The sequence below is a fragment of the Micromonospora sp. C95 genome (assembly GCF_018070465.1).
Taxonomy (GTDB): domain Bacteria; phylum Actinomycetota; class Actinomycetes; order Mycobacteriales; family Micromonosporaceae; genus Micromonospora.
In genome coordinates this window covers 1-115,343 of record NZ_JAGPXT010000004.1, presented here as the reverse complement: position 1 = coordinate 115,343, position 115,343 = coordinate 1, and the positions used below count along the sequence as shown (strand labels likewise).

The 115,343-nt window shown below is 70.7% G+C and carries 98 protein-coding genes (1 of these 98 running past the window's edge); 41 read left to right on the top strand and 57 right to left on the bottom strand.

Going from position 1 to position 115,343, the window contains the following annotated elements; all coding sequences use genetic code 11:
* From KBX00_RS06775 to KBX00_RS06765, 3 genes are all read left to right on the top strand, one after another.
* Positions 1-1,393, top strand: the 3' end of a protein-coding gene (locus tag KBX00_RS06775; protein WP_210824358.1) for an AAA family ATPase. The gene continues 1,409 nt to the left of window position 1, outside the view; only the last 1,393 of its 2,802 coding nucleotides appear in the window; its start codon lies beyond the left edge, outside the window; it ends in the stop codon at positions 1,391-1,393.
* Between the two features lie 211 nt (positions 1,394-1,604).
* Positions 1,605-2,123 carry a hypothetical protein gene (locus KBX00_RS06770; RefSeq protein ID WP_307868186.1) on the top strand — a complete coding sequence of 173 codons (519 nt, stop codon included), beginning with the start codon at positions 1,605-1,607 and terminating at the stop codon, positions 2,121-2,123.
* Between the two features lie 23 nt (positions 2,124-2,146).
* On the top strand, positions 2,147-2,671 hold the full coding sequence (locus tag KBX00_RS06765; RefSeq protein ID WP_210824356.1) for a hypothetical protein: 525 nt from the start codon (positions 2,147-2,149) through the stop codon (positions 2,669-2,671).
* 16 nt (positions 2,672-2,687) lie between these two features.
* Here the strand turns inward: KBX00_RS06765 and KBX00_RS06760 are convergent, their stop codons facing one another.
* Positions 2,688-3,905: an aromatic acid exporter family protein gene (locus KBX00_RS06760; RefSeq protein WP_210824354.1), complete on the bottom strand. Its 1,218-nt coding sequence runs from the start codon at positions 3,903-3,905 to the stop codon at positions 2,688-2,690.
* A gap of 377 nt (positions 3,906-4,282) precedes the next feature.
* Between KBX00_RS06760 and KBX00_RS06755 the strand changes: the two genes are divergently transcribed.
* From KBX00_RS06755 to KBX00_RS06745, 3 genes are all read left to right on the top strand, one after another.
* On the top strand, positions 4,283-6,397 hold the full coding sequence (locus KBX00_RS06755) for a cellulase family glycosylhydrolase (protein WP_210824352.1): 2,115 nt from the start codon (positions 4,283-4,285) through the stop codon (positions 6,395-6,397).
* A gap of 64 nt (positions 6,398-6,461) precedes the next feature.
* Positions 6,462-6,842 carry a YccF domain-containing protein gene (locus KBX00_RS06750; protein WP_210824350.1) on the top strand — a complete coding sequence of 127 codons (381 nt, stop codon included), beginning with the start codon at positions 6,462-6,464 and terminating at the stop codon, positions 6,840-6,842.
* A complete protein-coding gene (locus tag KBX00_RS06745) occupies positions 6,839-7,672 on the top strand; it encodes an SDR family NAD(P)-dependent oxidoreductase (protein WP_210824348.1) in 834 nt (277 codons plus the stop codon). The genes KBX00_RS06750 and KBX00_RS06745 overlap by 4 nt, the downstream gene beginning before the upstream one ends.
* A gap of 5 nt (positions 7,673-7,677) precedes the next feature.
* Here KBX00_RS06745 and KBX00_RS06740 read toward each other — a convergent pair whose 3' ends face one another.
* Entirely contained in the window at positions 7,678-8,592 is a 915-nt protein-coding gene (locus KBX00_RS06740; RefSeq protein WP_210824347.1) for a cation diffusion facilitator family transporter, read from the bottom strand.
* A gap of 226 nt (positions 8,593-8,818) precedes the next feature.
* Here KBX00_RS06740 and KBX00_RS06735 point away from each other — a divergent pair, with 226 nt between their 5' ends.
* Positions 8,819-10,087: a vanadium-dependent haloperoxidase gene (locus KBX00_RS06735; protein WP_210824346.1), complete on the top strand. Its 1,269-nt coding sequence runs from the start codon at positions 8,819-8,821 to the stop codon at positions 10,085-10,087.
* A gap of 116 nt (positions 10,088-10,203) precedes the next feature.
* Here KBX00_RS06735 and KBX00_RS06730 read toward each other — a convergent pair whose 3' ends face one another.
* The 3 genes from KBX00_RS06730 to KBX00_RS06720 form a co-directional block, all read right to left on the bottom strand.
* A complete protein-coding gene (locus KBX00_RS06730; RefSeq protein WP_210824345.1) occupies positions 10,204-11,580 on the bottom strand; it encodes an NAD(P)/FAD-dependent oxidoreductase in 1,377 nt (458 codons plus the stop codon).
* 159 nt (positions 11,581-11,739) lie between these two features.
* Positions 11,740-12,636, bottom strand: a complete 897-nt coding sequence (locus KBX00_RS06725; RefSeq protein ID WP_210824340.1) for a bile acid:sodium symporter family protein — start codon at positions 12,634-12,636, stop codon at positions 11,740-11,742.
* A gap of 61 nt (positions 12,637-12,697) precedes the next feature.
* Positions 12,698-13,765 carry a DUF2855 family protein gene (locus KBX00_RS06720; protein WP_210824338.1) on the bottom strand — a complete coding sequence of 356 codons (1,068 nt, stop codon included), beginning with the start codon at positions 13,763-13,765 and terminating at the stop codon, positions 12,698-12,700.
* 146 nt (positions 13,766-13,911) lie between these two features.
* Here KBX00_RS06720 and KBX00_RS06715 point away from each other — a divergent pair, with 146 nt between their 5' ends.
* Both KBX00_RS06715 and KBX00_RS06710 read left to right on the top strand, forming a co-directional pair.
* Entirely contained in the window at positions 13,912-14,508 is a 597-nt protein-coding gene (locus tag KBX00_RS06715; RefSeq protein WP_210824336.1) for a SigE family RNA polymerase sigma factor, read from the top strand.
* Positions 14,498-15,853 (top strand): hypothetical protein, encoded by a 1,356-nt coding sequence (locus KBX00_RS06710; protein WP_210824334.1) that lies wholly within the window; start codon positions 14,498-14,500, stop codon positions 15,851-15,853. The genes KBX00_RS06715 and KBX00_RS06710 overlap by 11 nt, the downstream gene beginning before the upstream one ends.
* A 41-nt stretch (positions 15,854-15,894) precedes the next feature.
* On the opposite strand, the gene KBX00_RS06705 is transcribed toward KBX00_RS06710, so the two are convergent.
* Together KBX00_RS06705 and KBX00_RS06700 are read right to left on the bottom strand one after the other, a co-directional pair.
* Positions 15,895-16,368, bottom strand: coding sequence for an SRPBCC family protein (locus KBX00_RS06705; protein ID WP_307868181.1), 474 nt, complete (start codon positions 16,366-16,368; stop codon positions 15,895-15,897).
* Between the two features lie 58 nt (positions 16,369-16,426).
* Entirely contained in the window at positions 16,427-21,931 is a 5,505-nt protein-coding gene (locus tag KBX00_RS06700) for a biotin carboxylase N-terminal domain-containing protein (protein ID WP_210824332.1), read from the bottom strand.
* A gap of 307 nt (positions 21,932-22,238) precedes the next feature.
* On the opposite strand from KBX00_RS06700, the gene KBX00_RS06695 reads away from it, so the two are divergent.
* From KBX00_RS06695 to KBX00_RS06675, 5 genes are all read left to right on the top strand, one after another.
* Positions 22,239-22,460 carry a hypothetical protein gene (locus KBX00_RS06695; protein WP_099851929.1) on the top strand — a complete coding sequence of 74 codons (222 nt, stop codon included), beginning with the start codon at positions 22,239-22,241 and terminating at the stop codon, positions 22,458-22,460.
* Between the two features lie 164 nt (positions 22,461-22,624).
* Positions 22,625-24,097: a DEAD/DEAH box helicase gene (locus tag KBX00_RS06690; protein ID WP_210824330.1), complete on the top strand. Its 1,473-nt coding sequence runs from the start codon at positions 22,625-22,627 to the stop codon at positions 24,095-24,097.
* A 132-nt stretch (positions 24,098-24,229) separates the two neighbouring features.
* Positions 24,230-24,616, top strand: a complete 387-nt coding sequence (locus KBX00_RS06685; protein ID WP_307868178.1) for a helix-turn-helix transcriptional regulator — start codon at positions 24,230-24,232, stop codon at positions 24,614-24,616.
* Complete coding sequence (locus KBX00_RS06680; RefSeq protein ID WP_301547474.1) at positions 24,613-26,067, top strand: permease prefix domain 1-containing protein; 1,455 nt, start codon at positions 24,613-24,615, stop codon at positions 26,065-26,067. The genes KBX00_RS06685 and KBX00_RS06680 overlap by 4 nt, the downstream gene beginning before the upstream one ends.
* A gap of 27 nt (positions 26,068-26,094) precedes the next feature.
* Entirely contained in the window at positions 26,095-26,565 is a 471-nt protein-coding gene (locus KBX00_RS06675) for a type II toxin-antitoxin system RelE/ParE family toxin (protein ID WP_210824328.1), read from the top strand.
* A 22-nt stretch (positions 26,566-26,587) separates the two neighbouring features.
* Here the strand turns inward: KBX00_RS06675 and KBX00_RS06670 are convergent, their stop codons facing one another.
* From KBX00_RS06670 to KBX00_RS06660, 3 genes are read right to left on the bottom strand one after another with little or no spacing between them, the layout of a single operon-like run.
* The gene (locus KBX00_RS06670; protein ID WP_210824326.1) at positions 26,588-27,334 is read right to left on the bottom strand and encodes a YqjF family protein; all 747 of its coding nucleotides are present in this window, start codon (positions 27,332-27,334) and stop codon (positions 26,588-26,590) included.
* 52 nt (positions 27,335-27,386) lie between these two features.
* Entirely contained in the window at positions 27,387-28,979 is a 1,593-nt protein-coding gene (locus KBX00_RS06665; RefSeq protein ID WP_210824324.1) for a diguanylate cyclase, read from the bottom strand.
* Between the two features lie 50 nt (positions 28,980-29,029).
* On the bottom strand, positions 29,030-30,256 hold the full coding sequence (locus tag KBX00_RS06660; RefSeq protein WP_210824322.1) for an MFS transporter: 1,227 nt from the start codon (positions 30,254-30,256) through the stop codon (positions 29,030-29,032).
* 266 nt (positions 30,257-30,522) lie between these two features.
* Here KBX00_RS06660 and KBX00_RS06655 point away from each other — a divergent pair, with 266 nt between their 5' ends.
* Positions 30,523-31,785, top strand: coding sequence for a hypothetical protein (locus tag KBX00_RS06655; RefSeq protein ID WP_210824320.1), 1,263 nt, complete (start codon positions 30,523-30,525; stop codon positions 31,783-31,785).
* 61 nt (positions 31,786-31,846) lie between these two features.
* On the opposite strand, the gene KBX00_RS06650 is transcribed toward KBX00_RS06655, so the two are convergent.
* The 6 genes from KBX00_RS06650 to KBX00_RS06625 all read right to left on the bottom strand — a co-directional run bounded on the left by KBX00_RS06650 (position 31,847) and on the right by KBX00_RS06625 (position 40,105).
* Complete coding sequence (locus tag KBX00_RS06650) at positions 31,847-34,240, bottom strand: ricin-type beta-trefoil lectin domain protein (protein WP_210824318.1); 2,394 nt, start codon at positions 34,238-34,240, stop codon at positions 31,847-31,849.
* Positions 34,241-34,375: 135 nt separating this feature from the next.
* On the bottom strand, positions 34,376-35,227 hold the full coding sequence (locus KBX00_RS06645) for a sugar phosphate isomerase/epimerase (protein WP_210824316.1): 852 nt from the start codon (positions 35,225-35,227) through the stop codon (positions 34,376-34,378).
* 7 nt (positions 35,228-35,234) lie between these two features.
* Entirely contained in the window at positions 35,235-36,422 is a 1,188-nt protein-coding gene (locus tag KBX00_RS06640) for a substrate-binding domain-containing protein (RefSeq protein WP_301547473.1), read from the bottom strand.
* Positions 36,423-36,444: 22 nt separating this feature from the next.
* A complete protein-coding gene (locus KBX00_RS06635; protein ID WP_210824314.1) occupies positions 36,445-37,428 on the bottom strand; it encodes an ABC transporter permease in 984 nt (327 codons plus the stop codon).
* 1 nt (position 37,429) lies between these two features.
* Positions 37,430-38,443: an ABC transporter permease gene (locus KBX00_RS06630; protein ID WP_307868176.1), complete on the bottom strand. Its 1,014-nt coding sequence runs from the start codon at positions 38,441-38,443 to the stop codon at positions 37,430-37,432.
* A 156-nt stretch (positions 38,444-38,599) separates the two neighbouring features.
* Positions 38,600-40,105 carry a sugar ABC transporter ATP-binding protein gene (locus KBX00_RS06625; RefSeq protein ID WP_210824312.1) on the bottom strand — a complete coding sequence of 502 codons (1,506 nt, stop codon included), beginning with the start codon at positions 40,103-40,105 and terminating at the stop codon, positions 38,600-38,602.
* Positions 40,106-40,628: 523 nt separating this feature from the next.
* Here KBX00_RS06625 and KBX00_RS06620 point away from each other — a divergent pair.
* Entirely contained in the window at positions 40,629-44,177 is a 3,549-nt protein-coding gene (locus KBX00_RS06620) for a ThuA domain-containing protein (RefSeq protein ID WP_210824311.1), read from the top strand.
* Between the two features lie 90 nt (positions 44,178-44,267).
* On the opposite strand, the gene KBX00_RS06615 is transcribed toward KBX00_RS06620, so the two are convergent.
* The 8 genes from KBX00_RS06615 to KBX00_RS06580 all read right to left on the bottom strand — a co-directional run bounded on the left by KBX00_RS06615 (position 44,268) and on the right by KBX00_RS06580 (position 52,163).
* On the bottom strand, positions 44,268-45,245 hold the full coding sequence (locus KBX00_RS06615; RefSeq protein WP_210824309.1) for an aldo/keto reductase: 978 nt from the start codon (positions 45,243-45,245) through the stop codon (positions 44,268-44,270).
* Complete coding sequence (locus KBX00_RS06610; protein WP_210824307.1) at positions 45,242-46,117, bottom strand: amidohydrolase; 876 nt, start codon at positions 46,115-46,117, stop codon at positions 45,242-45,244. The genes KBX00_RS06615 and KBX00_RS06610 overlap by 4 nt, the downstream gene beginning before the upstream one ends.
* On the bottom strand, positions 46,114-46,875 hold the full coding sequence (locus KBX00_RS06605; RefSeq protein WP_210824305.1) for an SDR family oxidoreductase: 762 nt from the start codon (positions 46,873-46,875) through the stop codon (positions 46,114-46,116). The genes KBX00_RS06610 and KBX00_RS06605 overlap by 4 nt, the downstream gene beginning before the upstream one ends.
* Positions 46,872-47,897, bottom strand: coding sequence for a zinc-binding dehydrogenase (locus tag KBX00_RS06600; protein ID WP_210824303.1), 1,026 nt, complete (start codon positions 47,895-47,897; stop codon positions 46,872-46,874). Before KBX00_RS06600 ends, KBX00_RS06605 begins: the two co-directional genes overlap by 4 nt.
* 62 nt (positions 47,898-47,959) lie before the next feature.
* A complete protein-coding gene (locus KBX00_RS06595) occupies positions 47,960-49,195 on the bottom strand; it encodes a mandelate racemase/muconate lactonizing enzyme family protein (protein WP_210824302.1) in 1,236 nt (411 codons plus the stop codon).
* Position 49,196: 1 nt separating this feature from the next.
* Positions 49,197-50,024 (bottom strand): carbohydrate ABC transporter permease, encoded by an 828-nt coding sequence (locus KBX00_RS06590; RefSeq protein ID WP_210824300.1) that lies wholly within the window; start codon positions 50,022-50,024, stop codon positions 49,197-49,199.
* Positions 50,024-50,896: a sugar ABC transporter permease gene (locus KBX00_RS06585; RefSeq protein WP_307868175.1), complete on the bottom strand. Its 873-nt coding sequence runs from the start codon at positions 50,894-50,896 to the stop codon at positions 50,024-50,026. The genes KBX00_RS06590 and KBX00_RS06585 overlap by 1 nt, the downstream gene beginning before the upstream one ends.
* A gap of 112 nt (positions 50,897-51,008) precedes the next feature.
* Entirely contained in the window at positions 51,009-52,163 is a 1,155-nt protein-coding gene (locus KBX00_RS06580) for an extracellular solute-binding protein (protein WP_307868174.1), read from the bottom strand.
* Positions 52,164-52,417: 254 nt separating this feature from the next.
* Between KBX00_RS06580 and KBX00_RS06575 the strand changes: the two genes are divergently transcribed.
* Entirely contained in the window at positions 52,418-53,188 is a 771-nt protein-coding gene (locus KBX00_RS06575; protein WP_301547472.1) for a FadR/GntR family transcriptional regulator, read from the top strand.
* Positions 53,189-53,273: 85 nt separating this feature from the next.
* Here KBX00_RS06575 and KBX00_RS06570 read toward each other — a convergent pair whose 3' ends face one another.
* The 3 genes from KBX00_RS06570 to KBX00_RS06560 all read right to left on the bottom strand — a co-directional run bounded on the left by KBX00_RS06570 (position 53,274) and on the right by KBX00_RS06560 (position 57,190).
* Entirely contained in the window at positions 53,274-54,668 is a 1,395-nt protein-coding gene (locus tag KBX00_RS06570; protein WP_210824292.1) for an RICIN domain-containing protein, read from the bottom strand.
* Positions 54,669-55,033: 365 nt separating this feature from the next.
* Positions 55,034-56,137 (bottom strand): glycosyl hydrolase 53 family protein, encoded by a 1,104-nt coding sequence (locus tag KBX00_RS06565; RefSeq protein WP_210824290.1) that lies wholly within the window; start codon positions 56,135-56,137, stop codon positions 55,034-55,036.
* 189 nt (positions 56,138-56,326) lie between these two features.
* Positions 56,327-57,190, bottom strand: a complete 864-nt coding sequence (locus KBX00_RS06560) for an alpha/beta fold hydrolase (protein WP_210824288.1) — start codon at positions 57,188-57,190, stop codon at positions 56,327-56,329.
* Between the two features lie 142 nt (positions 57,191-57,332).
* Here KBX00_RS06560 and KBX00_RS06555 point away from each other — a divergent pair, with 142 nt between their 5' ends.
* Positions 57,333-58,559, top strand: a complete 1,227-nt coding sequence (locus KBX00_RS06555; RefSeq protein WP_210824286.1) for a serine protease — start codon at positions 57,333-57,335, stop codon at positions 58,557-58,559.
* Positions 58,560-58,656: 97 nt separating this feature from the next.
* The gene (locus KBX00_RS06550; protein WP_301547471.1) at positions 58,657-59,571 is read left to right on the top strand and encodes an SMP-30/gluconolactonase/LRE family protein; all 915 of its coding nucleotides are present in this window, start codon (positions 58,657-58,659) and stop codon (positions 59,569-59,571) included.
* 37 nt (positions 59,572-59,608) lie between these two features.
* Here KBX00_RS06550 and KBX00_RS29625 read toward each other — a convergent pair whose 3' ends face one another.
* The 6 genes from KBX00_RS29625 to KBX00_RS06520 are packed head-to-tail and all read right to left on the bottom strand — an operon-like array spanning position 59,609 to position 66,074.
* Complete coding sequence (locus KBX00_RS29625; RefSeq protein ID WP_210824284.1) at positions 59,609-60,724, bottom strand: endonuclease/exonuclease/phosphatase family protein; 1,116 nt, start codon at positions 60,722-60,724, stop codon at positions 59,609-59,611.
* On the bottom strand, positions 60,721-61,758 hold the full coding sequence (locus KBX00_RS06540) for a glycosyltransferase family 2 protein (protein ID WP_210824283.1): 1,038 nt from the start codon (positions 61,756-61,758) through the stop codon (positions 60,721-60,723). The genes KBX00_RS29625 and KBX00_RS06540 overlap by 4 nt, the downstream gene beginning before the upstream one ends.
* Complete coding sequence (locus KBX00_RS06535) at positions 61,755-62,768, bottom strand: glycosyltransferase family 2 protein (protein ID WP_210824282.1); 1,014 nt, start codon at positions 62,766-62,768, stop codon at positions 61,755-61,757. The genes KBX00_RS06540 and KBX00_RS06535 overlap by 4 nt, the downstream gene beginning before the upstream one ends.
* Positions 62,768-63,736, bottom strand: coding sequence for a UbiA prenyltransferase family protein (locus KBX00_RS06530; protein WP_210824281.1), 969 nt, complete (start codon positions 63,734-63,736; stop codon positions 62,768-62,770). Before KBX00_RS06530 ends, KBX00_RS06535 begins: the two co-directional genes overlap by 1 nt.
* Positions 63,737-63,750: 14 nt before the next feature.
* Positions 63,751-64,770, bottom strand: coding sequence for an NAD-dependent epimerase/dehydratase family protein (locus KBX00_RS06525; RefSeq protein ID WP_210824280.1), 1,020 nt, complete (start codon positions 64,768-64,770; stop codon positions 63,751-63,753).
* Positions 64,764-66,074, bottom strand: a complete 1,311-nt coding sequence (locus KBX00_RS06520) for an aspartate aminotransferase family protein (RefSeq protein WP_301547491.1) — start codon at positions 66,072-66,074, stop codon at positions 64,764-64,766. Before KBX00_RS06520 ends, KBX00_RS06525 begins: the two co-directional genes overlap by 7 nt.
* 266 nt (positions 66,075-66,340) lie before the next feature.
* Here KBX00_RS06520 and KBX00_RS06515 point away from each other — a divergent pair, with 266 nt between their 5' ends.
* From KBX00_RS06515 to KBX00_RS06505, 3 genes are all read left to right on the top strand, one after another.
* Positions 66,341-67,351 carry a glycosyltransferase family 2 protein gene (locus tag KBX00_RS06515; RefSeq protein WP_210824278.1) on the top strand — a complete coding sequence of 337 codons (1,011 nt, stop codon included), beginning with the start codon at positions 66,341-66,343 and terminating at the stop codon, positions 67,349-67,351.
* Complete coding sequence (locus KBX00_RS06510) at positions 67,348-68,055, top strand: polysaccharide deacetylase family protein (protein ID WP_210824276.1); 708 nt, start codon at positions 67,348-67,350, stop codon at positions 68,053-68,055. The genes KBX00_RS06515 and KBX00_RS06510 overlap by 4 nt, the downstream gene beginning before the upstream one ends.
* A gap of 87 nt (positions 68,056-68,142) precedes the next feature.
* Positions 68,143-68,949, top strand: coding sequence for an AfsR/SARP family transcriptional regulator (locus tag KBX00_RS06505; RefSeq protein WP_210824274.1), 807 nt, complete (start codon positions 68,143-68,145; stop codon positions 68,947-68,949).
* Between the two features lie 10 nt (positions 68,950-68,959).
* On the opposite strand, the gene KBX00_RS06500 is transcribed toward KBX00_RS06505, so the two are convergent.
* From KBX00_RS06500 to KBX00_RS06485, 5 genes are all read right to left on the bottom strand, one after another.
* Entirely contained in the window at positions 68,960-69,589 is a 630-nt protein-coding gene (locus KBX00_RS06500; protein WP_210824272.1) for a trans-aconitate 2-methyltransferase, read from the bottom strand.
* Positions 69,590-69,608: 19 nt separating this feature from the next.
* Positions 69,609-70,574, bottom strand: coding sequence for a lysylphosphatidylglycerol synthase domain-containing protein (locus KBX00_RS29130; protein WP_307868172.1), 966 nt, complete (start codon positions 70,572-70,574; stop codon positions 69,609-69,611).
* On the bottom strand, positions 70,571-71,608 hold the full coding sequence (locus KBX00_RS29125) for a glycosyltransferase (protein ID WP_307868170.1): 1,038 nt from the start codon (positions 71,606-71,608) through the stop codon (positions 70,571-70,573). The genes KBX00_RS29130 and KBX00_RS29125 overlap by 4 nt, the downstream gene beginning before the upstream one ends.
* A complete protein-coding gene (locus KBX00_RS06490) occupies positions 71,605-72,918 on the bottom strand; it encodes a glycosyltransferase 87 family protein (protein WP_210824270.1) in 1,314 nt (437 codons plus the stop codon). Before KBX00_RS06490 ends, KBX00_RS29125 begins: the two co-directional genes overlap by 4 nt.
* Positions 72,919-73,138: 220 nt before the next feature.
* A complete protein-coding gene (locus KBX00_RS06485; protein ID WP_210824268.1) occupies positions 73,139-73,738 on the bottom strand; it encodes a TetR/AcrR family transcriptional regulator in 600 nt (199 codons plus the stop codon).
* A 72-nt stretch (positions 73,739-73,810) separates the two neighbouring features.
* Between KBX00_RS06485 and KBX00_RS06480 the strand changes: the two genes are divergently transcribed.
* Entirely contained in the window at positions 73,811-75,787 is a 1,977-nt protein-coding gene (locus KBX00_RS06480; RefSeq protein WP_210824266.1) for an acyl-CoA dehydrogenase, read from the top strand.
* A 170-nt stretch (positions 75,788-75,957) separates the two neighbouring features.
* Here the strand turns inward: KBX00_RS06480 and KBX00_RS06475 are convergent, their stop codons facing one another.
* On the bottom strand, positions 75,958-76,434 hold the full coding sequence (locus KBX00_RS06475; RefSeq protein ID WP_210824264.1) for a MarR family winged helix-turn-helix transcriptional regulator: 477 nt from the start codon (positions 76,432-76,434) through the stop codon (positions 75,958-75,960).
* A gap of 149 nt (positions 76,435-76,583) precedes the next feature.
* On the opposite strand from KBX00_RS06475, the gene KBX00_RS06470 reads away from it, so the two are divergent.
* The 3 genes from KBX00_RS06470 to KBX00_RS06460 all read left to right on the top strand — a co-directional run bounded on the left by KBX00_RS06470 (position 76,584) and on the right by KBX00_RS06460 (position 81,004).
* A complete protein-coding gene (locus KBX00_RS06470) occupies positions 76,584-77,231 on the top strand; it encodes an FMN-dependent NADH-azoreductase (RefSeq protein WP_210824262.1) in 648 nt (215 codons plus the stop codon).
* A gap of 256 nt (positions 77,232-77,487) precedes the next feature.
* The gene (locus KBX00_RS06465) at positions 77,488-78,483 is read left to right on the top strand and encodes a glycosyltransferase family 2 protein (protein WP_307868168.1); all 996 of its coding nucleotides are present in this window, start codon (positions 77,488-77,490) and stop codon (positions 78,481-78,483) included.
* A complete protein-coding gene (locus KBX00_RS06460; protein ID WP_210824258.1) occupies positions 78,476-81,004 on the top strand; it encodes a hypothetical protein in 2,529 nt (842 codons plus the stop codon). Before KBX00_RS06465 ends, KBX00_RS06460 begins: the two co-directional genes overlap by 8 nt.
* A gap of 81 nt (positions 81,005-81,085) precedes the next feature.
* Here KBX00_RS06460 and KBX00_RS06455 read toward each other — a convergent pair whose 3' ends face one another.
* On the bottom strand, positions 81,086-82,660 hold the full coding sequence (locus KBX00_RS06455) for an alpha/beta hydrolase (RefSeq protein ID WP_210824255.1): 1,575 nt from the start codon (positions 82,658-82,660) through the stop codon (positions 81,086-81,088).
* A 534-nt stretch (positions 82,661-83,194) separates the two neighbouring features.
* Here KBX00_RS06455 and KBX00_RS06450 point away from each other — a divergent pair.
* The gene (locus KBX00_RS06450; protein WP_301547468.1) at positions 83,195-83,968 is read left to right on the top strand and encodes a hypothetical protein; all 774 of its coding nucleotides are present in this window, start codon (positions 83,195-83,197) and stop codon (positions 83,966-83,968) included.
* Positions 83,969-84,004: 36 nt separating this feature from the next.
* Here KBX00_RS06450 and KBX00_RS06445 read toward each other — a convergent pair whose 3' ends face one another.
* Positions 84,005-84,484: a GNAT family N-acetyltransferase gene (locus KBX00_RS06445; protein ID WP_210824253.1), complete on the bottom strand. Its 480-nt coding sequence runs from the start codon at positions 84,482-84,484 to the stop codon at positions 84,005-84,007.
* Positions 84,485-84,569: 85 nt separating this feature from the next.
* Between KBX00_RS06445 and KBX00_RS06440 the strand changes: the two genes are divergently transcribed.
* From KBX00_RS06440 to KBX00_RS06430, 3 genes are all read left to right on the top strand, one after another.
* On the top strand, positions 84,570-85,148 hold the full coding sequence (locus KBX00_RS06440; RefSeq protein ID WP_210824251.1) for a TetR-like C-terminal domain-containing protein: 579 nt from the start codon (positions 84,570-84,572) through the stop codon (positions 85,146-85,148).
* Positions 85,148-86,275 (top strand): GDSL-type esterase/lipase family protein, encoded by a 1,128-nt coding sequence (locus tag KBX00_RS06435; protein WP_210824249.1) that lies wholly within the window; start codon positions 85,148-85,150, stop codon positions 86,273-86,275. Before KBX00_RS06440 ends, KBX00_RS06435 begins: the two co-directional genes overlap by 1 nt.
* A 274-nt stretch (positions 86,276-86,549) precedes the next feature.
* Positions 86,550-87,428 (top strand): Scr1 family TA system antitoxin-like transcriptional regulator, encoded by an 879-nt coding sequence (locus KBX00_RS06430; RefSeq protein ID WP_210824247.1) that lies wholly within the window; start codon positions 86,550-86,552, stop codon positions 87,426-87,428.
* Here the strand turns inward: KBX00_RS06430 and KBX00_RS06425 are convergent.
* Entirely contained in the window at positions 87,416-88,369 is a 954-nt protein-coding gene (locus tag KBX00_RS06425; RefSeq protein ID WP_210824245.1) for an SDR family NAD(P)-dependent oxidoreductase, read from the bottom strand. The two genes, KBX00_RS06430 and KBX00_RS06425, sit on opposite strands and share 13 nt — an antisense overlap.
* A gap of 103 nt (positions 88,370-88,472) precedes the next feature.
* Between KBX00_RS06425 and KBX00_RS06420 the strand changes: the two genes are divergently transcribed.
* From KBX00_RS06420 to KBX00_RS06405, 4 genes are all read left to right on the top strand, one after another.
* Entirely contained in the window at positions 88,473-89,138 is a 666-nt protein-coding gene (locus KBX00_RS06420) for a TetR family transcriptional regulator (RefSeq protein ID WP_210824243.1), read from the top strand.
* 29 nt (positions 89,139-89,167) lie between these two features.
* Positions 89,168-89,989 carry a hypothetical protein gene (locus KBX00_RS06415; protein ID WP_301547466.1) on the top strand — a complete coding sequence of 274 codons (822 nt, stop codon included), beginning with the start codon at positions 89,168-89,170 and terminating at the stop codon, positions 89,987-89,989.
* 73 nt (positions 89,990-90,062) lie between these two features.
* On the top strand, positions 90,063-90,275 hold the full coding sequence (locus tag KBX00_RS06410) for a hypothetical protein (RefSeq protein ID WP_210824241.1): 213 nt from the start codon (positions 90,063-90,065) through the stop codon (positions 90,273-90,275).
* Positions 90,276-90,401: 126 nt separating this feature from the next.
* Complete coding sequence (locus KBX00_RS06405; RefSeq protein ID WP_210824239.1) at positions 90,402-90,836, top strand: hypothetical protein; 435 nt, start codon at positions 90,402-90,404, stop codon at positions 90,834-90,836.
* A gap of 69 nt (positions 90,837-90,905) precedes the next feature.
* Here the strand turns inward: KBX00_RS06405 and KBX00_RS06400 are convergent, their stop codons facing one another.
* Positions 90,906-91,925 carry an aldo/keto reductase gene (locus KBX00_RS06400; protein ID WP_210824238.1) on the bottom strand — a complete coding sequence of 340 codons (1,020 nt, stop codon included), beginning with the start codon at positions 91,923-91,925 and terminating at the stop codon, positions 90,906-90,908.
* Positions 91,926-92,071: 146 nt separating this feature from the next.
* Between KBX00_RS06400 and KBX00_RS06395 the strand changes: the two genes are divergently transcribed.
* Positions 92,072-92,650, top strand: coding sequence for a TetR/AcrR family transcriptional regulator (locus KBX00_RS06395; protein WP_210824237.1), 579 nt, complete (start codon positions 92,072-92,074; stop codon positions 92,648-92,650).
* Positions 92,651-92,656: 6 nt separating this feature from the next.
* On the opposite strand, the gene KBX00_RS06390 is transcribed toward KBX00_RS06395, so the two are convergent.
* Entirely contained in the window at positions 92,657-93,607 is a 951-nt protein-coding gene (locus KBX00_RS06390) for an alpha/beta fold hydrolase (RefSeq protein ID WP_210824236.1), read from the bottom strand.
* A 192-nt stretch (positions 93,608-93,799) separates the two neighbouring features.
* Here KBX00_RS06390 and KBX00_RS06385 point away from each other — a divergent pair, with 192 nt between their 5' ends.
* Complete coding sequence (locus tag KBX00_RS06385; protein ID WP_210824235.1) at positions 93,800-94,495, top strand: proteasome protein; 696 nt, start codon at positions 93,800-93,802, stop codon at positions 94,493-94,495.
* A gap of 290 nt (positions 94,496-94,785) precedes the next feature.
* Here the strand turns inward: KBX00_RS06385 and KBX00_RS06380 are convergent, their stop codons facing one another.
* The 3 genes from KBX00_RS06380 to KBX00_RS06370 all read right to left on the bottom strand — a co-directional run bounded on the left by KBX00_RS06380 (position 94,786) and on the right by KBX00_RS06370 (position 96,523).
* Complete coding sequence (locus KBX00_RS06380; RefSeq protein WP_210824234.1) at positions 94,786-95,205, bottom strand: DUF6086 family protein; 420 nt, start codon at positions 95,203-95,205, stop codon at positions 94,786-94,788.
* A gap of 385 nt (positions 95,206-95,590) precedes the next feature.
* A complete protein-coding gene (locus tag KBX00_RS06375; RefSeq protein ID WP_210824233.1) occupies positions 95,591-96,025 on the bottom strand; it encodes a hypothetical protein in 435 nt (144 codons plus the stop codon).
* 60 nt (positions 96,026-96,085) lie between these two features.
* On the bottom strand, positions 96,086-96,523 hold the full coding sequence (locus KBX00_RS06370) for a DUF6228 family protein (protein ID WP_210824232.1): 438 nt from the start codon (positions 96,521-96,523) through the stop codon (positions 96,086-96,088).
* 422 nt (positions 96,524-96,945) lie between these two features.
* Here KBX00_RS06370 and KBX00_RS06365 point away from each other — a divergent pair, with 422 nt between their 5' ends.
* Positions 96,946-99,729, top strand: a complete 2,784-nt coding sequence (locus KBX00_RS06365; protein WP_374225257.1) for a BTAD domain-containing putative transcriptional regulator — start codon at positions 96,946-96,948, stop codon at positions 99,727-99,729.
* A gap of 308 nt (positions 99,730-100,037) precedes the next feature.
* A complete protein-coding gene (locus KBX00_RS06360; RefSeq protein ID WP_210824230.1) occupies positions 100,038-102,242 on the top strand; it encodes an AfsR/SARP family transcriptional regulator in 2,205 nt (734 codons plus the stop codon).
* On the opposite strand, the gene KBX00_RS06355 is transcribed toward KBX00_RS06360, so the two are convergent.
* The 9 genes from KBX00_RS06355 to KBX00_RS06315 all read right to left on the bottom strand — a co-directional run bounded on the left by KBX00_RS06355 (position 102,155) and on the right by KBX00_RS06315 (position 112,990).
* The gene (locus KBX00_RS06355; protein ID WP_210824229.1) at positions 102,155-103,192 is read right to left on the bottom strand and encodes a glycosyltransferase; all 1,038 of its coding nucleotides are present in this window, start codon (positions 103,190-103,192) and stop codon (positions 102,155-102,157) included. The genes KBX00_RS06360 and KBX00_RS06355 overlap by 88 nt on opposite strands.
* Complete coding sequence (locus KBX00_RS06350; protein ID WP_210824228.1) at positions 103,189-104,451, bottom strand: FAD-binding protein; 1,263 nt, start codon at positions 104,449-104,451, stop codon at positions 103,189-103,191. Before KBX00_RS06350 ends, KBX00_RS06355 begins: the two co-directional genes overlap by 4 nt.
* Complete coding sequence (locus KBX00_RS06345) at positions 104,448-105,287, bottom strand: hypothetical protein (RefSeq protein ID WP_210824227.1); 840 nt, start codon at positions 105,285-105,287, stop codon at positions 104,448-104,450. Before KBX00_RS06345 ends, KBX00_RS06350 begins: the two co-directional genes overlap by 4 nt.
* Entirely contained in the window at positions 105,280-107,364 is a 2,085-nt protein-coding gene (locus KBX00_RS06340) for an ATP-binding cassette domain-containing protein (protein WP_210824225.1), read from the bottom strand. Before KBX00_RS06340 ends, KBX00_RS06345 begins: the two co-directional genes overlap by 8 nt.
* A complete protein-coding gene (locus KBX00_RS06335; protein ID WP_210824224.1) occupies positions 107,361-108,446 on the bottom strand; it encodes a hypothetical protein in 1,086 nt (361 codons plus the stop codon). Before KBX00_RS06335 ends, KBX00_RS06340 begins: the two co-directional genes overlap by 4 nt.
* Positions 108,439-111,168 (bottom strand): thiopeptide-type bacteriocin biosynthesis protein, encoded by a 2,730-nt coding sequence (locus KBX00_RS06330; protein ID WP_210824223.1) that lies wholly within the window; start codon positions 111,166-111,168, stop codon positions 108,439-108,441. Before KBX00_RS06330 ends, KBX00_RS06335 begins: the two co-directional genes overlap by 8 nt.
* Positions 111,168-112,001: a hypothetical protein gene (locus KBX00_RS06325; protein ID WP_210824222.1), complete on the bottom strand. Its 834-nt coding sequence runs from the start codon at positions 111,999-112,001 to the stop codon at positions 111,168-111,170. The genes KBX00_RS06330 and KBX00_RS06325 overlap by 1 nt, the downstream gene beginning before the upstream one ends.
* 150 nt (positions 112,002-112,151) lie before the next feature.
* Complete coding sequence (locus tag KBX00_RS06320) at positions 112,152-112,370, bottom strand: hypothetical protein (protein WP_210824221.1); 219 nt, start codon at positions 112,368-112,370, stop codon at positions 112,152-112,154.
* A 284-nt stretch (positions 112,371-112,654) separates the two neighbouring features.
* Positions 112,655-112,990: a helix-turn-helix transcriptional regulator gene (locus KBX00_RS06315; protein ID WP_210824220.1), complete on the bottom strand. Its 336-nt coding sequence runs from the start codon at positions 112,988-112,990 to the stop codon at positions 112,655-112,657.
* Positions 112,991-113,052: 62 nt separating this feature from the next.
* Between KBX00_RS06315 and KBX00_RS06310 the strand changes: the two genes are divergently transcribed.
* A complete protein-coding gene (locus tag KBX00_RS06310; RefSeq protein WP_210824218.1) occupies positions 113,053-114,180 on the top strand; it encodes an NAD(P)/FAD-dependent oxidoreductase in 1,128 nt (375 codons plus the stop codon).
* A gap of 39 nt (positions 114,181-114,219) precedes the next feature.
* On the opposite strand, the gene KBX00_RS06305 is transcribed toward KBX00_RS06310, so the two are convergent.
* Entirely contained in the window at positions 114,220-114,594 is a 375-nt protein-coding gene (locus KBX00_RS06305) for a metalloregulator ArsR/SmtB family transcription factor (protein WP_210824216.1), read from the bottom strand.
* A gap of 85 nt (positions 114,595-114,679) precedes the next feature.
* On the opposite strand from KBX00_RS06305, the gene KBX00_RS06300 reads away from it, so the two are divergent.
* A complete protein-coding gene (locus tag KBX00_RS06300) occupies positions 114,680-114,829 on the top strand; it encodes a hypothetical protein (RefSeq protein WP_210824214.1) in 150 nt (49 codons plus the stop codon).
* Between the two features lie 391 nt (positions 114,830-115,220).
* On the top strand, positions 115,221-115,343 hold a 123-nt coding region (locus KBX00_RS29120; RefSeq protein ID WP_301547485.1), incomplete at its 3' end, for an NAD(P)-binding protein.

Genomic DNA, 115,343 nt, shown 5'->3' with positions numbered 1-115,343 from the left:
GGCGGCGACCCGTCCGGACTCCTCGCTGGCCGGCCGGATCCACGCCCACCTGGCACTCTTCGTCGACCTGCCGGATCCGGCGCGGGCCCACGCCGAGGCGGCCATCGCCCTGCTGACCGGTGCCGGTGGGGACCGCAGCCTGCTCGCCGCGGCGCTGCTGCACCTGTTCTTCAACGAGGTACGCGCCGGTGAACCGCCCCGCGTCGAACTGCTCGACCGGGCGCTGGAAATGGAGGGGCCGGAGCCGTCGTGGCTGGCCGGTACGATCCCGGCGATCTGGTGGAAGTCGATCGACGACCCGGCGCGGGCCCGACGACGGCTGGGCCGCATGCTCGACCTGGCGACGGCTCGGGGCGACGAGCCCTCGCAGTACGACCTGCTCAAACATCTCGGCGAGACCGAGCTGCTCGCGGGACGGTGGTCGGCCGCCGAACGGCACATCGCGGCGGCCCGCGAACTCGGTGAGCTGCTGGGCACCGAGGCGACCGCGGAGATCTGGCTGGCCGGGCTGCTCGACGCGCTCCGCGGCCGGCTCGACGTGGCACAGCGGGTGGCCGAGGCGGGGCTGCAGCTGGGCGAGCGGCTCGACGACGACTGGTGCCGGCGGATCCACCTGCAATTGGGCGCGTTCGTGGCGCTCTGCGCCGGCCGGATGGCCGACGCCGCAGCCGGGTACGGTCGACTCGCCGCGACGGTCGACCGGATGGGTCTGGCCGAGCCGCTGGCACAGCGATTCGAGCCCGACTGGATCGAGGCCTGCGTGGGCGCCGGTGACCTGGTCACCGCGCGCAACGCCCTGGCCCGGCTGGCGGAGCGACACCGGCGGTTGCCCCGTCCCTGGACGTTGCTGGGCCTCGCGCGCAGCCGGGCCCTGCTGGACAGCGCCGGTGGCGCCGACCCGTCGGCCGCCCTGGCGGATCTCGCCGCCGCGCGGGCCGCCGTGCCGCCGGAGGTGCTGCCGCTGGACCGGGCCAGGTGTCTGCTGGTCGAGGGCGTGGTGCACCGCCGGTCCCGCCGCAAGCGCCCGGCCCGGGAGGCCCTGGCCGCCGCGACGGTCGAGTTCGACGCGCTGGGCGCGACGGTGTTCGGCGGGCGGGCCCGGGCCGAGGCCGCCCGGCTCGGCGGGCGACCGCCCGCACCGTCGGATCTCACCGCCACCGAGGAGCGGGTCGCCCGGCTCGCCGCGCAGGGACGGACCAGCCGGGCCATCGCCGACGAGTTGTTCGTCAGCCCGAAGACCGTCGAGACCAACCTGTCCCGGGTCTACCGCAAGTTGGGCATCTCCCGTCGGGCGGAACTGGGTGCCGCGCTGGCCCGGGTCGGTGGACCCGACGAGCCGGCACCCCGGCCGGCGGCGACCGTCGGCACGCCGGCCGGCGCGGTCAAAGGCTAGGGAAACACCGGATTCCTTCACGGCCGGTTGGTCGTAGCGTCGAGACGTCACTCCCCGGCGGACCGGCTTTCGCCGGCGAGCCGACTCCTCCGGCCGGCACGTCAGCCGACCCCTGCCGCCAGGAGGGCCGGATTCCGCCACCGGCGCGGTCCCACACCATGTCGAGCTGCCCGGCCCGGTCGCGGCCGGGGGTCAGAAGGGAACCGAACACGTGCGTCGACTGATCCTGCCCGTGGTGCTGGTGGCCGCGCTCGCGCTGACCGGCTGCGACGGCGGCGAACCTGCGCCACCGGCGGCCGGCCCCGGCGCGGGCGCGGAGACCGACCTCGACCTGCCCGCCGACGGTGCCGGCACCGAGACCCCGGCCTGCCCGTTCACCGCGGCCCAGGTCTCCGAGTTGGTCGGCCAGTCCATGGTCGACGACGGCAACTGCAGCTTCGGCGACGGCACGGGGGTGGCGGCGCTGTCCGTGACGACCGCCTCCCGGTTGGCCGGCGAGACGACCTACGACTACCAGCACCAGCAGGCCGAACAGACCTACCAGACGGTGACGGACCTCGACGGCGACGGTAAGGGCTACCTGGCGGTCAAGGACATCGGTGCCGAGGCGGTGCTGGTCGGCGGTGCCGGCAGCTTCACCGTGACGCTGAGCGGCTTCGAGCGCCTCGGCGCACAGCCCGACGGATACGAACAGGCGCTGCGCCGGCTGCTCGACGCCCTGCCCCGGTGACACCACGCCCCGAGGAGACGACCGTGAGGTACCTCAAGCTCGCCGCGACGGCCGCCGTCGTCGCTGTTCTCGCCGCCTGCGGTAACGCCGAACCGGCCGCCGCGCCACCGCCGCCGACGGAGGCGGCGGAGCCGGCGGCGCCCACCGAGGCGACCGAGGCGGTGGAGCCGTCGACCGAGCCACCGCCGGTCGACGCCTGCGCCCTGGTACCCAAGGAGGACGCCGAGAAGTTGGCGGGCACCCGCCTGGAGGATGCGGTGCCGGTCCGCGAGACGTGCACGTACACCGGGCCGACGTCAGGTCCGTTGGCGCAGGTGGAGGTGTACGTGGGCGACGGGGCCAAGAAGATCCTCGACGTCGACCGCGATCTCGACCACGAGTTCGAGACACTGTCCGGTATCGGAGACGAGGCGTACCTGGAGGACGGCGCGGTCTTCTTCCACGCCGCCGGGGTGTGGGTGGCCATCCGACTGGTCCGGCTGGACGACCCGGCCAGGTACGACAAGCCGCTGACCGAGCTGGCTCGGACGGTTGCCGGGCGGCTCTGAGTCCGGCCGGGGCCGATCACGTCTCCTTCCGTTCGGCAGGCGACGGCTCCCCCTCCTGACGCCGTAGTTCGTGACGCTGTGCCTCGAAGCGTCGCCGGATCACGGCGACCGCCTCCTCCTCGCGGCAGCCGAGGCTGCGCAGCAGGTCGGTGGCGACGGTACGGATCTGGGCCACCACCACGCTGCCGGAGAAACCGACCCCCTCGTCGTACGCCTCGGCGGCCCGGTCGACCGCCTTGAGGACCAACTGCTCGGAGCGCGTCGTGTGCTGCCGACTCTCCGCCTCGACCTGCAACAACGCCAGGGCGTCGCCGAAGTAGTGCACCGCGGCGGCCAGCCCGGCCGGGATCGGTTCGCCGTCGCGGACCGCGGTGGCCGCCCGGCGCAGCATCTCCTGGCCGCCCCCGACCGCCAGGTCGAGGTAGCGCGTGCCACGTTCGTAGTGCTCGAACTCGGCTCGGCGGTGCCAGCGAGCCGGCGACACCGCCACCGCCTCCCGCGCACCGGAGACGGCGTCGTTGAGCAGGGCCAGTTGAGGGCTCAGGCCGAACAGCCCGTCACGAGCCCGGGCCACCGTCGCGGCGTCGCCCCGGGACATCCCGTCCGCGGCATTGTGCAGGTGTTCGATAAGGGTGGCGAAGAGCGGGCGGGCGGCCCGTTGGATGATGCGCACCGGGTTGACCGGCAGCACGGCCACCACCACCACGGCGGAGATCGCGCCGATCACCGCGTCGATCACCCGCGGCACCTCCAGTCCCCGCTGGATCGGCGAGAGGGTCGCGATCAGCACCGCCGTACCGCCGGCCTGGGTGACCACCGCACCGCCCCGGCTCATGCTCAGCGCGAGCAGGATGGCCAGGGTGACCACGGTGCCGATCTGCCAGGGGCCGGTGCCGATCACCATGATCAGGGCGTCACCGACCAGCAGGCCGGCCAGCACGCCGACAAGCAGCTCCAGGGTGCGGCGGGTGCGCCGGCCGATCGCGGCGGCGATGGTGCCGACGGCGGCGCTGGGGGCGAACACCGGCGACGGGTGGTTCAGCAGCTCGTGCGCCAGCGTCCAGGCCAGCGCGGCGGCCACCCCGGCCTGTACCGCGAGGATGGCGTACAGCTCCAGGCTCCGGCGTCGCTCCCGCCAGTTGATCTTTCGGCTGATGCCGCCGACCGTCTCGGCGACCCCGGCCTCGAACCGGTCACCGGCACGACGCGCCCGGCCCCGGTCGTCCTCCGCCACCGCCACGCCGCCGACTACCCCACGAGGCCACGCTCATTCGCCGCCGGCCGGACCAGTGCCGCCTGGCACCGGGATGCCGCACTCCGGGCGACGGACCGCCGCTGCGCCGACGCCCTCGACGACGTCGACGCAGCCGTCGCCGGCAGCGCCGTCGCCGATTCGGTGAACGCCGCGGTTCCCAGCATCCCGGTGCGATGGTCCACCTTACTTACCCACCGGGTCATCTCCCTCACCTGGGAAAAGGGCACATGCATAGCGCTACATCGATTGACAAAGTTGATGATCCCAACTTATGGTGCGAGCCGGCCGGATGTTTCCGGTGGCCCGGCGACGCCCGGCCAGCCACCCGTCGACACCATCACCACGCGAGGAGCGTCATGGCTGGGCTGAAGGGCACACTCCGCAGGACACGTTGGCGATTCGGCCTGGTCGCCAGCGGCGTAGCCGCACTACTCGCCGGTGTCGGCCTGATCAACGCCGGCACCGCCCACGCGGCGGCCGGGTGCCGGGTGGCGTACTCCGCCCCCAGCCAGTGGCCGGGCGGGTTCACCGCGAACGTCGCGGTGACAAACCTCGGCGATGCGCTCAACGGCTGGCGGCTGACCTGGACGTTCCCCTCGGGGCAGCGGGTCACTCAGGCATGGAACGTCACCGTCACCTCGTCCGGCGACGACGTCACCGCCAACAACGTCAGCTACAACGCCGCGCTGGGCACCAACCAGACCGTTTCGTTCGGCTTCAACGGGTCGTGGTCCGGCAGCAACACGGCACCGACCACGTTCGCCCTCAACGGCGTCACCTGCACCGGCAGCGTCGGCACCACCCCGCCACCGACCACCACCCCGCCGCCGAGCACGCCACCGCCGACGACTCCGCCGCCCACCTCCCCGCCGCCGGCCGGCGACCCGATGGCCTACGTGGCCGCGATGCAGCCCGGCTGGAACCTCGGCAACACCTTCGACGCGGTCGGCGCCGACGAGACCGCGTGGGGCAACCCACGAGTCACCGAGGCGCAGCTCGACGCCATCCGGGCCCAGGGCTTCAACAGCATCCGGATCCCGGTGACCTGGAGCAACCACCACGGCCCCGCGCCCTCGTACACCATCGACGCGGCCTGGCTGAACCGCGTCAAGGAGGTCGTCGGCTGGGCCCTGGACGACGGCTTCTACGTGATGATCAACCTGCACCACGACTCGTGGCAGTGGATCCACGAGATGCCGACGAACCGGACCACGGTGCTCAACCGCTACAACGCGCTGTGGACCCAGATCGCCGCCGCGTTCCGGGACCACTCGCCGAGGCTGCACTTCGAGAGCGTCAACGAGCCGCAGTTCGCCAACAGCTCCGGCGACGCCCAGAACGCGGAGCTGCTGCACGAGCTGAACGTCAACTTCCACCGGATCGTGCGCGCCTCCGGCGGCACCAACGCCACCCGGATGCTGGTCCTGCCGACCCTGCACACCTCCTCCGAGCAGGCCCGGATCAACGAACTGACCACGACCATCAACCAGCTCGACGACCGCAACCTGATCGCCACCGTGCACTTCTACGGCTACTGGCCGTTCAGCGTCAACGTCGCCGGCGGCACCCGCTTCGACGCCACCACGCAGCAGGATCTGACCGACTCGTTCGACCGGGTGCACAACGCCTTCGTGACCCGCAACATCCCGGTCGTCATCGGCGAGTACGGGCTGCTGGGCTTCGACCGGCACACCGGCACCATCCAGCAGGGCGAGAAGCTCAAGTTCTTCGAGTTCCTCGGCCACTACGCGAGGACCAAGCGGATCACCACCCAGCTCTGGGACAACGGCCAGCACTTCGACCGGGTCGCCTTCCAGTGGCAGGACCCGGAGCTGTGGGCCCAGATCAGGTCGAGCTGGACGACCCGTTCCGGCACCGCGTCGTCCGACCAGGTGTACGTGCCGCGTACCGGCTCGATCACCGCGAAGTCGTTGACCCTCAACCTGAACGGCACCAGCTTCTCCGGGTTGCGCCAGGGCAGCACCAACCTGGTGCAGGGCACCGACTACACGGTCTCCGGCAACCAGCTCACCATCACCGCGAGCGCACTGACCCGGTTGGTCGGCAACCGGGCGTACGGGGTGAACGCCAGCCTCCAGGCCCGCTTCTCGGCCGGGGTGCCCTGGCGGATCGACGTGATCACCTACGACACGCCGGTGCTGTCCAACGCCACCGGTACGACCGCCGACTTCGCCATCCCCACCCAGTTCCGCGGCGACCAGCTGGCCACCATGGAGGCGAGGTACGCCGACGGCAGCAACGCCGGCCCGCACGACTGGACGTCGTTCAAGGAATTCGACGTGGCCTTCTCACCCGACTACCCGGGTAACCGGATCACGTTGACCGACACCTTCTTCGGCGAGGTCCGCGACGGCGCAGCCGTCACCCTCACCTTCCACTTCTGGAGTGGTGCCCAGGTGACCTACCGCGTCACCAGGTCCGGCAGCACCGTCACCGGCGTCACCGGCTGAACCAGCCGCGCCACCGGCCACCCTCCCGGGGTGACCGGTGGCGCACAGCGGTCATCATGGGTTCATGATCCGATTCCTGCTGAACGTGCTCTGGCTCATCTTCGGTGGTGGTCTGGTGCTGGCGATCGGCTACGGTATCGCCGCCCTGATCTGCTTCGTGCTCGTCGTCACCATCCCGTTCGGCGTCGCGTCGTTGCGGCTGGCGTCGTACTCGCTGTGGCCCTTCGGCCGGACCCTGGTGCCCAAGCCCGGCGTGGGGGTGGCATCGGGTCTCGCCAACATCATCTGGGTACTGCTGGCCGGTTGGTGGTTGGCGCTCTCGCACATCGTCGCCGGCGTCAGCCTCTGCCTGACCATCATCGGGATCCCGTTCGGCGTGGCCAACTTCAAGCTCGTCCCGGCGGCGATCTGGCCGTTGGGGCAGGAGGTCGTACCCGCCCCATGAGAGCCGAAGGCCTGTTTCCGACAAATGACCTGACCGGTCGGGTGGCCCTCGTCACCGGCGCCAACCACGGCATCGGCGCGGCCACCGCCGTCGCGCTGGCCCAGTTGGGCGCAGCGGTGCTGGTCAGCTATCTACGGTTGGACGATCCACCGGACCCGGGTATCCCCGACACGTACCGGCGCAACCGGGCCGGCGACGCGACCGAGGTGATCGAGCGGGTCCGCGCCGCCGGTGGTCGGGTGCTGCCGGTCGAGGCGGATCTGGCGGACCCGGCCGTTCCGGCCCGGCTGTTCGACATCGCCGAGCGCGAGCTGGGCACGGTCGACATCCTGGTGAACAATGCCAGCGGCTGGCTGGCCGACACGTTCAAGCCAACCGCCCTCGACCGGCACGGCCGGACGTTGCGGCCGGTGAGCGCCGAATCGTTCGACGCCCAGTTCGCCGTGGACGCCCGCGCGGGGGCGCTGCTGATCGCCGAGTTCGCCCGCCGAAACGTCGCCGCGCGGCGCGGCTGGGGACGTGTCATCAGCCTCACGTCGGGCGGCAGTGACGGGTTCCCCGAGGAGGTCTCCTACGGTGCCGCCAAGGCGGCACTGGTCAACTACACAATGGCCGCGGCGCACGAACTCGCAGCGTTCGGTATCACCGCCAACGCCGTGCACCCGCCGGTCACCGACACCGGCTGGGTCAGCGAGGAGGTACGCGCCGCCGTCGCCGACGACACTCACCTGCTGCGGGTCGCCGCCCCCGAGGAGGTCGCCGAGGTGATCGCCTTCCTCGCCGGGGAGAGCGGGCGGCTGGTCACCGGCAACGTGGTCCAGCTGCGCTGACCGACTCACCAGTGGGCGCCGCCGCAGACGCCTTCGGCATCCCGTGGCTCGACCTGCAACGTGGCGTGCTCGATGGTGAAGCGGTCGTGCAGCAGCTGGCGGGCGGCGGCCAGCACCGGGGCCAGTTCGGCTCCGGCGTCCAGGGTGAGGTGCGCCGAGGCCACCTCCATGCCCGAGGTCAGCGTCCACACGTGCAGGTCGTGCACGTCGGCGACGCCATCGAGCCCACGCAGCCCGTCACGTACCTCGGCGACGTCCAGGTGCGGCGGCGCGGCCTGCACCAGCACCCGCAGCGCGGCGCGGGCGAGGCGGTAGGTGCGCGGCAGGATGAACAGCGCCACCGCGACGGCGACGATCGGGTCCGCGTACCACCAGCCGGTCAGCGCGATCACCCCGGCCGCGACGAGTACGCCCACCGAGGCGAGCAGGTCGCCGAGGACCTCCAGGTAGGCGCCGCGCACGTTGAGGCTCTCCGTCGAGCCGGCGCGCAGCAGCAGGAAGGCGACCACGTTGGCGACCAGCCCGCCGACGGCCACCAACAGCATCGGGCCGACCAGCACCTCCGGCGGTTCGTCGAGCCGCCGCAGCGCCGCCACCAGCACGTAGAGCGCCACTCCGGAGAGCAGCACCGCGTTGGCAAGTGCCGCCAGGACCTCCATTCGGTAGAGGCCGAAGGTGCGTTGACCGTCCCGCGTGGCCCGGCTCGCGGCGGTGATCGCGGCGAGCGCCATGCCGATGCCCAGCACGTCGGTGAACATGTGCCCGGCGTCCGACAGCAGTGCCAGCGAACCGCTGACCCAGGCCCCGACCGCCTCCACCAGCATGAAGACCGTCAATAGGGCGAACGCCGCCCACAACCGACCGCGGTGCTTCTCCCCCGCGCGCATCGCCCAGCCCCCGTGATCATGCCCGGCACCCACCGCACACCCCTTCCAACCGCACCGCCATGAGAAATATATGCTGGTATTGCAATAAGTGCAATCAAGGTGCTCTCCAACCCGCCACACCACCCCGGGTAGCCGCCTACCGACCACGGACGATTGATTGGCCCCGATGGGTGGCATACGATCCACCAATATCAATCGCCCCGACTGCCCGATGCCAGCGGCACCAGGCGGCAGCCGCGAACCAACGGGGGACATCATGATGCGCCGCACCCTCTGGTCACGCTTCCTCGCCAGCGCGGCCATCCTCGGAGCGCTGCTCGCGACCAGCCCGCCAGGGCCGGCGTCAGCACAGGTCCCGGCGGCCCCGAACCCCGTCATCGCCTGGGATGTCAACGCGCAGACGGCCATCTGGGACGTCGCCGCACAACAGCCCAACGAACAGGTACGCAGCTTCGCGATGGTCAACGGGGCCGTCTACGACGCGGTGAACGCGATCCACGGCACCCCGTACCAGCCGTATCTCGTCGCTCCGCCGGCCCGGGGTGACGAGTCGGTGGACGCGGCTGTCGCCGCCGCCGCGCACGGGGTGCTCACCGCGCTCTTCCCCGACCAGCGGGAGCGGCTGCGGGCCGGGTACGACCTTGCCCTCACCGCGATCCCCGACGGGCCGGCGAAGCAGGCCGGCGTCGCGGTCGGTGCCCGGGCCTCGGCCGCGATGGTCGCCGACCGGCGGCACGACGGCGCGTTCGGCGACCAGCAGTGGGCCACCGACACCGCGCCCGGCAAGTGGCGCCCGACCCCGCCACTGTTCCTATCCCAGGGTGCGTGGACGGCACACATGCGACCGTTCCTCATCTCCGATCCTTCGGCCTTCCGCACGCCCGGACCGCCGCCGCTCACCTCTGGCGTCTACGCGCGTGAACTCAACGAAGTCCAGGAGTACGGCTCGGCGACGAGCAGCGTACGCAGCCAGGACCAGACCGAGGCGGCGATCTGGTGGCACGACCGACGGTCCGCCGCCTGGGAGATCAAGCGCCAGCTTGCCACCACCGCACGGCTGGACGTCCTGCAAACTGCCCGCTTCTTCGCCATGACCGACCTCATCGTGGCCGACTCCGGGGTCGCTTGCTTCAGCGAGAAGGAGAGGTGGAGCTACTGGCGCCCGGTCACCGCGATCCAGCTGGCCGACGCCGACGGTAACGGTCGGACGGTGGCGGACCCGGGCTGGACACCGCTGCTGGTCACACCCCCGTTTCCCGAGTACCCGTCGGGTCACGCCTGCGGCACCGGCGCGCGGATGTCGTTCTACCGCCACTTCTTCGGCCGGGACGACATCACCTTCAGCGCCTCCAGCGCGGACTCCGGCACGACGCGGCGCTTCACCAGCTTCTCCCAGGCGCTCACCGAACTGGTCGGCGCCCGCATCTGGGGCGGCGTGCACTTCCGCAGCGCCGACGACGATGGCGCCCGGCTCGGTGCGGCGATCAGTCGCTACGTGGTCCACCACCATTTCCGCCCACGCCGCTGAGCCCGTCGCCGGCCGTCCGCGAACCGGGTCACACAGTGCACCACGCTCCGCTGCTCTCGGCTGATCCGCAGTAACACGTGTCGTGGACGGCGTCGCGCTCGGGCAGACCCAGTTGGTCAGCGGGCGCGCCGGTTGGCGCGCAGGGCGCCGAGGATCACCTTCGGTGAGGACAGTGAACCCGGGTGCTTCCGCATGGAGACGACGTCGTTGAACCGACGGGCGGTGGACACGTCGGTGACGGTCGCCGCGATGATCTGCCGGCTCACCCAGCTGGAGAGCCGGTGGCCGCGCGGGTAGGGGCCGTCGACGTGCGGCAACGCCAGGTCGGCCGAGGTGGATATCGACCAGGCGGCGTCGACCACGATCTTCTGCAGGGCGAAGAAGTGACGGGCCGGCAGGCCGAGATCCGGGCGGGAGCGCAGGTAGCTCGCCAGGCAGGCCGCGTGCAGTGCGGCGGCGGTGATGCCCTGGCCGTACACCGGGTTGAACGAGGCGACCGCGTCGCCGACGCTCACCAGCGCCGCCGGCAGCCGGGTCACCGCGTGGAAATCCCGACGCCGGCTGTCGGCGTGCCGGTAGGTCTGCACGTCGCCGAGGAGTTCGCTGTCGGCGACCACCGCGAACTCCGGCGGGAACTGCTCCCGCAGCCGGCGGACGAAGTCCTCGGCGGTACGGCCGGGACGGTTCTCCCCGTAGCCGGCCATCATGGCCATCCACCGACCGTCCTCGATCGCGAAGAACGCCGCACCGGCCACGTCCACGGACGCCGTCGGGCTGTGCAGCGCCAGCACCACCGCGTGCTCCGGGTTCGTCTCGTGGCGCCGGAACAGGGCGGTCGCGTAGTTCAGGTTCACCGTCATCCGCCGCAGCGCCGGCCGCTCCCACCCGGCCTCCGCCAGCCAGTCGGACAGCCGGCTGGACCGCCCCATGGCGTCCACCACCAGGTCGGCGTGCTCGACACCCGGCGAACCGCCGACGTCGCACCGGACGCCGCTGGTCACCTCGCCGTCGAACACCAGGCCGGTGGCGCGCGCGGTGACCGTCTTGACGTTCGGCAGTCGCAGCACCTGCTGCCGGATCAACGACTCCAGCAGCGGCCGACTGCCGGCCAGGCTGTCCGCGTCGTCCGGCACGACGACCTTCAACCGACCGTCCAGGTAGCTCCGCCGGGCCGCGGGCGGAGCCTCGATCGCCCCCTGTGCCATGGCCTGCTCCCGGAACCCCGGGAACAACCGCTCCAACAGGAGGAAGCCGCCGGGCAGCAGGGCGTGCAGCTGGGTGCCCTGTGGTACGCCCGGCCGCCCGCCGGTCGCGTGCAGGTCGTCGCGGTCGACGACCACCACGCTCTCGGCGTGATCGGACAGCACCCGGGCGGCCAGCATCCCGGCGATGCTGCCGCCGATCACCACCGCCTTGCCGATGACAGGGGACGCCTGGTCGGGCGGTCGTACCGCGTTCAGCGCGGCGAAGACCCGAGCCGGAGAGAGGGACATCGTGCTCTCCAAAGGGGTACGAGGTGTGGCGCCTTGCCGTCGGTCTGCCAGTGACCGTTGCTCGGGCGGACCGGCGGAGCCGGGCGGTCGGCATGACGCCCAACGATCGTTGCACAGCAAGGGAACGCCGACGACGATCCGCCGCCGCGTCCGGCCGGCTCAGTTCCGGACGGCGTCGTCGGGCGCCGGTGCCCGCCCGGTGCCCACCCGGTTGACCAGGTACCCGAAGGCGGCGGCCGTGAAGAACATGACGATGCCGTAGACGGCGGCGGGAACCGCCATCTGGGTGCTGTCGAGCAGCGCCGGGCTGAGCGCGACGGTGATGGCCAGGGTGCTGTTGTGGATGCCGATCTCGAAACCGGCCGCCTTGGCGGCGCTCGACTCGACCCCGGCCAGCCTCGGCACCCCGTACCCGATGGCGAGGCTGAGCAGGTTGAACGCGAGCACCGCCAGACCGACGGCGACGAAGTAGTCGGCGAGGTTCTCCCGCTCGCCGAGTACCGCACCGGCGATCACCGCGACCAGCACCACCACGGACAGCGCCCGGACCGGGCGGTCCAGTCGCTCGGCCACCCGGGCCCAGCGCGCCCGGATCAGCATGCCGACCACGACCGGGACGAGCACGATCGCGAACACCTGGAGCACCTTGTCGAACTGCAACCCGATGCTCCGCGCGTCGCCGAGGAAGTACGCCGCCGACAGGTTGACCACGATCGGCAGGGTGAACACGGCCAGCACCGAGTTGATCGCGGTCAGGGTGATGTTCAGCGCCACGTGGCCGCCGAACAGGTGGCTGTAGAGGTTGGCCGTGGTGCCGCCCGGCGAGGCGGCCAGCAGCATCATCCCGACGCCCAGTTCGGGCGGCAGGTCGAAGGCGAGCACCAGGCCGAAGCAGAGCGCCGGCAGCAGCAGTACCTGGCACACCAGCGCGATGACGGCGGCCTTCGGGTGCCGGGCGACCCGGCGGAAATCGCCGGTGGTCAGGCCGAGACCCAGACCGAGCATGATGATGCCGAGGGCGACGGGTAGTCCGATCAAGGTCAGGGCGGAGTCCATGACCCGACATCGTTACCGCCGGGTAACGCACTGGCAATCCTCCATGTGGCCGGGGTAGCCGTCAGAACTGGACGACGCGCCCCACCCGTGGCGGGGTAACGCCCGCCAGCACGTCGAGCCAGGCCCGCTCCAGAGCGGCCGGGCCGGTGCCGAGCTGGACGTCGAGCCATCCGCCGGCCACCTCCGCGAAGCGCCGCCAGGCCTCGGCGAAGCGCCGGTCGAGCCCGTCGCGCCCCCAGTCCAGGCGGCGTTTACGCATCTGCACCGGGGCGAAGAAGACCTCCCCGGCGGCCTCGGCGTTCGGGATCTGGTTGGTCAGGCCGACCGCGATGTCACGGACCAGCCGGTCGCCGAGGTGCCGCCGCAGGGCGGCCCGGGTGGCGGGCGCACCGGACAGGTCGAGGTAGGCGGTCGGCACCGGGTCGAGGGCGGCGATCCCGTCGTACGGCAGTACCTCGTCGTAGCAGCCGAGCGCGCGGGTGAACCCGACGTTGCCCGGCGAGGTGAGCCCGACCAGGCGCGGGCCGCGCCCGCGCAGTTCCACGGCGGCGGCGTACGCGGTCTTGCTGGACGCCGACGAGAACACCAGCGACGTCGCGCCGTAGCAGTCGTTGTCGACGACCTGGTCGGCGAGCATGAAGGAGGTGAAGAAGAGCGGCCGGAACAGGACCAGCAGGTCCTCCTGGTCGGCCCGGTACGCCGGGTCGCCGACGGTCGCTCGGTACCCGTTGTACGGCGAGGGCAGCTCGGCCCGGTGCGCGCTGGCGTCCCGGAAACCCGAGCCGTCCACTCTCGACGGCCGCACGACCAGGTGCCCAGCCGACGGAAGATAGCCGTACACCCGCAGCCCCACCTCGACCACGGCGACGGTCGAGCCGACCACCTCGGCGAAGCCCCACAACGGCGGCAGCCCCCACTGCCCGCCCAGCCCGTGCCGGTCGGGCGGAAAGAACTCCCAGTACCGCATCGCGTCGCCGAGCACCGCGTAGGTGACGTTGTTGGCGGTCAGTCCGACGCGGTCCACGCGCAACAGCGCCTCGCCGTCGGACAGCTCGGGCACGGCACGCTCCACCAGGGTGGTGCGGCTCAGCTCGGCACGGGCCACGGCGAACGTCCAGGAGGCAGCCATGCTGGAGACGCTAGGCAGCCGGAGCCATCGAAACAAGATGCACTACTAGTGCAAAATCCCACTCACCGCCGGCATTGCACAACCTTTTCCGGCGGTCCGGGGTCTTCCTGTCATGAACGCTGCCCAGACGGGGCTGGAGGGTGCAGGTGACCGATGACGGCTTCCGCGAGTTCGTCGAGATCAGGTACGCGGACCTGGTCCGGACCGCGTACCTGCTGACCGGTTCCCGGCACGCGGCCGAGGATCTGGTGCAGATCGCACTGATGCAGGCGATGCGCCGGTGGCGTCAGGTGGACGAACCGATGGCCTACGTCCGCCGGATCATGGTCAACGAGCGAACCAAGATCTGGCGGCGGTTCGGCTCGCGGGAGTTCCTCGCCGGCGTCACAGGTTCCTGGCGGTCCCAGTCCGAGCCCGGCCGGGACATGGCAGACGACGTCGTGGTCCGCGACGAGGTGCTTGCCGCCCTGCACGATCTGCCGCCCCGGATGCGCGCGGTGCTGGTGCTGCGTTACTGGGAAGACCTGACCGAGACCCAGATCGCCGACGCACTCGGATGCTCGGTCGGCACGGTGAAGAGTCAGTCCTCGCGGGCGCTCGCCCGACTACGCACGGCACTGCCCGCGTCGCCGAACCGGCCGATGACGCCGGCACGACAGGCACCAGGACGGGACGTCAACGAGGGTTCGCTGGCCGCGGTGCCGGGCGCGTCGAGAAGGAGAGACCCGAGCGATGGCCGATGAGATCAGGCAGGTGCTGGCCCGGCTCGCCGAACCGGTGGTGCCCCAACCCGATCCGTACCAGCGGTTGCTACATCGCGTGCGGCGACGCCAGCGGCGACGGGCTGCGGTGACGGGGGTGGCCGCCCTGGTGCTGGCCGCGGTGACCATACCGCCGGTGGGTCTGGTGGACCTGCTGAGGCCCGACGAGTCCACGCTGGCCACGGCGGCGTACCAGCCGGCGAGTCCGATCGACGATCCGATGGTGCGACGACTGCTCGACTCGCCCACCCGTGGCGGTCTGGCCGGCGACACCACACTGATCGCGACCATCGAACGGGAGTACCGGGCCGCCCGCGCCGAACTCCTTGTCGATCCGTCGTTGGACGACGTGCGGGTGCTGCTCGCCCACGACGCGCCCGGTGCCCGCGTGGTGGTGGTGGCCTATCTGAACGACTCGCACGCACTGATTCGCCAGAGCACCGGCCCGGAGGGTGCGTCCGTGCCGGAACTGCTCGACCAGACCGGGACGCCGGACGAACCGCAGGAATTGACTCCGTACCTCTTCTTCGGACGGTACTCCCGAGTCGACCGAGACGAGCCCGACGGTCTCGCGGTCGGCCTGGCACCAGCCGGTTGCCGTGTGGAGACATCACTCGGCGGTCGGCTCCAGCCGGACGGATCCGTCATCAGATCCTGGCAGCCGGAGCCCAACGACGGTTACGTGGTGCAGGCGGGTATGCCGGGCGGACGGTGGCAGTTCACCTGCGACGGGATCGTGCGGTACGCCGGTCCGGCCCGGATCGCCCTACAGACGAACGTGCCGGTCCCTCCAGACCCGCGCCGCGACCTCGACGTCTCCGCCGTCCGTGAACTGCGCGACATGCTCCACGCCGAGGGACTGTCCGGCTCGACGCCCCAGGTGCTCTGGACCGGTCGGTTGCCCGCCAGGGTTGCCGACGCGCCGGAAGCCGTCCTGGTGAGGTCCTGCTCGGTCGATGGTGGCTGCGCCGCACTGCTCAAGGCCGACGCCCGCGCGCTTGACGGATGGGAGTCGTCGGTGGTGACCCTCGATCGCACCGGTATCGGTAGCGCCGACCTGATCGCCGTACCGTTGCCGGGCCAGACTGCTGGTGTGCTGGTGGCCGGGCCAGAATCGGCGGACCGCGCCGAGTTGGTCGACGCACGGGGGTCGACGGTGACCGAAGGGCCGCTCACCGACGGGATCGGGGTCTTCGAGGTCGACAACCGTAGGGTCGCCGAGGTGCGGGTCCTCGACGGTGCGAACCAGCCGATGCTCACCGCCGCCACGCCGCGTCTGGCCGCCGACAGTCTCGAGATCGCCGAACCGACGCTCTGGGCCTGGTAACGCACCGTCCCCGGACCCCTCACCAGTTCGGGGACAGAGGCTCAGCTGGCCGTCATGCGGCGGGTCAGCTCGGCCGCCCGGTACGCCGCGACCCGACGGGCCTCGCCGGCCACGAAGCGCCGCAACGGCGCCGGCGCGTCGGCGCTGACCCGCTCGTGCACCCGGGTGCCGCCGACTACCGGGTGCAGCTCGACCACCGCGCACAGGGACACCCGACCCGGGCTGCGCACCTCGCTGACCAGCGGGCCGTGCGGCGGCGTCGACACCAGGCGTACCCGGATGCGGTTGTCCCACCGCACCGGACCGATCAGCCGGAACCGCTCGACGGCGAGGTACTCGGCGACCGCGCGGCCCTCGGCGTCGTGACCGTGCCGCACCTCGTCGACCGCCACGATCAGCGGCGACAGTCCGATGTAGCTACGCGGATCGGCCAGGTGCGAATACACCACGTCGGGCGGGGCCGCGACGGTGCAGGTGGTCTCGAACGCGATCGGCGGCTTCCGGTCCTCGGGCACGCCCCATGGTGGCACGCCGACGGCCGGACCGTGTCCCGCCGCCGGCGTGCCCGACAGGTCAGGACGGCCCGGCCGCCTTCGCCAGCCCGCGCTCGACGGCCGCGATGAGCTGCGGGCGCAGTTCCTCGGGCCGGATGATGGCGTCCACCGAGCCGACCTCGACCGCGCGCTGGATGCTGTGCACGCGGTCGAACTCGGCGGCCACCTCGGCCAGCTTCTCCGCCCGTACCGAGGCGCGCACGTCCATCAGCTGCGTCACCAGCGCCGCCCGCTGCCCGCCGCTCGCCGCCGCGACGCGGGCCTCCAGGTCGGCCACCCGGGGATCCTTCGCGGTACGGGCATTGACGTCACCGACGAACACCACGGCCGCAGCCGGCGCGCCGCCGATGACGGAGGCGAACGAACCCGCCACGGCGAGGACCGTCATGTTCGGGTTTAGCGCCTTGGAGAAGACCACGAACGCGCCACCGTGGTACCGCGAGATCACGCAGAAGACGATCGGCCCGTCGAAGTTGACGATCGCCCGGCCGATCTCCGCGCCGTACTCCAACTGCAACTGCCGCATCGACTCCGGCGAGCCGTCGAAGCCGGAGAGGTTCGCCAGCACCACGAGCGGCCGGTTTCCGCTTGCCGCGTTTATCGCCCGGGCGGCCTTCTTGGACGACCGTGGGAAGAGGGTGCCGGCGGTGTAGGTGTCCGGCCCGTCGGTGGGCGGGAACCCGCGCCGAGGCACCGAGCGGGACTCGATGCCGAGCAGGCACACCGGGATGCCGCCGAGGTGCACGTCCTGCACGACCGCCGTCTCGGCGTCGGCCATGCCCGCCCAGCGTTCCAGCACCGCATGGTCCTGGTCGGCCAGGGCCCGCATCAACGTACGGATGTCGAACGCCTTCTTGCGGTCGGGGTTGCGCTCCCGGGAGAAGATCTCGCCGACGGTGGTGAAGTCGCTGTCCGGCACCGCGTGCGGGTAGTCGGAGATGTCGCGGTCGACCGGGTCGGCGGTGACCGCGCGACGCGGCCGGCTCTCCCCCGGTGCCACGTAGGCGTGGTCGTGGTACGCCATCAGCACCCGGTGGGCGCCGCGCAGGTCCGGCGCCCAGTACTGGGCCTGACCGTTGGGGCCCATCACCCGGTCGTAGCCGCCGATGCCGAAGTTGTCCTCGGCGGAGACCCCACCGGAGAAGTCGAGCGACTGCTTGCCGGTCAGCACCATCGCCGAATCCGGCGTCATCACCAGGATGCCCCGGGTGTGCATGAGCATCGTGGCCTCGGCGTTCCAGTACGGCTGGGCGCCCACGGTGATGCCCGCGACGACGATGTTGATCTCACCACCGTCCTGGGTGAACTCGACGATCCGCTTGAGCGCGGCGGCCACCCAGTCCATGTTCTCGGTGCCCGAACCCATCGAGATCCGCGCACCGGCCGACAGCGCGAACCAGTCGACCGGTACCCGCATCCGCTCGGCCAGGTCGAGCGCGGCGATCACCCGGGCGCACTCCGGCTCGGCCAGCGCACCCAGCGCCCTGGTCGGGTCGCCGAGCAGCACCACCCGGGTGACACCCTCCGGATAGCGCTCGGTTGGCGTGCTCGCCACACCGACGACCATCCCCGCCCGGTTCTGGCCCTTCGGCCGCCGCACCGGCACCAGTTCGCCGGATTCGGTCAGGTCGTGCTCGACGAAGCTGCCGTTACGGCCGGCCAGCAGCTCGGTCAGCTCGTACGGGTAGGTGGTGCCGCGCCGCCGAGCCGACAGCACCTTCTGCCGGTAGTCGTCGAGCGGTTGGATCAGCTCCGCCGTCGGCTCGGTGACCGAGATCCGCATGCCCTCGGCGTAGGAGATCTGCACCGCGATGTCGGTCAGCTCACCGGTGTCCGCGTCCCGCTGCCGGCCGAGGAACAGCACCTCCTCCAGCCCGGCGTCCGCCGTGATCGGCAGCACCCGCTGGGCGACGGTGTTCAGCTCCTCGATGCTCAGCTCGTTGGGCGGCCAGACGTAGATGGTGATCCGGTTGGTGTCGAACCGCTTCTTCGCCGGGCGCTGCGCCTGCACCTTGCGGATCGCGTCGAGGCAGGCGTCGAGCGCACCCTCGACCGCGGGCAGCGCCAGGATCCGGCCGTCGGTGTCGCGCAGCGGGGTGAGGTCGCGTACCTGGGCCATCGCGGCCAGCCGCTCGTCGGCCGGATTGTCCGGGGCGACGCAGTGGAAGAGGTACACCTCCTCGTCGGCGGAGGGCAGCCGGGTCAGGTCGAAGTTGCGCAGCCGGGGCAGTTGCAGCCGCTGGGCGATCAGCGGGTGCAGGCCCCGGATCACCCGGTCCTCGCCGAGGTCGGGCCGGAAGGTGAAGTGGTGGTGCATCTCGGCGCCGTTGCGTCCGGCCACCGAGATCGTCACCCGCTGGAGCACGTCCAGCAGACCCGCCTGGCCGAGCACCTCCCGCAGGGTCGCGGCCATCGCCTCCGGGTCGGGCTGCTCGGCCCAGGTCAGGTACACGTCGGCGACCGTCGACGCGGGATCGCCGCCCGCCACCAGCGACACCGTGCCGTCGTCCGTGCCGACCAGCGCGGCGACCTTCGCCAGGGTCGCCGGCAGTCCGGCGAAGTCCGTGGCCGCGGCGACCAGGCGGAAGCGTTCGCCGTCGCGGTCGTACCCGGCGGTGAAGAACGACTGCCCCGTCACCTCGACCACTCGGGCGTCGCTCGCGCCACGGCTGCCGTAGTAGCGGCGGCTGAGCACTTCGAGCATCGGGCCGTGGTCGACGCCCGGCCGGCCGATGCGCTGGGCGAGCAGCCGGACCAGCGGCTCCGGTGAGGCGACCATCGTCGCGATCCGCTCGGCCCGGTCGGCCGCGTCCGGGTTGCGGTCGAGGTGCCGCAGGTTGGCACGGACGTCGGCGTACACCTCGGCCCGCTTGCGTCGCAGCATCGGCTGCGCCGCCCAGCGGAACACCACGCTACGGGCGAGGTCGCCGATCACCGGGAAGCGGCGCTGGGTGGCGAAGATCAGGTGTTCCAACGCCTGACCGACCAGCTCGCGCAGGCTGTCGGCCGGCGGCGGCTCGGTCAGCCACCGTTGCAGGAAGGTGACGATCACCTTCACGTCGGCCGCCGCCCGCTGCTGGGCGAGGAAGATCCGGAAGACCGCCTCCTCCAGCTGCGGCGTCCGCTCGAAGTCGTCGACGCCGTAGTGGGCGAGTACCCGGGCGAGGCGCTGACGGAACGTCTCCGGCAGGGCGGCCCGCTCGACGTCGAGGCACTGGAGATAGGTGTGGAAGTACTCGCGCGGGCTGTGCACCCGGGTGTCGGCCTTGGTCTCCTCGCCGGCCGGCCGGTTGCGGCTGAGCTCGGACAGGTCGGCGAAGACCTGGAGCAGCTCGACCTCCTCCTCCAGCGGCCGGTGCGGCAGTTCGGCCCGGGCGGCCAGGTAGGCGGCGAGGACGCGGCGTTCGTCGCGCGGGTCCAGGTCGTAGCCGAGCAGCAGACTGCGCAGGTCGGCGATGCCCCGCGCGACGCGGTCGCCGGCCGACAGGCCGGTCGGCTCGGGCGGCAGTTCCAGGTCGACGGCGGTGGACTCGGCGGCCTCGCTGGCGGTTCCGTCACCGAGCGGCTCCAGGCGCAGCAGTGGTGTGCCGGTCTCCACCTGGCTGCCGACGGAGACCCGGCACTCGCGCACCTTCGCCGCGAACGGAGCCCGCAGCACCGTCTCCATCTTCATGCTCTCCAGGACCAGCACCGGTGCGCCGGCCTCGACCTCGTCGCCCACCGCGAGCGGCGTCGCGACGACGAGCGCGGGTGACAGGGAGCGCAGTACGCCGCCCTCGTCGCGGCTGACCCGGTGCGTGACGCCGTCCACCTCGACCAGGTGGATGGGCCCGTGAGTGTCGGTGACCAGCCGGAACCGCCGGCCGTTCACCAGGATCCGTCCGCTGTGCTGGTCGTACCGCTCCAGTTCGACGTCCACCGTCGCCGTCTCACCGACGCCGACCCGGAACCGGTGCGGTCCGGTCTGTGCGACGGAGACCCGGTAGGTCGCGCCGCGCAGCTTCAGGTCGATCGGTCGGCCGCTGGCGTGCTGCACCTGGGGACGGCCACCGTGCGCGGTGGAGAGCAGCCGCTGCCGCTCCACGTGTGCCTCGTCCTCGTACGCCTCGATGGCGGCGGCGGCCAGCGCGACGCCGGAGTGCCGGGTGGAGATCAGGCGGCCCTGGGCGCGGACCCGGTCGATCCAGCCGGTGTCGGCGCTGGCGTCGATCACCTCGGGCTGGTCCAGCAGGTCGAGCAGGAAACTCTTGTTGCTCGCCCCGCCCTCGATGATCACCGTGGTCTCGGTGACCGCGCGGCGCAGCCGACCCAGCGCCTCGTCGCGGCTGCGGCCGTACGCGATGATCTTCGCGATCATCGAGTCGAAGTCGGCGGGAATCACGTCGCCCTCGCTGACCCCGGTGTCCACCCGCACGCCGGGTCCGCTTGGCAGCACCAGGCGCACGATCCGACCGGGCGACGGGGCGAAGTCCCGGTCGGGATCCTCGGCGTTGAGTCGGGCTTCGACGGCGTGCCCCGCCTCGACCGGGATCCGGTCACCGAGCCGCCCGCCGGCGGCCACCTGGATCTGGGCCTTCACCAGGTCGAAGTCGGTGGTGGCCTCGGTGATCGGGTGTTCCACCTGCAACCGGGTGTTGACCTCCAGGAAGGCGAACATCCGGTCACCCGGGTGGTAGAGGAACTCCACGGTGCCCGCGCCCCGGTACTCCACGGCCAGCGCGAGCCGCTCGGCCGCCTCCTTCAGCTCGCGGGTCTGCTCGGCGGAGAGCACCGGCGAGGCGGACTCCTCGATCACCTTCTGGTTGCGGCGCTGCACCGAGCAGTCCCGGACGCCCAGCGCCCACGCGGTGCCCTGGCCGTCGGCGATCACCTGCACCTCGACGTGCCGCGCGCCGGTGACCAGCCGTTCCAGGAAGACCACACCGCTGCCGAACGCGCGCTGTGCCTCCAGGCTGGTGCGCTCGTACGCCTCGGCGAGCTCGGTGTCGCTACGTACCACCCGGATGCCCCGGCCACCCCCGCCCGCGGTCGCCTTCAGCATCAGCGGGTAGCCGATCTCGGCGGCGGCGCGCTGGGCTGCGGCGAGGCTCTCGACCGCGCCACGGCTCCACGGCGCCACCGGGACGCCGACCTCCTCGGCGATCAGCTTCGCGCCGATCTTGTCGCCGAGTTTGCGCATCGCCTCCGGGCTCGGCCCGATGAAGGTGACGCCGTTCTTCTCGCACAGCTCGGCGAAGGCCGGGTCCTCGGCCACGAAGCCCCAGCCCACCCAGGCCGCGTCGGCGCCGGTGTCGTGCAGCGCCCGTTCCAGCACCCGGTGGTCCAGGTACGGTCGGGCGGACGCGGGCCCGAGGCAGTAGCTGTGGTCGGCCTCGCGGACGAAGGTGGCCGACCGCTCCGCCTCGGTGTAGAGCGCGACGGTCTCGATCGGCGGAGCGTCGGTCTCGGCGTTGAGCTCGCGAACAGCGTGGATCAGCCGCATGGCGGCCTCTCCCCGGTTGACGATGGCGATGCGGCTGAACACCGAGCAGGCCTCCGGAAGATCGTCCCTGACAGGAGGGAACCCTCCCTCGGACAGGGGGTCCCGCTCAACCAACCTTCGCGGCTACCGGCGGGTAAGGAAGACGTGGGAACTGCCACCTCCGGACAACGGTTTTTGTCGAGACCCTCCAACGCCACACGTTGACGCCGCCAGCGGGTGGCCCGGGTCACCCCGGACGAGCCTCGAACGACCACGCCGGGTCGAGGCGGCAGACACCCTGCGTGGCGGTCGAATTCCGGCAAGATCATCAAACATTTCCCTCGCGGAGCTGGTGCTATACGGTCAGCGGGTGAGAGTTGAGCGTCACTGGTGGAACGGCGACCACACCCCACGTGGACGTCGCGACGTCTACATCCGTACCGACGGTGAGTCGTGGGAGGTCGAGGCCCGGGCCGGCGGCGGCACCGGCCGCTCGAAGATCTACCCGTGCCCCGGCCGCAAGTCGGCGGAGATCCTGGCCGGGGCGTGGATGGGCGGCCAGAGCCGCTGGCGGGTCGTGGCACCCTCCTGAGCCTCACCGGCAGCCGGCCCGCCGCCGGTCGGGTAGGCTGACCATGCGACCCGCCCGACCGCGGGTCCGACTCGATGTCCCGGGCCCCGCGCCTTCGACGCGCCAGGCCACGGCCGGCCACGCAGCGCCGGGTGGGACGTCCCCCTTCTACGTTCGGAGCATTCATGGCGGCACGCCGCCCGCAGCAACAGACCACCCCGCCCACCCTGCCGACCTTCGCCGAGCTGGGCGTGCCCGCAGCACTCACCCGCGTGCTGGCCGCGACCGGGGTGGACCGGCCGTTCCCGATCCAGGCAGCCACACTGCCCGACGCGCTGGCCGGTCGCGACGTGCTCGGTCGAGGCCGCACCGGTTCGGGCAAGACGTACGCCTTCGCCCTGGCCGTGCTCACCCGGCTGGCCGCCAGCGCCGCGCCGCGCCGACCCGGACGCCCTCGGGCGCTCATCCTCGCCCCCACCCGGGAACTGGCCACCCAGATCGACAGCGTGCTGGCGCCGCTGGCCCAGGCTTTGTCGCTGCGCACCATGACCGTCTTCGGTGGCGTCGCCGCCCGGCCGCAGATCGCCGGGTTGCGCGCCGGGGTCGACGTCCTGGTGGCCTGTCCGGGCCGGCTCGCCGACCACGTGCAGGCCGGACACGCCCACCTGGACGCCGTCGAGATCAGCGTGCTCGACGAGGCCGACCACATGGCCGACCTGGGCTTCCTGCCGACCGTCCGCCGGCTGCTGGAGCTGACCCCGCGTGGTGGGCAACGGCTGCTCTTCTCCGCCACCCTGGACTCCGGCGTCGACGTGCTCGTCCGCCGTTTCCTCACCGATCCGGTGGTGCACAGCGTCGACTCACCCCGGTCGCCGGTCGCCGCGATGACGCACCACGTGCTGCACGTACAGGCCGAGGACCGGTTCGCCGTGCTTGTCGACCTGACCGCAGCGCCGGGCCGGACGGTGGTGTTCACCCGCACCAAGCGCGGCGCCAAGACCCTCACCCGCCGGCTGGTCGCGGCCGGAGTGGCTGCGGTGGAGCTGCACGGCAACCTGGCCCAGGGTGCCCGTACCAGGAACCTCAAGGCGTTCTCCGACGGTACGGTGCGGACGCTTGTGGCCACCGACATCGCGGCGCGGGGCATCCATGTCGACGACGTGGCCCTCGTCGTGCACGCCGATCCGCCCGTGGAGCACAAGGCGTACCTGCACCGCTCGGGGCGCACCGCCCGGGCCGGCGCGGCCGGGACCGTCGTCACGCTGATGACCGATACGCAGGCCCCCGAGGTGCGGGAGCTGACCCGCAAGGCGGGCATCGCGGCAACCACCACCCGACTGCGCCCGGGGGACGCACTGCTGCGGGAACTCGCGCCGGGCGACCGGACGCTGGCGGTCACGCCAGCCGCCCCGCCGACGGCCGCCCGACGGGAAGCGTCCCCGGCCTCCGCCGGCCGGAGGCGGCGCGGCAGCGGCAAGGCTTCTCCCGCCGCCTCGGCGCGTGCGGGTGCCGCGACCTTCCCACGATCCGGGGGGAACGCCCCGGCACGATCCGGCGGGAACGCCCCGGCGCGAACGGGCGGGATCGGTTCCGCGCGGTCGGGTGCGGCGGCCTTCTCCGCCCGGGCCCGGCCCGGTGGGCGCGGCGGCGGTCGCTGACCGGCACCCGCACCGGAGCCCGGCAGCCACCACCGAACGAGGATTCCGAAGCCCGCCAGTGATGCTGGCGGGCTTTCCTTGCGCCCTCCAGATACCTAGAACTACTATGCCTAATAGTTCTAGGTATTGGTGGTGGAGAATCTGATGAAGGTCACCAAGGATCTCGTCGCCGCCTCGGCGACGCCGATGGTGCTGGGCATCCTGGCCGACGGGGAGAGCTACGGGTACGCCATCCTCAGGCGGATCAACGAGCTGTCCGACGGCGAGCTGGACTGGACCGAGGGGTTGCTCTATCCCCTGCTGCACCGGCTCGAACGGCTCGGACACGTGGAGTCGAGCTGGCAGTCGGTCCCCGGGGAGCGGCGACGCAAGTACTACCGCATCACCGACAGCGGCCTGGCCGAGCTGGCCGAGCAACGTCGCCAGTGGGACACCGTGGTGGGCGCCCTCAGGGCGATCTGGGTCGATCCCGGCGACGTCCGGCGCTCGGCGACGATTCCACTCGGAGGTCTGGCATGACCGCGCCTGGCAGCCCGGACGGCAGCGCGGCATCTCCCGGCCGGGACGGCATGCCGGCGCCAGGTGACCGGGAGGACGCGACGAGGACGCCCGGTCCGGACGGGCTGGAGGCCCAGTTCGCCCAGTGGCGTCACTACGTACGACGCCGCCCGGAATTGCAGCGCTCCGACGCCGAGGAGTTGGAGGACCACCTTCGCGGCTCGGTCGACGAGCTCATCGCCGCCGGTCTGCGCCCCGACGAGGCGTTCCTGGTCGCGGTCAAACGGCTCGGCGGCCTGGACGAGCTGTCCCGCGAGTTCGCCCGGGAGCACTCGGAGCGGCTGTGGAAGCAACTGGTACTCACCGGCGGCACCGATGATCCGGAGACCGGCGACCGGTCCCGGCGCGATCTGGTCGCGATGATCGTCTGCGCGGTCGGCGCGGCCGTGTCGATCAAGGTGCCGGCGTTGTTCGGGCTGAGCCTCGACGGAAACGAAACGTTCTACGCGCCCAACTTCGCGTTGTTCGCGCTGCCCTGGCTGGCCGCCTACCTGGCCTGGCGGCGTCGGGCCGGGACAGCGCTGATCGGGGTGATGGTGGCGTTGTTCGCGCTCGGCGCGGTGGCCGCCAACGTCTACTCCCTCGCGGAGAACTCCCAGTCGCTGGTGCTGACCACCATCCACCTGCCGATAGCCCTGTGGTTCGTGGTCGGCCTGGCCTACGTCTCCGACGACCTGCGCTCCTCGCGGCGACGGATGGACTTCATCCGCTTCACCGGGGAGTGTTTCGTCTACTTCGTCCTCATCGCCCTCGGCGGCGGCGTGCTCACCGCCTTCACGGTAGGGACCTTCCAGGCCATCGGGATCGATCCGGAGGGCTTCGTCTCGCAGTGGCTGCTGCCGTGCGGCGTGGTGGCCGCGGTGGTCGTGGCGGGCTGGCTCGTCGAGGCCAAGCAGAGCGTCGTGGAGAACATCGCCCCCGTCCTCACCCGCCTGTTCACGCCGCTGTTCACCGCCGCGCTGCTGGCCTTCCTGGTCGCCATCGTGTGGACCACCGCCGGCATAAACGTCGAGCGGGAGGCCCTGATCCTGTTCGACCTGCTGCTGGTCGTGGTGCTGGGGCTGCTGCTCTACTCGATCTCGGCCCGCGACCCGCTGGCCCCGCCCGGCCTGTTCGACAGGTTGCAACTCGCCCTCGTGATCAGCGCGCTCATCATCGACGTGCTGGTGCTGTGGGCGATCACCGAGCGGATCACCGAGTACGGCACCACCCCGAACAAGGCCGCCGCACTCGGTGAGAACGTCATCCTGCTGGCCAACCTCGCCTGGTCGGCGTGGCTGATGCTGGGATTCCTCCGTCGGCGCACTCCGTTCGCGGCCCTGGAACGCTGGCAGACCGGCTACCTACCGGTGTACGCCGGTTGGGCCTGGATCGTGGTGCTGCTCTTCCCGCCGCTGTTCAGTTACCTCTGATCCGCCTCCCGCCCCGAGCGGCCACCGGTGTGGACGATCGTCATCGCGACCCGTCCACACGCGGTGGCCGCTTCCCGCGGCCCACTGGCCGAACAAGGGCTGCTGCTGGGCGAGCCGTACACGAAACAGCTGGATGGGAAGCTACGCGAGTTGCGGTTCTACCTGGAGCGGCAAGCAGTCAGGATCACCTACTGGATCGCGTCGGACAAGCGGATCATCTTGCTGACCGTCTTTCACAAGACGCGCGTGTGCGCGACGAGCGAGAGGTCGACCGAGCACGCCGGGTATTGGCCAGATGCATTGATGAGGCGCACCGCGTCGTGGAGAAGGAGGGCTAGCTCATGGGCGAGCGTAGTGATTGGGCCTCGCTGCGGGAGCGCGGTCGCACGGTTCGAGGCCGGCGGCACCGTCCCGACCCTGCCCGTGTTGGAGCGGTTGGCGGCGGCCTTGGAGGTTAGCCTCAGCGTCAGTTTCGAGCCACGCGACGCGGCGGCTTGAGTCGCCGGCGATCGCCTGCTGATCAGGCTCTGGTCTGGCGCACGCTGGACGGCGGGCCGAAGGCGACCGGCACCCCCGGTGAGTAGAGCACGCTGCTCGGCGCCCCCTGCGGTGCCGGCAGTCCGGCGGCGGTCACCAGTTCGTCGTCCAGGGCGAGCAGTTCCGCGTGGTGCAGTGGCCAGCGGGGGTGCCAGTTCGGCAGGTGCCGGGTACGTCCGTACGCCCGGGTGTGCAGGCCCCAGCGGGCGGTGACGAAGTGGTCCAGCGGCGTCGGCTCGGCGACCGGCCCGCCGACCCGGACCTCGATCCGGCTGGTCGTGCCGGTCGGGCCCGGCCAGCGACGCCGGCACCGGTAGCTGAGTCGGTCGCCGTCGCGCTCCAGCTTCATGGCCGACCACAGGTACGGCAGCCGCAGGGTCGCCCGGGCGACCAGCACCGGCACCAGCCGGGAGGCATCGAGCGAGCGGAAGACCACGGCCCGTCGGCCGGAGCCGTCCACGGAGTACAACCGCACGTTGGTTTCCCAGAAGCTGCCGAAGTACGGCACGCCGGGTCCGAGACCCAGCCCCAGACCGACCATCCGGAAGCCGATCAGCCCGACGTAGGTCAGCCCGTCGAGCGTGTCGGGGCGGGTGCCGGCCGGCAGCAGCGGTGCGACCCGCGCCGGCTCGACCGACCAGTGCAGGAAGATCAGATCATCCCAGCGTTGCCGAAGGATCGCGCGGCGGAACCCCCGGATGGGCGCGACGTCGACCGGCTCGATGTCCACGTACCGATCCTGCCGGATCGGCCGACGCCGCGGCACCCGGCGCGATCCGCGGTCAGGTGCCGGGGTGACGGCTGCTCATCCGGTTTCCGCCGGCCCGCTTCGCCGCGTACATCGCACCGTCCGCGTGGGCGAGAGTCTCTCCGAGGCTGTACGCGGAACCGCCGGCCACCCCGACGCTTACCGTCACCTGCCAGGCCGGCATAGCCGCCACGGCGGCTACGGTCCGCTGGGCGACCTGCTCGGCGGCGGCGAGATCCGCTCCCGGCAGGATCGCTACGAACTCGTCACCGCCGAGCCGGGCGACGAGATCGTCCCGGCGGACACTTCCCGCGACCACCTGGGCCACCGCCCGCAACACGTCGTCGCCGGTGGCGTGTCCCAACGAGTCGTTGACGTCCTTGAACCTGTCCACGTCCACGATCAGCACCGCCACTGGATCCGTCCCGGTCGCCGTGGGAGTGGCCAGGCGCTCCAGGAAGCTGTCCAGACCACGCCGGTTGGCCACCCCGGTGAGCGGGTCGATCCGTGCGGCCCGTTCGGCCCGCTCGTGCTGCCACCGCAGCACGTCGTACGACTGCATCGTCACTGCCGCGTGCAGCCAGCGATGTCGCTGGCGCCACAGCAGTTCCGCGAGCGCGTCGCCGTAGGTGAGGCCGGGCAGCGCGTCGGGTGTCCCGTCCTTCGCCAACAGCACCGCGTGCGTACGGTGCAGCGCCGCCGTGATCAACCAGTCGTTGTCGGGTGACAGGCCGGTCACCGCCTCCTCGATGACGCGCAGCGCCTCACCCGGCCGCCCGGACCGGCTGAGCGCTACGGCGTGGAACGGCCGGCACAGCAGTTGCTCCTGGTGTCGCTGTTCGACACCGTGCTCCTGCAGCGACGCCAGGAACCGGGGGATGTCCTCCGCCGCGCCGGCCGGGTCCTGGCGGTCGGCGCGGGCGCACGCCGCGAACAGCGACGCGGAGAGCCGCCACACCTCCGCCTTGGGGCCGGAGGCTTCCGTCATCGCCCGCATCGCGTGCTCCTCGGCCACCGTGGTGTGCTTCTCGGCCTCGGCGACCTGACCCACCTGGTACAGCTCCAGGGCCCACATCAGGTTGAGTTCGGCCAGGTTGCACAGCCACATCGCCCGGTTGCCGTTGTCCGGGTACCCGGGTCGGCAGGTGGTCTCGTACGCCGCCTGGAACTGTGGCGCCGCCAGCTCGTAGAGGCGCAGTTTCGCGTACCCGATGGCCAGCCCGGTGCGGGCGTTGCCCTCGATCACCGGATCGGGTTCGCCGGCCAGCAGGGCCGTCTCCGCGCGGACGAGATCCCGCAGGACGGCCTCGATGTCGTACTCGGCGATGTCCTGGTCGCCGAGGCGCAGCCGCCGGTCGGCGCGCAGCGACAACGCGCACGAGCGCCACCCGGAGCTGTTCTCCCGCTCGGCGGCGACAAGCATCAGATCGGCGGCGGCGATCGCGGCGCGCAGGTCACCGAGCCGGGTCAGCGCCACGACGCGCGCGAAGTGCATCGCCGCGGGGCCGTCGCGCAGTTCCCCGGTCGGTTCCCGCAGTGCCGCGACCGCCTCGGCCAGCACCTGGGCCGCGCCACCGGCCTGTGCCTCCTCCAGTAGCCTCAGGGCTCGGAGGGTCACGTCGTCCATGCGGTCTCCTCCGCACCCGCCCAGGGAAGAACAGCCCGATGGTACGGTAATCAGCCCTCTTCGATAGTCTCCGACCGGTTCGGGCTCTGGGCCAGCGGTCGCCAGGCGGCGAGAGCGACGACCGCCATCGTGAGCCCGGCGATCCAGAACGGTGTCGTGACGTCCCAGATGCCGGCGATCAGGCCACCGAGGAGGGACCCGACCGCCGCCCCGCCGAGATCGAGCACCGCGTACGCGCTGCCGACCCGGCCGAGCAGGTGGTGCGGCACCAGCCGCTGCCGCAGCGACGCGACGGTTATTCCCCAGACCATGCCGTGCGCGCTGAAGACGACCAGGACGACCACCACGACCCAGACCGCCGTGGTGGTCGCCAGGATCAGATGGGTGACCATCTCGATGACCAGCCCGATCCGCAGCACCACGGTTCGTCCGAACGTCCGGACCAGCCGGGTCGCCAGCGCGGTGCCGGCCAGCCCACCGACCGCGAACGCGGTGAGCAGGAGACCGTAACCGACGTCGGAGACGCCCAGACGTTGCCGACAGTAGAGCACGAACACCGCGAACGCGGCGCAGAAGGCGACGTTGCCCACGCCCATGCTCAGGGCCAGGGTCCGCAGCAGCCGGTGTCGCCACAACCACCGCACCCCCTCGGCGATCGAGCGGACCACCGAGGTGTGCGTCGTGGCCACCGGTTCCGGTGCCGGCCGCAGGCTCGCCAGCAGCACCGCGGCGACGGCGAACGTGAGTGCGTTGAGCCCGAACGGCACCGCCGCGGCGATCACGAACAGCCAGGCACCCAGCGGCTTGGCCACGAACTGGTTGCCGATCGTGAAGGTGGCGTAGAGCCGCGCGTTCGCGCTCGGCAGCCGGTCGGGGGCGACCACCGAGGGCAGCAACGCCCCCATGGCGGTGTCGGCAAGCGTCTCCCCCGTACCGAGCAGGAAGAGCACCGCGTAGCAGACGGCCAGGGTGACGGTTCCGGTGGCGACGGTGAGGGCCAGCGTGGTGAGCGCGACGGCCCGGATCAGGTTCACCGTCACCACCAGGCGACGCCGGTCGAGCCGGTCCACGTAGGCGCCACTGAGCAGGGCGAACAACAACCAGGGCAACTGTTGTACGAAGACGGCACCGGCGATCAGCGCCGGACTGTCGGTGATGGAGGCGACCAGCAGTGGGCCGGCCGCCATGGTGATGCCGTCACCGACGTTGGACACCGCCGAGGCGGTCCAGAGTCTGGCGAAGTCCGCGCCGAGACGCGCGGATATCAGGGCACGCAAGATTGCTCCTCGAGCTGGCAGGGAAACGGCCGTCAGGGGACCGCTCCGCAGCGAGGAGCACCGCCACCGCCGGTGGACCGACGATGGGCCGCGCAGGTCAGCGCAGGGTGAACTCTCGCGCCGGAGCGGGGGCCGTGACCAGGTCGAAGCGCATCTCAACTCCTGTCCGTCGACGGATGTCGAAGCGGAGGATAGCCACTCGATGCCGCACGCCGACACCGGTTTCGCCAGGCCATGATCGCGACGCCGGTCGATACAGTGATCCGGTGGAGCAGATGAGCAGGCGGCGGTTCCTCGACGAGGTGGTGGCCGTCACCCGGGACCGGCAGGCCACCACTCACCTCTACGTGATGCTGCGTGAGGGCGGCGGCATCGGGGTGCAGTGGGAGCAGCCCGGGCTCGACCATCTGCGGGAGTTCCGCGTGGTCGACCCGGACGGGCCCGTCTGCCCGCACTGCCTGATCATCGAGGCGGTCCTGCGCCTGACCCCGGTCCTGCCGCTCGACATGCTGCGCACGGGCCGTGCCCGGGTGCAGTACGAGCGGATCCTGCGCGCCGGCATGCTGCCGGCGCCCGCGTTCGCCCGGCAGTCGACGAGTCGTGCGGTCACCTGGCTGGGAGACTGCCACGGTGCCACCGGCAATCCGCACACCGCAGCGGACTGCGCCGAGCATGCGGCGATCGGTCCCGCCGTGGTCACCGACCCGCTCGACGTGGACCCCGTGGCGGCGCTGCCCCGGGCACTGCTCGAGATGACCGACATCGCCGACGTCCGGGACCGGCTGCGGCTCGCCCACGACTGGCGGGACACCGCCGCCGAGGTGGCGCGGCGCAGCCGTTGGGCCGCAACGACCTGGGGTTTCCTGCGCAGTTCCGCGGTGCTGGGCGTCCCGGCGGCCGGGGTGCCGGGGCTGGTCTACGCCCTCGACCCGGACTTGCCGGCCGACGACCGTCCCCTCGCCGAGGCGTACGCGACGGCGATGCGGTCGCTCTCCGGCCGGGATGACCTGGTCTACGCGGACCGGGTCTGCCTGGTGCCCGACCCGGTGCCCGGCAGTACGCGGATGCCCAGCTTCGCCGGTGCGGTGGAGGTGGCCGCCGGGCAACCGGTACGCACGTTGCGGCTGCCGTCGAGCCGCCGGCCGCTGAGTCGGCTCGGCCGGGGGATCCTGCTGCTGTTCGAGGCGCGGCACGTGATGCTGATCCGCCACGTCCAGCGTGAGCCGGACTGGGAGTCGGAGGCGGCGCTGCACCTCTTCGAGTTCGGCATGCTCGAGGAACTCGGTGGCCCCGCGTACACCTCGGCCGTGGCCGCCCACCTCGACGCCCTGCGTCGCGAGGGTGCGCTGCTCGCCCGGCCGCAGCAGGTCCTCGACCGCCGCGAACGCCGGGCGCTCGCCGGGATCTTCGGCGACATCGACGACGAGGAACTGCACCTGTGGGGTTCGGTCGCCTACCGCAACGCGATCATGGTGATGCTGGGCAGCCAGGCCGCCTTCGCCGAACACCTTCGCCGGCAGGCGTCCTGAACCGACAGCGGGCCGGCCCGGGTGGGTGGGTTCCGGCGCACGAACCCACCCACCCGGAGCGTCAGTTACGCAGGTTCCACTGCTGGTTGGCACCGCCGTGGCAGGCCCAGAGGTGGACCACCGTGCCGTTCGTGGTGCCGTAGCCGCTGGCGTCGAGGCACAGTCCGGACTGCGCACCGGTGATGGTGCCGTTGGCGTTGACGTTCCACTGCTGGTTGACCTGGCCGTTGCAGTCCCAGATGATCGCCAGGGTGCCGTTGCTGGTGCCCTGGCCCGAAGCGTCGAGGCACTTGTTGCCGTACACCATGAGTTGCTTGCTGGCGGTGTAGGTCCACCGCTGGTTCGTCCCGCCGTGGCAGTCCCAGAGCTTCGCCTGAGCGCCGTTGGTGGTGCTCGCACCTTCGACGTCCACGCACCGCCCGGACTGGGTACCGACGATCTGCACGTTCTGCGTGCTGCTGCCGCCCTGCGGACCGGCGGCGGCCATCACCGCCTGGGCACCCGAGGGCCAGTTCCCGTTGGTCACCGTCACGTTGCCGGACACGACGTTGCCCCGGTCGCCGTTCGTCACGTTGGTGCTGCCGTTCGTCGACCAGTTGTTGGTGACGGTGAAGTTGCCCATGTTCTCGGCGTACCAGTAGTTGGCGGTGGCCCAGGTGCCGGTGGACGAGAACACGTTGTTGCGGGCGGTGTAGTAGCGGGATCCCTCGTCGAAGTAGACGCCGAAGTAGCCGTTGGTCCGCAGACAGTAGTTGTCGCTGATCAACCCGCCCGGGTTCGCCGACAGGGTGTAGATGCAGCCTCCGTCGTTCATCTGCTGCATCACGTCGTGCACGTAGTTGCCGATGAGCCGGTTGTTCGACGCGGTGGTGGCCGTCGTGTAGCGCGGCTGGTAGTTGTACAGGCCACGGCCGGCGTAGTGCTCGCTGCCACCCGCGTCGTTGGAACCCCAGCCGTACCCGATGGACATGCCGGTGTACGGCATGTTGTAGACCTCGTTGTACGACACCGTGGAGTTGGTGACGTAGGTGGTGAGCACCGAGACGATGCCCCGGTACTCGACACCCAGGTCGTGCAGGCGGTTGTTGCTGATGGTGATGTCCCGGTTGACCATGCGCTGGTCACTCGGGTGGTGGGCGTCGGCGCGCACGCCACCGACGACGATGCCGCCGGCCGCGTTGCGGGCGATCTCGGAGCGGGTGACGGTGATGTTGCTGGCGCCCAGGCCCACGCCGCTGGCGTGGGCGTTGGCGTCGTTGCCGATGCCGATGGCCGTCTGCCCGAGGTTGACGAACTGGGAGTCGCTGAAGGTGATGTTGTTGGCGGCCGAGACCTGCACGGCGGCCGGCATCTGCTGCCAGTTCGGCCGGGTGGCCTCGAACTGCGGGCAGCCGTTGTGGCAGGAGGAGAAGCTGGGCCAGTTCCAGTTGCCGTAGATGTAGGCGCCGGTCTGCTGGTCCACGTAACCCTGGTTGCTGCTGGCCCCCAGCCAGGTCGTGCCGGTGAAGGTGATCCCGGTGAACGAGATGTGGTGGGCCGGCGAGGCGTACGTCCCGCCGAGGTTGACCAGGGACTGTTGCGTCGGCAGTTCCACACTCACGCTGCTCATGTTCTGGCCGGCGAGCGGGATGTAGTTCAGCGCGCCGCTGCCCGGGTCGAGGTACCACTCCCCCGGCGAGTCCAGGAACTCGTAGGCGTTGGCCAGGTAGAGCGGCCCGGCGCGGTGCGGGCTGGTGAACGTGTCGTACCCGAAGTTGTTGTTGCTCCAGCCGGGCTGCTGCATCCGGATCAGGTTGCCGCTGATGCTCTGCACCGACACGTACCGGTCGGTGAACGAGTTGACGCTCTCCATCTGGATGCGGCTCTGGTTGGCCAGGTTGTTGAGGTAGCTCAGGGCGCCGCTGGTGAACCGCATGCCGGTGCTGTCCGCGGTGAAGTCCGCCCGGTTGACCTGGGTACGGGCCCGGGTGGCGAGCGCGCCGTTGACGTAGAGCTGACGGGTGTCGGTGCCGGCGCCGACGTTTGCCCGCCAGATGTTGCGGCCGGCGTCCACCTGCGACCAGCCGGTGACCGCCCGGGCACCGCTGATCACGGGACGGGCCGACGGTGCCGCCTGCCAGATCACCCGGTAGCCGTTGGTGCCGGAGTCGGCGGCGGTGAACCGCAGCGGTGAGGAGAGCCGGTAGACGCCGTCGGCCAGCTGCACGACGATGTCGCCCGACATCGAGCTGTTCATCGAGCGGACGGCGGTCTGCGCACCGGTCAACGAGCACGGTTGGGTGGCGGTGCAGCTGCTGCCGCCGCCGGAGGGGGACGCGTAGAGGGTGGTGGTCGCGGCGAGGGCCGGGGCGGCGAACGTGGTCACGGCGGCCACGGTGGCCGCGGCGGTCAGCGCCACCGTCGCGGTCGCGGCCAGCACCCGTCGGGGTGTGCCGGGGGGTGGAGGTACGGACACGGGGGTCTCCTTACCTGGACGGGTGGTGCGATGTGGTGGGTGGTATGTGGACGGCAGTTCATCATACGAATGATGTCTGCGCAAGGATCGACTGAGATCACGTCGGCGACCCGATGCCGGCGCGGGTGGCGCAGCTCAGCCGAGGATGCTCCGGAGATAGGCCAGCCCGTCCCCCGCGAGCCGGTCCGGTGACGGGGCGAGCGGGCGCCAGATCGAGGCGGCGGTCGCGATCGTCGCGTTCTCCGGGGTGAACGACTCGATGCAGATCGCACCCCAGTAGCCGGTGGCGGCCAGGGCGGCGAGCAGCCGGGGCCAGTCCAGGTGATCCGACCCGGGCGCCCCCCGGTTGGTGCCGCTGACCTGTACGTGCTTGATGTGCGGACCCGCCGCGGCCAGCGCCGCGTACGGGTTCGCCTCCTCGATGTTCATGTGATACGTGTCGATCATGAGACCGACGTTCGACGGCAGGCCGTCGATCATCTCCACGGCCTGTTCGAGCGTGTTCACCACGCTTGTCTCGTACCGGTTGAGCGCCTCCACCCCGATGGACACCCCCCGCTCGCCGGCCCGATCGGCGACCGGTACCAGCGCCCGGCGGAAATCCACGTAACAGTTGGCGCGTTCGGCCGGCGTCATCCGCCAGGTGCGGCCGACCGACGCGTAGACCGGACCACCGACGCAGGGCGCGCCGATGATCGCCGCGCTGTCCACGCAGCCGTTCAGGTACGCCACCGTGGCCTTCACCACGGCGGGTTCGGCCTCGACGAGTTCCCGCCCGGGCGGGGTCACCGCACAGACGCCGGCCGCGGCCAGTCCGTACCTGGCGAGCAGGTCGCGGACGCGGTACGGGTCCCAGTCGCCCGGCTGCTCGATCGGCAGTTCGACCGCGTCGAAGCCGAGCGCCGCGATCCGTGGGATCAGCGCGGCCAGGGCCTCGTCGTCGACCGGCGAGGCCCAGACCCAGGGATTGACACCGACGGCACGCATCGGACGCCTACTTCCAGCGCTGCGGGTAACCCGGCAGGTCCGTGCAGCCGCACATCGCGTAGTGCAGCGGCGGCATGTTCGGGTCGAGATAGCTGTCCAGGTTCTCCTGGGTGATCGTCGGCTGGGGCAGCTTCCACGGGTCGGACACCTGCTGGCCGTCGAGGATCCGCAGCGCCGCGATGATCGGCGTACGCCACTGGTAGGTCGGGTACGTGGGCGCGATCGCGGTGAGCCCCTCCTCCTTCCACATCTTGAGGAAGTCGAGCTGGTCCTCACCGTTGATCGGCGGCACCGGCTGACCGGCGTCCTGGAACGCCTCCACCGCCGCCACGGCGACCGCGCCGGCATCCATCCAGACGCCGTCGATGGTGCCGTGCCGCTGGATGTAGTCGTTGACGATCTTCTTGGTCTTGGCCGGGTCGCCGTCGGTGAACTCGACCCCGACCACGTCGACCTGCGCCTTGTCGAACGCCACCTTCGCGGCGGACCACCGGGTCTCCAGCACGTCGACGCCGGGCAGGATGCGCAGCGCGAGAACCTTGCCGCCGGGCTTCATCCGCTGGCTGACGAACTCCGCTCCGACGTGACCGAACCCGTACCCGCCGATCGGGTTGATGAACGTCACCGGGCAGTCGGTGTCGACGCCGCGGTCGAAGACGATCACCGGCAGGCCGGCGTCGCAGGCCGCCGTCACGGCCGGGGTGAGCGTGGCGGTGGTGTTCGGCGAGACGATGAGCGCGTCACAGCTCTTGCCGAGCAGGTCGTTGATGTCGGCGATCTGCTTCTGGTCCTTGCCCTCGGCGTCGACGTGGACGAACTCGGAGATCCGGTCGCCCTGCGCCTCGACCTCGGCCTGCATGGTCTTGAAGCCGACCTGCCGCCACGGGTTGTTCAGCGCCGCGTTGGAGAAGCAGATCTTGTAGGGGCCGTCCTTCTTGAACTTCGCGGTGTCCACCATCTTGGGATTGAGCACCTGCTCCCACGGCTTGTCGGCCGGCCCGGTCGGTGCGGCGTCGAGCAACGCGAGTTCGTTGTCGTAGTCGGCCTGCACGAAGAACTTCGACTGCTCGCCGGTGCCGGCCCCGGCCGGGGGTGCGGAGGCGCCGTCCGACGGGGTCGCCACGGGCTCGTCCGTGGCACAGCCGACGAGGGACACCAGGAGGAGCGCGGCCGTGGCCGCCATGCGTCGTTTCATGAAGAATTCCCCTTATCTCGACTTATCGCGACGTGGAACGTCGGGTGGAGACCGCCACGGCGAACAGGATGATGGCGCCCTGGACGGTCGGTCTGAGGGCGCCGGAGACGCCGTAGAAGTTCATGAGCGTGAAGAGCAGTTCGAGGGTCAGCGCGCCGAGCATCGCGCCGACGACCGAGCCACGTCCGCCGCCCAGGGCGACGCCGCCGAGGACGACCGCGGTGATGGCACCGAACTCCAGACCGGCACCGGCCTGGAAGGACACGCCGCTGTAGCCGCCGATCAGGATGGCCGCGACGGCGGCGGCGAGGCCGCTGAGCATGAAGGCGATGGTCCGGGTACGGCGCACCCGGGCGCCGCTCAGCGCCGCCGCACGCGCGTTGTCCCCGACCGCGACCAGGATCCGGCCGAAGTCGGAGCGCATCAACAGCACCGCGAGCGTGGCCAGGACCAGCAGAATCACCAGGGCGTACGGGATGCGGCCGAGCACCGGCACGTCCTCGAAGGCACGCCGGCCGAACCGACGGAACTCCTCGGAGAGCCCGCCCTTCGGCGCGCCGTCGGACCAGAGATAGACCGCCCCCACCAGGATCAGGAACATGCCGAGGGTGGTGATGAACGAGGGCACCCGCAGGCGCGTCGTGATCAGCCCGTTGACCAGCCCGACGAGCACCCCACCGGCGAGCAGCACCAGCACCACCGGCCAGGTGCGGGACGGATCGCTGTCGATCAGCCGGGCGGCGACCACGACCTGCGCGGTGACCAAGGAGCCCACGGACAGGTCGAACTCGCCGGAGACGATCACGAAGTACTGACCGGCGGCGAGCAGGATGATCGGTGCCGACCGGCCGAGGAAGGACATCAGGGAGGCCGGAGCCAGGAAGTCGGGCTGGCGGACGGCGACCAGGACCAGCAGCACCGCGAGTATCGCGAGCAGGGGCAGCAGGCCGCCGGTGCGTACCCGGGACAGCTGCGGCGGCAGCGGGCGACGCTGGACGAGCTGCATGTCAGACGGCCGCCTTTCGCATGGCCCGACGGGCGTAGACGGCCACGGCGGCGATGATGATGGCGCCCCGGATGACCTGCTTGAAGAAGGCGTCCACTTCGAGCTGGTTGAAGATGGCGTCGATGCTGGCGAGCAGCAACACGCCGCCGAGCGTGCCGGCGACGCCGCCCTTGCCACCGGCGAGAGCGGTGCCACCGATCACCACGGCGGCGATCGACTCCAGGTCGTAGAGGCCCTCGGTGCCCACCCGAGGGGCACCCGAGCCGAGCCGACTGGCCAGGTAGATCCCGGCGAGTCCGGCGCAGAGCGAGCAGAGCACGTGGGCGATGACCAGCACCCGCTCGTTGCGGACGCCGGAGAGCCGGGCCACCTCCGGATCACCCCCGACGGCGACCAGGTGGTGTCCGAAGCGGGTACGTGCCAGGGCGAACCAGCACGCTCCGGTGACGGCGAGCAGCAGCAGGAAGGACAGCGGTACCGGGCCGATGCGCTGGTAGCCCAGGCTCTGCACGAGCCCCGGCGAGGTGCTGCCGGCCGGCCCGTCGTAGCCGTTGTCGAGATATCCCTTGAGCAGCAGCCCGACGCCGAGGGTGGCGATGAACGCGTTGATCCGCAGCCGGGTCACGAGCAGTCCGTTGAGCAGCCCGACCGCGGCGCTTACCGCGAGCGCCAGGCCGATCGCGGGCAGCAGCGTGCCGTCGCGGCCGTTCATCGTCTCGGCCGCGACGAGGGTGCTCAGGCTGATCACGTACGCCACCGAGAGGTCGAGCGAACCACCGAGGATGACCAGGGTCTGCCCGACCGCGACGAGACCCAGTCCGGCGGCGACGTGCAACAGGCTCACCGTCGTCGACTGGTTGAACAGCTGTCCGCCGTCGATCATGACGACCAGCCAACCGACCGCCAGCGTGATGGCCAGCGCCACGAACACGCCCGGTACCGGTCGTCGGGTAGGCCGCAGCGAGAGCAGGCTCCCGCCGCCGAGACCGATGGTTCGCTCGCTACGCTCGCTCACGCCGCCGCCTCGCTTCGCTCCGCGGCAGCGCGAGACGCCACGCTGCTGAGCCTGATGGTTCGCTCGCTACGCTCGCTCACGCCGCCGCCTCGCTTCGCTCCGCGGCAGCGCGAGACGCCACGCTGCTGAGCCTGATGGTTCGCTCGCTACGCTCGCTCACGCCGCCTCCCGTACCGTCCCGACCGCCAGGGCGAGGACGTCCTCCTCGGTGGCGCCGGCGGGCAGCTCACCGGCGACGCGGCCGTCGCGCATGACGAGGGTCCGGTCACTCATGCCGAGCAGCTCCGGCAGCTCGGAGGAGATCATCAGTACCGCCGCACCCGCCCGGGCGAGCCGACGGACGAGATCGTGGATCGCCGATTTCGCGCCCACGTCGATGCCCCGGGTGGGTTCGTCGAAGAGCAGGATCAGCGGGTCGAGCGCGAGCCACCTGGCCAGCACCACCTTCTGCTGGTTGCCGCCGGACAGAAAGCGGATCTCCTGGTCGTCACCGGCGGCCCGGACCTCCACCGCGGCGAGCAGCTCGCGGACGCGCACGGTACGCGCGGCGCGGCCCGAGCGGGCCGGGACGACCGCCCGGCTCGCGAGCAGGGCGTTGTCGAGCACGGACTGACGGGCGACGATGCCCTCGCCCTTGCGATCCTCGCTGACGTACGCGAGGCCGGCCCGCGTCGCCGCGCGCGGTGAGCGCAGCCGGACCGGTTTACCGTCGATCGTGACCACGCCGGAGGTGAACGGTTCCACTCCGAACAGCGCGCGGGCCAGCGCCGATCGCCCGGAGCCCTGCAGGCCGCCGATCCCCAGCACCTCACCGGCGCGCAGGGCCAGGTCGACATCGCGTAGTTTCCGATTGCCGCCACCGCGCACGGTGAGCCGGACCGCGCCGAGGTCTGCGGAAGCGGCCCGGTCCGGGTAGTAGCTGGACAGTTCCCGACCGACCATCTGGCGCACCACGTCCTCGGCCGTGGCGTCGGCGGTACGCATCGTCCGTACCAGCCGCCCGTCCTTGAGGACGGTGATCCGATCGGAGAGGTCGAAGACCTCGGTCAACCGGTGCGAGACGTAGAGCAGGCCGATGCCCTGCTGTTGCAGCCGTCGTACCAGGCCGTAGAGCAGTTCGACCTCGTGGTCGGCGAGCGCGGCGGTGGGCTCGTCCATGATGAGCAGGCGCGCGTCCAGAGCGAGCGCCTTGGCGATCTCCACCACCTGCTGCTGGGCGACCCCGAGGCGGCCCACCACGGCCTCGACGGGCAGTTGCGTCTCGCCGATGGTGGTGAGCAGTTCCCGGGTCCGGCTGAGCATCTGTCGCCGGTCGACGAGTCCGCGCCGCCTCGGCTCATGGCCCAGGTACACGTTCTCCGCGACGGTGCGTTCGGGCAGGAGGTTGAACTCCTGGTGGATGATGCCGATGCCGGCCCGCTGCGCGTCCCGTGGGCCGCCGAACACGCGGGGACGGCCGGCGAACTCGACGGTGCCGCCGTCCGGGGCGTAGCCGCCCGAGACGATCTTCATCAGGGTGGACTTGCCGGCACCGTTCTCCCCCACCACGGCGTGCACCTCGCCCGGAGCCACGTCGAGGTCGACACCGTCGAGGACGCGTACCCCGAAGAAGGACTTGCTGATGCCCCGCAGGGTCAGCAGCGCCGGGGGTGGAACTGACATCAAGAATCCTCACGGATAGTAATCGCCAAGGGCATCGGTGTGCCACCTCAGAATTCGCTCAAGACCGGCCGGTCACCTGGCTTTAGTTATCGGAAGCGAAGCTTCCTGTTGTCGTGCTCAAACTTTCGCTTGACATGACCGAAACATCACACGTATGAAGATAGATGCTCGGGGATGGGTACGCAATCCCCGATCTTCCCGGACTCTCGACCGGGCTGGTGGCCGGCAACGACGCCAGGTCGGGTCCACTGGGGAACACGGGTGCCCATGATCAGTCCCATCCATGTTGTCGCTAACATCAATTTATGTCCATATCAACACCAATTAGGCTCCTTGCGTCACGGGGCCCGGAACCCACTCGGGCGTGACTCTGCGTTACATCCCGCAGCGTCACGTCGGTGCGACGAACCGCGCGACGACCAGCGCGCATCCCGTCGTGCCACCCGGCACCATCCGACGTGCCGTGGGAGGCGACCGGACTCGTGGTCGCGCCCCCTGTTGCTCCACCCGACGAGGAGACGGCATGCGTCGTAAGACAGCCATCATCGGACTGATCACCGGTCTGTTACTGGCGCTCGCGCTGGTCCAGCCGGCATCAGCGGCTCCGGAGTTCCGCGCCCTGTTGTTCACCAAGACCACCGGCTACCGGCACGACTCGATCCCGGCCGGGGTCTCGATGTTTCAGCAGCAGGCCGCGTCCGACAATTTCGAACTGGTACACAGTGAGGACTCCAGCGTCTTCACCGCAGCGAACCTGGCCACCTTCGATGTCCTGATCATGTTCCAGACGTCCGGCATGGTGTGGACCTCGGCCAGCCAACGCCAGGCGGTGGAGGGCTACCTGGCCAGCGGCAAGGGCATCGTGGCCATCCACAACGCCACCGACATGGGGATCGAGGGCGAATACCCCTGGTGGGACCAGACCATCAACGCGGGTGCGCACATGCCGGAGCACTCCCCCGGCGTCCTGCCCGGCACCGCAATCGTCGCCGACAAGAAGCACCCGTCGACGGCCAGCCTGCCGGATCGCTGGAACCGCAGCGAGGAGTGGTACAACTTCGACAAGAACCCGCGCGGTGAGGTGCACGTCCTGGTCACCGCCGACGAACGCACGTACAACCCGGGCCCCCGGGCGATGGGCTCCGACCACCCGATCTCCTGGTGCCGGAACACCGGCGGTGGCCGGGTCTGGGCCACCGCGATGGGCCACGCCGCGGCGTCCTACAGCGAGACCCACTTCCGCAACCATGTCCTCGGCGGCGTGAAGTGGGCCGCCGGCAACGAGCCGGGCGACTGTGGTGGCACCGTCTGGGGCAACTTCGAGAAGCGGACCCTCGACAGCAACACCGTCGACCCGATGGCGCTGGCGGTGGCGCCCGATGGGCGGGTGCTCTACGTCCAGCGTGGCGGCCAGGTCAAGATCTTCAAGCCGAGCACCAACAGCACCGTGACCGCCGGCACGCTCAGCGTCTACACCGGCGGTGAGGACGGGCTGACCGGGCTGGCCCTGGACCCGGACTTCGCCAGCAACGGGTACGTGTACCTGTACCACGCGCCGGCCAGCAGCTCGACCGACGTCAACCGGGTCTCCCGCTACACGCTCAACGGCGACACGTTGAACATGTCCAGCGGGGTGACCATCATCGACATCCCGGCCTACCGGGACCGGACGTACCCCGAGCCGGGCCACACCGGTGGGTACATCGCCTTCGGGCCCGACGGCAACCTCTACATCGGCACCGGCGACGACGTCGCGCCGAATCTCGACCCGAACTGGCAGGGCTACGCCCCGCTGGACTGGCGCCCGGGCAAGCACATGCTCGACTCGGCGCGTACCGCCGGCAACACCAACGACCTGCGCGGCAAGCTGCTGCGCCTCCGCCCCTCCGCCGGCGGTGGCTACACCGTGCCGTCGGGCAACCTCTACCCCCAGGGGACGGCGCAGACCCGGCCCGAGATCTACGCGATGGGCTTCCGCAACCCGTTCCGCTTCTCCATCGACCCGGCCAACGGCTGGGTCTACCTGGCCGACTACGGACCGGACCGGAACCCGCCGACCACCAACCGGGGCCCCGAGGGCCTCGTCGAACTCAACGTGATCAAGACGCCGGGCAACTACGGCTGGCCGTTCTGCCACGGCGACAACCAGCCGTACGCGCCGTACAACCCGGACACCGGCCAGGTCGGTGCCAAATTCAACTGCGCCGCACCGGTCAACAACTCGCCCAACAACACCGGCCTGACCAACCTCCGGCCGGTCGTCGCACCCAACCTGTGGTACGGCTACGGCGCGTCGCAGAACTTCCCGGAGGTGGGCTCGGGCGGCTCGGCACCGATGGGCGGACCGGTCTACCGCTACGACCCGGAGAACCCGTCGGCGACCAAGTTCCCGCCGTACTACGACGGCGTGCACTTCTTCTACGAGTGGTCGCGTGACTACATCAAGGAGATGCACTTCGACTCGGCGTCCGCGGTCACCCGGACCAACCCGTTCCTGCCCGGCACCCGGTTCAACAGCCCGATGGACCTCGAGTTCGGCCCGGACGGCTCGCTCTACCTGCTGGAGTGGGGCACCAACTTCGGTGGCGGCAACAGCGACTCCGGTCTCTACCGGATCGACTACGTCCAGGGTGGCCGGTCACCGATCGCCAAGGCCACCGGCACGCCGACCAGCGGCAACGCCCCGTTGACCGTGCAGTTCTCCAGCGCCGGGTCGGCCGATCCCGACCCCGGTGACACGATCAGCTACCAGTGGACGTTCGGCGACGGCACCACCTCGACGGCGGCCAACCCGTCGAAGGTCTACACCAGCAACGGCAACTACACGGCGCAGCTGAAGGTCACCGACAGCTCGGGCAAGACCGCCTTCGCCAACGTGCCGATCACCGTCGGCAACACCGCTCCGGTGGTCACCATCACCACGCCGGCCAACGGTGGCATGCTCACCTTCGGCGACCGGGTGTCGTACCAGATCACCGTCACCGACCCGGGCGGCGCGGCGATCGACTGCAGCAAGGTCTTCCTCAACCCGGCGCTCGGGCACGACGACCACGCGCACGAGACCACCGACTACGCCGGCTGTTCCGGGACCATCCCCACCGACCTGCTCGGCGGGCACCCGGACGGCGCCAACCTGTTCTACGTGCTCAACGCGCGGTACACCGACAACGGTGGCGCGGGCGGCGCAGCCCCACTCACCGGCCGTGCCCAGGTGATCCTCCAACCCAAGCACAAGCAGGCCGAGTACTACAGCAGTCAGTCCGGCACCCGGGTCATCGACCAGGCTGGCGCGGAGAGCGGCAAGCGCATCGGGGACATCTCCAACAACGACTGGGTGGCGTTCACCCCGATGAGCCTGTCCGGCATCAACACCGTGAGCTACCGGCTGTCGTCGCCCTCCGGCGGCGGATCGATCGAGTTGCGGGCCGGATCGCCGACCGGCACGCTGCTGGCCACCACTCCGGTGCCGAGCACCGGCGGCTGGGACAACTACCAGTCCACGCCGCCGGTGAACGTCACGCCCCTCGCCGGCACCCACACCCTGTACCTGGTGTTCAAGAACAGCGCCAACAACTGGTTCGACCTCGACTCGCACACCTTCGGTGGTCCGGGAGTGGGCGTCGGTGACAGCGGGGGCGGGATAGCCGGCCGCACGTGGACGCTCACCGCACAGCACAGCAACAAGCTGATGGACGTCAGCGGTGTCTCCACCGCCGACGGCGCGCAGATCCACCAGTGGGCGTCCACCGGTGGCAACAACCAGAAGTGGCAGGCGGTCGACGCCGGTGGCGGCGCCGTCTATCTCCGGGCCGTGCACAGCAACAAGTGCGCGGAGGTCACCGGTGGCTCCACCACCCCCGGCGCCTTCCTCCAGCAGGCCACCTGCAACAACGGCAACCAGCAGAAGTTCACCGTCGCGTCCACCGGTACCACCGGGGTCTACACGGTGAAGAGCGTGCTGAGCGGGCTCTGCATCGATGTCAACGGTGGTGCCACCACCGACGGTGCCCGCCTGTTGCAGTGGACCTGCCACAGCGGCACCAACCAGCAGTGGCGGTTCAGCCTGGCCTGACCGTCGCGACCACCGCGACCGTCAAGGACGCCTCGGTCGGGATCGGTTCCGAGCAGCGGAGCCGGTCCCGACCCGGGACGTGCGCAGCGGTCATCCTGCCCGGAGCAGCCCGGCGCTGGCCAGCGACTGCCACAGCTCATCGGGCACCACCGCCGCCGAGCGCCGTACGGTCTCCGCCATCTGCGTGCCGTTGCGGACACCGACCACCGTCGATACCACGGCCGGATGCCGACGGACGAAGGCCAGTGCCGCCTCCGGCAGGGTGACACCGTGCGCGTCGCAGACCTCGGCGATCCGGCGCGCCCGGTCGATCAGCTCCGGCGGCGCCTGCTGGTAGTTGTAGAACGAGTCAACGGGCGGGTGGTCCCGGGACAACAGTCCCGAGTTGTAGACACCGGCGATCACCACGCCCACGCCCCGGCTCTGCGCGAGCGGCAACAGGTCGCCGGCCGCGCCCTGTTCGAGCAGGGTGTACCGGCCGGCGCACATCATCACGTCCACGTCGGTCTCCCGGACGAACCGGGCGAGCATCGCCGACTGGTTCATGCCGGCCCCGATCGCGCCAACCACGCCCTGGTCGCGCAGCTCGGCAAGGGCGGGCACGGCCTCGGCGGCGGCCTGCTCCCAGTGGTCGTCGGGGTCGTGCAGGTAGGCGATGTCGATCCGATCCAGGCCGGTACGCTCCAGGCTGGCTTCGATGCACCGGCGCACCCCGTCGCGGCTGAAGTCCCACACCCGGCGATGGCTCGCGGGTACGTCGAAGCCCTCGGGGTCGCGCCGGTGCGCGTCCTGCGGCGACGGCTCCAGCAGTCGCCCCACCTTCGTCGACACCACGTACTCGTCGCGTGGTCGGTGCCGCAACGCGCTGCCCAGGCGATGCTCGGACAGCCCGAGACCGTAGTGCGGCGCGGTGTCGAAGTACCGCACGCCCGCCGCCCAGGCGGTGTCGACCGCGGCGGCGAACTCCTCGTCCGTGGTCGTCCGGTACAGGTTGCCACCCTGGGCCGCGCCGAAGCCCAGCTCGGTGAGGCCGATCGCCGGCCGGCGCGGCAGCGCGCGCTTCCTCATGACGCTTCCAACCGGTAGCAACGCCGAGCGGTACCTGCCCAGAACGCCGCGCGGTCGGTCGGGTCGAGGTCGCCCAGCAACTCGGTGACCGCCGCCACCCAGCGGGCGTACGAGGTGGCGAGCAGGGACACCGGCCAGTCCGATCCGAACATCAGCCGCTGCGGGCCGAACACGTCGAGTGCGTGGTCCACGGCGGGTCGGAGATCGGCCACCGCCCAGGGTGACCGGGGCACCTCGGTCGTCAGGCCGGACACCTTGGCGGTCGTGTTCGGCGCTTCGGCGAGAGCCCGTAGGTCTCGCTTCCAGTGATCGAACTCCGGGGTGCCCAGCGCGGGCTTGCCAAGGTGGTTCAGGACGAAGCGCACCTCGGGCAGGTCGTGCGCCAACCGGGCGGCCATGGGCAACTGGTGTTGCCGGACCAGCAGGTCGAAGACCAGGCCGGCGGCGCCGACCGCGGCGATGCCCCGGCGGACGTCCGGTCGGTCCAGGTAGGCCGGGTCGGTCTCGCTCTGCACGAGGTGACGGATGCCGGCCAGGTGTTGCCCGCCGGGGGCCGCGCGCAGCCGGTCGAGGCGGTCGGCCACGTCGTCGGCCGTCAGGTCGACCCAGCCGACGACGCCACCGACCAGGACGTCGTCGGCCGCGACCCGGAGCAGGTCCACGGTCTCCCGCGCCGAGGCGATGGACTGCACGACGACGGTGCTGGTGACACCCACCGCCCGGGCCAGCGGGGCCAGGTCGGCCAGCTCGAAGTCGGCGTCGATGGCCGCCATGGTCACCGGATCGATCCACGGCTGCGGATGCCGGGCCCGGACCCACAGGTGGTGGTGGGCGTCGACGATGCCGGCCGCCCCCGGAGTCGCGTCGGTCATCGGCCCAACCACCCTCCGTCGACCGGCAGCACGATCCCGTTGACGTAGTCGGAGGCCGCCGACGCCAGGAACACGGTGGCGCCACCGAGGTCATCGGCGGCACCCCACCTGCCGGCCGGAATCCGGGCGAGGATCGCCTGGTCGCGCTCGGGATCCTCGCGCAGCGCCCGGGTGTTGTCGGTGGCGATGTAACCGGGGGCGATCGCGTTCACGTTCACCCCGTGCACCGCCCACTCGTTCGCCAGGGCCTTGGTGAGACCGGCCACGCCCGACTTCGAGGCGGCGTACCCGGGCACCGTGATGCCGCCCTGGAAGCTGAGCAGGGACGCGGTGAAGATTATTTTCCCGTGGCCCCGCTGCACCATCGTCCGACCGATCTCCCGACTCAGCACGAACTGGCTGTTCAGGTTCACCTCGATCACATGGTCCCAGAGGTCGTCGGGGTGGTCGACGGCCGGGGCCCGGGCGATCGTGCCGCCGTTGTTGACCAGAATGTCGATCGGTCCGAGCGCGATCAGCTCGCCGGCCAGCCGGCGCACGGCCGTACGATCGGCCAGATCGGCGCGCAGCGGGGTGAACCGTCGACCGGTGGCCCGCACCCGGCGCGCCACCTCGCTCTCCTCGGGCTCCAGGTGCGCGGAGACACCCACGACGTCGGCGCCGGCCCGGGCCAGCGCCTCGGCCATGGCCAGGCCGATGCCCCGCCGAGCACCGGTGACCACGGCGGTCCGTCCGGACAGGTCGAACGGGTTCCTCACCGGTCATCCTCCCGCCAGTCCAGCAGCACCTTCATCACACCGCCACCCTCCAGCGCGCTGAACGCCGCGGTCGCCGCCTCCGGTGCCTCGACCCGGGAGATCAGCTGCCGCGCCGGTATCGTGCCGGAGGCGACCAGCCGGATCGCCTCGGCCATGTCGTCGCGTTGGTACAGGCGGGCGCCGAGCAGCTCCAGCTCACGCCAGAAGAACCGGTGCAGGTTCACCTCCCGGGGGCGGGGATGGATCGCCACCATCACCAGCCGACCCCGGACGGCCAGCACCTCGACCGCGGTGGTGACACCCGCCGCGGCGCCGGAGACCTCGAAGGCGACGTCGGCACCCGCGCCGTCGGTCCGGTCGGCGACCAACGCCGCCACGTCGACCGCGGCCGGGTCGACCGCCTCGATGCCGATGTCGCCCGCCACGGCGCGCCGCGTCGGGTCCGGCTCGACGAGCAGTACCCGCGCACCGCGGCCCTGGGCGACGGTGCCGATGAGCACCCCGATCGGCCCGCCGCCGACGACCACCACGTGATCGCCGGAGGCCACCTCGCCACGCCGTACGTCGTGCACGGCGACGGCCACCGGTTCGACGAGTGCGCCCTGGTCGAGCGGCAGATCCTCGGGCAGCGGCAGGACCAGATCCGCCGGCACGTTCCAGGCGGACTGCATGGCGCCGGGCGAGTCGATGCCGAGGAAGTTCATGGCGTGGCAGATGTGCGAGTTGCCGCGCCGGCAGGCGGCACACCGCCCGCACCACCTGGTGGGCAGCACCGTCACCGGCTGCCCGACGGACCAACCGGTGACGCCCTCGCCCAGCGCCGCGACCCGCCCGGACATCTCGTGCCCGATGATGGCGGCGGCACCGACCCGGGAGTCCATGTCCCCGTGGTAGATGTGCAGGTCGGTGCCGCAGATCCCGGTGTAGGCCACCGAGATGCCCAGTTCGCCGGGCCCGGGTGCCGTCGGCTCACGTTCCTCGATTCCGAGGCGCCGTGCTCCCCGGTAGACCACTGCCTTCATCGATCCTCCGTATCAACGGCCGCACGTCGCTCGTGCCGCCGGCCACCACCGTGGGGTCCGTGTCAGTGACGTCCGGTCGGCGACACCTGGTTGCTGTTGTGTGCCGGGGGGACGGCTTTGACCAGTGGGAAGCCGGTGGCGGGCAGAACACCGTCGGTCGCGGCCAGCAGCCGACGGCCGGCCTGCTCCGGCCGGACGTTCGGGCCGTCGACCGCCGGTGCCTGCGGGTGCCGCTCCATGGTCCGGATCCGCTGTTCGTCCACCCGGAGACCGAGTCCGGGTGAGTCGCCCAGGACGAAGAACCCGTCCTCGACGTGCACGTCGGCGGAGACGCCGACCGGCGGCCAGAGGTCCTGCAACTCGCTGGTCAGGTGGTTCGGCACCGAGGTGGCCGCGTGCAGCAGTCCGAGCGGGCTGTTGCCGATCGGGCTGACCGGCAGGTCGTAGGCGTGCGCCAGGGCGGACACCCGCAGGAAGTGGGTTACTCCCCCGATCGCGGAGGTCTGGACGACGTCGACCGCGCCGGCGGCGATCAGCGGACGGTACTGCTCCAGCCCGGTGAGGTTCTCTCCGGTGGCGACGGAGGCCCGCACTCCCCGGCCGACGGCGGCGAGTCCTTCGGCGTCCCAACGCCGAACCGGCTCCTCGATCCAGATGAGGTCGAGGGTGCGTTCGAGTTCGCACACGTGCCGGACGGCCTGCTTGCGGGTCCACGCCTCGTTGACGTCGAGCATCAGACCCGGCCGCAGTCCGTGGCCGGTCTCGGTCAGGATCTCCTTGACCAGGTGGAGCCGGTGTCGGTCGTGCTCGATGTCGAGTCCGCCCTTGAGCTTGGCGGCCCGCAGGCCGTGCTCGGCGTAACGGGTGTACGCCGAGACGAGTTCCTCATCGGTCAGGGCGATGTCGAGTCCGGACGCGTACGCCGGCACCCGTCGGTCGCGTCCGCCCAGCAACCGCCACAGCGGCTGGCCGGCCGCCTGTGCCTTGATGTCCCACAACGCGGTGTCGAGTGCGCCGATGGTGCCGAACACCGGGCCGGCGTGACCGGCCTTGAAGGTGTGTCGCAGCATGCGGTCGTAGAGCGTGGTCACCGCCCGGGGGTCTTCACCGTCGATGGCCGCGAAGATCTGCTCGATCTCGACGTGCGGGCCGATGCCGACGCCCGAGAGCCCCTCGTCGGTCTCCACGACGACGATCGGCACCGGGACCCTCCCGTCGGCGAAGACGCCGTTGGCGTCGCCGACCGGGCGCCCCCATTCGTGCACCGTGGTGAGCGTCCGATATCCGGTGATGCGCATGTCAGCCCTTCGTGGAGCCGGCGGCGACGCCGTCGGCAATCTGGCGCTGGAGGAAGAGGTAGACCACCAGGACCGGCAACGCGGCGATCAGTACCCCCGAGGCGAAGGTGGGAATGTCGTCGGAGTACTGGCCGCGCAGCGAGGTCACGCCGACCATGAGCGTTCGGTGGTCCGCCGACGGCATCATCACCAGCGACATCAGGACGTCGTTCCAGCAGAACAGCGCATTGAGGATGCCGACCGACAGCAGTGCCGGGGTGCCCAGCGGCAGCATGATCCGGCGGTACACGCCGTACACGCTGTTGCCGTCGATCCGGGCCGCGTCGATGACCTCACGCGGGATGGTCTTGTAGTAACTCGTCATCAGGAAGACGGTGAAGGGCAGGAACTGGGCCACGAAGACCAGGACCAGTCCGGGGTACGTGTCGATCAGGGCGGTGTCGGCCATGATCCGGGCGAGCGGGACCATGATCACCTGGAACGGCACGAAGAGGCCCGCGAGGCAGCCCAGGAACAGCGCCGAGGAACCACGGAAGCGGAGCTGGCTCAGCGCGAAGCCGGCCATCGACCCGAGCAACAGCAGCAGGACGACCGACGACGTCACCACTATCAGGGAGTTGAGAAAGTACCGGTCCATGCCGACGCTGTTCCACGCAGCGCTGATGTTGTCCCAGCGCAGGGTGTCGGTCAGGGAGAACCGGTCGAGGATGTAGTCGCGGCGGGTCTTCATCGCCACGTTGACGGTGAACAGCAGTGGGTAGATCGTCGCCAGCGCGAGCAGCGACATCGGGATGGCCAGCAGCCACCGGCTCAGGCGTATCCGGGACATCAGTCCTCCCCTCCCGCCCGCCGGAGCAACTTCACCTGGAGCAGCCCCACGACGAGCATGATCACGAAGAGCACCGTCGACGCGGCCGAGGCGAGGGCGGGCCGATTCATCTGGCCCTGCTGGATCCAGATGTAGTACTCCGGGAGGTACGTGGACCCCTCCGGCCCGCCGCTGGTCATCACGTAGAGCAGGCCGAACATCGAGGTCAGCATCCCGACCATGGTGGTCACGGCGACGAACGCGATGGTGCGGGACAGCCCCGGGACGATCACGTGCCGGATGACCTGGGGCAGCGACGCACCGTCCACCCGGGCCGCGTCCAACAGCGCGGCGTCCAGGGTCGCGAAGCCGGCCAGGAACACCACGAGCGCCATTCCGAAGGTGGCCCAGATGTGTACGCCGACCACCACGAACATCGCGACGTCGGGGTTTCCGAGCCAGTCCACCGGGCTGATGCCGACCGCCCCGAACACGGCGTTGACGGGGCCGTCGAAGGCGAGCAGCAGGTTGAAGATCGCGCCGACGATCACCGGTGAGAGCACCGCCGGGAAGAAGTAGACGCTGCGGTAGAAGCGATGTCCGGGCACCTTGAGGTAGATGAAGGTCGCGAGCAGCCCGGGGATCGCCACCGCCACCGGGAGCAACAGCACCAGCAGTCCGACGTTGCCCAGCGCCGTGCGGAACAACGGGTCATCGATCAACTCAAGGTAGTTGTCCAGGCCCACCGTCTGACCGTTGCGCTCGCCGTCCCCGGTGAAGGAGAAGTTGACGCCGAGCAGCAACGGGTACAGCCGCAGCACCACGATGATCAGAATGGCGGGTGCGACCAGGACGTAAGGGGCGAAGCGCTCGGCCCGCGATCCGCCGCGCACGGGCCGTGACCCGGTGCCACGGCGAGCGCCCGCGGGCCGAACCGCCGCCCCGTCGGTCCGTCCGGGGGGAACCGGACGGACCGACGGCTCTGCGTTTCCGATTGGCACGAAATCAGCCCGCCTGGTCGGAAGCTGCCAGCTGCTTCACCGCCTCGTCGACGCTGATCGAGCCGCTCAGCAGCTGCTGGGAGACCCGTCCCATCAGGTCCAGGGTCTTCGAGGAGAGCGCCACGTGCAGGGCGGGCTTACCGCTCTGCAGTGCGGCGACGATCGTGGCGGCGGCCGGACCGGCCTGCGACACGTCGATGGTGGTGTCGGCGGCGATGGCACCGGCGTCGGCGTAGAACGCCTGCAGCGCCCCGGTCGAGGTCAACGATCGCACCAGGTCGGCGGCAACCTTGGGATCCTTGGTCCACTTCGCCACCCCGTACCCGATGCCGCCGTCGTAGGCCAGGCTCGGCGTGGTGCCGGCGGTGACCACCGGAGCGTTCATCACGCCGAGCTTCTCGGGCGTGAGGAACTCGTTGAAGTCCTTCCAGTGCCCGACGTCCGACATCAGCCCGATGACGTGCGCGGCCTTGCCGGACTGGAAGAGCGCGAACGAGTCGTTGAACATCGCGGTCGAGTTGGCGCCTTCGTTGTTCAGACCGGCGTCGCCAGCTTCCTTCCAGAGCTCGAAGATCCGCTTCACGTTCGGCGAGTTCCAGTCGCGCTTGCCGGCGATCCAGTCGTCGTACTCCTGGGCGGTGAGGATGCCGGAGCCCAGGGCCGACATCCAGAACTGGATTCCGGCGCCCTCCTTGTTGCCCAGGGCGAAGCACTTGGCGCCGGCCTTGCCGATGGCGGCGCAGTCGGCGAGGAACTTGTCCCAGGTGGTGGCGGGGCTTGCCGGATCAAGTCCGGCCTTCTCGTAGAGCGCCTTGTTGTAGTAGATGGGATGACCCTGCAGCGTCACCGGACTGGCGTAGACCTTGCCGTCCTTACTGAAGGCGTCCCAACCGGCAAGTCGCTGCTTGTCCTCGGCCACGTACTCGTCCAGCGGCACCAGCGCGTCGACCCGGTCCCGGATCTGGCCGCCACCGTTGAACAGCATCACGTCCGGGCCCTTGCCGGACTGGATGGCCGCGCCGAGCAGCGTGTAGTACTGGTCGAACGGCTGCGCGACGAACTCGACCGTGACGTCGGGATGCTTGGTGGCGAAGTCGGCCTTCGCCTTCTCGATGTACGGCGCGGCGGAAGGCTCACCGGACTTCCAGTCCCACACCACCAGCTTGTCCGTGGAGCCACCGGACGAGGAGCCAGTGTCGCTGGCACTTCCGCAACCTGCCGTCGCCAGTCCCACAACGAGGACGGCTGACCACAATGCTCGTTGTTTCATCGTTGTTCACCTCTGAAGGGAGTGGCTGACGGCCTGCCGCAGCCAACGTGATCAAGAACGTAACTCGTATGACGTCTGACGTCAACAGTCAGCCGTACACTGGCCGTGGACGTCGTGGCACGACGAGCCAATCGGAGGGGGACATGACACCATCGCAGGAGACGGCCCTGGAAAAGCTGGCCTCCCCGGCCTGGTCGCGCCGCCCCACCAACCTCGCCACGGCGGTCACCGCCGAGCTGGTGGAACGCATCGTCCGCGGGGTGCATCCGTCGGGCACGGCGTTGCCCCCCGAGCCGGTGCTCTGCGAGACCTTCTCCGTCAGTCGGACCGTCGTCCGGGAGGCGGTGAAGATCCTCCAGGAGAAGGGTCTGGTGCAGGTCCGTCAGGGTGCCGGCACCATGGTCACCCCGCAGTCGATGTGGGACATGCTCGACGAACTCGTCCTCGGGGCCACCATCGCCGAGGACGACAGCCTTTCCATCCTCGACGACGTGGTGGTGACCCGGCGGCTGCTGGAGTCCGACATGGCACACGTCGCCGCCCGGGTCGCCGGTGAGGAGACCGTGGACCGCCTGCGCGCCCTGGTCGACCGGATGGACGAGCTCGTCGGCGACACCGTGGCCTACCACGAACTCGACCGTGCCTTTCACGACACCGTCATGCAGGCGTCCGGGAACCGCATCGCTCGTGGCGTCGTGCAGGCGCTGGAGAGTCAGGTCGTGAACACGGCGCGCTACACCGGCCGCACCGAGCGGTCGCTCTGCGTCGCCTCCAACCGTGGACACCGACGTGTCTACGAGATGATCGCCGCCCACGACCCGCAAGGGGCCGCGGCGGCGATGTTCACCCACATCACCGAGGCCTGGGTGGTCCGCCGCAGCGGCTCGGGCAAGCCGGACCGCCTGCAACGCTGACCTCGGACACGACGGGTCGGCGGGCCCGGCCTCCTGGCTCCCACTGCCGCCAGGAGGCCGAGACCCACCGTCGCGTTCGGCCAAGTCAGGAGAACTGGGCGAAGAATCGCCAGATCTCACCCTTGGTCCAGGTGGTGATGCCACTCTCGGCGTACGTCCCGTCCACCGGCCCGGGCATGTGCCCGTTGTCGAAGGCCGCCCACTGTACGGGGTAGCCGGACCGGCAGCCGGAGTAGGCCGTGGTGATGTGCGTACGGCTGCCCGATCCCGGCTCCGGCGGGTTCTGGGCGTTGCACCCGTTGTTCCGGACGAAGGTGTCACGCAGCCCTCGGCCCTGGCCGATGCTGAGGACGTTGTCCGAGATGCCGTGCAGACCGAAGTACGCGATCGGCTGGGTACCGCCACTGCAACCGCTGATCTGCGCACCCGCGATCACGGCGACCGCCCGGAAGACGGTGGCCCGCGCGCAGGCGAGGGCGTAGCTCATGCCACCGCCCCAGCTGAAGCCGAGGGCGAAGCGCTGTCTCGGGTTGACGCACAGGTCGCTCTCGATCCGACGGATCATGTCGTCTACGAAGGTGACGTCCTCGCCGCCGGCGTTGCCCCAACCGTTACCGAGCCCCTGCGGCGCGACCAGGATCGCGCTGTTGTTCGACTGCTCCTGCTGGCCGTAGTAGGACCAGGCGCTCCCGCTGGTGCCACCGGAGGAGATCTCCTGCATGGTGCCACCGCGCCAGTGGAAGGCGAAGATCAGCCGGTAGGCGTTGGCGTTGTTGTAGTTGGCCGGCAGGCGCAGGATGAACTGGCGGCTCTTGCCGTTGCTCTGGATCGTGTGCGTGCCGTTGTAAAGGGTCGGGGCCTTGCCGCACCCGGTGCCGCCGGTCGGTGGTGGCGACGTGGGGCCGCCCCCGTCGACCCGGGCCAGTTGCCACTGCTGGTTGGCGCCGTTCCAGTCGGCGTACTGCACGATGTTCGCACCGTCCGCCGTCGCGGCACCCTGCACCTCGACGACCTTGTTGCTGTGCCGACTGACCAACCGGACGTGACCACCGTCGGAGTCGGCCAACCGGAACTGCTGATTCGCACCGTTGTGATCAGACCACTGCACGATCGCCGCGCCATCCGCCGTCGACGCATTCGACACGTCCAGAACCTTGCCCGAATGCCGCGACTTCAGCCGGTAGTAGCCACCACCGGAGTCCACGAACTGCCACTGCTGATTCGCGCCGTCGTTACGAGTCCACTGACTGATCCGCGCACCGTCGTTGGTCGCCAGACCGTACACATCCAACGCCTTGCCACTGTTGCGGTTGACCAGCACGTACCAGGCGTTGGGGTCCACGGTCGCCGCCGCTGCCGGCGCCGCGTTCACCACCACGAGCGCGCTCGCCGCCAGGACCGCGGCGGCCGCCGCGGCCACTCCCGGCCGCCAACCGCGTCTGGATGGGGAGGCGGGACGAGCCTCACCGATGGCCTTCATGGTCCACTCCTTCGATCGGGGTCATCCACGCACAGCTGGTGGATGCCCGGGCGGATGTGCCGGCGTCAGGTGGTGGCGTCCAGCACGGTGGGGTGGTGCGGAAGATCGGTCACCAGGAACCGCCGGCCAGCGTGACGACGCGCCCACGGTCGCGACTGGCCGGCGCGGGACCACGGCGGTGAATCGGGCTCCCGGCAGCCACAAGACCCCGCTCGTGACAGCGAAGTTAGCGTTAACGACGTCATACGTCAAACGACTGAGGTCTATTTGTCGGCCCGCCTTCGAACCCCCGGTCCGGGCCCGCCCGAGGCCACGGAACACCTCGTTCACCGGGCCCGGTGGCGACTCCCGGGCCCGGACGACGGTCATGGCGTCCAGTACACGTGCGGGTTCACCCGCCCGAACCAGTCGAAGACGGCCATGTTGTCCCAGCCGTTGCCGGTTCCGTTGATGTCCGCCGGATCCCACCCGTTGCCGCGCACCGCGTGCCAGGTCGGCTCCCAGTAGAAGACGCCCACCGCACCGGCGTTGCGCGCGGTGTTCTGCACCCAGCTGAACTGTTGCGCCTGTCCGGCCCAGGTGGTCGGAATGTTGTCGCAGCGCGCGGTTCCCGAGATCACGTTCGGCTGGTGGTCGGCGTCGGCCGTGGTGAACGGGTACGCCGTCTCGGCGATCACCACCGGTTTGCCGTACCGCGACCGCACGTCGGCGATCACGTTGTAGAGGTTTGCCAGGGTGCCGTGCCACATGCAGTAGTAGGACAGGGCGGTGACGTCCCAGCGGACTCCCTGTGCCCGGATCCCGTCGTAGAACCAGCGGGCGTTGGCATTGCTGTCGGCGTTCGCCGTGTGGATCCACACCTGGGTGCCGCCGTGGCACGCCTTGGTGGCCTGGTAGCCCTGCTTGAGCAGACTCGCCAACGGGGCGAAGTCGTTGTTGACCACCTGCCCGGCCGGCCAGAGCATCCCCACGTTGATCTCGTTGCCGATCTGCACCGCGTCCGGCGTGGTGCCCTGCGCCTTCAACGCGGTGCACACGTCGTAGGTGTAGTTGTAGACATCGGCCTGCAACTGGCTCAGCGAGTGGTCGGCCCAGGCTGCCGGCGGATACTGCTTGCCCGGATCGGCCCAGGTGTCCGAGTAGTGGAAGTCGATCAGCAGCTTGAAGCCCTTGGCCTTGATCGTCCTGGCCTGCTGGAGCACCTTGGCCTTGTTGTTGTAGCCGCTGGCCGGGTTGTTCCAGACGCGCAGCCGCAGATAGTTGACGCCCTTCGAGGCGAGGATGTCGTAGGGGTCGGCGGGCGCGCCGGAGGCGTTGTAGTAGCGGGCACCGAGGTCGAGGCTGCGTTGCAGCGAGGAGACGTCCGCGCCACGCATGGTGAGAGTGTTCGCTGCCTGTACGGGGGCGGTCAGGGCCAGCGGGGCCGCGAGGACGACCACCGCCGCGAGGACCCGGAGGGACGGTTTCATGGCGCTCCTTCACATCCGCGGGATGCGGGTGCCCGACGGGTTCGGGCACGTCCGGCGGGTCTGCCGGACGGTCTCGGAACCAGGTGAGGTGGTGATTGATGTCGATGCATCAAGCCTGACAGCAAGAGTGGCCCACACCGGTGCCGCGGCACCAGCCCTGATCGTCGACACGCGGTGGCGACGCGGCGGTCAGGCGAGAAAGTGGCACAAGGCGGCGGTCAGGTCGTCGGGGTTCTCCTCGGCGACGTGGTGTCCGGACTCGATCGGGTGGCCACGCAGATCGTCGGCCCAGGTGCGCCACACGGCGAGCGGGTCGCCGTACAGATCCTCCAGGTCGTCCCGGGTCGACCAGAGCAGCAGGGTAGGACACCGGACCGTATGACCGGCTCGCCGGTCGGCCTCCTCGTGCGCCCGGTCGACCCCGAGGCCGGCGCGGTAGTCCTCCAGCATCGCCCGCACGGTCGCCGGGTCGTGGATGGCCTGCCGGAACTCCCGGTGGTTGTCGATTCCCATCCGGTCCGGTCGCGCCTTGTCGCCGTACCAGGCGTCGGGATCGGCGCCGATGGCCCGTTCCGGCTTGTCCGGCTGGGCGAAGAAGAACCAGTGGTACCAGTTCCGGGCGAACGCCGCGTCGCACCTGGCGAGGGCCTCGCTGATGGGTACGCCGTCGATGACCACCAGCCGGCTGACGGTGTCGGGATGGTCGAGCGCCAGGCGTAGCGCCACGTAACAACCGCGATCGTGCCCGACAACGGCGAACGTCGCATGGCCGAGTGCGCGCATGAGTCGGACCATGTCCGCCGCCACCACGCGCTTGGACTGCTGGGAGTGATCCGGCAGGATCCGCGCCTTGCCGGACTGGCCGTAGCCCCGCATGTCGGGGCAGACCACGGCGAACCCCCGATCCACCAGCCTCGGGGCGACCCGGTGCCAGGTCGATCCGGTACGCGGATGTCCGTGGACGAGCAGGACGGCGGGGCCGCGTCCGGCATGCCGGACGCGCAGTTCCACCTCGCCCACGTCGACCCGCTCGTCGGTGAAGCCGTCGAACATGTGCCTCCAGTACCCAGGTCGGCCCACGTCAACCGACGGTCCGAGAGGAGGTATTACCAATTGATTATCTTGCATATGTCGATCTGTTTTCGGTATGAAGGCTTAGGAATCGTTCAGGTTCCGCTTTGTGGGAGGAGCCACGATGAAACATGCCCTGCGTCGCCTACGCACGCTGGCCGTCACCCTCGCCGCCGGCACCCTCGGACTGACCCTGCTGTCGGCCCCCGCCGCGGCACAGCCGGTGCAGCCGATCACGCCACTGTCCGAGCGGGCACCCGAATCGGACCAGTTCTCGGCCGAGGGTGTGACGACCGTCGGTGAGCTGCGCACCGTCGGCGGCTCGTTGTCGTACGCCCGCAGCGGCCGGACCCAGATCATCCGGCACCCCGGCGCCACGTACGTCAAGGTGCACTTCAGCTCGCTGCGGCTGGCACCCGGCGAGTACGTCACCGTGTCCAGCCCGGACGGCCGGGAGAGCTACCGGTACGACCGCCACCTGAACCGGGCCACCGGCGCGGACTACACCACCGACGGCCGGCCCGGCTTCTGGGCGATGTCGGTGGAGGGCGACACGGCGGTGGTGACACTGCACAGCAACCGCTCCTCCCGGGGCAGCGCCGCGACCATCGACCGGTTCTGGCGCGGCTACGACCGCACGGAGATCGGCCAGTACAACTTCTCCACCCAGTCGGTGTGCAGCACCGACGCCCGCCGCGACGTGGTCTGCTACCAGAGCAGCCACCCCACCGAGTACGCCCGGGGCAACGCCGTGGCGCGGCTGCTGATCAGCGGCGGCGGCATGTGCACCACCTGGCGGGTCGGCAACACCAACCGCATGCTGACGAACAAGCACTGCTTCTCGACCCAGGCCGCGGTCAGCGGCAGCGAGATGCAGTTCAACTACCAGTGCGCCACCTGCGGCGGCGCGAACCCCGGCCCCGGCACCAAGGTGAGTGGTGCGACGCTCTACCGGGTGAGCAGTGGCGGCTCCAGCCAGCTCGACTACGCCCTGTTCTCGGTGAACAACTTCGCCGCCATCCAGGGCTTCGGCACGCTCTACCTGGCGACGTCCGCCACCACCACCGGGACGCAGATGTACATCCCGGGGCACGGTGACGGCAGCCCGAAGCGGCTGTCCATCTTCGAGAACACCCAGAACGGGGCGCGCTGCACCGTACGGAACGCCAACTACAACACCTGGAACATCAGCTACAGCTGCGACACCTCCGGGGGGAACTCGGGCTCACCGGTGCTCAACAGCAGCCACCGGGTGATCGCCCTGCACCACCTCGGTGGGTGTCCGTCCAACCAGGGCGCCAAGGCACACCTCATCTACAACGAGATCGCGGGCCTCATCGACAACGGCTGAGGCACGACGGTGGCGGCCCGGGCGGAGCGCGTCCCCGGGTCGCCGCCGCCACGACCCTGGCGGGCCAGGTGCCGGACACCGCCGTACCATCCGGTACATGACGATGAACCCGGTCGAACGTATACCCACCCGGTGGGAGGTCCTGGACGAGCGGTTCCGGGCAGTCAGCGGTGACCACGTGGTGCAGCGGCTGTTCGACGGCGGGCGTTGGCTGGAGGGGCCGGCGTACTCCCCCGCGTGGCGCTGCCTACTGTTCAGTGACATCCCCAACGACCGGGTGCTGCGGTGGGACGAGGTCACCGGCCGGTGCGACGTGTTCCAGACGCCCGCCGGTCACCCCAACGGCCGTACGATCGACCGCCTCGGTCGCGTCGTGACGTGCGAGCACGGTAATCGTCGGGTGACCCGTACCGAACCCGACGGGTCGCTGACCGTGGTGGCGGACCGGTGGCGGGGCAGGCGGTTCAACAGCCCGAACGACGTCGTCGAGACCAGCGACGGCTCGTTGTGGTTCACCGATCCGAGCTACGGCATCGACAGCGACTACGAGGGGTACCAGGCGGATCCGGAGCTGGACGGCTGCCACGTCTACCGCTGCACCCCCGACGGCCGGGTGGAGCAGGTCGCCGACGATTTCCTGCGCCCCAACGGTCTCGCGTTCTCGGCGGACGAACGGCGGCTGTTCATCGCCGACACCCGTCGCCGGCACCTCCGCCACTTCGACGTGGGCCCCGACTGGACGCTGCGCGACCGTGGCGTGCTCGCCGAGTGCGACGCCGGCTCGTTCGACGGGATCCGACTCGACCGCGAGGGCCGGCTGTGGGTCGCCGCCCACGACGGCCTGCACTGCTTCGACCAGGAGGGCACGCTGCTCGGCAAACTCCGGCTACCGGAGATCTGCTCGAACCTCACCTTCGGTGGCCGCAAGCGCAATCTGCTGTTCGTGACCGCCACCACCTCGGTCTACTCGCTCGCGCTGAACGTCACCGGAGCGGGCCCGACGGCGGGATAGCCGGACCCACCGTGGGCGTGGCTGCCGGCCCGGCCGGTCAGCGGCCGGGCAGGGACAGCACCAGTTCCTGCGGACGGTGGTCGGACACGCCCTGCCCAGCGCCGAACCGGTAGGAGTGCACCCGCACGTCCGGTGACACGAACGCCCAGTCCAGCCGCCACCACTGGGGCCAGCCGGGGCTGTCGGCCCAACTCGCCGGGTACAGCGACGGCATCGCGTAGCCGGCGTCGCGCAGTCCGTCGGGCAGCTTGCGCAGGTCGCCCATGGCGGGGCTGGTGTTCAGGTCACCGGCGAGCAGCACCGGATGCGGGTTGGCGGTCACGTCCGCGGCCAGGGCCCGCCACTGCGGTTCACGCTGTGCGTGCTGCTCGCGCAGGACCCGGTAGAAGTCCGGGTCGAACGGGCCGTGGTCGGGTGAGAGCTGCACCGGCAGGTGCAGGTTGTACATCGACAGCACCCGGCTGCCGCCGACGTCCAGATCGGTGCGCAGCGTCTTGTACCGCCACTGGTCACCGGCGTCGGCGACCGCCGGTGGCAGGTCGTCCGCCGCCAGTGGCGCCTGCCGCAGCACCGGCAGGCGCGAGACGGTGACCAACTCGCCGACGACCACCACGTGGAAGCCGGGGAACTCGGCGCGCAGCCGCTCCAGCGCCGCCTCCGTCGGCCCGGCGCTCCGTGCGTACCAGTACTCCTGCAACAGGTAGACGTCGGCGTCGGCCTCGCGCAGCACCCGGTACAGCGCCTCGGTCTGGCCGCCCTCGTCCCAGTAGTCGGTGTTCCAGACGAAGACCCGCACCGCGTCGGCCGGCGCGGCACCGTCCCCGCCCTGCCACCGCCGGGTGTTGATGCCGGACTGGCCCGCGCCGAGCAGCAGCGCGGCGGCGGCGAGCAGCGCCACCGTGCGCCGCCGCCAGCGCAGCACCGCCGCGCCGGCACCCAGGATCACCGGGACGAGCGCGAAGGCCAGCGGTGGCACGGCGTCCACCGCGAGCCACAGCCACCAGTGTCCGCTGATCGCCAGGTGCGTGACGGTGAACGCCAGCCAGAGCGCCGCGGCGGTGACCAGCAGCACCGCCGGCCAGCCTCGGGACGCCGTACGGGTGAGCTGGTCCGGTTCGGTGCCGGCCGCGGCCACCGGGGTGGCGGTCGTCACGCCGACGTCCACCGGGGGGTGCCGTCGATGGGGAAGGAGGCGTCGTAGAGCTGGCGGAAGGGTCGCGACAGCAGCCACTGCGCCGCGCCGGTGGCCACTCCGGCGGTGATGGTGACGTTCACCAGAAAGTGCAGCGCGGCGAAGCCGACCAGCGCCGGCAGCCCACGACCGCGCAGCACGAAACGGTACATCCCGGCGTCGCAGGCCAGCGAGGTGCCGAGCAGGACGGCCGGCAGGACGGCAGCCCAGGGCCCCAGCACCAGCGGTACGGCCAGCGCCGGCAGGACGGCGAAGGCGGCGAGGCTGCCCCAGGCCCGGGACGCGGTCTCGAACCCCTTGCCGAAGCGCCGGGCCCGCGCGTACAGCGGGATGCGCAGCCGGCCCCGGTGGAACAGCTTGCGCAGCAGCCCGACCAGCTCATGGTCGTGGTCGTGCCGGCCGCGTACCTCGGAGGTGAGCAGCATCCGGTGCCGGCGGGTCAGCCGGTAGCCGTAGTCGACCTCCTCGGTCTGCCGCAGCGCCGGGTTGAACGGCCCGACCTCGTCGTAGACGCTGCGGCGGATGACGCACATCGCGGGGAACAGGAACGACACGTCACCTTCGGAGCTGATCGACCAGTAGTGGTACTGCAGGCCCCGGTACCGGGAGACCACCGTGTCGTGGAGCAACGGCTCGGCGTCCTGGATGCCGCAGACCGCACCGACGGTCGGCTGCTCGGTGAGGATTCGCACCGCGGTGGCCACCGCGTCCGGCGCCAGGGCCAGGTCGGAGTCCACGTAGCAGATCAGTTCGCCGCGGGTGTGCGCGGCGCCCACGTTGCGGGCGGTGCCGCAGCCACCGTTGACGCCGGTGCTGACCACGTTCACACCGAGGGCGGCGGCCACCGCGACGGACTGGTCGGTGCTGCAGTCGTCGACCATCAGCAGCTCGATGTTCGGGTAGGTCTGATCGAGGATGGACCGCAGGCTCAGGTCCAGCGACTCGGCGTAGTTGTAGTTCGGCACGATCACCGAGACCAGCGGAAGCTCGTTCATCGGGCGACCACCTCCGGACGGTCGTAGAGCCGGCGGAACCGGGCCGAGGCCAGCCAGGCGGCCACGCCGCACGCCGCGGCGACGGCGATGACGAGGTTCAGCAGGAAGTGCATCGCGATGAAGTAGACCAGAAACAGCGCCCCTCGTTCGGCCCGGACGAACTGGTACATCGGCCGGTCCCCGGCGACGAACGCGACGAACGCGGCGGCCGGCACCAGCAACAGCGCCGGCCCGAACAGCAGGGGCAGCACGGCGGTGAGCACCGCCAGCGGGGCGGCGATGCTCACCCAGGCCCGGGGGCCGCTGCGCAACCCGCCGGGAAACTCCGGTTTGCTGGCGTACAGCGGGATGTGCAAGGCGGTGCGGGTGAACACCTTGCGCACCAGCACACCGAGTTCGTGGTCGTGATCGTGCACGCCGCGTACCCGGGGCGAGAGCAGGATCCGGTAGCGCTGTGCCAGCCGCATCCCGTAGTCCGCGTTCTCGGTCTCCCGCAGCTCCGGGTTGAACGGCCCCACCTCGGCGAACACCCGGGCCGGTATGGCCAGCAGCGCGGTGTAGAGCGTCATGATCTGGCCCTCGTCGGCGATCAACCAGTAGGACTGTTGCAGGCAGCGGTACTCCTCCAGCAGGCTGTCCCGGATCAGCGGCACCGGGTCGTAGTTGCCGCACACCGCTCCGATCGTCGGGTCGGCGGTGAGCAGTTCGACCGCGTTGGCCACCGCGTCGGGCCGGGCGGCCACGTCCGAGTCGATGAAGAACAGGATCTCTCCGGTCGCGACCGCCGCGCCCAGGTTGCGCGCCGCCGCCGGTCCACCGTTGGCGGGGGTACGCGTCACCCGCGCGCCGTGGGCCTCGGCGACCGCTACCGAGTCGTCGGTGCTGCAGTCGTCCACCACGATGATCTCCAGGTGGGGGTAGGTCTGCGCACGCAGCGACTCCAGGCAGAGGTGCAGCGCACGGGCGTAGTTGTAGTTCGGCACGATGACCGACACCAGCGGTTGTCTCATCAACTGTCCGTCCAGGTCAGCAGGTTGGGGTAGCGGGCGATGATCTGGGCCAGGGCCAACGTGGCGCCGGCCAGTGCGGCGCACACGACGATGGTCCGGTCCCGCAGCAGGATCCGGATCGGGTCGCCACCACCGCGCAGCACCAGGACCGCCTGGAGGTAGCGGAACGCGGCGAGCAGGCCCAGCGGTACGACGATGGCCAGCGCGACCGGCGGGTACGCGTCGACCGGCGCGTCGATGTGCAGGTACAGCAGGAACGTGGTGCCGGCCAGCGAGGCGGTGAGGCCGAGCAGGTGGTCGGCGAGCAGCAGGTTGTAGCCGTCCAGGGCGGGCCGGTGGGGTGTGCCCAGGGCGGCCAGTTCGTGCCGCCGCTTGCCGAGGATGAGCACCAGGCACCCGCTGAACACGGCGGTCAACAGCAGACTGGAGACCTCCGCCCCGGTCGCCGCGTACCCCTGCAGGACCCGCAGCACGAAGCCGGCGGAGACCACGCAGACGTCGAGCAGCGGCACGTGCTTGAGCCATCTGCTGTAGGCGATGCTCAGCGCCAGGTAGGTGAGCAGCGGCCACCAGCTCATGGCCGGTCCGGCGACGGTCAACCCGGTGAGTGCGGCACCCAGGACCCCCGCGTACACCCAGGCCACCGGGACCGGGACGTGGCCGGCGGCGATCGGACGGGCCCGCTTGACCGGATGGTCGCGGTCCCGGTGGCGGTCGGCGATGTCGTTGACCACGTAGATCACCGAGGACGCCAGCGTGAACGCGGCGACCGCCCAGAGGCAGCGCCACAGCGTCGCTGCCGTCCACAGCGGGGTGTCGGCCAGCGCGAGCGGCACGGCGAGCAGGTTCTTCACCGCGTGGCCGGGCCGGGCCAGCGCCACCAGATGTCGCAACGGCGCGGGCAGGCGGGTGGTGCGCCGGGTGACCACCGGGGCGACCGGCTCCACCACGGTTTCGACGGACGTCATCGCAAGACCCCCTGTCAGAAGAAGATCTTGGCGGCGGCCAGGGCACCCTGCCGCCAGGGGTCGCGGCTGGTCCGCCCCTGGCCGGCCGGACGGGCCCGGTGCCGTTCCGCGCGCCACCACTCGTACGTGCGCAGGATGGCGTCCTGGTTGGACAGCTTGGGTTGGAAGCCCAGGCGACGTCGGGCCTTGTCCGTGCTGACGTACGAGTCGGCCATCAGCTTGTGCAGCAGCCGGCCGTAGACCGGGGAGAGCCGGAGACGTTCGAGCAGGCTGAGCGCGGCCAACGCGGGCCGGGCGGGCAACGAGACCACCCGGCGGCCGTGTCCGGCGGCGTCCAGGACCGCCTGGAAGTCCTCGCGCAGCGTGCCGAAGTGGTCGGCACCGAGGTTGTAGGTGTCGTTGGCGACCTCGTCGGGGGCGTTGAGGACGGTGACCACCGCGTCGACCAGGTCGTCGACGGCGAACATCTGGATCCGGACGTCGCCACGACCCAGCACGGGAAAGTTGCGCCCCTCCTCTGCCCATTCGAACAGCATCGCGAACAGACCCATGCGGCCGGGACCGAGGAAGGTCTTGGGTCGCAGCACCGCCACCGGCAGCCCGGCGGCGCGGTGTTCCTCGGCGATCTCCTCCGCCGCCGCCTTGGCCGCACTGTAGGTGTCGACCGGGGTGCGCGGGTGCTGCTCGGGGGTGGGCACCTGCCTGGGCAGTCCGTACACGGCCGTCGACGACACGTGCACCACCCGCGCCGCGCGGGCCCGCTGGGCGGCGGCGAACACGCTGCGCGTGCCATCGACGATCACCGACCGGATCTGGTCGGGCGGGTAGCTGGGCAACGCCGCGGCGCAGTGGATGACCACGCTGCTGTCGGCGAGCGCACGGTCCAGCAGCCGCGCGTCGCGGATGTCGCCGACGTCGGTGACGGTGGACTCGTCCCGAAGGTCGACGCCGCGCACCTGATGGCCGTCGGCGGTGAGCCGGTCGACCAGGCGGGACCCGAGCATGCCGGCGGCGCCGGTGACCGTGATCACCACAGCGAACCCATCTTCTGCGCGACGAAGCGGGAGACCAGCCGGGTCAACCCCTGGTCGAGCACCTCGGCGAGGGCGTCGACGCCGCGTTGCACGTCGGCCGGATCGGTGACCAGGGACGGGCCGATGATCAGTGGATTGCGTCCGTTCAAGGCGTAGTAGGTGAAGATGTCGTGGTCGCGGTAGAGGGCGTTGACCACGGCGGAGGTGACCAGTTTCGCCTTGAACCGGGGGTCGCGGGCCACCCCGCCCGGGGCGAGTCGGGACACCAGGTCGAGGACCTTCGGACCGCCGGAGATCTGCACACCCCAGAGCGCTCCGGCGCCGGCCACCCGGTCGACCGCGTCCGGGTACTCCTTCGCCAACCGGTTCAGCGCCGGTTCGAGGACGCGTTCCAGCTCGCGGGCGCGCGCCGGGTAGTCGTCCTCCACCACCACGTTTATCGCCTCGATGGCGGTGACGCACTCCTCCCCCATGCCGTAGTACGTGGTGCTGGTGCTCTGCAGCAGCGCGTCGGTCAGGTTGTCGTACGCCCGGCGGAACACCGGTTTCCGGGCGACGAAGGCCGAAATGGACGACTTGCCACCGCCGAAGGATTTGCTGGTGGTCAGCACGTCCGGTATCAGGCCCGGGTAGCGCATGAAGTAGAAGAGGCTGCCCGTCTTGCCCCAACCGGTGTAGATCTCGTCGAAGATCAACACGATGTCGTGCCGGTCGCACAGTTCCCGCACCCCGCGCAGGAACGATTCGTCACACCACTGAATCGTAGAGGCGCTGAAGGGCTCGACGATGAGCGCATAGACGTCGTCCGGATTGTCGTCAATGGCCGACCGGACGGAATTTAGATCGCCATAGGCGAAAGGAACGATTCCCGGAATCGTCGGAAAGTTGAAGTGCGGTTGTCCGGTCAGTCCACCGGAAGCGAGCAGCTTTCCGTGAAAACCGCAGTCCGCGCGCAGGATGGTCCCGCGTCGACCACCGTGGTATTTATAGGCGAGCTTCACCGCGCCCTCCACCGCCTCCGCGCCCGAGTTGGGCAGAAAGGACATGGCGAGATCACCGGGCAGCAACTGCGCGAGGTTGTGACCGAGCGCCGCAAGGTAGGGCGAAAAGTACGTCTTGTGCACCTCCATCCGCCGCCGCTCGGCGAACCGGCGGCGGGCCTCGACGATGCGCGGGTGGTTGTGGCCATGGTTGAGCACCCCCACCCCGCCGGTCAGATCGAGGATCCGGCGACCGTCACGTAATGTCAGGTAGGCACCCTCGGCCTGGTCGACCAATTCCCGGCCGAACCCGAACGAGGTCATCAGATTGACCTGGCTTGCGTTCACGTACCGCCGATAGAGATCGTGCACCTCCCGAATGGTGAGACGTTCGCATTCCTCGACGCTGACCAGATTGGGCATGTCGGGACGCTATCCATTGCTGCGAGATCTTTCCTGGACCGATGCTGGATGCAACCTTGACTACGCAAGGCAACCCCTTGCGGCAGGGCTGGCCGGTAGCTAACTTGGTCGCTGCGAAGAGAATTTTCCTCGTCAATTTCCTTAGCGCATTGCCCTACGTCCCGAAGGTGTTGAACATGCCGCCGACGGTCTCGGTCATCATCCCCACCCACAACAGCTCGAAGACCCTGGGTGCCTGTCTCGAGGCGATTCGTCGGCAACACCATCCGGTGACCGAGGTCATCGTCGTCGACGACGCCAGTACCGACGACACCCGAGCGATCGCCCGGCGCTTCCCGTGCCGGCTACTTGTCACCGACCGCAACGCCGGACCGGCCGCCGCCCGCAACCGCGGCATCCGCGCCAGCACCGGTGAGCTGCTGTTCTTTCTGGACTCCGACTGCGCGCCCGAGCCGGACGCGCTGGCGAACGCCCTCGCGGTACTGCGCGAGCAACCGGACGTCGCCTGCGTACACGGCATCTACTCCCTGGAACCGTTGTTCGACGACGGGCCCGTCGAGGCGTACCGGCTGCTGCACGGACACTACTGGCGGCTGCGTCACGTCGGCCGGGTACGCACCAGCCTCTTCGCGGTCTGCCTCATCCGGCGGGAGGTGTTCACCTCCGTCGGGCTGTTCGACGAGAACCTGCGCGCCTCCGAGGACGTCGAGCTGGGCGACCGGATGGGCGACCGGTACGGCATCGTCCTCACCGACACGGTCGTCTGCCGCCACGACGACGACAGCCGGCTCGGTGCGCTGCTGCGCAAGCAGTTCCGTCGCTCGCAGCTGCTGATCCCGGTGGCCCTGGCCGAACGCGGCCCGGCCGGCATCCGCGCGAACAGCCCGGCGGGCCTGCTCACCGCCGCCGTGGTGCCGGCCAGCCTGACGCTGACACCGCTCACCGGCGGTTGGCCGCTGGCGGCCCTGCTGTGTTTCGCGCTGTTCACCGTGGCCGAGCCCGGCCTGCTCCGCTTCGTCCTGCGCCAGCGAGGGCCCGCCTTCACCGCCTTCTTCTTCCTCGTGCACCTGATGGTGCAGCTGGCCATCGTCGCCGGCGCGGTGGTGGGCGGGCTGCGCCACCTCACCGACCGCGACTTCGGGCCCACCCGGGTGACCGCTGCGAAAACGTCCCGATGAACGCCGGCCACGGACCGCTCACCACCCACCTCTGCGCACAGGCACTGCACTACCTGCTGTTCGCCTACCGGGGCCGCCAACTGCTGCGCCGCCGTCCCGCCCGCGGTGGCCCCCGCTGGCCGGCGTTCGGCGTCCCCGGCGACGGCATCGCGCTGACCATCGACGACGGCCCGCACCCGAGGTGGACCCCGCCGCTGCTCGACCTGCTCGACGCCCACGGGATACGCGCCACGTTCTTCCTCATCGGCGACCGGGTACGCGAGCACCCCGAGCTGGCCCGGCGGATCATGGCCGCCGGTCATCCGATCGGCAACCACTCCATGACGCATCCACAACCGTTCGCCGCCCTGCCCCGCCCGGCCCTACGGGCGGAGATCGACCGGACCCAGCGGGCGATCGAGGACGCCACCGGGGTCACCCCCCGGCTGTTCCGCGCCCCCGGCGGCAACTGGTCACCCACCGTCCTGCGGACCACCGCCGACCTTGGCCTCACCCCGGTCGACTGGACGGTCAACCCCAGCGACTGGCGCAGTCCGGGCGTCGAAAGGATCACCCGGACCCTGTCCCGAACCCGGCCCGGGCAGATCATCCTCTGCCACGACGGCGGCGGCGACCGGTCACAAACCCTCGCCGCCCTGACCCAGGTCATCCCGAGGCTGATCGGCCAGGGACTCCGCTTCGTCACCGTCGCGGAGGACCGGTAGGTGGGGAGTGCCGGAGCCGTCGACACCGCACAAGTGCCGGAGCCGGGTCGTGGCACCCGGTTCGATTGGGTGGGGGAGAAAACTCTGATGTCGCACGATGACCTGTCAATACTCTTGCTCGGCCCGATCCAGGCCCGTCGGGCGGACGCCCGCCTCTATCTGGGCACCCCACGACAACGCGAGGTGCTGGCGGTGCTGGCGATGCGCAGCGGCATGGTGCTCTCCGTGGCCCAGATCGTCGACGCCATCTGGGTGGGCCGCCGGCCCGACTCGGTGGAGAACATGGTGCACACCTACATCGGCCGGCTGCGCCGGGTGCTGGAGCCGCCCGGCCGCCGCCCGGCACTCGCCCGGGTGCTGCGCTCCACCCGTCCGGGGTACACCCTGGACGTACCGCCGGAGGCGGTGGACATCGTCCGCTTCGAGCGTGACGTCCGGGCGGCCCGCGCCGCCCGCTCCCGGGCCGAGCTGGCGCAGGCGCTCTACCTGTTCCAACGCGGCCTGGCGCACTGGTCCGGTCAGGCCCTGCACGAGGCGACCGGCCCGCTGGCCGAGGCCGAACGGATCCGGTTGACCGAGCTGCGGCAGGACGTGCTGGAGGAGGTGACCGGCCTGCGACTGCTCCTGGGCGACGTGGAGGACGTGGTGGCCGAGTTGCGCTGGATGCTCGTGGAGCATCCGATGCGGGAGCGGCTCTGGGAACTGCTGCTCGTCGCGCTCGGGCAGACCTCCCGGCGGGCGGAGGCGCTCACCGCGTTCCAGGACGCCCGGGACACCCTCGCCGACCGGCTCGGCGTGGAGCCGGGTCACCGGCTTCAGGATCTGCACCGCAGACTGCTGCGCAGCGAACCCGTGACGGTACGCCCGTGGTGGGAACGCCGGGTGCCGGTCTGACCGGTGCGGGTCAGTGTTTCGGGGCGGCGGCGGGGGTGAGCACGAAGAAGGCCCCCGCCGCACCGCCGTCGGAGTCCGTGGGCTCCCGGGTTACCGCGTCGAGCGCGCACTCGCGGATCACCTCCACGAACTGCCGCGACCGCTGCACGTCGTAGATCTGCACGAGGATCCGCCCCCGGTCGGTGAGCAGCCCGGGCAGGCGGCGCAACAGCTGCGTCGCCTCCGGCACGGACAGGTAGTAGATGACCTCACGCAGCAGGATCGCGTCGAAGCGCCGGGTGGTGTCGTAGGTGCGGATGTCGGCCACCTCGAACGACGCATCCGGCCGGGCGAGCGACCGGGCCGCCTCGATCGCCCGCCGGCTGATGTCCACCCCGTGGTAGTGCCGGTGCCGGCCCTGCGCCAGCGGCAGGTTGGCGCTGGTGCCACAGCCCAGGTCGAGGATCGTCGGGTGCGGCGCCCACGTCTCGATCAGCGACAACGGCACCTCGCCACCGCCGGTGGTGTCCAGGTAGCCCCAGAAACCCAGCGCGTACTGGGTGTCCCAGAGCGCGGCGGTCAACCGGGGACTGCGTCGTACCAGCGCCCGTACCGGCGCGCCGACCAGTCGGGCCATCGTCCGCAGTGGTGCCCTGCCCATGATCTCTCCTTCGATGACGTCAGCCGACCGGCGCGACCCGCCGCACCGGATCGGTGCGGCGTCGGTGCAGGTACTGGGCCAGCAGCAGCCCCACCCCACCGACCGCCACCTCGCTGAGCGCGCAGACCAGCCGGCTGACCAGCACCACCGGTGTCGCCACGGCGACCGGCAGCACGGTGACCAGCCCGAGCATGAGCACCGCCTCACGCACCCCCAGACCGTCCGGGGCGATCATCACCGACAGGCCGGCCACCGTCGCGGCGGCGAACCCGGCGACGCAGATCAGGTACGACCGGGCCGGCGGCGCTCCGGCGACCACCGCCAGCAACCACAGGTGGTGCCCGGAGACCAGCCAGGACAGCGACTGTGCGGTGACCGCCCGACGTACGCCGGTGGCGGAGGCGGTGACCTGCGGTGGTGGTCGTCGTAGCAGCCGGGCCGCCGCCGCCAGTCCCCGGTTCAGCAGGTCCGGCCGGGCGACCAGCACCACCAGGGGCACGGTGGCGACCAGCAGCCAGCCGGCGGTTCCGGACAGCAGTGCCGGCCCGGCCGCGAGCGCGATCGTCATCCCGGTCATCGCCACCACCGCCCAGCTGAGCAGGAACACCCCGGCCAGCCGGACCGGCCCCACCTCGATCTCCTTGCCCATCCGCAGCAGCACCGGCAGAGCGACGAACCGGCCCGGCACGAACTTGGCCAGGAAACCCACGAAGAACAGCCGGTACGCGGTCCACCTGTCGACCGCGGCGCCCAGGTCGGCGAAGAGCGCCCGCCAGGAGGCCAGCCCCAGCAGCAGCCCGGCGGCGTTGATCAGCAGGGCGCCGATCAGCGCCGCCACCACCCGCAGCGGATCAAGTTGGCCGGCCAGCGTGGCCACCGGAGTCCAGTCCTGGGCCCGGACGAACAGCACCAGACCGACGGTCAGGGCCACCACGAACACGGCCGTGAGGACGTGGTTGGCCAGCCGCCACCAACGGCCGCTCACCGGCGCGACACCAGACTCACCGGTCGGGACCGGTGGTCCCGCAACCGGCGCAGCAGGGCCGCGCACACCCCCAGGCCCATCCCGACGAACTCGGTCAGGTGGGTCATCCACCGCAGCCAGGTGGCGTAGATCAGGAACCGGGGGCCCCGGTGCCGCCGGGCGAAGGCCAGCAACTCGCGGTCGGCAACCACGGCGGCGGTCAGCAGGGCCACCGGCAGCAACCCCAGCCAGGGTGTGAGGACGACCAGGGGCACGCCGGCCACCGCCAGCCCGGTCGCGCCCATGCCGACCACGGACCCGACATCGACCGGATGCGGCGACCGCTGCGCGGTGTCGGCCCCGGCGACCGGCCGCTGCCATCGGGCCGCCACGACCGCGTCGGCGTACGTCACCGCCCGGCGGAACAGCTCCGACAGGTAGGGCCACAGCCGGTCCACGTCGTCGTGCCGGCCGACGATCTCGTCGCTGACCCGGATCTCGTACCGTCGGGGCAACCGGGTGCCGAACTCCACGTCCTCGGCGTCGCGCAGCCGCTCGTCGAAGCCGCCCACCAGGTCGAACACGGCTCTCGGTACGGCCGTGAGGGCGAACATGGTGCTCGTGGTCACCCCGGTGGCCCGACGCCGCCAGTAGTGTTCGAACAACGTCTTGTACGCCTCGACCGGCCCGTCGTCGTAGAGCGGACGCGGGTCGTAGATGCCCTGCACCACGCCGCAGTCGGGATGCGCCGAAAGGGCGCGCACCGCGGCGGCAAGCGCACCGGGGGCCAGCGCGATGTCCGAGTCGACGAAGAACAACACGTCGCCGGTGGCCCGGGCGGCACCGGCGTTGCGGGCCGCCGACACGCCCCGGTTGGCCCCGAAGGCCACCACCGTGCACGGGAAGCCGGCTGCGATCTGTCGCGACCGGTCGGTGCTCGCGTCGTCGACGACGATCACTTCGGCCGGCGGCGGGGTCTGCGCGTACACCGAGGACAGGCAGGCGTGCAGCGTCCGCTCCTTGTTGTAGTTGGGCACGACCACCGAGACCCTCACCGGATCCCGCCCTCGATGGTGTCGGCGCGGTTCATGTCGGCACCGTCCCTTCCGTGCGGTTCTGCGGCCGGGTCCGCCGCCGGTTGTGGGCGGGTCGGCTCAGCGCCGACGGGCGCCCCGGCCGGACGCACCGCCAGCCAGCCCAGTGCGGCCAGCCCGACCAGCACGTACATGTTGGTGTGCAGCAGCGCCCAGCCCTGGAAGTGCAGGTCCGTCCCGCGCAGACCGATGACGGTCCACCCGGCGCTTGCCACGAGGCCGGCCCAGAGCGCCGCGCCGAGCACCACCGCGAACCGGTGCCCCGCCCGGCGTCCGCGCACCACCAGCAGCACCAGCGCGGGTACGCACCACACCCAGTGGTGATGCCAGGAGACCGGCGAGACGAGCAGTCCGGTCGTGGCGCAGGCGAGCACCCCGAGCAGCGGTGCACCGGCGTGGGCGCAGCGCGCCGCGATCACCAGCCCGGCCACCGCGGTCAGCGCCGCCACCGGCAGCCAGACGGCTCGCACGTCGGCGGTGTCGGCGAGCCGGGCCAGCGTGCCGTGCAGCGACTGGTTCAGCACGGTCCGCGGGTCCCCGGTCACCCGGGCGGTGTCGAACAGGCCGCCGCTGAAGAACCGCGCCGAGTCCTGTGGCCGCCAGGCGAAGCCGAGCCCGACGGTGGCGGCGAACCCGGCCAACGCCACCCCCGCGGCCCGCCACCGGCCGGTGCACAGCAGGTACGCCACGAAGATGAGCGGCGTCAGCTTCACCCCGGCGGCGACACCGACGCCGAGCCCGTGCCAGCGCCGGCCCGGACCGTGCATCAGGTCCAGCAGCACGATCAGCATCAGGAACAGGCCCACCTGACCGACCTGAAGGTGACCGGCCACCGGGAACACCGGCAGCATCGCGACCGTGCCGGTCAGTACCGCGCCGGCGGAGGCGGCCACACCGGCGGCGCGTAGCGCCAGTGCGACCCCGGCCGACAGCGCGACGACCGAGGCCAGCAGCCAGATCCCGACGCCCACGGTGGGGTCGACGTGGGCCAGCGGCTGCAGCAGGAAGGCGGCGAACGGGGGGTAGGTGAAACCCAGCACGATGCCGTCGGTGCCCCGGTGGGCGGCCTCGTAGAGCTGCCCGTCGCCGCGCGCGGCCGCGACGGCGCCCGCCTGGTAGACCGCGAAGTCACCCCAGAACAGGCCGGTCGTGCGGTGCACGGCGGCAGCCGCGCCGGCCAGCAGCAGCGGCAGCAGCACCAGGGCTGTTCTGCGTGGTGCCAGCCACCGCCGGACGCCCGGTCGGAGGGCTGGTGCCGGAGCAGTGGCCATCACCGGTCTCCCCCTTCAGCGGTCGGCGCAGGAACGGTAGCAATCGATCTATCAACGGATCCTGTAACCGTTCTGGATTACCGAGGGTCCTCGGGCCGGGGATCGCCGGGAGGAATGGGTGACCACCGAGCCGGACAATGGCAGGGCCGATCCCCTGGCCGGGTGATGACCGGTTCGGCGGGTGCCCGGTCGGCACCCTGTGGTCATACGCCGACGGTGGTCAGCGGACCGCCTCGGCGACGACCCGCCACACCTGGGCGGCGAGCCAGTCGTTGAGCTGGTCCGGCTCGACCTCGTCGCGGTGGTCGAACCACCAGATGATGCCGGCGTCGACCATGCCGACGACGCTGGCCACCACGTACGCGGGCAGGTGCGCCTCGTGCCCGGCGGCGCGCAGGTTGGCGACGGCCGCCTCGGTGATCTCGGGAACGGCGTGCGCGGTGCCGAGGCGAGCCCGGAACCGGTAGAGGTTGGGGTGGGCAACCGCCCAGCTCAGCACCCGGCCGATGATGCCGTGCACCACCTGAGGCGGGGTGCCCGGGGCGGACAGCGACGGGCGGATCCAGGCGCTCACCTGGCGGGCGGCATGCCGCGCGACGGCCTGATCGAGGTCGTCCTTGCTGGAGAAATGGCGGTAGACGTGCGGTCTGGGCAGCCCGGCCCGGTCGGCCACCGTGCCCAGCCCGGTGTCGGTGCCGTGTTCCTCGATGACGCGGACTGCGGCCTCGACGATCGCCTGCCGTCGCCGGGCCCGCTCCTGCGGGATGCCACCGGCACGGCGGGCGGCGATGGTGTCCCGTTTCACCGCCGCATTGCTCACCGGATCACTGTAGCGGCTCGGTAACCTTGGCTGGGTACGAGCTGTACCCAACCAGCGTCCTGCGAGGTAGCCATGCCCAGTCCAGCACCCGGCCCCGTCGACCTCACCCGCCTCCAGGAAGTGCTCGACGGACCGTGGGCCGAGGTCCGCAACGCGCACCGCAGGCACCTCGACGAACGCTTCCTCCCGGTGTACGGCGAGACCGGCGACCAGGCCCGGGAGCGGATCACCCGGCTGCTCGGCGAACTGCCCGTCAAGCTGGGGATCGCGTCGGCCTTTCCCACCCAGTACGGCGGCGGATCGGACGTCGGCGGCTCGATCATCGCCACCGAGATGCTGGCCCAGGTGGACCTCTCGCTGATGGTCAAGGCCGGCGTGCAGTGGGGCCTGTTCGGCGGTGCGGTCGCGGCCCTGGGCACCCGACGCCATCACGACGCCTACCTTCGGGACATCATCTCCGGCCGGATCCTGGGCTGCTTCGCGATGACCGAGACGGGGCACGGTTCCGACGTCCAGCAGCTGCGCACCACCTGCACGTACGATTCCGGGACGCAGACCTTCGACCTGCACACCCCGCACGAGGCGGCCCGAAAGGACTACATCGGCAACGCCGCCCGAGACGGGCGGATGGCGGTGGTCTTCGCGCAGTTGGTCAGTAATGGGCAGGGGCACGGCGTACACGCCTGGCTGGTGCCGATCCGCGACGAGCAGGGCAACCCGCTGCCCGGCGTGACCATCGGCGACGCCGGGCCCAAGGCCGGCCTGCTCGGCGTGGACAACGGCCGACTCAGCTTCGACCACGTCACGGTGCCCCGGGACATGCTGCTGGACCGCTACGGCCAGGTCGCCGAGGACGGCACGTACTCCAGCCCGATCGAGAACGACTCCCGGCGCTTCTTCACCATGCTGGGCACCCTGGTCCGGGGCCGGATCAGCGTGGGTGGCGCCGCGTCGGCGGCCACCAAGTCGGCGTTGACCATCGCGGTCCGGTACGGCGACATCCGCCGCCAGTTCAGCACCCCCGACGCCGAGCGGGAGGTGCTGCTCAACGACTACCTGGCCCACCAGCGCAAGTTGCTGCCCGCCCTGGCCACCACCTACGCGCTGCACTTCGCCCAGGCCGAGCTGGTCGCCGTCCTGCACGACGTACAGGGCGGCGACGGCCCGGTCGACGAGCGCCGGCAGCGGGAGTTGGAGTCCCGCGCCGCCGGGCTCAAGGCCGCGCAGACCTGGCACGCCGCGCGGACCATCCAGTTGTGTCGCGAGGCGTGCGGCGGCGCCGGCTACCTGGCCGAGAACCGGCTGCCGGGCCTGCGCGCCGACACCGACGTCTTCACCACGTTCGAGGGTGACAACACGGTCCTGCTGCAACTGGTCGCCAAGGGGCTGCTGACCGGGTACCGGGACGAGTTCGGCTCGCTGGACGGCTGGGGACGTGCCTCCTTCGTCGCCGAGCAGGTCCGGGAGATGGTGCTCGAACGCAGCGCCGCCCGGTCGCTGATCCAGCAACTGATCAGCGCCGTGCCCGGCCGCGACGAGGAGGTCGCCGTCACCGACCGGGGCTGGCAGCTCAAGATCTTCGACGACCGGGAGAAGCACCTGCTGGAAGGGGCGATCCGCCGTCTGCGCAGCGGCGCGTCGAGCAAGCGGGACCGTCCCTTCGACATCTTCAACGATGTCCAGGACCACGTCCTCACCGCCGCCGCCGCACACGTCGACCGGATCACCCTGGAGGCGTTCGTCGCCGGCATCGAGGACACCGCGGACCCGGGGGTCCGGGCGCTGCTCTCCCGGGTCTGCGACCTGTACGCCCTCAGCGTCATCGAGTCCCACAAGGGGTGGCTGCTGGAGCACGGCCGACTCACGCCGGCCCGCTCGAAGGCGATCACCGGCGTGGTGAACGGTCTGCTCAAGGAGCTACGTCCGCAGATGCGGACGTTGGTGGACGGCTTCGCCATTCCGGAGACCTGGCTGCACGCCGCGATCCTCCGCGAGGAGCCCGGCCGCCAGGACACCATGACCGCCCACGACGCCACTGACCCCTGGTGAGCGGCTCAACGACCGCGAGCGCGCCGAGTGGCTGGACCTGCGGGCGCGGCGGGGCGCCCCGTCGGTGACCACCGCCATGCACGAGCTGGCGGTGCGCGAGGCCCTGCCGAACCTGTCCACCGCCGAACTCGACGCCATGGGCGGCGGAAACGCCCGGTCCGGCACCGACCCTACTGCGGCGGCTGCGCCGCCTCGTCGACCTGCTGCGTCACCCGACAGGAGACCTCCCGCAACGCGGTGACCTGTTCCTCGGTGAGCCCGTCGATGACGAACCGGCGCACCGCCGCGACATGCCCCGGCGCCGCGGCGACCACGAGATCCCACCCGGCCTCGGTCAGCACCGCCCGGTTGTAGCGGGGGTTCTCCGGGTCGGGCTCACGACGCAGCAGACCCCGCTGTTCAAGACGCTTGACGACGTTCGACAGCCGGGACAGCGAGCTGTTGATCTGGCCTGCCAGGGTACTGAGCCGCAGGCTGCGCCCGGGTGCCATGGACAGGCCGCTCAGCACGAAGTAGTCGAACAGCGTGAGGTTGTGGTCGCGTAGCAGTTGCGCATCGAGCGCGCCGGGCAGCTTGAATATGAGGCTGGCCAGGGCGAGCCAGGCCTCGCGCTCGCACTCGGTCAACCACCGGGGTTCCTCCGGCATCCGCCCAGCCTAGCTGCCGGCCGCGGAAGGCGATGTCGGGCAGGTCGTCGACAACGGCGGGAGGTGAGCCAGCTCGCATTTACTTCAAGCTTGAACTTTGACGGGCTACCGTCGGATTCAAGCTTGAACAAAACCACCTTGGAGTTGTCGTGACCCTGTTCCGACTGGACGCCAGCATCCGTACCCACGGGTCGGCGAGCCGCGAGATCGCCGACATCGTCGAAGAGGAGTGGCTCGCCGCGCACACCGGAGACCCGATCGAGCGTCGCCACATCGGCGTCGACGCCCTGCCGTCGACGGCCTGGGCGGCGGCGGTCACCGCCCAGACGACCGCACCCGAGGAGCACACCGCCGAGCAACGTGCGGCCGTCGCCCTCGCCGCGACCCTGGTGGACGAGTTGCTCGCCGCCGACGCCGTCCTGTTCGCCGTGCCGCTGTACAACTACGGCGTCTCACAGCACGTCAAGACCTACGTCGACCTGGTCAGCACCGACCAGCGCGCATTCGGCAAGCCGTTCCTGGCGGGCAAGCGGGTCGTGCTGGTCACGGTCCGGGGCGGGGCGTACGGGGGTGGCACCCCACGGGAGGGCTGGGACCACGCCACCCCGTACCTGCGCCGCATCATCGCCGACTGCTGGGGCGCCGACCTCACCGTCGTCGAACGGGAGTTCACCCTCGTCGGCGTCAACCCCGCCCTCGACTCGTTCACCGACCAGGCCGCGCAGATGCACGCCGAGGCTCTGCAGGCCGCCCGGGAGGCCGGCCGCGCGCTCGGCGCCGCACCGGTACCGGCCTGAGCCGACCGCCGGAAACCGGCCGAGCAGTCCGTGGCGCACGCCGCCGGTGTGCGCCACGGGGCGGCCGGGCCGCCCCCGGGTCCCGCCCGGCATCACCCCGGACCATCCGCACGGCAGGCGGGATTCGCCGGCCGTTAACGCCAGCGCCGGGCGGGAGTCAACTTCTCGGGGCAGGGTGACCGCTTGCTTGCTTTGTGCGGGCGCTTCCAAAAGTGGACTCTGCGTGGGACGGGGCCGGCAGACAATGCGATCCGACGTGACCGGAGAGACGACCCTGTCCGTGGTCGTGCCGATGTACAACGAGGAGGCCGTGATCGGCGGCCTCGTCGCCCGGCTCCGGCCGGTGCTCGACGACCTGCACGTCGACTACGAGGTGGTGGCCGTCGACGACGGCAGCCGGGACGCGACGGTGGCGCTGCTCACCGCGCAGGCGCGGGACTGGCCGCAGCTGCGCATCGTCCGGTTGCGGCGCAACAGCGGCCACCAGGCGGCACTCACCGCCGGCCTGCACCGGGCGCGCGGGCGGTGGGTGGTCAGCCTCGACGCGGATCTTCAGGATCCACCGGAGACGATCGCCGAGATGTTGCGGTTGGCGCGGGCCGGCGCCGCCGTGGTGTACGGGGTACGCGCCGACCGCAGCACCGACACGTTATTCAAGCGGCACACCGCGCGGGTCTACTACCGGCTGATGCGGCGGATCGTCGGCGCGGAGGTGCCGGCCCAGGCCGGTGACTTCCGGATGGTCAGCCGGGAGGTGGTGCAGACGCTGCGCCGGCTGCCCGAACGCAACCCGGTCTACCGGTTGTTGATCCCCGCCCTCGGTTTCCCCAGCGCCGAGGTCCGCTACGTACGCGAGGCCCGGCACGCCGGAGAGACGAAGTACCCGCTGCCCCGGATGATCGCGTTGGCCTGGGACAGCGTCGCGAACTTCTCCGCCGCGCCGTTGCGGCTGGCCACCTGGCTGGGCGCGGGTAGCTTCCTGGCCTGCCTGGTGCTGATGGCCTTCGGCGTCGTCGGGCACCTGCGTGGGGTGACCATCCCCGGCTGGACGTCCCTGTTCGTCGCGGTGCTGCTGCTCGGCGGGGTGCAGTTGGTCTGCCTGGGCCTGCTCGGCGAGTACGTCGGCCGGATCTACGCCGCAGTACAGAACCGGCCGACCTTCCACGTCGGGTCGGACACCGACGACGACCGGTCCGCCGGGGCCGAGCACCAGGCGGCCAATGCACGCCCGGTCGCTGCCGTCCGTGGCTGAGTCACCGCTGCCCGCCGCCACCCCGCCACGGTCCGCCGTACCGACGGCGGTACCGACTCAGCGTGGACCGGCGGGGGCGGGTCTGGCAACCGCGCCCGCCACGGCGGCACCGGCGAACGGCAGCGATCCCGGTGCACCGACCCGACGCCCGGCCCACCGGGAGGTGCTGCGCCGGTCCGCCACGCTGCTGCCCTGGTTGGTCGTGCTCGCCGTGCTGCCGATCGGGTGGTGGGACGGCGGCATCCCGATGGCCGACGTCGGGGCGTTCGGGGCGTACTGGGCGGTGGCGGTGGTGCTGCCCGGGACACTTGTGCACCGGGCGTTGCGCGGCAGCCGGGGCAACCTGCCCGAGGATCTCGGCTACGGCGCGGCCACCGGCCTGCTGCTCGAACTGGCCGTCTGGGCGCTCGCCGCCGCAAGCGGAGGTCAGCACCTGCTGCGCTGGTGGCCGCTGCCGGTGGTCGTGATCTTCCTGGCCGTACCCCGGTTGCGGCGGCACTGGCGCACCGGACCCGGCCGGCGGCTGCCGCTGGCCTGGCACTGGGCGATCTGCGGCGTGCTGCTGCTGATCGCCGTGTGGGGGTACGCCAACTGGCGGACGTTGCCGCCGCCCCCGGCCGACTACGCCTACTACCAGGATCTGCTCTACCACCTCGGGCTGGTGCACGAACTCACCCGGGACATGCCCTTCCAACTGCCGCACCTGGCCGGGGAGCCGCTGCGCTACCACTACCTGTCCGACGCGCACCTCGCCAGTGCCAGCATGATCACTGGTGTGTCACCGGCCACGGTGCTGCTGTACCTGTGGGTGGTGCCGGTCGCCTGGGTCGCCGCGCTGGTCGTCGCCGCGCTGGCCCGCGAGCTGGCCGGACGCTGGTGGATCGGGCCGCTGGTCGCCGCCGTCGGGTACCTCGGCGCCCCGGCCACCCTCGGCTCTCCGCTGGCGATGCCCGGATCCCGCGCCCTGTCGTACGCCAGCCTCTCCCAGACGTACGTACTGCCGCTGCTGATGCTGCTCGCCGCCGTCTGCGTCCAGGTGCTGCGCGGGCGGGCTCTGGGCCCGGCGTGGGTGCTGGTACCGGCGCTCGGTCTCGCCTGCGCGGGTGCGAAGTCCAGTGCCCTGCCACCGCTGATCGCCGGACTCGGCCTCGCCGCGCTGGCCGCCTGGATCCGTCACCGCCGGCCTCCGTGGCGGGTGCTCGCCGTGCTGGCCACGCTTGTCGCCGCCATGGCCGTCGGCTACCGGCTGTTCGCCGGCGGTGGCGCGGGCATCCTGCGGACCCAGCCGTTCGGCCTGATCCGTTTCATGGCGCCCTACCAGCAGACCTACGGCGCGGAGGACGGCGCCCAGTTGGGCGGCCTGCTGCCGCCGGGCCTGTCCGGGGCCGACGGAAGTGCCGCTTGGCTGCTCGCGGCAGCCCTGTTCGGCTCGTGGCTGCTGCAGCAGACAGCCCGGCTGGCGGGCGGGTTGCTGCTGGTCACACCGACTCGACGCGACCCGGCCGCCTGGTTGTTCAGCGGTGCCGTCGCCGCCGGACTCACCGTGACCTGGCTGACCTTCCATCCCTCCGCCAGCCAGGTCTACTTCTGGCTACCCGTCATCCCGTTCGGTGCTCTGCTCGCCGGCTGGCTACTCGCCCGGATCCGGGTGCGGTGGCCGGTGCTCGTCACGGCCGGTCTCCTCGGCCTCGTCGCCCAGCTTCTGGCCCCGCCGCTCGATTCACCGCCGCTGCTGACCCAGGCGCAACGTGCGGTCGAGTCGGTACGCGCAGCCCACGCCGACGACTGGATTGTGGTGATCGGCTGGTCGGCCGTCCGGTACGCCGCCCTGATCGTCGCGGCCGCGCTGCTCGCCGTCGCGGTGGAGGCGCTGCTCCTCAACCGGCCCCGCACCGCCCTCACCGCCCGCCGCGCCGCTCTGGCCCGCCGGCTTGGCCGGCCGGCCTGGACCACCCAGTTCGGCCGGTCGGCGCTCGCCGCAGCCGTCGCGGCACTGCTCGGCGCCAGCCTCGCCACCGGCGTGGACACCATGGGCCGGCAGCTGCTCGCCCGCGGGGATTCGCCCGCAGCCGTCAACCAACTCAGGGTGACCGAGCCGGAGATGCGGGCCGCGCTCTGGCTGCACGAGCACACCGATCCCGACGACCTGGTCGCCACGAACGTGCACTGCCGGCCCGTACGCACCACGCCGAATTGCGACGCCCGCGCCTTCTGGGTCACCGGCCTGGGCGGCCGCCGCGCGCTTGTCGAGAGTTGGGGGTACGCCGACGACACCGTCGCGGCACACGGCCGCGACGGACACGCCTACCCCCGACAACCCGCACCCGACCCGGCGCTGTTCGCGCTCAACGAACGGGTCTTCACCGACCCCACCCCCGCCGACCTGGCACGGCTCCGCGACGCCCACGGGGTGCGTTGGCTGCTCGCCGACGCCAACGCCGGACCGGTCGCCGACGAACTGGCCCGGCTCGCCCCGGTCCGCTACACCGCCGGCCCGGTCACCATTCACGAACTACCCTGACGCCTTCCGGGGTTCGGGTGCCGACCGGCACCGGGGTGGCCGGCTCGCCTCGGCGAACCGGCCACCCCAAGACCCGACAGCTCAGAACAGCCAGGTCGGCAGCGGCGGAGCACCGCGCAGCGGCACCGGCGGCGGCGCGGCGGGGCCGGACTCCTGGCTCGACGCCCGGCCACGGGCGGACGTCGTGCCCGGCGGCGGTGCGGCGGCGCAACGCGTGCCCTCCGCCGGCACGACCCGGTCGATCAGGTACCCCTCGATGGCCTCGTCCGCGCAGCTCACGCGGCCGTAGACGATGTGCCCCCAGCCCTCGTAGGTGAGCAGTTCGGCGTGGTCACCGAACTGGTCGGCGGCACCGAGCGCCCAGTTGTAGCCCGTCGCCGGATCGTGCAGCGAGTTGACCAGCAGCAGCTTCGACTCGTTCGTCGGGTCGATCCGCCGCTGCGGGTTGTCCACCGGGGTCGGCCAGCCCAGGCAGATGGCCCCGACCGACGCCCGGGGCGGGTCCGGCAGGTCGGGTGCGGCGCGCTGGGCGTCGGCGAGAATGGAGCGCCACTGGGTGACGTCCCGGGCCTTCAGGTTCCAGTCCTGGCAGAGCACCGCCTGATAGGCGAAGGGCACCACGGTCGGCGGCTCGTCGGCAACCTCCCGCGTCACCGCCGCCGACGTCCCCCACGGCCGTCCCGCGTCGACCCGCTCCAGCTCGGCGGCGATCTCCAGCCAGTACGGCTGGTAGTTGAGATTGCCCAACACGAAGTTGACCAGATCCCGCTGGGTGATCTTGTAGCTGTGATCGTCCGGGTCCGGTAGCTCACCCCGGGCGGCGCGATCGAGCAGCCGCTGCCAGAACTGACGGATGTTGCGGCCGTACAGGGCGCACTGCGGCAACCGGGAGCAGCCCGCCACGAACTCGTTGAACGAATCCTGCCCGGTGGCCGCCTGGGTGACGGCGAAACCGCGCGCGTCCTGGCTGTGGTCCATCACGCTGTCGGCCACGATGGCGCCCACCCGACTCGGATACATATCCGCGTACTGCTGGGCCATCAACGTGCCGTATGACATGCCCAAGAAATTCAACTTGGCGTCACCGACGGCCGCCCGAATCGCGTCGATGTCCTGGATGACCTGAAGCGTGTCCACGTGATCGAATACCGGCCCGCTGTTGGCCCGGCAGTCGTCGGCCAGCGCCCGGCTCGCGGAGACCATCCGGGCGAATGCGCTTGACGTTTTTATCGGCTCGACCGGCAATTGGTTGATCTTGTCAAGCGTACACATGATCGGTGAACTGCGGGCCACCCCGCGTGGATCGAATCCGACGATGTCGAAATGGCGACGCAGTTCGTCGCCGTAGGTGGCCCACAACGCCGAGTCGACGCCGGAGCCGCCCGGGCCACCCGGATTCACCAGCAGCGACCCGCGGCGCACCGCCGGGTCCGTCGCCGGCCGCTTGGCCAGCGCCAATTCGATTGTGGGACCGTCTGGATCGGCCCAGTCGACCGGTACCTCCAGGGTGCCGCACAGGGCGCCCGCGTCCTGCTCGCACGGCGTCCACTGCACGTCCCCGGTCGGGGACGCGGACACGGACGACGGGGCGAGCGGCGCCAGCACCACCCCCACTGTGACTCCGGCGAGCAATCGCCGGATCAATTTTCTGCGCATGCTCCCTCTCCCAGATCGTGTTCCGGCTTCCCGCCGGCCGGTGCTGAACGTAGCGACTCCACCACGTCCCGGGGTTACCGGTAAATGTCGTCGCCAATACCATTCCGAACGCGATCTCCTTGATCGGGATGACACGACCCGGGAGCGCTCCCACGGAAGGTTCATGAATGGCGAGGTCACCCGGGACACAGCGGATGTGGCGGCACGTGAATCTGCACTCGAACGACGATTGTCAACATGGCAGAGGTCACAAGCGGTGCCAGTGTTATCGCTAACCCACCAGGCACTTAATCGCAACGTGCGGTCAAATTGCGTGACGAATTGGAAACCCTGGATTCACGTACTGAACGGCCGGGACGTCTCACCGACCGCGGGCGCCCGGCGTGCGGTCAGGGGCAGCGTCCCACCAGTCGTGAGACGCCTCGGTGACGGTCGGTCGGACACGCCGGCCGGCAGTTTCGCCGGGTTCACCCGTGGGCAGGAGACCCTTTGGTGGGCAGGAGAGCTTTGATCCGACATACAGGGGCGACGCCGATGAGCCAGGACATGAAGCAGGAGGCACGGCGGACACGCCGGGTCGCGGCGCTGGTGCTGCCGTTGCTCGGCGCCCTCGCGGTCGCCGCCGGCTGTGCAGGCACCGACGCCACCAGCAGGTCCGACTCGACCTCCGCCCCGCCACCGTCGGCATCGAGCGCCGCGACCGACCCGGCCACGGCCACCCCCACGGCCGATGCGACAGTGGTCATCCCGAAGTCGGCGTTCCTCGAACTGCCAGCGGAGCTGCGGAAGCTTCCGCCGCGCACGATGCCCGTCGCCGACGCCGTACCCGAGTTGTGCGATGACGGGTTCGGCACCGGCGGCCGGTCGGTCACCGCCAGCGCCGCGATGATGACCGGCTACCGGCAGCCCGGCGACCCGCCCTCCAACGTCCCGTACGGCACGATCGCGCAGACGATCTTCACCTTCTCGGGCGACGGCGCGGCGGACTATCTCCGGCGGCTCCGCGCGACCCTCGCCGACTGCGCGTCCTTCACCATCGACAACGGCGACACCGTGAAGGTCCGCACCGAGACGTTGCCCGACGCCGGCGACGAGGGACTGCTCGTCGTCCAGGTGCGGCAGGCGCGGAACCTGCCGGGCGATCTCGTCGAGGGCGAGGAGACGACCACGCAGATCGCCGTGGTACGGGTGGCCGACGCGGTGACCCTGCTGCACGACGAGGGGTGGGAAGGCACCAGCGGCGACCCTGCGCTGGTGGACGACTTCGTTCGGGCTGCGGTCGACGCCCTCGACACCTGGCAGCGCTAGAACCGGACCGGCCCGGTGCCGAACCGTCGGGAGCTGTCAGCCGATTCCCCGGAGCCGACGACGCATGATCCAGGTCGACGCCGTGCCCTCCCCGGTCACCTCGCCCGTAGCCGGGTCGATCGCGCGCCAGCGGTGCCGGTGCGGTCGAACGACGACGTAGCCCAACCTCGCGTAGAACGCGGCGGCGGCCTCGTCGTCGACGTCCACGTCGAGACTCATCGCGTCGGCTCCCCGCGCCGCGCCCGCCGCTTCGCCGGCTTCGACGAGCGCCCTCCCGATGCCACGGCGACGGGCCGACGCGACCACCGCCAACCCGTAAAGCCACGGGTGTGGCGGGTCGCAGCCGTCCCGCCACCGGACGCTCACCGCCCCCACCACGCGGTCGGCGGCCACGGCGACGAGCATCACCTCCTCGTCGCGCCGGGCGGCCTGGAGCCGCACCTCGGCGCGGTCCCGCGACCCCGCCAGTTCCCCCAGGCAGTCCAGGTCGGTGTCCAGTACGGCACGGATCGTCACCCGGCCGACCGTACCGGGCACGTCGTGCCACCCACCCAAACCTAATACTGTTAGGTTTTCGGCTACAGGGTGTAGGGTGGCAGGTATGGCACGCGCGAACCTGACTCCGGCGGTCGTCACCGCCGCAGCGGCGGAGCTGGCTGACCGGGAGGGATTCGAGGCGATCACCCTGTCGGCGCTGGCCCGCCACTTCGGGGTGCAGACCGCGAGTCTCTACTCGCACGTCCGCGACCGGTCCGCACTGCTCGACCGCGTCCACGAACTGGCCCTCGGTGAGCTGGCCGACCGGGTCGGCATGGCCATCGGTGGCCGGGCCCAGCGCGACGCCCTCACCGCCCTCGCCGACGCGCACCGCGACTACGCGCGCCAGTGCCCCGGCCGGTGGGCCGCCCTGCAACGTCCGGCGGCGGCATCGACCGTACGCTCGGAGGCGGCCGGCCGACTGGTCGCGCTCACCCTGGCGATGCTCCGCGGCTACCAGCTGCCGGAGGCCGAACTCGTCCACGCCACCCGGCTGCTCGGCGCCACCATCAACGGCTTCCTGGCGCTTGAGGTCAACGGCAGCTTCGGGCACCGCGAGCCGTCCTCGGACGTCTCCTGGCAGCGAGCGCTGAGCGCGCTCGACACCGCATTCCGCTCCTGGCCCACCGAAGGGAACCACTGATGCCCGTCCCGTCCGACCTTCTCCGTGGCGCCGCCGAGACCGAGGTCACCCCGCGCGGCATCCGGCCGCACCGGCTGCCGGCCTGGGTACGGGAGCAGTTCCCGGACGGTCAGCTACTCGCGATGGAGAGCCAGCCGTCCGGCGTACGCCTCGTCTTCCAGACGGCGGCGAGCACACTCGACCTGGTGACCCACCCGACCCGGATCGCCTATCTGGGCGCCGACCGACCGCGTGGCCGCGTCGACGTCTACGTCGACGGCGTACTCGCCCTCCGTGACCCGCTCAGCGGCGGCGACCGGGTGGAGGTCGACCTCGCCAGCGGCCAGAGCGTCTTCCACCCCGGACCGGCGCACACGACGAGCGTCTCCGGGCTGCCCGCCGGCCGGCACCGGATCGAGGTCTGGCTGCCGCACAACGAGAGCGTCGAACTGGTCGACCTGCGGGCCGACGCCCCGATCGAGCCGGACGACGCCACCCTGCCGCTGTGGGTGCACCATGGCAGCTCCATCAGTCACGGCTCGAACGCCCTCGCACCCAGCGAAACCTGGCCGGCCGTCGCCGCCCGCCGGGCCGGCGTCGAGCTGCGCAACCTCGGCCTTGGCGGCAGTGCGTTCGTCGACCCGTTCCTGGCCCGCGTGATCCGTGACGCCCCCGCCGACTACATAAGCGTCAAGCTCGGCATCAACGTGGTGAACCTCGACGGGATGCGGCTACGCACCTTCGTCCCCGCCGTACACGGCTTCCTCGACACCATCCGCGACGGCCATCCGGACGTTCCGCTGCTGCTGATCTCGCCGTTGTTCTGCGGCATCCACGAGGACACCCCAGGGCCGGGCGCGATCGACCCCGACTCGGTCGGCACCGACCAGGTGCGTTTCGTCGCCACCGGAACGCCCGGGGACATCGCGCTCGGACGCTTGACGCTTCAGGTCATCCGGCGTGAGCTGCGCTCACTGGCCGACCGCCGCGCCGCCGACAAGAACCTGCACTACCTCGACGGCACCACCCTGTACGGCCCCGCCGACCTTCCGCTACCGGACGGCCTGCACCCGAGCCCCGAGGCCCACCAGCGGATCGGTACCCGTTTCGCCGAGTACGCCTTCACTCAGGACGGCCCGTTCGCGTAGGTGTCGCCATACCGCAAACAGCCATACCGCAATCTGCCAGCTAGCAACCTTGGGCGATTTTTTTACTGCGCCCGGGTTGTCCAGGCGCACCATACCAACCGTCCCGAGCGCCGCGCCGGCCACCAGCCAGCAGATCTGGGCAACCGACAGCTGCTCGTCGGCGGTGGCGAATCCGACGGTCGCCGTGCCAGCCACGATCGCCACGGCACCCGCCAACGCCGGCACGTCAAAGCGCCGAGTGCGTCGGTTGCCGGAACGGTCGACCATGTCTTCCATGATGCCCGATCGCCACCACCCTGACCACGCCCTGGATCAGGAGGAACCAACGCCCGCGGTGGCACGTTGGCTGATCCGCACCCGCCTCCGCCGGCTGCGCGAGCGACGCCTGCTCACCCAGGATCAGGTGGCCAATGAGATGGATTGGTCGGTGTCCAAGGTCATCCGCATCGAGAGCGGCGCCTTCGGAGTCAGTGTCTACGACATGCGTGCGCTGCTCGCCCTCTACCGCGTCGACGACCGGGCGCAGCTCGACGAACTACGGCGACTCGCGCTCATCGCACGCTCCCGCCACGACCGGCGGATCTTCCACATGCCGTCGTCGGTCCGTACGGTGTTCGAGCAGGTCGCCCACTTCGAACGATCCGCGACCACCATCGACGTCTACGCCGCCACGTGGATTCCCGACCTCCTGCAGACCCGCGAGTACGCCGCCGCGCTCGCACCTGTCCGACTCGGCGACCAGGTCGTGACGGACGACGTGGCCACCTCCGTCATCCAGCGTCAGGAATGGTTGACCCGTCGCACCAGACACGTCCGGACGACCTTCCTGATCCAGGAGGCGGTGCTGCACCGCCAGGTCGGCGGCGCCTCGGTGCAGGCCACCCAACTACGGCGGCTGGCGGCGACACCATCGGTCCGCATCATCCCCCGCACCGCCGCCGCCCGATTCGTCGCCGCACCGTCCTTCGCCGTCATGACGATCGGCGACCACGGAAGCCTCGCCTTCGTGTACGGCTTCGACGGCAGCATTCAGCTCGTCGAGGAGCCCGAGCGGCTCGCGCAGCTCCAGGATGCCCTGTCCCAGGCCAGCGAGTTCGCCATCGATGCCGCCACGTCGTCACGGCTCATCGCCGAGGCAGGTCAGGAGCGGTAGTCGACGGCCGGGTCGGCGGGAGAGACGTGCTGCCTGGGCTCGACGACGGGGAACGTCACTCCGGTGAGGTCTTCGGAGACGGCCCACAGCCGCTGCTGGACGGCCACCTCGTACGACTCGGGGCTGGAGGTGACCAGGCGAGGGTGGCCCGTGACCTCGTGGCGCCCCCCGGGACCGTAGTACTGGCCGCCGAGCACGGCGGGATCGGTGGCGGCGCGCAGGGTCGGCAGCGCGCCCATGGCCGGTGTCTGGGCGATCAGCGGCGCGAGCCAGGTCAGCGGAATCTGGAGGGCCACGGGAGTGTTCCGGGCGAGTTCGGTGCTGGACAACCCGGGGTGCGCGGCCACCGCGACCGTGGTGCCGTGCGGGGCGAGCCGGCGCTGCAACTCGTAGGTGAACATCAGGTTCGCCAGCTTGGACTGACCGTAGGCGGCGACCCGGCGGTACGACCGCTCCCAGTGCAGATCGTCGAAGTGGATCGCGGCCCGGATGCGGTGGCCAGCACTGCTGACCGTCACCACCCGCGAGCCGGGCACCGGCAGCATCAGGTCCAGCAGCAGTCCGGTGAGCGCGAAGTGGCCGAGGTGGTTGGTGCCGAACTGCATCTCGAAGCCGTCCCGGGTGGTCTGCTTCGGGGTGTACATCACGCCGGCATTGTTGATCAGCAGATCGAGCCGGCCGAGCCGGGACCGCAACGCCGCCGCTGCGGTCTGGACGGAGTCCAGCGAGGTCAGGTCCAGCTCCTGCACGGTCACGTCGCCGGCCATCCGGGCCGCCGCCCGCTCACCCTTCTCGACGTTACGGACGGCGAGCACCACGGACGCCCCGCGCTCGGCGAGCGCCTTTGCGGTCTCGTACCCCAGGCCGGTGTTGGCCCCGGTCACCACGGCCACCCGCCCGCGCTGGTCCGGGATGTTCGCCGTCGTCCACTTCTCACCCATGCCAGTCTCCCTTTACGTACCGGAGGTATCTTGTATGCACGACGCTAAAGTACTTTCGGTACGTTGTCAACGTACCGACGGTACCTAAGCTAGGATGGCGACCGTGACTTTCCAGCGGGCGCGCACCGAGGAGCAGCGGGAGATCCGGCGACTGGCCATCCTCGACGCCGCGTCGGCGATGCTCGACGAGATGCCGGTGGCCGCGGTCACGCTCAACGAACTCAGCCGCCGGGTAGGTCTGGCGAAGCCGAACGTGCTGCGCTACTTCGAGTCGCGCGAGGCGGTGCTGCTGGAACTGCTGGATCAGTTCCTGGCGGAGTGGCTGGCAGAACTGACCGCCGAGTTGGCCGACGGCATCGACGAGAAGCTGCCCATGGCCGAGCGCGCGGCAGCGACAGCCGAGATCATCAGCCGGTCACTCGCCGCCCGGGTGGTGCTGTGCGACCTGTTCGGCGCACAGGGCAGCGTCCTGGAACACAACGTCTCCGTCGAGGTCGCGATACGCCACAAGCGGGCCGCCCTCAACCGCCTGGCCACCATGGCCGACCTGGTGCAGAGGCACCTACCGGAGCTGGGCGACAACGCCGAGCTGTTCAGCCTGCAGACGATGGTCACGGCCGGCGCACTGTCGGCGTACAGCACTCCCCCGGCCAGCCTGGAAGCGGCCTACCGGGCCGAACCAACCCTGGCCCGCTTCCACATGGCGCTGAAGGACTCCTTGACGCTGGCCCTGACCGCGACCCTGCTGGGCGTACTACCCCGCCGCTGACCCGAGACGGAATCGGACATCATCCTCACATGGGCGACCTGCTGATCAATCTGCTGGCAAGCGTCATCGCCGGCACGGCCGTCTGGCTCACGGGTTTCCTGCTGCGGCGACGCCGGCTGGGCCGGGCCCGCGCCTTCTTCGGCCTGTCCCCCGGAGCGAGCTGCCTGCTTGTGGTGTCCCGGCACGCGTCCTCGCCGCGCGAGTTCAGCGTCCACCGCCGCGACGTCGCCGCGCTCGTGGAACTGGCGACCATCGCCCGGGAATGTGGCGCGCACGCCGACCGGGTCGGCGAGAACCAGCCGGCCGGCGAGATCGGCCGGCTCACCGAGTTCTGCGTCGGCGGCCCCGGCGGCGCCAGCCCCCGCAGCGCCACGCACGTACGCGCGATCCTGCGCGGTGTGACGTACGAGGTCTTCGACGAGGAGAAGCGCCGGCTGTCGTTCACGGTCGGCGGCACCGAGTACCTCCACAGTGCGGAGGCCAGCTACGTCCTGCTCGCCCGGTTCTGGGCACCAACCGGCGGACGCCCGGTGTTCTTTCTCGGCGGCCTGACCGCCGGCAGCAACCTCGCCGGCGCCCGCTACCTGGCCCGGCACCACCCCGAGCTGTACCGCCAGTTCGGCGCCGACCGTCCGTTCGCCCTGGTGCTGCGGATCGTCGAACCGGCCGCGTACGGCACCGACTTCACCGAGCTGGCCGCCGACGTGACCGGCGCCGCGTTCCAGCCGGCACCGCAGCCAGGTAACAAGAACGTTGGGGTTGCCGACCCGGCCGTCACACTGCCGTCGACGAACCCGGACGACGGAGATCCACCCCTGGCGCTCCAGCCGGGCGTTTCGCCGGCGCAGTAGGCCCCTACCGCAGCCGCGACATCTGGCCCCACTGCGGCTGGCACAGCACACCGACCGCCGATACGCTGCCGCCATGTCTCGGTTCAGCATGGTGGCTCGGGTCGATGACGAACGTGAGGTTGCTGAGGCCGAAGATTGGATCGCGAGATTCCGGGAGGAATTCACCTCGGTCTCGCAGGTCGGCTGCGGCTGCTGCGTACGCGCCTGGCTTATCGAGGGGCCACGAGAGTTGGCCGACAAAGTCCCGGCGGCGCTCAGCGCTTCGACCGACTGGGACCGCGACTGATTCATGCCGACCCGGAGCCGGAGCGAAGCGGCCGGGTCGAGGGTCCAGCGGTCAGAGGTATTGCGGTACCTGCGTTGTACGGCGACCGGGCCGGCACTCGGGACAGACGCCTGGTAGGCATGGCTCGTGGCCTTCTTCGCCGACCTGACGCCATACACGTACTGGGAGCCATACGACACAAGCGGGAGGTGGCGACCCGACGAGCCGTGGCCGAGCCTACCCCTGCTCAATGTCGGCTGGCTGGACTGCTCGCATCCGTTCCAGACTGGCGCTCCCCCTGATGAGTTGATTCCTGCGCTGACGAAACTGGCGAAGGTGCGCGTCCGCCAGACACGCGGCCACCACCACTGCGAACTCTGCCTCCGGGACATGGGTGACGCGGCCAGAGAAGCCATTCAGCAGGGCTTGATCCCTCGCGGAAGCGCTGAGTTCCAGGTGCGGGGCCACGGCGTCGTGTACGCCGCGCCTCAGCTACTGACCCACTACGTGGCCGCTCACGCATACCTGCCACCACTTGTTTTCTGCGAGGCGGCCATCCGCGTTGCCGAGCTGAGCAGGTAGACGCTCAGCTCGGCAACGGGCAGCGGCGCGTACGGCTGTCTGCCGCCTGCTGACTGACGTGCCGAGTGCTCAGCGGCGGCGCAGCGCCGGATCGAGCAGAGCGGGCGGGGTGTCGTTCTTCTCGTGGGCGGCGAGGTCGACGCCGGGAGCCACGATCGCGTCGATCGCGTCCAGCACGTCGGCCGGGAGCACCGTGTCCGCGGCGGCGAGCTGCGAGCGAAGGTGGTCCATCGTGCGGGGGCCGATGATCGCGCTGGTCACGCCCGGATGCGCGGTGACGAAGCCGAGCGCGAGCTGGATCATGCTGAGGCCGGCCTGGTCGGCGACTGTGGCGAGTTGCTCGACGGCGTCGAGCTTGGCGCGGTTGGCCGGGATACCGACGTCGTAGCGTTGGGGCATGAAACCTGCGCGGTTCGTGCTGATTTCCTGGCCGGCACGGATCGCCCCGGACAGCCAGCCCGACGCCAGCGGGCTCCAGGCGAGCACGCCCATGCCGTACTCCTGCGTCGCGGGCAGCACGTGGGTCTCGACGCCCCGCTGCAGGATCGAGTAGTTCGGCTGCTCGGTCACGTAACGGCTCAGCCGTCCCTCGCGGGCGGCCCACTGCGCCTGCACGATGCGGTAGGCCGGGAAGGTCGAGGAGCCGAAGTAGCGGATCTTGCCCGTACGCTGCAGGTCCGTCAGAGCCGACAGCGTCTCGTCGTCGCTGGTCGCCGGATCCCACCGGTGCATCTGGTAGAGGTCGACGTGGTCGACGCCGAGGCGGCGCAGGCTGTTCTCCAGCGCGGTGACCAGCCAGCGGCGCGAACCGCCCCGCTGGTTGCGCCCGTCGCCCATCGGCAGGGTCGCCTTGGTGGCCAGGACGACGTCGTCCCGGCGGCCGGCGATCGCCTTGCCGACCATCTCCTCGGACTGGCCGCCGCTGTATGCGTCGGCGGTGTCGATGAGGTTGATCCCCGCCTCGAGGGCTGCGTCGACGATGGCCGTGGCTTCGTCCTGGGTGGTGTCGCCGATCCTGCCGAAGTTCATCGCGCCGAGGACGAGGGTGCTGACCTGCACACCAGTGCGACCCAACGTGCGGTACTGCATGACTGTTCTCCTTACCGACGTCCGGCGGTAGACGGTTTGGTGGTGGCCCGCCCGGTAAGTATGCTGACCAAGCGGAGCGATGTTCCGATAACCAACATACGGAACAGCGTTCCGGATGCCAAGCGGAGTGACGGAGGTAACGCGGCGTGGCCGACATCGACAGTGGCTCGGTCCCGCGCAAGCGGGCCGACGCCCGGCGCAACGAGAGGGCCCTGCTCGACGCCGCCGCCGCGGCGTTCGTCACCGCCGGCGTGGACGTGCCCGTGCGGGAGATCGCCGTCAGGGCGGGCGTCGGCGTCGGCACGATCTACCGCCACTTCCCCACCCGGGCCGACCTCATCGTCGCCGTCTACCGGCACCAGATCGAGGCGTGCGCCGAGGCGGGACCGGCCCTACTGGCCGAGAGCGACACGCCGCACGCCGCCCTGGCACAGTGGATCGACCTGTTTGTCGACTTCCTGGTCACCAAGCACGGTCTCGCCGCAGCGCTACAGTCCGACGAGGCCGCCTTCCAGACCCTGCACACCTACTTCCTCGACCGGCTCGTCCCGGTCTGCGACCAGCTTCTCGACGCCGCCGCCGCCCACGACGAGATCCGCCCCGACATGGACGCCTACGCGCTGCTGCGCGGCGTCGGCAATCTCTGCATCGGCGCTGGCAACGATCCCCGTTACGATGCGCGCCGGCTGGTCGACCTCCTCGTCGCCGGGCTCCGCGTCCACTAGCTAGGCTCACTTGCTGTCGATGCGTCCGATCGGGTTGGTGCTCGTGTTGAACACGGACCGGGCAGCAGTCCAGGTGTCCTTGGTCGAGGAGAGCGCGCTACGCAGGTAGGCGGTGGTCAGCCGTTGCAGGACGGCTACCCGCTCGGGGCTCTCGTCGGTGGTCTCGGCGACCTCGTAGCCCGGTATGCCGCCGAGGGAGTGCCCCGCGCCGAACAGGGTGAGCAGATCGGTCGCCCCAGGGCTGAGCGTGTACGCATCGGTGAACCAGTCGGGTCCGCGGCTGGACATGCGGGACTGATCCTGGTCACCGGCGACGACAAGCGTCGGGGTGGTGAGTTCGGCGAAGGACGGATTCATGAAGGGAAACCTCTCCTTCGCGAAGGGGTGCAGTTCGTCGCCACCCGCGCCGGTCGTCGCAAGGAGGATGCCGGCCTTCACGCGCTTGTCGGAAAGGTCCTCGCCCAGTCGCCCGTCCGCCTCGATGACGCGTGCGCCGAGGATCGCCTGAACGGTGTGACCGCCCCAGGAGTGCCCGGCGGCGGCGACGCTGCGACGGTCCATCCGGCCGGCGAGACCCGGCAGGGCTCCTTCGATGGTGTCGAGTTGGTCGAGGATGCGCTTCAGGTCCGCGATGCGCTGGAGCCAGATGTCCGGGAAACGGGGGTCGTCGACGGTGATGCCGATACGGCGGGAGTCCAGATGGGTGGGCTGGATGACGACGAAGCCGCGCGACGCCCAGAAGCTGGTCAGAGGCGCGTAGCCGTCCAACGACCAACCATTGCCGTGCGAGAACAACACGATCGGCAGACGGGAACCGGTCGCCGGAGCGGACACGCGCACCTCCAGGGGCACGGCTCGACCCGGCGCGTCCAGGTTCACCGGCGCGACCGACACGACGGAAGCGCCGCCGCCGACGATGTCATCGAGCGTCTGCGCGATGGTGACGGGGAGACCCATGACTTCACTCTCCTCTTCCGAAAGGTGCCGGCTCCGCCGTACGTAGAAACGGAACCTCGCTCCCAACCATACGGAGCAACGTTCCGGATCGCCAACCGCGGGCAACGGACGGGCCGACACCAGTCGGGGTGTAGGCGGGCGGGATGCCGGGTACCTCGCGCCCTACCCCGTACCCCCATCCAGGAGGACCCCATGACCGTCGTACTCGCCGTTGTCTGCAGCGACGGGGTGGTGATCGGCGCGGACTCCCAGATCACCGACAGCGACCGCGGTCTGAGCTTTCCCGCCCGGAAGCTGCACCCGCTGGGCTCCTGCGCCGCCTGGGGCGGCAGCGGCGCGCGGGGAGTACTCAACGACCTGCGCCCCCTCCTTCAGGACTCGGCCACCGCCATCCTCGAAGCACCCGACATCGGCGGCGAGTTGCAGGAGCGCGTCCTGCCCGTCTTCAAGAAGCACTACGAGAACTACATCCCGGACGTGCCCGGCGAGGACGACGGCGGCGGGGTGTCGGCGTACCTGCTCGCGGCCGGCTACAGCCAGGGCGCGCCGTGGATCGTCGAGATCAACCCCAACGGGCTCATCGGCCGTTACGAGGACGTGGGCTTCCACGCCATCGGCTCCGGCGCGCCCATGGCCCAGCAGGCCGGCGCGCTGCTGTCGCACTTGCGGATTACCAGGCGCACCATCGAGTACGGCGTGGTGGGCGTGATCCGGGTGCTGGAGGCGCTGGATCAGACCTCGCCGTCGGTCGGCGGGCCGTTCAACGTCGCGTGCATCCGTGAGGAAGGCGCCCACCACCTCGACGAGAAGGAGATCGCCAAGGCGCTGAAGGACTCCCAGCGCTGGCGCGACCTCGAACAGGAGGCGCTCGACCGGCTGTTCGACTGACGACGGCGAGTGACGACGACCGGCATGGGTGGCGGTCGCGTCGGCAACTCGCTACTCGTGGCGCCTCAGGCGTTGCCGGGGCGATACTCCAAGCCGTCGGCGCGGTGCATCAGGACCGCGACGTACCGCTCGTCGCCGCTGATGCCGCAGTCCTCATCGCCACCACAGGTGCGCTGGACGCCACCCCTGACTGTCGGGCCTACTACTCGTCGAGCAGCATCTGTGCGCCGGCAACCAACGCCATCGCACCCGACACGGGGCCGGTGGCACGGCATGGCGATGCGACGTGGTCAATGGGGCATGGCCTTGGCGTGCTCGCCGGCCAGGTTCTGCAAGCGCTGAGAGTCGCCCAGCGGGCGGATTCCCTCAGGGCCTACGGAGACGTCCCTCGGGTCCAGCGTGGCATCGGCCCGGAGCGAGGGCGCGTCGCGGCCGGCGCGGTCAACCAGAACGAGCGCGGTGGCGATGAAGCCTTCGAGCAAGGATCTGAGGATCGCATGGCTTGACGACATGTACTGCGCGACCAGTGCATCCACGAAGCCGACGAACACATCAAGATCGATCTCATAGTCGTCGGCGCGCACAGGGCCGATCCCGGTCGGCACGCCAACCAGTACAGCGACCGCCTCGCTGGTACGGACAAACAACTCGGCCACCCGATTGGAAGGGTTCCACAGTACGAGGTCGCCCACCTGAAAGTACTGACTCATGTCTCCATGATCCCGGCCGGGTCTCCGCTGGCTCAGCCACCCGGCGCCTGCATCTCCACACCGGGCAGACGTCGGCGTAAACCGAGATCGGCGACGGCTGACAGTTCCGGTCCATCACGTCGACCCGCTCAGGCTACGACGCTGACCCTCGCGCCCCGCCCTCGAACCATCCGCAAATCGCACTGCCTGGTTGCTGGCTCAGTCGTATCGTCGATTGATGGATGGTGCCGGGGAGTCGGTAGATGTCGACGATGTGCTTGTGGTGGTCGAGCATCCACTGGCCCGCCCGACCATCACGCCCGAAGCCTAAGTCCTACCCCGGACACGAACGTCAACCGAGCAGGTGGCCGCCGCACCTGCGGTGGGTGCGATGGCCTCCGGTCGGTCACGCTTCTGGCTCTTGGTCCTGAGCCGTCCTGGTACCTGCTTCGAGGATGCAGTGCGCGACGCGCCTGTTGTTCCACTCCAGTAGACCCAGGGCGAGTGCGGCGGCACCGCCGGGGACGACAATCACGCCCGCACCAGCCCACGAGCCGAAGATCATGAGGCTCACACAAGCGGCGGGCTGGGCCCAGCCCGGAAGGCGGTTCCACCACGTCCGGCGCAGCACGGCTCGGGACCATCGTTCCGCCGCAGCAGCCACAGCCGGATCCGGGTGCCCCTGGCCGCGCCTGGAGCGCCGGATCACCTCTTGACGCTCCCGAAGAGGCACCCGTCGGAAGACCTTCACCGACGCGCGGGCCTCCGCCCTGCTCAGGTCGTAGAGTCCGTGCTGCACGAGGGTGATGATGCCATCCTTCGCGTTCGGCGAGGTCGTCACGCTGCTCCCGGATCGGAGTGATGTCGACGAGCGCACGGCGCCCCGGCTCTGCCGGCACCTCTACGAGACCAACTCGGTGAGTTCGGCGACGAGGCGTCGCATGTCCTCGCCGCTGTCGAGGGTCACTACGACGGATGCCTCCCACGCTCCCGGTTCGTAGCCCCGGGGACCTCGGATGACGAAACGGAGACTGACATGGCCGCGTCCATCGTGCGTCGCGTCGATGCGGAGGTCATGCTCGAGTGACTGCCAGCTACGCACGCCGTTCCAGCCGTAGAACGACTCGGCCAGCGAATCCGTCCATGTCACGATCCCGTCACCGGCGAGCGTCCGGACCAAGGTCGCAGCGTTGACGCCGGCGTCGTCCAGCTCACAGAGAAGGTCGAGCACCAGGTCATCCCAAGGTCTGTGGGGACAACGCAGGCGTACGGACCCTCGGCCCGGTTCGGCCGTGAGCTCGATGCCATCATCCAACTGCCTGAGCACGAGGGAGAGCATGCCAGTGAGGCGAGCCGACCTCGCGCTGATTTCGTGGCCAGTAGACCAACCCCGTGCTCATCGGAGTTGTGAACCACGGGCGTGAGCTGCGTGCCACCTGTCTGGAGGACCAGCCGGTTGAGTACCGATTCGATCCGAAGCGGAGGTCCGTCGGTTGGCATCGGACCGCGTCGACCCGCGACTGGGACCGACGAACCCCGTGGGGCATGGACTGTGGTCTCCGGCGGGGAGGTGTGGACGGCGGAACGATACGGTGGAGCCCCATACAATCGCGCACAACTGACGTATGGACCACCAACTCGCCCCCGTCATCGGGGTACGGTGCACCCGGTGACAGCGCCCACATTGAGGTGCTTGTGCGTTTCGACCTCCTCGGCCCGATCCGCGTATACCGCGATGGCCAGCCAGTTCCGCTGGGCTCGGTGAAACAACGTCTCCTCTTGGCCACCCTGCTGCTGCGTCCGAACGAGATCGTCAGCGCCAACGAGCTGACCTCGATGCTGTGGGGCGACGATCAGCCGGCGTCGGCCGCGGCGAACCTGCGCACCTACGTACGCGGCGTGCGGCAGTCGCTGGGCGGCGGGACGTCGTGGGAGGGGGTGACCGCCGCAGCCGGCGGTTACCTGCTGCGGGTGGGACCAGGCGAACGAGATCTGGACCTGTTCGACGCCGCGGTGGCGCGGGGCCGCGACGCTCTCGCCGCCTCGGATGCGAACCGGGCCGAGGCCGAACTCGCCGCGGCGCTGGGACTGTGGCGTGGGGACTCGCTGTCCGACCTGCCGCTGCGTCCGGCGCTGGCCCGGCGGGTGGCGCAGTTGGAGGAGCGCCGGCTGCTCGCCGAGGAGGACTACACCGGGGCACTGTTGGCGCTCGGTGAGCCGGCCGAGGTGGTACGCCGGCTGCGCGCCCTGCTCGACCGGCACCCGCTGCGGCAGCGGGCGTGGGGGCAGCTGATGGTGGGCCTCTACCGCATCGGCGACGTGGCCGGCGCACTGGATACCTTCCGGCAGGCTCGGCAGGTGCTGGCGGAGGAGACCGGCCTCGATCCCGTGCCGGAGCTCACCAAGTTGTACGACGACATCCTGCATCACCGACCGGGACTGGCGGCGCACCCGCCACCGAGGCCGAACGGACCGGCATCGGTCACGCCGCTGCGGCCGCTCATCCAGCGCCCCGAACAGTTGCCGCGTGCGGTGCCGGGGTTCGTCGGCCGCGGAGTCGAACTGGCCAGCCTCGACGCTCTCGTAGACAGCCGGGCGCAGGGGCCGACGGCAGTGGTCATCGCCGTGGTGTCCGGCATGGCCGGAGTCGGCAAGACCGCCCTGGCACTGCACTGGGCGCACCGGGTGGCCAACCGCTTCCCCGACGGCCAGCTCTACGTGAACCTCCGCGGGTACGACGAAGCCGGGGTGGTGTCGCCGCCCGGCGCCCTGTCCGGCTTCCTCGAGGCGCTCGGCGTACCCCACGCCCGGATACCCTCCGACCTGGAGGCCCGGACGGGTCTCTACCGCAGCCTGCTGGCCTCCCGTCGGATGCTCGTGGTGCTCGACAACGCTCGCGACGCCGCCCAGGTTCGCGCTCTGCTGCCCGGTGCCGGCGGCTGCATGGTCGTGGTCACCAGCCGCGACCGGCTCGGCGGTCTGATCGCCACCGAGTCCGCGGCGCCGTTGACCCTGAGCGTGCTCACCGCCGAAGAGTCGACGAGCCTGCTCGCCAGCCGGCTCGGCGCCGGGCGCCTCGCCTCCGAGCCGGCCGCGGTGGCCGACATCGTCGAGGCCACCGGACGACTCCCGCTGGCACTGTCGATAGTGGCGGCGCGCGTCGCCACCCATCCCACATTCCCGCTCGGCGCCATCGCCGCCGAACTGCAATCGGCAGAGGCACGGCTGGACGCGCTGGCCGACGGCGACGTACGGCGCGTCTTCTCCTGGTCGTACCTGGCCCTGGGACCGGACGCGGCCCGGCTGTTCGCCCTGCTGGGGCTCCATCCGGGCCCGGACCTGACCCCCGCCGCGGCCGCGGCGCTCGCCGGCGTGTCGACCGCGGCCGTCACGCCGCGACTGCGGGAGTTGACCCGGCTCCATCTGCTGGCTGAGCACACGCCCGGCCGGTACGCCTTCCATGATCTTCTGCGCGTCTATGCGGCCGAGCTCGCGGAGTCGCCGGAGCGCGCCGACGAACACGCAGCGGCCCGAGCACGCCTGTACGACCACTATCTGCACGACGCCTACCCTGCCGCCCTGCTGCTCCAACCACAGTGGCCCCCGATCGAGCCGGTGCCACCGCTGCCCGTACCCGCCAGGCGGCCGGTCACCGATCACGACGGCGCGCTCGTGTGGTTCACCGCCGAGCACCGGGTGCTGATGCGGGTGGTCCAGCAGGCCGCCGAGAGCGGCTTCGAAGCGTACGCCTGGCAGATCGCCTGGGCGTTGAACACCTTCCTGGCACCGCGTGGCCTGTGGCAGGACCAGCTCGCCACCCAGATGGTCGCGCTGGCCGCGGCAGAAAAGATCGACGACCTCGCCGGGCAGGCCGCCGCCAACCGGCTGCTCGCCCGCGCACTGACCCGACTCGGCGACCACGACACCGCCGAGCACCGGCTGAAGCGCGCACTCGAGCTGCACGAGCGCCTCGGCGATCCCACTGGTCAGGCCCAGACGCTGCACAATTACTGCGAACTCTGCTACCTGGACGGCCGGCTCGACGAGGCGCTCACCCACGGTCGCGAGGCGCTGCGGCTGTACCGGCTGGTCGGCAACCGCTCGGGGGAAGCCCGGACGCTCAACGCGATCGGTTGGCTGCTGGCCGCCACCGGCGACTACGTGCAGGCCATCGAGAGCTGCACCGAGGCACTCGCCCAGCAACGACGGAGCGACGACCGCAACGGCCAGGCCGCCACGCTGGACAGCCTCGGCTTCGCCTACGACCGCCTCGGTGATCGCGACCGCGCGGCCAACTGCTACGAGCAGGCGATCCAACTCTTTCGCGATTCCGTCGACCGGTATCACGAGGCGGAAACTCTCATCCGGCTCGGAGACACCCGGGACGGGATGGGCGACCGGGCCGCCGCCTCCGCCGCCTGGCGTCAGGCCGTGCGGATCTACGAGGACGTGGGCGACCCCGCCGCCGAGGAGACACGTCGCCGCCTCGAACGTTACGAATCAGAAGGTTGGGGTTCGAGCAGCAACCTAGGCCAAGCACGCTAGGGCCGGTCGGGATCCGGTACGCCGAGCTTGTACGCCGCTTGTACCCGGGTTGTACGTGGATCGCCATACCCTGCTTCCGCACGGACACCCGAAAGCGCAACGGCATCCGTGTCGTGTCCGATCCACCGGCCTTCGCTGGCACTCCATCGGAGGGCGCGGGGCCAGCGGCCTCGACCGGACATTGCGCGACGGATTCAGCGACGCCGCCCAACCAATCCAGGAGCCCCGGTGCACACGGTCCCGTCCTCAGCAATTGTCGCCCGACCAGAATCGGTTCGCGGTCTTCGACGGAGCTCTCGGGTAGCACGATGACGCTGCGCTTCACGGTGCTTGGTCCGGTCGGTGCAGCTGCGGAATGTGCGCCGGTCGACGTGGCGCGGCCCCGCCGCCGTGCGGTGCTCGCCTACCTGCTCCTGAACGCCAACCGCGTGGTGTCGGTCGACCAGCTGACCACGGCGATCTGGGAAAGCGCGCCGCCGGCCACGGCACGGGCGCAGATTCAGTCCGAGATCTCGGCGCTGCGCTGGACGTTGCGGCGTACCGACGACGCACCGGCGCCGCTGCTCACCAGGCCCGGCGGCTACCTGCTGGACCTCGCCTCGCACGAACTCGACCTGACGGCCTACGGCAGGCTCGTCGGGTTGGCGCGAGCGCAGCGCAACCGAGGTCGGCTGGCCAACGCCCGCACCCTCATGCGTGACGCGCTGGCGCTCTGGACCGGCCCGGCACTGACCGGCGCCCTCGCCGCGTTCGTCGCCCCGACCCGTGCCGGTCTGGAGGAGACCCGGCTGGCCGACCTGGAACGGCTGATCGACATCGAGCTCCAGCTCGGTTGCCACCGCGACCTGATCCCGGAGCTGACCCGGTACGTCGCCGAGCATCCGTTGCGGGAGCTTCTGCGCGCCCAACTGGTGGTGGCGCTCTACCGCAGCGACCGGCAGCCGGAGGCGCTCAGTGTCGCCCGGCAGGGTCGCCAGCTGTTGCTGGACGAGCACGGGCTCGACCCCGGCCCACTCCTGCGCGATCTGGAGCACGCTGTTCTCCGGCAGGATCCGAGCCTCGCCGTCACGGTCGGTGCGGTGCCGACCCTGCGCTTCGCCGACCGGCCTCGGCCAGCCCAACTGCCGCCCGCGTCGTCGCTCTTCGTAGCCCGCCAGGACGACCTGACGGAACTGGTCAGGCACCTGGACAGCGACCCGGACCGGCCGGCGAACGCCGGGCCGCAGCTCGCTCTGTTGCACGGCATGCCCGGGGTCGGCAAGTCCGCCCTGGCACTCCAGGTCGCCCACACCGTCGCCGCCGCCTACCCCGATGGCCAGCTGTACGTCGACCTCGCTGGCAGCGGGCAGCCGCAGCACCCGGACCAGGTGCTCGACGAGCTGCTACGCGCGCTGGGCGTCGCCGACCTGGCAATCCCGGCCGAGCGGACGGCACGGGTGGCGCTGCTGCGCAGCCTCTTCGCGGATCGGCGCTGCCTGCTGCTGCTCGACGATGCCCGCGCGGTCGACCAGGTGCTACCGCTGCTGCCAGCGGGGGCCGGCTGCGCGGTGCTGGTCACCGCCCGCTGGCGGCTCGACCTCCCCGGAGCGCACCGGCATCTGGTGGCGCCGATGTCGCAGGCGCAGGGACTGGAGCTCCTCGCCGCTCATCTCGGCCCCGATCGACTGTCGGCGGAGCCGGCTGCGGTCCGCGCGCTGTCCGTGCTCTGCGACGGCCTGCCGTTGGCCCTGTGGTTCGCTGCCTGCCGGATGTACCGGGGCCGGTGGGCCGCCGACCTGGTGACCCTGTTGCGGGACCCGCAGCACCGGCTCGACGCGCTGAGTACCGACGACGGGTCGATGCGCGACAACCTGGCGCCGTCATTCCGGGCGCTGACCACGGCGGCAAGCCTGACGCTGCGTCGGCTCGCCGTACTTCCGACGGCCACCGTCCCGGACTGGGCACCCACGATCTGTGCGGGGCTGGCGCCCCGCGAGGCGATGCAGGCGCTGGACGAGCTGGTCGGCACTCACCTGCTGACGCCGGTGCCGCGGCAGACCGTCGGCCCGCACCGCTACCTGCTGCCCAACCTGGTCCGGACCTACGCGCTCACCGCTGCGACGGACGGATCACCCCACATCGACGTACCCGTCGACCAGGTGCTGGCTCGTGCGGCCGACGGTTGGAGTGTGCTGGCGCAGGAGGCTGTCCAGCGGCTGGCGCCGGGCGCCGGGCGGCCAACGGCCGATCGGCACCCGCCGCCGGGCACCGCCTCCCGGCTGCTGTTCTCGCCGGCCGAGTTGGACCGGCTGCTCATCAGGCCGCGGGACTGGCTACGCGACGAGTCGGAGAACCTGGCGACGATGGTGGCGGTAGCCGGCGAGCAGCGCTGGAGCAGGCCGGCAGCGGCGATCGTCGACGCCGTGAGCCGCGCCACCGGACGAGTTCACCCCGGCGACGAACCGAGCACCGCCCGGTACGCCCGGACGCTGTCCGACGTGGCACGGGACAGCAGCGCCGGTTGCGGCCGGTGAGCGCCGCGCAGCCCGGTGATCACGGCCGCCAGCCAGGCCCTGACCTCTGCCATGGTCATCCGGACCTGGTAGTCGCCGTCCCACGCCGGCGGTGGCAGGCACTGTCCGCCGTCACCGACCGCCTGTGGCAGCCCGCCGACCCGGGTGGCCACCACCGGCACCCCGTGGATCACGGCTTCGCGAGCGACCATCCCGAAACTCTCCTGCCACAGGCTCGGTACGAGCAGCAGGTCGGTCTCGGCGTAGAGCGCACAGCTGTCGTCGCGGTATTCGACGATCTCCACCTCGGGCAGGTCGGTGGGGCCGATGCCGAGCGGGGCGAGGTGGTCCCTGGTCCACCGCCCCTCGACGAACCGGAACCGGAACGGCAGCCCCGCCCCGCTGGCGGCCAGCACGAGATGCATCACCACCCCGAGCCCCTTGGCCGGCTCCGGGTTGATGAAGGTCAGCCGGTACGACCCCTTGGACACCGGATCGCGGGACGGTTCCGGCGGGCAGGCACAGCCCCGCAGGCAGGGTTCGATCGCGCGGGCCTGACGGCCGGTCTGCGACTCGAACAGCCGCCGGGCGAACGCGGACGGCACCACCACCTCGTCAACCAGCCGAAGCGTCTCCGGCACCGGAACAAGGTCAGCGGCCGGGTGCTCCAGCACGGTCGGCACATTCGCCGCCGCCAGCCGCCGCACCAGCTCGGTCTCCTCGCCCAGGTGCCCCCAGAGCAGGGCAGCATCGGGCCGGTCCCGTGCCAGCAGGGTGTCCAGCTGTTCGGCGACCGGCCGCAGTCCGGCCCCGTGGTCGGCCCCGTCCCTACCCGGGTCCATCGGACCGTCAAGGACTGTCACGCGCTCACCTGTGGCCCGCAGCGCCTCGCTGAGCTGGCGCAGGTGAACCGCCTCCCCGGACCGGCCGACGTGGATCCGGTGGACGCTGATGACGAGAACGTGACTCATCGGTGGCCCCGTACCGCACCGGACCGGTAGGCCGGGACGGCAAACTCGTCGCGGATCCGGCTGACGGCGGCCACCCGACGCCGCAGTAGGGCGACGCTGTCCGAGTCCTCCTTGCGGTAGACGATCGGCGCCAACCAGACCAACGCCCGGGCATCGAGCGGACGCAGGGTCCACGGGATGTCCGCCAGCGCCGGGTCCGCCCGCACGGCCCGCGCGAAGGCGGCCACTACCGATGGGGCGAACGGCAACGCCGCGGTGTGCCATTCCAGTCCATCCGGGAGTTTGCCCACCAACTCCGGCTGGTTCTGGTCGCCGCCGAGGATGCTCAGGTCGTCGTGGCCGCCGACGGCGCGTGCGGCCAGCCGCTGCCCGTGCTGGCGGGCGAGCCGCTGCACGTCGACGACCTTGGCCCGGAGCATCACTGGCGAACGGGCGGTGACGCACAGTTCAAGGACGAGACCGTCGTGGCTGACGCTGATGCCCTGAGCCCGGCGGCGGGCCGGCGAGAGGAGGATGCTGGAGGTCACCAGCTCCTCCAGGAGCACGTCCCGCCAGCACCGCACCAGTTCCTCGGTCAGCTCGGCACCGGCCAGCAGCACCGGCGTGGCCGTCAACCCGGTTGCCAGCGGCAGGACGTGCGTCAGCTCCACCACCACCGGGCCGTACCCGGAGGTTTGGAACAGCGACCCTTGCCGGTGCGGACCGGGTGGATACGGCAGCGCCCGCCGGACCCGGTCGTCGGTGGCGTCCGGCCAGCCCAGGCGAGCGAGTTCGCCGTCGCGGCGCAGGACGAGAAAGTCCCTACAGTGGCGTTCGCGCTCGCCGAGACCGGCGAGTAGGCCACGTTCCAGCGCGTTACCGAGCACCGAGGTGTGCGGGCCGGAGCCGGGCGGCGGCAGCTCGAATCGGGCATCGGCCCGCCGCAACGCCTCGTTCAGCTGCGCGAAGGTCACCCCGGGCTGCACAGTGGCGAGGCCGAGATCGAGATCGAGATCCAACCGATCCAGCCGGGCCAGACGGACGATCAGCCCTGGCTCGCGGACCCGGGCATCGTCGTATCCCCAGTTGCGGCCGCGGGCGTCCACCCGCCAGTCCGCGCCGGCAGCGTGCAGTATCCGGACCAGGGTGGTCAGCTGCGCCAGCGACTCCGGCTCCACCACCCAGTCCGGAGAGTGCCCACCGGAGACGGTCGATCCGGCTGGCTGGGTCAGCCCGGCGCCGGTGTTCGCCAGCCGGTCGAGCAGGTCGGTCGAGATCATGTTCGCTCCAAGGCTGCGCGTACCCGGTCCGGGGCGACGCCGTACTCGTTCCACAGCGTCCGGGTGACCGACACGTACGCGGCCAGCAGCTGTTCGGCGGGCGCCCCGCGTTTGAGGTTCCACAGGTGGCCGAAGCGGGGTGGCTCGGTCAGCCAGCGCAGCGTCCGTGGGCACCACAACGCATTGAAGGCATTGACCACCCGATGCCCGGCAACGGTGGTCAGGTGGGTGGCGAGCACCTGCTCGGCGACGGTCATGTGCAGGTGGACGTCGCGGCCGGGCGTGGTCGGGTTGTCGGCCAGGAAGCTGAGCCCGGCCTGGCTGATCCGGCGGGCCAGATCCGCATCGGCCGCCCGGAACAACGACGTGTTGCCGACCGTCGGCAGTGAGTCGGGCAATTCCACCCGGGCGGGATTGCGCAGTTCCCGCAGCCCCGTATAGAAGTCGGCGTCGCCGTGCTCCAGGTGCGCGAAGACCGAGCCGGTGGCCGGCAACCGCAGCCGGTGGTACAGGTAGGCGTCGGTGTCCACCAGCACCGCGTCGGGATACCGCGCCAGGGCGAGCAGCTTCGGCAGCGCGAAACAGGCGACCCGGTCGTAGCGCTTGTCGAGATCCCGGTCGTCAAACGTCTCGGTCTGGTCGTAGCAGTCGAGCCAGCCGAGCCGGTCGAGCCACTCAATTGTCGGCGGGTCGGCGTAGAGCGTGATCGGCCCGGCGTGCCGTTGCCACGAGCGGATGCTCAGCAGCCAGGTCGCCCGGGACAGCTGTTGGTAAGCCCGGGGCAACCGGTTGGGCAACTGCCAGTAGGCGTGGACGCCGCGTATCCCCTCAGCCACCGACGACCGCCGCGACCGCCGCCGATTCGAGCCGGGACACGCCGGTAGCGTCGCGCGCGATCCGCAGATGACGGCCGCCCAGGTGCTCAGCGACCGGGCGATGACTGATCACGACAAGCGTCCCGACCCGCTGCTGCATCGCCGAGAGCAGCCGCAGTTCCAGGTCCCGGTCCAGGGAGTTGGTCGCCTCGTCGAGGATCAGCAGCGACGGTCGGCGCAGCAGCGCCCGGGCCAACGCGAACCGTTGCACCTCTCCCGCGCTGAAGGTCGAGCCGTTGATGCGCAGGCGGGTACGCAACCCGAGCCGCAGGGGACGCATCACCTCGGTCAGCTCCATCACGGCGAGCACGTCATGGATCTCCTGGTCGGTCACCTCGGTCGACCCGCTGGACAGGCTCTCCCGGATCGTCGTGTGCAGGAAGTCGGACCGGGGCGGGATGTAACACACAAGCGGGCGAAGTCGGTCCGGGTCCCAGTCGGCGATCGGCACGCCGTAGACGGCCACCTGTCCCGTCGGTACCGGGTCGAGGCCGCTGATGATCTGGGCCATGGTCGACTTGCCGACCCCACTCGTACCGCTGACGGTCACCGTCTCACCCGGCTCCACCCGCAGGTCCAGCCGAAGGTCGAAGTGCTCCCTCGGACGGTGCACCCGAACCCCCTCCAGCACCACCGCCGGCGCGGCCGGCACCGGCTCGGTACGGGTTCCCCGTTCCATCACGGGCAACGTGAACAAACTCGTCACGTAGCGGAGTTGCCGCTCCAGCGTGGCGGCATTGGTGAGGCTCTGCGCGATCGCGGTGACCGAGAACAGCACCGTACCGCCGAGGGTGAGGAACCCGAACAGCTCTCCGGTGCTGACCAGACCCGCCGACAGCAGCACCGAGCCCACCACGAGGATCACGTACAGGCCGGCGAACCGCAGGGCGTTGCTCGGCCCGTACACCCAGGCCAGGCGGTACTCCAGCCCGCGGATCGACTGCTGGAGCCGGTCCAGCCGCTGGGCGTGCTCGGTCTCCAGGTGCCGGACCGCCCCCAGCCCCCGGTAGGTGGTCAGCCCGCGAGAGATGCTGATGAGCAGGTCCTGGAGTTCACCGTCGAGTTGCAGCTGTTCCTCGAAACGCCGGTTGATCGGGATCCGGCCGAGGATGGTCAGGACGATGTGGAGTGCGGCGACGCCGGCCACCACGCCGGTCAGCGGCAGCGACATCGTCGCCATGAACGCCAGCAGGATCACCACGGCGACCGCGTCGGTGAACAGCGACAGCGCCAGACCGGTGCCGGCCTCCCGGACGGCGCGGGCGCTCTGTACCCGATGCAGCACGTCGCCCGAGGTCAGCTCGGTACGCGCCGACGTACGGGTCAGCCGGTCGATCAGTTCCCGCAGCATGGCCCGGTCGAACGACAGCCCCAGCGAGGTGAGTTGCCGATGCCGAAGCCAGAACAGCGCGCTGGTCGCGACGCTGAACGTCAGTAACGCGGTGACCAGGGTGCCGGCGGCGACCGTACCCGCGACGGTGACCTCGTTCAGATAGGGCAGCAGGACCATGTTGAGCAAAGTCAGGCCGGTGTAGAGCAGCAGGCTCATCGCGAGGACCGGCACCACCTGCCGGAACTTGATCTGCCCGGACCGCAGCATCGGCCACAGCCAGGCGGCCCGGGTCGCCGCGCGTGGACGTCGGGGCGCGTCCGCCGGCGCCGGGGTGGCCGGTGCCAGCACCCAGCCGCTGGCCTGCTCCTGGTAGGCGGCCTCGGTCAGCCATCCGTACCCGACCGATGGGTCGAAGACCCGTACCCGTCGGCCGCGCCATCGCTCCACCGTCACGAAGTGATCCATACGCAGATGGACGATGGTGCCCGGAGTCAGTTCGGCGAACGGAAAGTCCCGCCGGCCGCGGTAGCGCACGCCCACCACGGCGGCGCAGGTGTCCCGCAGGTCCTGAAGCGACAGGGCGCCCCGGGTGGCCAGCGCATCCCGCAACAGCGGTTCGGAAAACTGATGTCCCTGTAGGCGCAGGCTGGCGACGAGTGCCGACACGCCGCAGTCGTTGTCCTCGGTCTGAAGGTTGGCTGTCATCGACTGCTCCCAATTGCTTGGCTGCCGGCCACGGCGGCCGATCCGTCACCGAGACTCACGCAGATGCCCCACCACGGCCGTGACGTCGTCTCGCACTCCGCCAGCGCCAGCGCCGTCCCGAGCGTCCCTTCGATCACCGACAGCAGGAAAGGCGTGTCGAAGATGGCGGCCACCGCCTGGTCATCGGCCTGGTCCAGATGATGCGCGAGTCGGGCTGCCAGCCGGGCCCGGCGGTCCGGACCGACCAGTTCCCGCCACCCGGGGGCGAACCTGGTGACCAGGCTCAGCCCGGCCAGGCCGTGGCAGACCGAGACGTCGGCGTCGGCGTCGGCGTCGGCCAGCAGCTCATCCAGCCGGGCGAGGGCCGGGCCGGTGATCGCCGCGTCGACGAACCGCGCCAGCACCAGCGGGTCGACCTCCGGGCCCAGCGCGGTAAGCATTCCTGGCTGGCCGTAACACATGGTGACGCCGCCGACACCCAACCAGTCGCGGTCGAGGACGGCGGGGGTCAGCCCCTCCAGGTGCCGGAGCAACGCGTCGACCGCTGCGGTCACCTGCCGGTCTTCGCCATAGCGGCGCCCCAGCATCCGCAGCAACAGGATGCCGCCGCTGCGGCCGTGGTAGAGACCGTACGACCTCTGCTCCAGGATGGACAGTGCGATCCGGGTGATGGGCTGCGCCAGCCTGGCGCGAGCCGGTTCGTCGGCGAGGTCCCACAGGGTCATGCCGACCCCGCCGGCGCCATTGATCAGATCGACGTCGCCGGCCTCAAGGTGGTGCCGATAGAAGGCGTCGAGTACTTCCATCGCCTCCGCCCGGGTACGGGCCAATGTCTCGGCGTGGCCGGGGCCGGGCGGCAGGCACTCACCCGCCAGCCGGTGACGCAGCCAGCTGATCCGAAAGTCGAGCACCTGTCCGCCCCGCACGGCCAGCTCGGTCAGCGACGCCGCCAGGGACGCCTGACCCAGCCGGCACGCGAGCAGGGCAAGGGCCGTCGCCGCCTCCGGGCTCGCGTGCCCCCGCTGTCGTAGTTCGGCGACGAGCCGGCGCAGCAGCCGCCGGGCTGCGTCGGCCTCAGCCATCGACCGCTCGGCTCCGGGTCGCCCGCGCCTGCCGACCCTTCAACAACCGAGCCGCCGCGAGCACGAGTTCCGACTCGCGATTTACCGCCTGCCCCATCGGCAACCCCCGGTTCACGCTCATGTGGATGAGGCTGCTCAGCGCCGTGGCATAGGCGTCGCTGTCCAGGCCGGCCAGATAGTTCAGGGCCGGCTCCGGCTCGGTGAGCGCGGCGTCGAGGGCCTGCTCCAAGTCCTTCCGAGCAGCCCGGAAGGTCGCCATCCACTCCCGCTCGGCCCGCGAGCTGGGCAGCCGGGGGTCCAGCCCGCGCAGCCCGCAGAGCAACGCCAGCGCCTGCTCCTCGCCGGCCAGCTGCCGGCACCAGGCGGCGATCCGGGCAACCGCCAACGTGTACCGGCCGGCCTGGTCCGGGCCCGCGGCGAGCCGCTGCGTCCACCAGGCCGAGTCGGCGCAGAACAGCCGCACGGCGTCGGCCCGGCTCGCTGCACCGCCGTACCGGTAGTCCTCCGGTGTCCAGCTCCGGAGATCGACCTCGCAGGGCTGCTGCGGAACCATCGCGGCCAGGTGGGCGCGTAGGTCGGCCAGCAGCGGCTCGGCCTCGACGCTGTGGTGCACCCGGATCCGCAGATGCGGTCGGTCGTCGTGGTAGCGGATGTAGAACAGGTGCCCCCGGCGCATCAACGCCATTCTCTCGGCGCCGGCCAGCCAGAGCTCCACCACCCGCTCCGGGGCGTAGACGAACCAGCTGGTCCAATCCGGGTCGACGGTCGGCTGCCGGTCCACCAGGCGGGTACGCGACATCGGCCTGACCGCGTGCGGATCAGGACGCAGCCATGGCACCCAGACGTCGTGGATGTGCCCACCCAACTCCGACTCGACAAGCGTCGCCACCGGCAGGGCCTCGTGCAGCATCAACCGGCCCTCGCGGCGCAGGCGCCGGGTGAACCACCACCGCTGGGTGGCGTCGGTGAGGTCCAACCGCATGGTCGTGTCCGGCCCCTCGCTCACCTCCACCTGCGGCCCGAACCCCACCTCGGTGAGTACGTCGCACAACTGCGCCGGATTCTCGGCCAGGTCCAGCAGATCGGCGCGGTGCTGTGCGTCCAGGACGACGCTGCGCCGGGAAACCAGACAACGGCCGGCGGTGATGCGGGGGACCATCTCGCCCGGCGGCGCCCACAGGCTGGGGTCGGCGGCCAGCGCCGGACCGTGGGCCTCGTCCAGCAGCAACCCCAGCAGCTGCACCGACCACGGGTTGAAACTGTTGCTCAGCGTCAACGGGCTGTCCCACCGCAGCTGCACGTAGCGTCCGTCGCGACAGTGCACGATTTGGAGCCGCCCCGCCATCATGGTCACGGCCAGATCCGCCAGTTGTAGATCGCCGGTCCGGTGCGGCAGATTGAGGTTGAGTCGGGGCAGTCCACTCTCCGGTCGGCGGACCAACGGTGCCCGCCGATCCGGCGGAACCCATCCGATCTCCAGCGGTAGCCAGCCGGGTACCTCCGTACCGAGGTCGGGCTTCGTGATGCCCAGTTGCTCACTGAGCCGGGCACCAGGCCCACCCCAGAAGCCGGGCAGGACCAGTTTGAGCCAGGCGTCCGCCCCGGCCACCGGCTCGGCCAGCAGCGCACCGTTGGCCATCCCGAACTGCGGCTGGGTGACCACGGCGCTGTCGGCGGCGGGCGCCTTACGGCGGGACCGCCACTGGTCCAGTGTGAGGGCTTCCTCCCACCACCGCACCGCGGCGTTGTCGCGGCGGGCCCGTGGCACGAACAGGCGTCGCGCCGGTACCAGGTTCTCGGTGCCTTCGGTCGTGGCCTCCGGCCGCCGCCAGCTGCCCAGCGGATGGTCCACCGGGGCGGTCAGCAGCCACGTCAGCGGGATCGCTCCGCCGCTGTATCCGCCGGCGACGTGGTCCCGCACCCGGTCGAGCCGGCCGGGTCGCCAGTGTCCCTGCAGCAACCGTGCGGCTCCGTCAAGCAGCGCTGCCGTGCCCGCGCCGGACATCCGGGCCCGGACCTCACTGAAGGCGTCCACGAACTGGTCGTCCCGGAACGGGCGCTCGACAGCCAGGGCGGCCTTTACCGCCTCGGTGGGAGCGGCCGGCGCGGCCCGGCCGACGATCATCGCTGGCTCGTGCTCCGGCAGCAGCAGCCGCTGCCGTACGGCCAGGTCGAACCGGGTCTCGCCATCGAGCACGACGGCCCACGCCGCCGCCGATCGGGGTGCCGCGGCGAGCTGCGCGGCGAGACGCTCCGCGAGCTGGCGCACGCCCGAGGTGTCCGACATCGACGTGACCCCACCCTTGTCCGGGTGCAGGTACGACCACCGGCCGTGCTCGACGGCGAGGGACGGATTAACGAACCATCGCCCAGTCTGTTGCGGCAGGTCGAGGCGGCGTAACCGTACATCGGTCACCAGATCGAGCCGGGTAGCCGGCGGCCGGTCCTCCTCCCTGACCTCGGCGAGCATGCTGAGGCTGAACATGCCGAACGGGGTAGGGCGGTACCGGGCCCGACTGCCGTACACGGCCAGCCGAGTTGCCGGATCCTGCCAGTCCCGGTCGTCCTCGCCGGCCCGCTGGAACACGGTCGCGTAGTCGACGGCCAGGTCCAGCAGTTGCCGCGCCAAGCCATCCGGGGCGGCGGCGTCGGGCACCGCCGGCAGCAGTGGAATCCGCAGCAGGCACCAGCCCGGCGTCGACAGCGACGGGACGGTGGTCATCAGAGCCTCCCCATCGGGGTGAACGACCCCTCGTTGACCAGGCGGGACGGTCGCATCGCGGCATGCGGTCGCATGGTCGCGATGTCGACCCGCGCCTGCTCGAGCTGTTGCCGGATCCCCGGGTCCGTCGTATCGCAGCTCTCGGCCAGCGCGAGGGCGGCATCCAGGCCGAGGTGGTACGTAGCGCTCAACATCAGCAGGAACTCGCGCCGCAACGCGGGCGAGAACGGCGCCAGCTGCCCTGCCCTCGCCAGCGCGTCGAAGCTGTGCAACATCCCGACCAGGCCACGTCGGGCAAGCGTGTTACGGGCGACAGCTTCGGCGTAGGTGGCCCGCCAGGCACCGGGTGCCGGCCCCGGTCCGAGCAGCGCCAGCAGCCGTTCGGCGAGCCCGAGCGCCACCCCGGGCATGTTCGCCAGGAACAGATCCGGATCGGCGTAGATCCCGACCGGTCGACCGGCCGGCACGTCGGTCATGTCGACCACATCTGCGGGTGAGACGCGAACACCGCTGGCTCGCAGGGTGTGGCTGGCGGTCGCGAGCAACCCCGGCCCCTCCCACGGGTGCGTCACCTCGAGCCGCGCCCGGTCGACGAGGACGGTGACGCGGCGGCCCGCCATCGGCTCGCACCCCATCGCCATGACGGCAGCCCGATCGGAACCCGAGCCGAACCGCCAGCAACCGTCAAGCACCAGCCCGCCATCGGCGTCGGTGCGGAGCCGGCCGACCGGGGCGACCACGCCGTACAGTTCGTCTCCGCCGGTGTAGAGCCTCGACAGCAGCTCCGTCGGCGCATAGGTGGACAGATAGTGGGCGGTGCCATTGGCAATCATGCAGAGCCACGCGTGGCTTGGGTCCTCGTGCGCGGCGGTCCGAACGAGGTCCAGGCCCATAACCAGGCTCTGGACCTCCTCCGGACCGTCCCGCAGCCACAGCACTGGAGAGCTGAGCTGTTTCACCGGTCGTTAACCAACCTCAGGAACTCAGTAGCTGCCACCGGGCGGGGGCGGGCCGCAGTCGGCGGAACCGCAGACAGCCCGGGTGGCCACCGTGATCGTACGAATGACGCAGGGCCAGCTGGTGCCGCCTGCGGTCTTGTCCCAGGTGTCGATGTCGACCCCGGCGAGGTCGAGGTCGTCCAGGTCGAGGAAGTGCTCGGCCTGGTGGTCTGCGGTGGGTCCCGCGGTCTTGTCGTCGGCCATACCAGTCCTTTCTGGTCAGGGCGAGTCGTTACGCAGGGTGTCCGCGCCACGCCCTGTCGACGGCCAGTTTGATCGAGTCGCTTATGCGTCGGCTACGCGTTCCCTATCGGCTCGGCCGCCTCGTCCCGACGCCATCCCGACTGCGGTGGGGCGATCGATTCCGCCACCGGCCTTCCACCGGACGCCACCGGTCGACCTCACACCGGCCTCGATCCACACACGCCGCCGCGGGCTCGCCGCGACGATCCTTTTCGAAGGCAGACCAACATGAAAAGTGGGGTGGGTCAGCAGCAGGTCGTCAGGTAGGACTTCAGGTCCGCAAGGGCGGCGAGGGCGCCGTCGCGGTCGGCCCGGTGGTACACCGTCTTGCCGTCGCGTCGTGAGGTGACCACCCCGCCGCGTCGCAGCAGGGTCAACTGCTGCGACGCCGTGGCCTGGCTGATGCCGACCCGCTCGGCCACCTCGCCGACGGACATCTCGGCGCCGCGGGCGAACAGCATCATGATCCGCTGCCGGGTCGGGCTGCCGAGGGCCTTGAGGAACTCCTGCGTCTGCGGCGCAAGACCCGGCGGGGCGGCGTTCCGCGGCCCGGTCGGCTGGTCGGCGGCGGTCTGGCTCATGGTCACACCTTTCCCCGCCACAATCATATTGTCACTCAACAAAATGACGATATGATGATGCCGTGGCCGCTGAAACTGAACCGGTGATCATCGTTGGCGGTGGCCAGTCCGGCCTCGCCGCAGCCCGTGCCGCCCTCGCCGCCGGCCTGCGTCCGGTTGTCCTGCACGCCGGGAACTCACCGGCTGGCTCCTGGCCGGGCTACTACGACAGCCTGACCCTGTTCTCGCCCGCCCGCTACAGCGCCCTGCCCGGACTGGCCTTCGACGGGGACCCCGACCACTATCCCCACCGCGACCAGGTCGTCGCCTACCTGCGCCGCTACGCGGCAACTCTGGACGCCGAGATCCGCACCGGCGTGCGCGTCACCGAGGTACACCCGCACGCTGGCGGCGGGTATCAGATCCGCACCGATGCTGGTGACGAGATCGCCGCAGCCGGTGTCGTCGCCGCCAGCGGTTCCTTCGGCAACCCGTACCTGCCCGACCTGCCCGGCCGCAGCGACTTCACCGGAGACCTGCTGCATGTCGCCGACTACCGCCGGCCGGAACCATACGCCGGCAAGCGGGTCATCGTCGTCGGGGCCGGCAACTCCGCGGTGCAGGTCGCCTATGAACTCGCGGCGCACGCGCACGTCACCCTCGCCACCCGCGAACCCGTCCGGTTCCTACCGCAGCGCATCGGCGGACGGGACCTGCACCATTGGCTGCGTGTCACCGGCGCGGACCGCCTCCCCCGGCGGATCCTCACCCGCCTGATCCGCCACGCCGCCGTGCTCGACAGCGGCGTCTACCGCCAGGCCATCACCTCCGGGCAACTCGCCCGCCGAGACATGTTCACTACCTTCACCCCGAACGGCGTCGTCTGGAGCGACGGCACGACAGAAGCGGTGGACGCGGTCATCTTCGCCACCGGCTACCGCCCGGATTTGGGCTACCTGGAGCCCCTCGGCGTCCTGGCGCACGCCACGCCCCGACAGGTCAGCGGACTCTCCACCACCCATCGGAGGCTGGCCTACGTGGGGCTGGAGTTCCAGCGATCCTTCGCCTCGAACACGCTGCGTGGCGTCAGCCGCGACGCCACCCATGTGATGCGTGCTCTCGCCGCGCACCTGTCCGGGCGGCGCAGGCTGCCACGCTCGGCGGCGATCCCGACGTCCGCGCGCAGTGGCACAGCTGGCGCACCACGCTGACCACTGCGCGGCGAGCGTCGCGCACGCCCTCGGGTGGTGTTACGACTCGACTGGCTCGACGGTGAGCAGGGCCGCCAACTGGCGCAGGATCCCCGGACGCGCCCGGTAGTAGACCCACGTCCCCCGCCGCTCGGCGTCCACCAGATCCGCCTCGCGCAGCGCCTTCAGGTGGTGCGAGATCGTCGGCCCGGTCAGGTCGAACGCCGGCGTCAGGTCACACACGCACGCCTCCCCGCCCTCGGCGGAAGCGATCATCGACATCAGCTGCAGCCGCACCGGATCTCCGAGGGCCTTGAACGCCGGCGCGAGGACCGCGGCCGTCTCCGCCGGCACCCGGCGCTGCGCCAGCGGCGGGCAGCAGGGTGCATCGGCGTTCAGGTCGATCACGGTGAGCGGCGCGGCTTGCTTCGACATTCCTCTAGGTTGACATCTCTCTAATCAGCGTGCAAGTCTCTGCTTAGACAGACGTCAAGACAGGCATCCTCGGGGAGGAGTCGTCATGTTCGGCAGGGCTCGGCGGTCATCGGCAGCCCCGGCGGGAGTTGTGTTCTGCGACTCCTGCGGCGAGGTGTCCACCGCTGCCCAGCGCGCGCAACGCCGCTACGAACGCGCCCGCACCACCATCTACGCCCTGATCAGCCCGCGATAACCGGAAGGGACATCCCTGATGAACGAAAACACCCAGAGCACCGGCGACTTGGCCGCCGCCCTTGCGGCCACCGGATCCGGATCCTGCTGCGCAAGCCCCACCCGAGCGGTCGAATCAGCCCGCCCGCCCGTCGTTGAGACGGCAACCGCCGGCCCCTGCTGCGGTACGGCGGAGGCCGCTCGGGCCGCCGACTCCTGCTGCGACGCAGAGGCCAAGGCCGAGGCCATCAACGCAGGACGGAAGTGCTGCGGATGAGCTCTGCCGTACCGGCAGCTTTGCTCGGTCAGCTCCGCCGCCACCCGCCACACCGCGCCCGCCATCACCTGACATCCACCGCCGCCACGATGACTCGGCGGCCCGCGACACCCTACTGCTACGTAAGGAGTTCCTGATGAGTGATCTGGACCAGTTGCCCGTCGCTGTCATCGGTGCCGGGCCGGTCGGCCTCGCCGCCGCCGCGCACCTGCACGAGCGCGCTCTGCCCTACACCGTCCTTGAGGCGGGCGACGGCGCC

Bases quoted from the DNA above. Each gene is read 5' to 3' on its own strand.
- KBX00_RS06755 (WP_210824352.1), top strand. From the start codon at position 4,283: ATGGCTGGGCTGAAGGGCACACTCCGCAGGACACGTTGGCGATTCGGC.
- KBX00_RS06750 (WP_210824350.1), top strand. From the start codon at position 6,462: ATGATCCGATTCCTGCTGAACGTGCTCTGGCTCATCTTCGGTGGTGGT.
- KBX00_RS06745 (WP_210824348.1), top strand. From the start codon at position 6,839: ATGAGAGCCGAAGGCCTGTTTCCGACAAATGACCTGACCGGTCGGGTG.
- KBX00_RS06735 (WP_210824346.1), top strand. From the start codon at position 8,819: ATGCGCCGCACCCTCTGGTCACGCTTCCTCGCCAGCGCGGCCATCCTC.
- KBX00_RS06730 (WP_210824345.1), bottom strand. From the start codon at position 11,580: ATGTCCCTCTCTCCGGCTCGGGTCTTCGCCGCGCTGAACGCGGTACGA.
- KBX00_RS06725 (WP_210824340.1), bottom strand. From the start codon at position 12,636: ATGGACTCCGCCCTGACCTTGATCGGACTACCCGTCGCCCTCGGCATC.
- KBX00_RS06720 (WP_210824338.1), bottom strand. From the start codon at position 13,765: ATGGCTGCCTCCTGGACGTTCGCCGTGGCCCGTGCCGAGCTGAGCCGC.
- KBX00_RS06710 (WP_210824334.1), top strand. From the start codon at position 14,498: ATGGCCGATGAGATCAGGCAGGTGCTGGCCCGGCTCGCCGAACCGGTG.
- KBX00_RS06690 (WP_210824330.1), top strand. From the start codon at position 22,625: ATGGCGGCACGCCGCCCGCAGCAACAGACCACCCCGCCCACCCTGCCG.
- KBX00_RS06680 (WP_301547474.1), top strand. From the start codon at position 24,613: ATGACCGCGCCTGGCAGCCCGGACGGCAGCGCGGCATCTCCCGGCCGG.
- KBX00_RS06665 (WP_210824324.1), bottom strand. From the start codon at position 28,979: ATGGACGACGTGACCCTCCGAGCCCTGAGGCTACTGGAGGAGGCACAG.
- KBX00_RS06645 (WP_210824316.1), bottom strand. From the start codon at position 35,227: ATGCGTGCCGTCGGTGTCAATCCCTGGGTCTGGGCCTCGCCGGTCGAC.
- KBX00_RS06640 (WP_301547473.1), bottom strand. From the start codon at position 36,422: ATGAAACGACGCATGGCGGCCACGGCCGCGCTCCTCCTGGTGTCCCTC.
- KBX00_RS06635 (WP_210824314.1), bottom strand. From the start codon at position 37,428: ATGCAGCTCGTCCAGCGTCGCCCGCTGCCGCCGCAGCTGTCCCGGGTA.
- KBX00_RS06625 (WP_210824312.1), bottom strand. From the start codon at position 40,105: ATGTCAGTTCCACCCCCGGCGCTGCTGACCCTGCGGGGCATCAGCAAG.
- KBX00_RS06620 (WP_210824311.1), top strand. From the start codon at position 40,629: ATGCGTCGTAAGACAGCCATCATCGGACTGATCACCGGTCTGTTACTG.
- KBX00_RS06615 (WP_210824309.1), bottom strand. From the start codon at position 45,245: ATGAGGAAGCGCGCGCTGCCGCGCCGGCCGGCGATCGGCCTCACCGAG.
- KBX00_RS06610 (WP_210824307.1), bottom strand. From the start codon at position 46,117: ATGACCGACGCGACTCCGGGGGCGGCCGGCATCGTCGACGCCCACCAC.
- KBX00_RS06600 (WP_210824303.1), bottom strand. From the start codon at position 47,897: ATGAAGGCAGTGGTCTACCGGGGAGCACGGCGCCTCGGAATCGAGGAA.
- KBX00_RS06595 (WP_210824302.1), bottom strand. From the start codon at position 49,195: ATGCGCATCACCGGATATCGGACGCTCACCACGGTGCACGAATGGGGG.
- KBX00_RS06590 (WP_210824300.1), bottom strand. From the start codon at position 50,024: ATGTCCCGGATACGCCTGAGCCGGTGGCTGCTGGCCATCCCGATGTCG.
- KBX00_RS06575 (WP_301547472.1), top strand. From the start codon at position 52,418: ATGACACCATCGCAGGAGACGGCCCTGGAAAAGCTGGCCTCCCCGGCC.
- KBX00_RS06570 (WP_210824292.1), bottom strand. From the start codon at position 54,668: ATGAAGGCCATCGGTGAGGCTCGTCCCGCCTCCCCATCCAGACGCGGT.
- KBX00_RS06565 (WP_210824290.1), bottom strand. From the start codon at position 56,137: ATGAAACCGTCCCTCCGGGTCCTCGCGGCGGTGGTCGTCCTCGCGGCC.
- KBX00_RS06560 (WP_210824288.1), bottom strand. From the start codon at position 57,190: ATGTTCGACGGCTTCACCGACGAGCGGGTCGACGTGGGCGAGGTGGAA.
- KBX00_RS06555 (WP_210824286.1), top strand. From the start codon at position 57,333: ATGAAACATGCCCTGCGTCGCCTACGCACGCTGGCCGTCACCCTCGCC.
- KBX00_RS06550 (WP_301547471.1), top strand. From the start codon at position 58,657: ATGACGATGAACCCGGTCGAACGTATACCCACCCGGTGGGAGGTCCTG.
- KBX00_RS06540 (WP_210824283.1), bottom strand. From the start codon at position 61,758: ATGAACGAGCTTCCGCTGGTCTCGGTGATCGTGCCGAACTACAACTAC.
- KBX00_RS06535 (WP_210824282.1), bottom strand. From the start codon at position 62,768: ATGAGACAACCGCTGGTGTCGGTCATCGTGCCGAACTACAACTACGCC.
- KBX00_RS06530 (WP_210824281.1), bottom strand. From the start codon at position 63,736: ATGACGTCCGTCGAAACCGTGGTGGAGCCGGTCGCCCCGGTGGTCACC.
- KBX00_RS06520 (WP_301547491.1), bottom strand. From the start codon at position 66,074: ATGACCTCGTTCGGGTTCGGCCGGGAATTGGTCGACCAGGCCGAGGGT.
- KBX00_RS06510 (WP_210824276.1), top strand. From the start codon at position 67,348: ATGAACGCCGGCCACGGACCGCTCACCACCCACCTCTGCGCACAGGCA.
- KBX00_RS06505 (WP_210824274.1), top strand. From the start codon at position 68,143: ATGTCGCACGATGACCTGTCAATACTCTTGCTCGGCCCGATCCAGGCC.
- KBX00_RS06500 (WP_210824272.1), bottom strand. From the start codon at position 69,589: ATGGGCAGGGCACCACTGCGGACGATGGCCCGACTGGTCGGCGCGCCG.
- KBX00_RS06490 (WP_210824270.1), bottom strand. From the start codon at position 72,918: ATGGCCACTGCTCCGGCACCAGCCCTCCGACCGGGCGTCCGGCGGTGG.
- KBX00_RS06480 (WP_210824266.1), top strand. From the start codon at position 73,811: ATGCCCAGTCCAGCACCCGGCCCCGTCGACCTCACCCGCCTCCAGGAA.
- KBX00_RS06475 (WP_210824264.1), bottom strand. From the start codon at position 76,434: ATGCCGGAGGAACCCCGGTGGTTGACCGAGTGCGAGCGCGAGGCCTGG.
- KBX00_RS06455 (WP_210824255.1), bottom strand. From the start codon at position 82,660: ATGCGCAGAAAATTGATCCGGCGATTGCTCGCCGGAGTCACAGTGGGG.
- KBX00_RS06450 (WP_301547468.1), top strand. From the start codon at position 83,195: ATGAGCCAGGACATGAAGCAGGAGGCACGGCGGACACGCCGGGTCGCG.
- KBX00_RS06440 (WP_210824251.1), top strand. From the start codon at position 84,570: ATGGCACGCGCGAACCTGACTCCGGCGGTCGTCACCGCCGCAGCGGCG.
- KBX00_RS06435 (WP_210824249.1), top strand. From the start codon at position 85,148: ATGCCCGTCCCGTCCGACCTTCTCCGTGGCGCCGCCGAGACCGAGGTC.
- KBX00_RS06430 (WP_210824247.1), top strand. From the start codon at position 86,550: ATGATGCCCGATCGCCACCACCCTGACCACGCCCTGGATCAGGAGGAA.
- KBX00_RS06425 (WP_210824245.1), bottom strand. From the start codon at position 88,369: ATGGGTGAGAAGTGGACGACGGCGAACATCCCGGACCAGCGCGGGCGG.
- KBX00_RS06415 (WP_301547466.1), top strand. From the start codon at position 89,168: ATGGGCGACCTGCTGATCAATCTGCTGGCAAGCGTCATCGCCGGCACG.
- KBX00_RS06410 (WP_210824241.1), top strand. From the start codon at position 90,063: ATGTCTCGGTTCAGCATGGTGGCTCGGGTCGATGACGAACGTGAGGTT.
- KBX00_RS06400 (WP_210824238.1), bottom strand. From the start codon at position 91,925: ATGCAGTACCGCACGTTGGGTCGCACTGGTGTGCAGGTCAGCACCCTC.
- KBX00_RS06390 (WP_210824236.1), bottom strand. From the start codon at position 93,607: ATGGGTCTCCCCGTCACCATCGCGCAGACGCTCGATGACATCGTCGGC.
- KBX00_RS06385 (WP_210824235.1), top strand. From the start codon at position 93,800: ATGACCGTCGTACTCGCCGTTGTCTGCAGCGACGGGGTGGTGATCGGC.
- KBX00_RS06380 (WP_210824234.1), bottom strand. From the start codon at position 95,205: ATGAGTCAGTACTTTCAGGTGGGCGACCTCGTACTGTGGAACCCTTCC.
- KBX00_RS06370 (WP_210824232.1), bottom strand. From the start codon at position 96,523: ATGCTCTCCCTCGTGCTCAGGCAGTTGGATGATGGCATCGAGCTCACG.
- KBX00_RS06360 (WP_210824230.1), top strand. From the start codon at position 100,038: ATGACGCTGCGCTTCACGGTGCTTGGTCCGGTCGGTGCAGCTGCGGAA.
- KBX00_RS06355 (WP_210824229.1), bottom strand. From the start codon at position 103,192: ATGAGTCACGTTCTCGTCATCAGCGTCCACCGGATCCACGTCGGCCGG.
- KBX00_RS06350 (WP_210824228.1), bottom strand. From the start codon at position 104,451: ATGATCTCGACCGACCTGCTCGACCGGCTGGCGAACACCGGCGCCGGG.
- KBX00_RS06340 (WP_210824225.1), bottom strand. From the start codon at position 107,364: ATGACAGCCAACCTTCAGACCGAGGACAACGACTGCGGCGTGTCGGCA.
- KBX00_RS06335 (WP_210824224.1), bottom strand. From the start codon at position 108,446: ATGGCTGAGGCCGACGCAGCCCGGCGGCTGCTGCGCCGGCTCGTCGCC.
- KBX00_RS06330 (WP_210824223.1), bottom strand. From the start codon at position 111,168: ATGACCACCGTCCCGTCGCTGTCGACGCCGGGCTGGTGCCTGCTGCGG.
- KBX00_RS06325 (WP_210824222.1), bottom strand. From the start codon at position 112,001: ATGATTGCCAATGGCACCGCCCACTATCTGTCCACCTATGCGCCGACG.
- KBX00_RS06320 (WP_210824221.1), bottom strand. From the start codon at position 112,370: ATGGCCGACGACAAGACCGCGGGACCCACCGCAGACCACCAGGCCGAG.
- KBX00_RS06315 (WP_210824220.1), bottom strand. From the start codon at position 112,990: ATGAGCCAGACCGCCGCCGACCAGCCGACCGGGCCGCGGAACGCCGCC.
- KBX00_RS06305 (WP_210824216.1), bottom strand. From the start codon at position 114,594: ATGTCGAAGCAAGCCGCGCCGCTCACCGTGATCGACCTGAACGCCGAT.
- KBX00_RS06300 (WP_210824214.1), top strand. From the start codon at position 114,680: ATGTTCGGCAGGGCTCGGCGGTCATCGGCAGCCCCGGCGGGAGTTGTG.